Origin of the sequence: Ekhidna sp. (genome assembly GCF_040220215.1) — a bacterium.
In the GTDB taxonomy this organism is placed as follows: domain Bacteria; phylum Bacteroidota; class Bacteroidia; order Cytophagales; family Cyclobacteriaceae; genus Ekhidna.
The window spans coordinates 288358-401210 of sequence record NZ_JAVJTR010000011.1; the positions used below are offsets into that span (position 1 = coordinate 288358).

Consider the following 112853-nt stretch of genomic DNA (forward strand, 5'->3'; position numbering starts at 1 on the left):
CTCCTCAAGCAATTGCAAGCGACACACTGGAGAATAAATCTTACCTACTAACAGAATGGATTTCAAAAGGAACACCCAACCCTCAGTTTTGGGAAGATTTTGGTAAGAACCTTGCCTTGCAGCACAAAGTTTCCTCATCTTATTTTGGCCTGGATCATGATAATTTCATTGGAAGCCTCCCACAGTCAAACAAGCAACATACTAGTTGGTATGACTTTTTTATCGAGGAAAGGCTCACTCCCCAACTTAAATTAGCCACTTCCAAGAATCTCATAACCAAAGAACTTGTATCCAAGTTTGAATCTTTATTTAACCACCTTGAAAATCTCATTCCAAACGAAAACCCAGCTCTCCTCCATGGAGACCTTTGGAGTGGTAATTTCATTATCGCTGAATCAGGAGAAGCTGCGATTTTTGATCCGGCTGTATATTTCGGTCATAGAGAAACCGAATTAGCATTCACAAAACTCTTTGGTGGTTTTGACCAGCGTTTCTATTCCTCATATCAGGATAATTACCCCATCCAACATGGCTTTGAAGATCGGGTCGACATCCACAACCTTTATCCGCTACTTGCACATGTAAACCTCTTCGGAAGTTCTTATTTATCAGGAATCATCCAAACACTCAATCGGTTTTCCTAACGATAAAGCACCTGGTAATTATTTGAGGTCTTTTGTTCCATAATCACCGTCCTATTCCATGGAAGTTTATTGAATGCATCCGGTGTATAGTTTTTAATGGTCGCCAGATTCAAAGGACTCTCAAATGAGAGTATGAAATCCCGATTGAGTAGCTCTTTAATTCGCTTTGATTTAAACTCTTTATTGTCAATACAAAAGGAAAATGTCAAGGCAGAGTTTTGCATCAGGTTAATCTTAATATTCAGCAAATCCAGCACTTGAAGAATAAGCCCCAGCTTTTTCTCATCCATAAAACTGTGATCCTTTACCTGGGCGGTCACCAAAAGCTGATTCCCTTTAAACACAAAGCAGGGGATCATCTTCGTGGTATTATCTGTGGCAATGGTGGTGCCTAGTCGACCCTTATCTAAAAATGATCGCACAATAAGCGGAATGCTTTTTTGAGCTAATGGTTTTAATGTTTTCGGGTGAATAACCTGAGCTCCATAATAGGTCATCTCCGTCACCTCACGATAACTCAGCTTTTCATATTGCTCCGCTCCTTCCAAAATCCGTGGATCCGCATTCAAAATGCCGGGAACATCCTTCCAAACAGTAAAGCCTTCCGCATTAAGGCAGTATGCAAGGATTGCTCCGGTATAATCAGATCCTTCACGCCCCAGGGTTGTTGAATTGCCTTCTACATCAGATCCAATAAACCCCTGGGTTATCACAATGGATTCTTCTACTACAGGCTTCAAGTCATTAATGATTTGCTTTTCTGTAACTACCCAGTCAACATTTGCCTCGGTAAAGTACTGATCCGTTCTAATAACAGAACGAGCATCAAACCAAACACACTTCGTTGACTTGTTGAGATATGCGTCTATGATTGAGGTAGACATGAGCTCACCAAACGGAACAACCATGTCATAAGCAAGCATAGGTTCGTGATTGCTTAAACTTTCAAGTGTTTGTTCCAAGAGCATTTCGAATTCAAGATATCGTGTTGGAGTTTCACCTAGCAGCTCACTTGCAATTGCACGATGATAATCCTTTAACTCATTTAGCGTGTTGGTATAATCTTCCCCTCCATGAGCATGTTTGACAAGTTCTTCAAGCTTATTGGTAGTCTTACCCATTGCTGAAACAACAATCACCAATTTTTGTGAGTCAAAAGAGGAAACTATTTCAGCTAAATTTTTTACACCTGAGGCATCTTTTACTGATGCACCACCAAACTTGAAAATCTGCATTATGCAAACGTTATAAATTATGAATGAATTAATTTCGTGGTTTGAAATTCAAAAACTTTATCCTGAATTAAACACCCCTTATGAACAAAAGTAAGCTTGGTCTGCCGATAGGAACAACCTTAGATCGTTTTATTAAACAAAAAGAGGACGAATTTTCCTCTGCGACCGGTGAGTTGTCCCAACTTTTAAGGGATATCGCCCTTGCAGGCAAGATTATCAATAAGGAGGTGAATAAGTCTGGCTTACTGGATATTACAGGCGGTTTTGGCGGAAAAAATGTTCAGGGTGAAGAACAACAAAAACTGGATGTAGTTGCGGATATTAGGTTTACCAGGGCCTTAAAAAATGGAGGAATGACCTGTGCGGTTGTTTCGGAAGAAGAGCAGGAGATCATCCACCTAAACCCAAATTGTAGATATGTGGTAGCTATAGACCCATTGGATGGCAGCTCAAATATTGATGTAAACGTATCCATTGGAACAATTTTCTCCATTTACAAGCGAATTTCACCGGTAGGTGGGCCTGTACAAGAAGAAGACGTTCTCCAAAAAGGTACTGAGCAAGTTGCTGCAGGATACATTTTATATGGCTCCTCTACCATGCTCGTTTATACAACAGGAAGAGGTGTTCACGCATTTACACTTGAGCCTAGTCTGGGGGAGTTTGTTCTTTCGCAGGATCACATGAAATGTCCTAAGGATGGCAAAATTTACTCAATAAATGAAGGCAACTACTATGCCTTTGATGAATGGGTACGGCAATATGTAGACGATTGCAAGAAAAAAGGCATGACCGCCCGCTATATTGGTTCACTGGTAGCAGACTTTCATAGAAATATGATGAAGGGTGGTATTTACCTATACCCAAATACTGAAAAAGCCCCAAATGGAAAGCTCAGGCTACTTTATGAGTGCAATGCATTAGCTTTTATTGCGGAACAGTCAGGTGGAGTAGCTACCAATGGAAAAGAACGAATACTGGATATTCAGCCCACAGCATTCCACCAGAGGTCTCCATTGTACCTTGGGTCTGCCAAAATGGTAGAACATGCCATGTCATTCATCAAGGCCGGTACTGCTGTCGGTTAATCACTTTTTGTCTTTCCCGTTCGATAATTGCTTTAGCCATGTTTCTAGCTATAGTACCTTGCTGCGATTGCTGAAGTAGGTTTTTTACCTGATTTTCAGGAATATCGATGCGATAGAGTGCATTAAGTAGCTTATTTAGGTCGTGATCAAGTAAATAATTCACCTGTTGGGTTAGGAAATCTTCTAACCGATCAAATTCATTTTCTCCCTCCTGAAATTCCATTTGTTCCTCTAGTCCCAAATCTTTTCGGATCAGTTGATAACTCTGTTTTACTAAAGTAACTTCATCCATTGTTTAAGCCGATTTGAGCAATAATGGACTATTCTTTAGATTTAGAGAAATGATGATATGAAAAAAATAGTATTTATTCTTTGCTGTGGTTTTTCGCTTACCATTCTTGGCCAGCAAGATGAAAAGGCTGAAATAATGAAAGTGATCAATGGCGTCTTTGAAGCGATGAGAACCAATGATAGTACTTTGCTAAAACAAAGCTTTGTGGAAAATCCCAATACGTTTACAGCATTTGTAAATCAGGAAGGTGAATCAAAGCTGACTACTGGAGATTTTCAGAAATTCATTGATGCTGTGGGGCAGCCGAAAGAGCAAGTTTGGAATGAGCCAATCTGGAATGAAAAAGTAGAAATAGATGGAAACCTTGCTTCAGTTTGGGTGGATTACGCTTTTTACATAGATGATCAGTTTTCCCATTGTGGTGTCGATGCTTTTCACTTGATTAAGCAAGAAAACGGATGGAAAATATTCCATTTAGTTGATACCAGAAGGAGGACTGATTGCGAAGTGCCTGATGATATTAAGCCTTAACCTTATCCGGAATCCACTCAAAATCATCTGATTTAACAGCGTCGAGCAGAATTTGACCCAATTCAGTCGGTGGAACAGTGGTTTTTCGCTTTGCTAAATCCAGCCAGGCACCATCAACATCTATTTTAGCAGATAGGCTACCATCGTTTGTATAAATATTGTGCCTGAAAGACCATTTTGACCCGTCTTTTCGAAGTTTAGATATGGTAAACCCAACTTCAAATTCTTCGTTCATTCGGATTTCCTTAAAGAACCTGGTGTCCTCTCTGAAGAGGATTGGTCCAACACCCAATTTTATGAGTTTACTAAAAGGCACACTGATATCCTCAAAAAACATAAGTCGTGCTTGCGCACAATAGTCATTATAAGCTGTATGGCGCATATGACCATTTGGATCCAGGTCAGCCCATCTTACTCTGAACTTATACTTTACTTCACTCACCCTTTGCCTCCTCTTTTTTCTTAGCCGGCTTCTTCGCTTCCTTTTTCTTTTCTTCTTTTTTCCCTGCTAAAATATCTGGAGCTTGTTTTACCAGCTGATCATACCAGCTAACCACTTTTTTAATGTCAGAAACATAAACTCTTCCCTCGTCATAGTCCGGTAATATGAACTTGAGAAATGCCTTTAACTCTTCAGGGCTACTGTTTTTGTCCAAATCAGTGTCTCCATCAAATTCCTTATGGATTTTTTTCATCACATCCTCCAGCGGCAATGCGCCCTCAGCATCAGTTGTATAGATCGAGATTTCAGATAAGATGCTCACCTTGTTATGCATGGTGGCTACCATTTTCTTTTTATGCTCATCCAGACTCTCCAGGATCACCCCGGTTCGAGTCGGTTGAATGATTTTGAATAAAGTACCCTTACCTGAAACAGCAGCTATGTCGCTAAAATCCATCTGTGATTATTTTTTTGCGGCAAAGATATTCAGGTCGATGGATTAATAATAAAAAAAGGGCCACACCAACAAACTATTTGTCCATGTAGCCCGGCCTTAGTAATGCTTAACTTTTAGTGCATTTGAAATACTACTAAATGTTATCTCTCTAAGCAAGTAACACAGATTATTAGACAGATTCAATACCTATATAGGGGTATTTTTAAAGGGTAGAAAGGCTTAAAGCTATTTGATGCTCTCGTTAATGCGTTCTATGAAATCAAGGATTTCTTCGCCTCCCACTCGACCTGTGGCTGATGTCACAAAAGTAGGTGGCAGTTCTTCCCAGGTTTTTTTCATCACCTTTTTATAAGTGGCCACATTGGATTGAATCTGTGTTTTTCCAAGTTTATCCGCCTTAGTAAAGACAATAGAAAATGGAATACCTTCCGTCCCCAACCATTCCATAAATTCCAAATCAATCTTTTGAGGCTCATGCCTGCTATCAACTAAGACAAACACACAAGCAAGATTCTGCCGTTCTTCCAAATACGTATGGATCATCTTTTTCCATGCCGCTTTATTCACTTTGCTTGTTTGAGCCCAACCGTAACCGGGCAAATCAACCAGATACCAATTGTCATTGATTATAAAATGATTGATTAGCTGCGTTTTGCCCGGAGTTGAAGAGGTTTTTGCCAGTTTCTTCCTGTTCGTCATGTGGTTAATCAAACTTGATTTACCCACGTTGGAACGGCCAATAAAGGCATATTCAGGTTTGTCTGGTAATGGACACCCCGACACATCCGGGCTGCTGATTACAAATTCTGCTGATTTTATCTGCATAGGGAAGAAACTGATAACATTTGATCCGTGCACGGGTTTAATCCACTAATATTGCGGCAATTATGACGGTACTTCCTTACAAAGATAAGTCGGATGCGAAGAAGAAGCAGGTAGCAGAAATGTTCGACAGCATTTCCGGCAAATATGACTTTCTAAATCATTTTCTGAGCCTGGGAATCGATATTAGGTGGCGTAAGAAAGCAATCAAAATGTTGAGGGATTTGAAGCCAAAGCAAATCCTGGATATTGCTACAGGAACAGGTGATTTTGCTATTGAATCATTAAAGTTAAATCCGGAGAAAGTCATTGGTGTAGATATTTCTGAAGGGATGCTGAATGTGGGCCGTAAGAAAATGAAAAATAAAGGCTATTCGGAGATCATTGATATGCAGTCTGGAGATTCGGAAAACCTTCATTTTGAAGACAATACCTTCGATGCTGTCATCGTTGCATTTGGCGTGAGGAACTTTGAAAACCTGGAAAAAGGTCTTTCAGAAATGAATCGGGTGTTGAGACCAGGCGGACGAGCGGTTATTCTGGAATTTTCAAAACCTACGGTATTTCCATTCAAACAATTATATAATTTTTATTTTCGTTGGATATTACCGAAGATTGGAAAGGTAGTTTCAAAAGACAATGCTGCCTATACCTACTTGCCGGAATCTGTGAATGAATTTCCATTTGGAGATAACTTTTTAAAGATTCTGGATAAAACAGGATATAAAAACACTAAATGCAAACCATTAACCCTAGGTATAAGCTCTATTTACGTGGGAGAAAAGTAGCCCTGCTCTTTGTCTTTATCTTAGGATTAGGACAATCTTCATTTGCACAAAATAACCCCTCGGACAACCTGATCAACTATGGAGATCAGTGGATTCATTATGGTTTTTTAATCAGTGTTCACTCATCCAAATATGTCATCAGACATTCTGAACACTTCACCTCTCCGGCCATGGATACCGTGCACTCTATTGTGCCGGGCAACCTTGGTGGTTTCAAGCTTGGTTTTGTAATTAATATGAAGCTAGCCCAATACCTGGATTTCCGAATCCTTCCCACGGTTGGGTTTTATGAGAATGATTTAAGTTATCGTTTCACCAATGGTATCACTCAAAGAGAGCTAAAAGACGCTACCATGGTGGAGTTACCACTTTTAATAAAATATAAGTCCGCTCGGAGAGGCAATCTTGCAATGTACATGCTCGCAGGGGTCAATCCGTCATTTGAAGCTGCCGGTAAAGGAGATGAACAAGATGTGGGTCAGAAACTGGAATTACGGAACTGGAATATTGCCATTGACGTTGGCGTAGGGTTGGATATGTATTTTGCATATTTCAAATTTTCGCCCGAAATCCGATATTCTTATGGATTGCGAAACATGCTCACTGATGATCCCAATGACTTTAGTATAGGCTTAGATAAGCTTACCACTCAAAATCTGGGCATTTTCATCACATTCGAAGGAGGTCCCAGTAGTAAAAGAAAGTTGGGTAAAAAGACAAAGGGTGCAGGGCAGATAAAAGCCAGACAAAGAAAACGATTGAAGCAATGAGTCAACCAATTGCACTTATCACCGGAGCTACGAGTGGTATAGGAAAAGCCACAGCAAGGTTGCTTTCAAAGAATTACAGATTGATTATCTGCGGAAGAAGGGAAGGTCGCTTAGAGCAACTACAGAAAGAGCTAGCGAACGAATCCATTATGCTTTCTTTTGATGTAAGAGATAAAAAAGCAGTTTTTGATGCAATTCAATCCTTACCGGAGGCATGGCAAAAAATTGACATACTCATCAATAATGCCGGAAACGCACATGGTATGGATGCCATTCATGAAGGCAATGTAGATGACTGGGACGCCATGATGGATATCAATGTGAAAGGGTTGCTCTATGTGAGCAAAGCTATCCTGCCCGGGATGACAGATAGAAAAAAAGGACACATTGTGAATATCAGCTCCATTGCAGGGTTGGAAGTTTATCCGAAAGGAAACGTGTATTGCGCATCCAAGCATGCTGTAGATGCCCTTACAAAAGGCATGAGGATGGATTTAAATGAACATGGTATCAAGGTGACATCTATTGATCCCGGCCTTGTAGAGACAGAATTTAGTGAAGTTCGATTCAAGGGCGACAAAAACAAAGCAGAGAAGGTTTATCAAAACTACACTCCATTGACAGCTCATGATGTTGCCGAAACTATTGAATTTGTGCTGAATCGCCCTGCTCACGTGATGATTGGTGACCTGCTTATTCTACCCACTGACCAGGCTAGTAGCACAATTGTGAATAAAAAAAGTCAATAGTCTTTTCGAAAGATTTACGATAAACACATATTTGCCGGATGCAAAACATCCTGATCATCGGAGCGGGCAAATCATCCACCGCACTTATCAATTACTTGCTCGAAAATGCTGAAAAAGAGCAGTGGCATGTCACCATTGCAGAGAAAGACATTGCGCTCGCCGAAAGGAAGTTAAAAGGTCATGCTCAATCAAAAGCTGTTCCTTTTGATGTTTTTGATGCAGAACTACTCACTAATCTTGTCGGCGATAACGATCTTATCATTTCCATGCTTCCGGCTTCTCTTCACATTCATGTGGCCAGGAAATGCGCTGAGCTAAAAAAACACTTCCTCACCGCTTCATACCTCACAGAGGAGATCAAATCCCTTCATGGACAATTTGAAAATGCAGGTAAACTCATGATCATGGAAATGGGGCTGGATCCTGGAATTGATCACATGTCTGCGATGAAAGTCTTGGATGATCTCAGGAGTAAAGGGTATGAGCTTACCGGCTTTGAAACGTTCACCGGTGGTTTAGTAGCTGAAGAGTCTGTTGGTGATAATCCATGGAAATATAAGTTTACCTGGAACCCAAGAAATGTGGTGCTCGCCGGGCAAGGAAGTTGCAAATTCATCCAGGAAGGGCGCTATAAATACATACCTTATCAAAAGCTCTTTAGAAGAACTGAAACCATATACATTCCAGATCACGGTTACTTCGAAGGCTATGCCAATCGGGATTCTCTGGCCTATCTGGATGTCTACAATTTGAGGGGTATTAGAACCCTGTACAGGGGAACTTTGAGAAGACCGGGTTATTGCTCAGCATGGGATGTTTTTGTGCAGCTGGGAGCTACAGACGATACCTATCAAATGGAAAATGTGTCTGAAATGACCCATCGTCAGTTTATCAACTCATTTCTTTCGTACAACCCTCAGGATTCGGTTGAATTAAAACTTGCACACTATCTAAGCTTAGATTTAGACAATGGCATCATGTTTAAACTCAAATGGCTTGGAATGTTTGAAAACGAGTTAGTGGGGTTAAATCAGGGAACACCTGCTCAGATTTTAGAGCACATTCTCAAAAAGAAGTGGACATTAAATCCAGAAGACAAAGACATGATTGTCATGTGGCACAAGTTCAACTTTACGGACGATGGAAAGCCACGTCAGATAGAGTCAAGTATGGTGGCTTTAGGTGACGATGATGTAAATACTGCCATGTCCAAAACAGTAGGGTTGCCTTTAGCGATTGCGGCAAAGTTAATCTTACAGGGAAAAATAAATCTAAGTGGGGTTCAGGTACCAATCAGAAAAGAAATCTATGAGCCTGTCCTGGAAGAATTGACCAATACAGGTCTGTCATTTAATGAGCGAGAAGTAGAGCCAACCTTTTATTAGGTTATTTAATCACGTGGGCTTTAATCAATGAATCAATCTCGGCCATAACCAGATCAATTTCAGAGATATCATTTTCCAGATGCTGATCAATCAGTTTTTGTAGATGACTAGCAATTCTGATATCATCAGCCTTTTGTTGCCCTCTTGCAAATTTGATAGAATTTTGAAGATGATCCATAGCGTGATGAATGGTAATTCTAGCTTCTTCTTTTTTTCCCTCACGTATAAACTGCTCCGATATTCTCAATGAGGCAAATGCAAGCGAATTCATTGCATCTGCGAATGCTTCATACATTAAGTCGTCATTAATATCTTCTGCTTTGATGTGCTTCTCAACAATCTCCAGGTCATAGATCGCTATTTCAATTGCATTTGTACTGATGCTATCCCCATCCTTTTCAAGCAGTTTCATCATTTTTATAGCATCATCCAGGAAGTTAATCGCGGTGAGGGATTTGTGATCCTGAAGTGTCCTGTCCGCTGTATTCATCAGCAAGTCAGGTTCAGTAGCCAGATCAGTTAAATTCGGGTTTTCCATTTTAAAGTCCCGCTGAACCTTAAAGAAGATGACCATTGATCCGATAACTACCGCTGCGAATAGAAAATAAAAAGTGCCTTTGTTGAAATTCATATTTTCAGGATTATGTATCTCTGACTAAAATAAGAGATTATGCTCTATCTTTTTCAAACGTTGCGTCTACTTTCAGGTTTTTTCGTTCAGCGGCCTCTACAGCCAGTTGATCACATCGTTCATTCTCTGAATGGCCTGCATGTCCCTTCACCCATTTAAACCTTACATCATGTGGAGCAGAAGCTTTCAGGTACCGCTCCCACAGATCCCTGTTTTTCTTTCCTTTAAAGTCTTTTACTACCCAGCTCTTCAACCAACCTTTTGTTACAGCATCCACTACATACTTGCTATCAGAAACAACCAATACTTTCCATCCGGGCTTTTTAATGGCTTCTAACCCAGCTATGACAGCCAACAGTTCCATCCGGTTGTTGGTAGTCATTCGAAAGCCCTCTGACAATTCTTTTTCCCTGTCTCCGTAGCGAAGGATCGTTCCATACCCGCCCGGGCCGGGATTACCCTTGGCCGCACCATCTGTAAACATAGTGATCATGTGAAGAGATGGTTTTTAAAGATTTTGATTGCGATCGCGAGAAGCACAATACCAAATACTTTCCTTAGAATATTAAAACCCGCTGCTCCAATCTTTCGCTCCAGCCAGCCACAGGTTTTTAACACTACATAAACAAAAATCAAATTGACGGCTATACCTACCAGGATGTTGGATGTAGAAAATTCAGCCTTCAATGAAAGCAAGGTTGTCATTGTCCCAGCTCCCGCTATTAACGGAAATGCCAATGGTACAATGGAAGCACTTTTCATCTCTCCCGGATCAGACTTGAAGAATTGCCTTCCCAAAATCATTTCCATCCCAAGTAAAAACATCACAATTGCTCCTGCAATAGCGAAAGAACTGATATCAATTCCGAAAAGCTTTAGGATACTTTCACCGAGATAAAGAAAAATGACCATAATAACCCCAGATACAATTGTGGCTTTTTCCGACTGTACGTGACCAAATTTCTTTCTGAGGTCAATGATTATAGGAACGCTTCCCAAAATGTCTATTACCGAAAACAGAATGAGAGAAACACTAATAATTTCTTTAAAATTGAACATGGAAATGGTTTATAGATGATATTTAACACAAAACTAATGTGATTGGCACCCGTATTAGCATAAAAAATTATTCATTTTGCAAACATTTTGCGGCCAACCCATCAGGACTATGGCACCATTTTAGTTTTGAATAATTTTGTAAAGGCGAAAACTAAATAGAACTCAAAAAGGACATGATCAAATCAACATTAATTGCACTTTTAGTGCTTGTATCAACTTTTTCATTAGCACAAGATGGCTGGAACTGGCCGAAAGATCCGGACATGAAAAGTCAGGCGATGGAAAAGCAAGCATACTATAAGCTGCTCATTGCCCAAAGTAAATTTTCAGAAGCTATGAAGCCATTAAACTGGCTTTATGATAACAATCCAGATCTCAATCCATCGATTTATATTCAGGGGGTGGATTGCATTGAAGATATGTTGAAAAAAACGTCAGATAAGGCTAGAAAAGAGCGCCTTCAGGATTCCCTACTATGGATGTATGACATGCGTATTAAGCACTTTGACAATGATGCATCAACCATGGATCGTAAAGTTTTTGAGGCATTCAAGCTATACTATAAAACACCTTCAAAATATCCTCTGCTGGCAGATTTGTATGCTGAGGCTTACAAGATGAATGGTCCTGAAATCTCTACTTTCAATCTAAACACTTATATGCTGCTGGCGAAGAATTTTCACCAAATTGACGAAGAGGAAATGCCTGCAGAAAAAGTTCTGGATATCCATTCGTTAATTTCCGACATCATCGATCAAAAGAAAAAGAACGGAGAAAGTGCAGATAAGCTTGATAAAGAGCAAGACAAAACAGATGCCTGGTTAAGTTCAATCCCAGGCATCCTGACTTGTGAATTCATTGAAGAAAAACTAGTTCCTAAGTTCCGGTCTAATCCTGAAGATCTGGAAACAGCAAAAAAAATATTTAAATATTCGGTGCAAGCGAAGTGCACAGATCAACCGTACTTTTTGGAAGCCAGCGAACCGGTATTTAAAGAACAACCATCCTACAGTCTTGCAAATGCAATTGGGAGTAGATATCTGGCAAGTGGTGAGGTGAATAAAGGACTTCAATACCACGAAGAAGCAGCAAAACTGGCCTCAACAAATGAGGAAAAATTTGAAGCCCTAATGGGGCAGGCTGTGGCCAATAGCAAGCTTGGTAATAAATCGAGATCAAGAACACTGGCTTATGAAGCACTAAGTGCTAAACCGGGAAGTACAGAGGCATACAACCTTATTGGCAATCTTTATTTTACCAGCTTTGACGATTGCAAAGGAGATAAAAGTAAAGTGATGGACCGGGGGGTATTTCTTGCAGCATATAAAATGTATGAAAAAGCAGGCAACCAATCTCAAATGGCAGCTTCAAAAGAGCAATTTCCTTCCATTGAAGAAATATTTAATGAGGGCAAAGAAGAAGGACAGACGATCACTGTTGGCTGCTGGATCAATGAATCTGTGAAGATTCAGAGAAGATAAAATCACAACATATTTTAAAATCGAGCCCTGCCAATGGTAGGGCTTTTTTAGTTTTATAAAATGAAAGTCTTTGGGAACGTACTGCTATTAATAATTTCTTTCGCCCTAAATGGTCAGCATGTGCTCGTTTTAGGTGTCGCTCAAGATGGTGGCTTCCCACACATAGGGTGTCAAAATGAGTGCCTAAAAGCGCATAGAAATTCTAATACAGCCAGATATATCACCTCGCTTGCCTTGGTAGATTCTGAAAATAAAAAATGGTGGTTGTTCGAAGCAACGCCTGATATGGATAGACAACTTCAGTATTTCAGAAATCTGAATGACGGAGAATATCCCTATTTGCCGGAAGGTATATTTCTGACACATGCCCATATCGGACATTACACCGGATTGATGTTTCTTGGAAAAGAAGCACTGGGAGCACAAAATATGAAAGTCTATGCACTGCCTAAGATGATCGAATTCCTGAAAACGAATGGTCCGTGGGATCAACTCGTTGCGCTGGAAAACATCGAAACAATGACAATGAAAGCTGATACGCCTGTTGAGATCAGTGAATCAATTTCCATTGAAGCTTTTACGGTTCCTCATAGAGATGAATATTCTGAGACTGCCGGTTTTAGGATCAGAGGAAAAAACAAAGGATACATATTTATTCCTGATATTAATAAATGGCACAAATGGGATCGGAAAATTTTAGAAATAGTAAAAGATCCAACACTTAACCATGCATTTATAGATGCAACATTCTATGACGCTGGTGAACTTCCCAATCGGCCAATCAATGAAGTGCCGCATCCATTTGTAACTGAAACTATGCGGATCTTCGACGAAGAATCCATGTTAACAAGAGGAAAAATTAAATTCATTCACCTCAATCATACAAACCCACTACTTTTTGACAAGCAAAAAAGGAACGAGGTGATCAAAAAAGGCTATGGTGTAGCAGAGCAGGGGAAAGCTTATGATTAAAAAGCGAATGATCATCAAAGCAATTAGAGGTGGAATTCTTGTCTTTTAACCTTTATCATTAAGAAGATTCTTTACTTTGGCTAATTTTTACATAGCTGATAATGTCAAACATAAGTCTTAAGGAGAAATAAAAGTGTTAAATTAATACTCTATTAAGCCACTAATTGATTATGTATGAGCTAGTTTATCATTCAAAAGCTCGCTCCCGGATTAATAAATCTGACATAACTGATATATTAGAAATTTCAAGAGCAAATAACAAAAAGTATAGCATTACTGGATGCTTAATTTATTTCGGCAAAAAATTCATTCAAATTCTTGAGGGTGATAAATCTGCTGTCCATAACATCTATTCTAAAATAGAACAGGATAATAGACATTTTGAAGTCACCCTTTTTTATCATGGTCCAAAAATGAATCGTGAATTTAAAAAATGGAGTATGGGGTATTTTGAAGGTGACAATTCAATTATGCAAACAAAATTCGGCATTAGTGAAAATGCGCTGCTTGAAAATTCTCACAGATCTAAAGAAACCGTGAAGGAGTTTTGGCAAAGCATTAAGAAAATTATAGAATAATATTTACAACATTTTTAACTCATACGCTCAATCTTAGCTCCTAAAGCATTCAAACGATCATCAATAAACTGATATCCCCGATCAATTTGATCGATGTTATGAATGGTGCTCACACCCTCAGCAGACATAGCTGCAATCAAAAGTGATACTCCGGCGCGTATATCGGGAGAAGTCATGGTTATGCCCCTTAGAGGATACGCACGATCCAGGCCAATCACAGTTGCTCGATGAGGGTCACACAAAATGATTTGAGCACCCATATCAATGAGCTTGTCCACAAAGAACAACCTGCTTTCAAACATTTTTTGATGAATCAAAGCCGTTCCTCTTGCCTGTGTAGCAGTAACTAAAATAACACTAAGTAAATCTGGTGTTAATCCGGGCCAAATCGCATCTGCAATCGTTAAGATGGATCCGTCAATGTATGATTCAATTTCGTAGTGCTTCTGAGCCGGAATGTGAATGTCATCACCCTTAAAATCCATTTTAATTCCCAGCCGACTGAAGGTATCTGGGATGATACCTAATTCATCTATACGAGCATCTTTGATGGTAATATCGGAACCTGTCATTGCTGCCATACCGATAAAACTCCCTACTTCAATCATGTCAGGAAGTAACGTATGCTCAGTCCCGTTTAGTGACTTCACCCCTTCTATTCGGAGTAGATTGGAACCAACACCTTCAATATTTGCACCCATCCGGATGAGCATTTTGCAGAGTTGCTGAATATAAGGCTCACAAGCTGCATTGTAAATGGTGGTCAAGCCTTCCGCCATTACGGCTGCCATTATAATGTTGGCAGTTCCGGTAACTGAAGCTTCATCCAGTAGCATATAGGCTCCTTTCAAATTAGTCCCATCTACGGTATAAAAGGAAGTTTTTGAGTCGTAGTTGAATTTAGCTCCCAGCTTTTGAAAGCCTACAAAGTGTGTATCCAGCCTTCTTCGACCTATTTTATCCCCTCCGGGCTTTGGCATTCTACCTGTTCCAAAACGAGAAAGTAAAGGACCAAGGATCATAATCGATCCTCTAAGTGCAGAAGCTTTCTCCTTAAAGTCTTCCGTATTTAAAAATTCGAGATTGACATTGGTGGCCTTGAATCTGCACGTTTCACCTCCACTTCGGGATACCTCCACTCCCATATCCTCTAACAGATCAATCAGTTTCAGCACATCTCTTATTTGTGGAATTTTATTAATCACCACTTCCTGATCGGTCAGGAGGACCGCAGAAATAATTTGAAGTGCTTCGTTTTTTGCTCCTTGAGGAACAATTTCACCTTTGAGCTGGTGACCGCCTTCTACCCGAAAAGATGACATAATGAATTTGGATATTTGATGATTCGCAAATTATTCGATTAGGTAACGAAGCTATAAAATACTACCGTAACCATCTTCAAATCTTTAAATCAAAAAATCAGATTAGTGTCTTCTGCGATTGTTTCCGCCACCCTTGTTGTGTGGAGTATTACGGCGAGGACTGCCACCACTTTTTCCACTCTGATTATTTCGACGGCCGCCTTTATTGTTATTGCTACTTCTTCGATTGAATTGCTTTTTATCCGAATCAAATAAGCCCAGCTCTTTTACTGTTTCAATATCGATATCCAATTTATTATCAGACAGTCGTTTGATGTTTTTCAGTATCTGCTCGTCTTCTATACTTTCTTTATTCCAGGTTTGGAAAAAACCTTTCATCAGTCTCCCTATCGCAACCACTGCACCTTCCTTCTCCTTTGGATCTTTCATGGCAACCGCCTGGTCGATCAGAATTTCTACGCCTCTGCCGTAATGACGGAATTTAATCTCATTGGAATAATACTGAAGTCTCTTCGGCTTCCGATCTAAAACTGATGCATCAGGCTTAGGGAAAGGTCCTTCTATTTCTAATTCGAAGTTTGAAATAATATGGAGATCATCCCACACTTTTTGATCGCTCTCATTATCATTACCCAAATCAGGATTTATGAGTTTCATTAGCTCCACTAAAGTGGCAGCTTTCTTATTTCGCTCTTCCTGGTCTTCTATTGTCTTTAAATGCGCTACAAGATTTTGTACATTTCTTCCGTACTCTCTCAATTTCAGCTGAACACGCTGCGTGTTGTATTCCAATGATCTTTCCATAATAATATTAAGCCTCAAAAATAGACAATTCAGTTTTAGATTAAAGCATTCCTCCCATTAAGCCCCCTGCGAAAACACCAAAAAACACCAAAGCATAAATTGCCAATACGACAATAGTCACTACACCTATAAATAGGAAAAGCCTTTTTAGGTTATTAAAGCAGACGAATACATTTCTTGATCACCTGATTGAATACCCGCTTTTATATGCGCTGAAAAGCGATAAACATACAATGAAGGAAATATATAAAGCAGTGAAGCAAGTATATAAAAGAAACCAATACCGCTTCCAAGTCCAGGATATACTTCCATTGATCTACCCATTCCTCCAATAAATACTAACGCCATTAAAATAATCAGCCCACTCATTACAAAGCCAACGATCCCTAAAAATTTTCCCCACTTAGCAGTCTCTAATAAATTGGCTTTATCTACATCAGTGAGCTTTAATTGATTCTCTTCCATATAATTATTTGATTGTGGCGATGCATTTCAACTCAATCGCAATCGGTGTAGGTAGCGAACTGATCTCTACAGTAGTCCTGCAGGGCTGATTGTCTTTGAAGTACTCGGCATATATTTTATTGTACGTCTTGAAATCATCTTTCATGTTCGTAAGAAAGACGGTTACGTCCACAAGACTATCCCAGCATGCTCCGGATGCCTCCAAAATCAAACGTACGTTTTTAAATACTGAATGACACTGCTCAGCTATGTCATAGCTGATGATCTCACCGTTTTCATCCAACTCAACTCCGGGGATTTTTTTCGTTCCTCTCTCCCTCGGCCCAACTCCCGATAAGAAAAGTAAATCCCCTACTTGCCTGGCATGCGGATATAATCCAACCGGTTCAGGTGCTTTATCTGAATCAAATTTTTGTGATGACATAGGTTATTATTTGTTAATTACACCCCTTTAGTCCCCTCAAGAAGGACAATTATCTAGCAGCTTTCTGCAAATTAATACCCCCAAGTGAACCATTTACCTGTCGACTAAACGACTGTTGACTGTCGACTACTTGCTATTCATAATCTCTTCTATCTCCTCTGCTTCTATTGGTATATTCTTCATCAAATTAATATGGCCATCTTTTGTAATGACAATATCATCTTCAATACGGCACCCAATATTTTCCTCGGGAATATAAATTCCGGGCTCAACCGTGAATGCCATTCCCGGCTCAAACTTCTTGTATATGGAAGCTACGTCATGAACATCCAATCCTATATGATGTGATGTACCATGCATAAAATACTTTTTATACGCAGGCCAATCCGGATTTTCGTTTTTAATGTCCGTTTTGTCAATCAGACCTAAATCCAATAACTCCTTCTCCATCAATTTGCCCACTTCCGCATGATATTCAGGGATTCTATTCCCCGGTTTGAGCAAATCAGTGGCTGCATTTTTTACTCGTAATACCGCATCATACACCTTTCGCTGACGATCAGTGAATTTGCCATTAACCGGAATGGTTCGTGTCATGTCGGAGTTGTAATTGGCATACTCAGCACCCACATCCATCAGCAAAACATCGCCATCTTTTAGCTGCATCCTGTTTTCGATGTAGTGAAGCACGCATGAGTTGGCACCACCTCCAACAATTGGCGTGTACGCAAATCCCTTTGAGCGATTACGAACGAACTCATGAAGGTATTCCGCTTCTACTTCATACTCCATCACTCCTGGCTTCACAAACTCTAAAATTCTTCGGAAGCCTTTTTCAGTGATCTCACAAGCGTGCTGCATCAAGTCAATTTCAATTTGCGATTTAATGCAACGCAAATCTGTAATGACCGGAAAAAGTCGCTCATAAGTATAAAGTGGATACTTCTCCATGCACTCTTTAATAAAGCGTGCATTTCTGGTCTCTACTTCGCTGGCATTGCGAATGTGTTCGTTGCTATCCAAATATATATGATCACATTCAGCCAATATGGTATAAAAAGTTTTTTCAAACTCAGCAGTCCATTTGATGTTCTTAATACCGGATGTCTCTGTCCCCTCCTCTTTGGTTAGCTTGTGTCCTTCCCAAACAGCTATCTCCTCATTCGTTTCTCTCAGAAATAAGATTTCCCGCATTTTTTCATCCGGAAAGTCAGGAGCTATAAGCACGATTGACTCCTCCTGATCCACACCAGTCAGGTAAAACAGATTGCTGTTTTGTTTGAAACTCATGGTCCCATCTGCATTTGTAGGCAAGATATCGTTGGCATGAACAATAGCCACAGAGCGTGGCTTCATGCGCTTAGCAAGCCTTTCGCGATTTTGAATAAATAATTGGTTATCAATGGGATCGTATCGCATGCGTTATCTTAGTTATGATTTACAAAAATCACTCGTGTATGAGATGGCTAAAATTAGCATTTCTTTTTCTCTCTGCTCCACTATTCGGACAGCAATTAGGCTTTGCATTGGAGCAAATAAATGGGCAGGCGGTCATTGATGCCAGACTTACCGGTAAGGGAGTGAAAATAGGCATCATTGATGGGGGCTTCCTGAAAGCTGATAAAAGCGAATCATTGAAATCACTTTTTGAAAATGGTCAAATAGCAGGGTATAAAGACTATCTGAATCCGGAAGCCAAACCCTACTCTGGTAGTGCCGGATTTGATGATAGTCATGGCACAGAGGTGTGGGAGTTGATTGCCGGGTATAATGAATCAAAGGACGTACAATATGGACTGGCCACCGGAGCTACCTTTTACCTCGCCCGGACAGATCATGGAGGCTATGAGCGAAGGCAGGAAGAAGAATTTGCAATTGAAGCAATGGAGTGGATGGCTGAGGAGGGAGTTCAGATCATAAACATTTCCTTGGGCTACAACTTTGGTTTTAGTGACAAACGCGAAAACTATCAGCCCACGCAAATGGATGGAAAAAGTACCATCTTGACACGGGCAGTTGATCGAATTTCTAAAGAATATGGAATACTAATTGTCGTTGCTGCCGGAAACGATGGCAATCACAGATGGCAGATTGTGGGATCTCCCGGTGATGCTGAAAGTGCCTTAACAGTCGGTGCTACTAAATTCAAGGTCTGGGATGAAATGAAATACAGTTCCAAAGGACCAGAGTGGCTGGATTATGTAAAGCCTGAGATTTCGTGTTACTCATCGTTGGGCACTTCCTTTTCTGCACCGGTTATTACCGGGTTGGCGGCTTGTTTGCTAGAAAAGGATTCTACCGCTACTGCTGATCAACTCAGGAGTGCAATCATTAACTCAGGGAATCTAATCTATCCAAATAATTATATAGGGCAAGGAGTGCCGAATGGAGAGACGGCCATGTTAATACTGGAAGGAAATGAGATGCTTTGGGAGGATGTTGAACGAAAAGCCAAGAAAAATCTAATCATTGAGCTGGATAAGCCTTCCATCTACATAACAGTATACCATAAAGTCGGCTGGAAGGTGCTGAAAAAAGAAACGATCAGAACGAGTGAAAGCAGGATCAAAATCAAGCGAAGAGAAGATGCCACATCCTCAACTGTAATTTGGGAGGGGGGTAGTTTGGAGATCGTTTGGAAAGAATAATTTCTTACCCCATCCTCTTAAAGATCCTCCTGGAAAACCCTTTATCATCCATCACTTCGCCATCACTCACTTTCTTTACCCCTTCAACCGTATAGAGTGCCTGTGGATTGTATTTTCTAATTGCCCCAACGGTGTTCGGTAAACGCTCCCGCTTAATAACGGTAAACAATACATTCACTGGCCCATCCCCGGAGGTGGCCTCCAGATTGGTAAAGCGCATGTTCTGTTCCTTAAAGAAAGTAATGAGCTCGTCGGCCGGTTTTCCTGTTATCACCCTCACAACCACATTACCAATGGCCAGTCGCTCTTCGATCATCATTCCTACAAAAATCCCGGATGCATACCCCAAGGCATACGCCAGAAAAGTTTGCCAGCTTCCCAGATTCTGAAAAATCTGACTAATGGCAAGCAACCAGATGGAAGCTTCGAAGAAACCCATAATGGTAGCTACATATTTCCGGCTCTGAAGCATGAAAATGATTCGAAGTGTATTGATGGACACATCACACACTCGAGCCACAAAAATAAGGATCGGAATCACGATGTAATTCAAGATTTCCGGATCAATATCGAAGATTTCTGATAGGTTCATGGTGTAAAGTTATCTCTTCTAATCTCTAAAATTAGAATTTGGATTTTCCAATTGTTCATTGTCCATTTCAAATTCGTCAACTCGTCTTAAGAGAAATATTTATCTTAACTAAAACTCAATGACACTATGAAAAAGTATTTGTACGTATTCCGAGGAGGTGATGAAGGCTATGCTGATCAATCACCTGAGCAGATGCAAGCCCACATGCAGCGATGGGGCGAATGGATGGCTAAAGTAAAAGCAGAAGGTTACCCACTTCAGCAAGAAGGTAAGGTGGTGGGTTCCGGAGGCAAGGTAGTTACCGACGGACCATTCACAGAGGGAAAAGAAATCGTTGGCGGCTATGTGCACCTGGATGCTAAGGATTTGGATCATGCGGTAGAACTATCCAAGGACTGCCCCATCTTCGAATTTGGTGGCACTACTGAGGTGAGGGAGATCATTACAGATATGGGGATGTAATTAAAGCGTCATTTCGAGCCTGCCCGGCTAGCAGGCAGGCAAGGTGAGAAATCTCCTTCACGGGGACTTCTCACTTTGTTCGAAGTGACGTAAGATTAAATATTACAACTCAACATCTTGTCGAAGGGTGTTTATCTTTCGACAGACTCAAGATGACACCCATTACTTTTCTTACGCAATGAAAACCTCTCAGCTCGTCGACCACTTCTTCAGAACGGAATATGGTAAGGCAGTATCACACCTTACCAGCAAATTCGGTGCGTCTAATCTGGAACTGGCGGAGGACAGTGTCCAGGAAGCCCTAATCAAAGCGATGCAAACCTGGCCATATTCACAAATACCTGACAATCCCACTGGCTGGATTCTTCGGGTTGCCCGAAATAAAATGATTGATGTCCTGAGAAGGGATCAGAAAACAAGTCATCAGGAAGTACCGGAAAGTGCAGTAGAAATGAAAGAAAATCTATCCTTTGAGTCCATCAATGACGACATGGTACGAATGATGTTTGCGTGTTGTCACCCTTCACTCAGCCAGGAATATCAAATCATTCTTACCCTCAAAATTCTAGGTGGTCTATCCATTCGTGAGATATCAAGCTCCCTGCTCAAAAAGGAGGAAACAGTAGCTAAAGCATACACACGAGCAAAAAAGAAATTCAAACAGGATGAAATAAAGCTCCACTTGCCCCCGGCACATGAAATTGAGAAGCGATTGGAGATGGTTCTTAAAATTATCTACCTGCTTTTTAACGAAGGTTATAAATCTGCTGAAGGTGATCAACTCATTCGAAAGGAATTGTGTGATGATGCCATTCGTCTGAATCGGGTTTTACTGGAAAGTGAAATTTGCAATACTCCAACAACCAACTCTCTTATGGCATTGATGCATTTCCATGCTTCCCGTTTTGACGCTCGTGTAGATGAGCATGGAGATATTATCACCCTTGAAGATCAGGACAGATCCAAATGGGATCAAAACCTAATTTCTCAGGGACTCATTCATCTGGAGCACGCATCTGATAGCCCTGAAGTAAATGAATACATCCTTCAGGCTGCCATTAGTGCTGTTCACTGTCAGGCTCCCACTTTTGAGGACACGAATTGGAATGAAATTCTTAGGCTGTATGACCTACAACTCCAGCTAACGCCAACTCCGATCGTTCGCCTAAACCGTATCATTCCCATGGAAAAAGTGCACGGCCCCATGCTTGCTTATTCCGAAATTGAAGAATTAGAAGAAACCAATTTCTTTGATGAGTATTACCTATTCTACGCAATCAAAAGCCAGATTCTGCAAAATATGGGTGAGATACTTGAAGCAAAAAAAGCGCTGGCACGAGCTATTGACTTGACGAAGAATGAACGGGAGAAGGTGTATTTACAGAATAAGTTGAAAAGTATTTAACAACCTCCCTGTATCCCTCCTTTTGAAGGAGGGAAGCTGAAGTTGGAGCTAATAGTATCGAGTACTCTTTCAAGAGAATCAAAGACATCTTGATTCTCAAATCTCAAAATCTTAAAACCCATTTCCGTAAGGGTTTTATCTCGCTCAAGATCATTTTCATACCCAGCACTTGTGAAATGGTGAGCACCATCAAGTTCTATAATTAATTTCTCTGATGGGCAATAGAAATCAACTATGAAGTTGCCAATACTATGCTGCCTTCTGAATTTCCTACCCTTTAATTGTTTTCGCTGTAATGCTTTCCAAAGAGTAGCCTCGGTCGGAGTTAGGTTATTTCTTAAATCCTTCCTCGTCTGCTTTAAGTATTTCCTATTGTGGATCACATTCTTAAAAATATAACAAAGCATGTAACTCCCCTCCTTTTAAAGGAGGGGTTGGGGTGGTTAGTGTACTTAGTCCTAACTTTGCGCTCCAATGAGCAAGAAGGAATACGAGCTGATAGAGTTATCGAATGGAATTCGGATAATCCATAAGGAAGTCAACCACACCAAAATCGCCCATGTGGGCATTATGCTGGACATTGGCAGTCGGGATGAAAGCCTTGAAGAGCAGGGATTAGCACACTTCCTGGAACATATGGTGTTCAAAGGCACCAACAAGCGCAGCTCATACCATATTATCAATCGACTGGAATCATTAGGTGGTGAATTAAATGCATACACCACGAAAGAGAAAATCTGTTTCTACGCCTCCCTGCTAGACATTCACCTAGATAAAGCAGTCGAGTTGCTTTGCGACATCACGTTTAATTCCACCTTCCCTGAAAAGCAGATCGAAAAAGAACGACAGGTTATTCTGGAGGAGATGAGCATGTATCGGGACACTCCGGAAGATTCGATTCAGGACGATTTTGATGAGCAGCTATTTCCAAATCATGCGCTAGGAAGAAATATCCTTGGTACTGAACAAACTGTTAATTCCTTCAAACAAGGTGACTTTCGAAGTTTTTTAGATCGAAATCTGAATACAGAAAAAATTATTCTCTCCAGCGTTGGAAATTATTCTGCGAAGAAAATTCAGCGTTTGGCAACCAAGTATCTGGAACAGATTCCACATAAAAATCATACGCCGGAAAGAAACTGGTTTTCAGGATATCAACCTACCCGAAAGGAAGTCAAAAAATCTATTTCACAGGCGCACATCGCCATGGGAATGCCTTCATTGAGCATCAAAGACGAAAACAGAATCCCCTTCTTTTTTGTGGTGAATCTGCTTGGTGGTCCTAGTATGAGTTCCAGACTTAATCTCTCACTTAGAGAAAAACACGGGCTGGTTTATGGAGTGGACGCCAGCTATGCACCTTATCTGGAGATCGGCCAATTCAGCATCTTCTTTGCTACCGACCCGAAAAACTTAAAGAAAAGTCAACGCATTATCCTGAAAGAAATCGAACTCCTGAAGTCAAAACCTTTGGGGAACATGCAGCTTCATAAAGCAAAAAATCAGATCAAAGGCCAGATGGCTTTATCTGAAGAAAATAAGAATGCCACCATGCTGATGATGGCCAAAAGTCAACTGGATTTGAACAAAGTGCCAGATATCGACAGTGTGTTTAAAAAGATTGACGCCATTACTGCTGAGGATATTCAAGCTCTATCTCAGCGATATTTCCCAATAGATCAGATGAGTTCATTGGCATATCTGCCGGAATAGTAATTATCTTTACTTGTATGAAAACTCGTTCAATAGCATATATTGAATCTGATGAAGATCTGATTGAAATAGAAGTAGAAGAAGCACTAAAACGTCCATTAGGTGATAATTTGAAGCAATATTTCAAATCTATTGCTGCCCTATGTGCGATGGCAGGTGTGGATATAATGAATCCCCCAAACTCTCGAAAAATTTACTTTTCCGAAGAAGATGAGCACTAACAACCAGTTCCCATCTCATTATAAAGACTTTATTAATTCCCTTAACAATCACAAAGTTGAGTATTTACTCATAGGTGGTTACGCAATGGGTGCATATGGGCACATTAGAGGGACAAATGATCTGGACATTTTCATCCATGCAACCGATCAAAATGCAAAACGAATGATTGATGCATGTGTAGATTATGGAATTGCAAGAAAAGAATTAGAAAAAGAGATGTTTCTTGTTCCAAGAATGGTTGGAATTGGCGATCCTCCCTTAAGAATTGAAATATTAAAAACGGTTGGAAGTTTTGATTTTGCGTATGCGTTTAACCGTAAAATGATTCGGGAAGTTGATGGTATTGATATAAATGTGGTTGATTTAGATGATTTAATAATACTTAAACAAGCTGCATTAAAAGAACGATCTAAAGCCAGGGATCACGAGGATTTGAGCTTTTTGCAGAAGCTGAAAAATAGTCTTTCAAAAAAGTAATTCCTTATCTTTACGTTCATGGAATTTCTGTCTGAAGATCTTCAAAAATATGTAGAAGATCACTCCGAGCCTGAATCTGATTTGCTTCAGCAGATCAACAGGGAAACTCACCTCCATGTTTTAAAACCCCGCATGCTCTCCGGACATCTCCAGGGACGAGTATTATCGATGCTTTCCCACATGATTCGCCCAAAAAACATTCTCGAGATAGGTACTTATACCGGATACGCTGCTTTATGCATGGCCGAAGGAATGCAAGCGGAAGGAAAGCTAATCACCATTGACAATAATGAAGAGTTGGCCATGCGTACCAAAGGCTACTTTGATCAATCCGAAAGGTCAGGTCAAATCGATCTTCACGTTGGAAATGCCTTGGATATAATTCCCGCACTGAAGGAAAAATGGGATCTTGTATTTATTGATGCGGATAAAGAAAACTACTCCAATTACTTTGATCTGGTAATAAATAACGTCAACAAGGGAGGTTTTATCATTGCTGATAATGTGCTTTGGAGTGGTAAGGTATTTGATAAATCGAAGAGCGATAAGGACACGGAGGCCATTCGCGCGTTCAATCAAAAGATGCATACTGACTCTCGGGTACAAAACGTTTTATTCCCTATTCGTGATGGGTTGATGATATTGAGAAAATTATGATGCGATTAGCTACAAGCTTTAAGATACAAGTTACAAGTCTCCTCTTGTTTTTACTCACTACAACTGGTGTGTTAGCCCAGACCGTTCCGAGCGAGATGATGTTAGGGGATTTAAGATTATCGATCAATGAATCCACCAGAAGACAGATTCAAAAAGATGTAGATCGACTCACGCAAAGCCAGACCTACTTCAACATCCTGGTAGATCGCATGAATCTTTACTTCCCGATCATCGAACGAGAGCATGGAGATGCAAACATTCCTGATGAAATTAAATTCCTAGCTATACAGGAAAGTGCGCTGATTTCTGATGCTGTGTCGTCAGCCAATGCTGTTGGGTTCTGGCAATTCAAAGATTTTACCGCTCGAGAAGTGGGGCTAACTGTAGATCGAAATGTGGATGAGCGTTTGAATATCGTTTCTGCATCAAGAGGATCAGCCAAGTATCTGAATAGTCACAACTACTTCCTGAAAAACTGGGTGTATTCGGTGATGGCCTACAATACGGGGCGAGGCGGGGCGCAGAAGTATGTAGATAACTCAAATCTTGGCGCCAAACGAATGACCATCAATAACCAGACACATTGGTATGTAAAGAAATTCATTGCGCATGTTGTTGCCTTTACCCCGGCTGTCGGTAGACCACATTCTGAAGGTATCTGGCTGGATGAACTGACGAACGCAGGTGGGAAAAGCTTAAACCAAATTGCAAGGGAAGAAAAAGTTGATCTGGCAGAACTTGAGAAATATAATAAATGGCTGAAGCGAGGAGATGTCCCAAAAGATAAAACCTATAGTGTGCTCATTCCCCGCCAGGGCACTCCGCCAAAAAGAGCTATTGCGCAAAACGATACTAAAAGAAATAAAATCTCAACACCTCAAAAAAAGGTGTATCCATCCGAGCTTAAGCCTGGTATCACAGAAGCGAATAAGTCAACCATTATTCCTCTAAATGGAATCCCATCAATATTAGCCAGGGAAAGTGATGACGTTCATAGCGTGTCAGCCAGGGCTGGAATTTCTGAAAAGCGGTTCAGGAAGTATAATGACATGGATGAGTCAGATAAGATCATTCCGAACGAATTTTACTACATCAAAAAGAAGAAAGGAAAGGCGAAAATCGGATTTCATGTTGCTAAATCTGATGAGTCGTTGTGGGAAATTTCTCAGCAATACGGCATTCGGCTTTCCAAGCTCGCCAAGCGAAACCGGATGAGTATCATAGATGAACTGAAGCCAGGACGGGTGCTTTGGATGGACAAAAACAGGCCTTCCAGCGAACCGATAGCCTATCATGAATTGAGCAAGCCCGTCATTACCAAACCAGTTGCTAAAGCAACAGCCTCAACGAATAATATTAATGATACTGTAATGATCAATGACGTGAGCGCAGAACCTGCTGAGGAGGAAGTTATTGAGGAAGAGGTGCCAGACATCATAGTCCCGGTTGTCGACACGAAGGAAGAACGATTGAATAAGGTAAAAATCCACACCATAGCGGCTGGTGAGACGCTTTGGAGTATTTCCAGATTGTATGAAGTGACAATGGATGATCTGCTTCGATGGAACGAATTGCCTAACCCTGATGCGATTAGCATCGGTCAAAACATCCAGGTAAAAGCACCGATTGAAGAATCATCTGAAGGTAAAAACATTATTAATCACACAGTTCAACCGGGCGAGACTGTTTATGCTATTTCCCGGAAGTATGGCATGACTGTAGATGAGGTTGTGGACTTGAATAGTCTCAATGGATTCGACCTGAATGTAGGTCAGGAATTGAAGGTTTATAATCAGTAATCAAAATCCAGTCCTAACCGATCTTTAAGATCTTTCAAATCAGGATTCTGCTTCACCATGTAATCAAAAATGTCTGTGCTTGTGTAAAGCTTTTTCTCGTCTTTGATCTCTGCTATCTCTGTACGAATGACAATGTGATCGTTTTTAAGTTCATTTCTTAAAAACTGCACTAGCTCCGTGTCGAATTTCTCCAGAAAGCTTACCTCCAGCTGGCTACCAAGCATAATGATTATGCTGTGATTTTCTCCTTTTTTGACTGACTTACTGAGCACCAAACGCTCTGTGTCTCCAGCATCCGGTTTCTGATCAGCAAACCCTTTCCAAATCCTTTCCAAATCCTCCTGCGTGAAGTCTGTTTCCTTTTTGGCAGTCACCGGAGAAGCATCGTTGGCAACTTCTTTGGATTTCTTCTTCCCGAAGATGCTAGGCGTCTCTTTTGGTTTACCGGATTCCGAAGGTTTTACTACCGGACTTGATTTTGGTTTTGGTGCAACAGTAGCAGATTCTGATTCGCTAAAGTGTGGAGCTTGTTCCTCTGTTGGAGGTGGTGGGATGTCTTCCTCTCTCTCTATAGGAGCTTCCTTTTCTTCCTTTTGTGGAGTTGGTTTTTCTGCCGGCTTTTCTGCTAAGTCGTCACTGTGAGACCTTTTTTTTTTGCTCCATTGTCAGAGGAGCTAAGTGTTAGCGCATTGGTCAAATGGGCCAGTTTCATGAGGCAAAGCTCTACATGCAAGCGCTGATTTTTACTTTGCTTGAAATTCAACTCAAACTGATTGGAGATGTTTAAAGCTGACAGTAGAAATGACGGGCTGCAGTTGGCTGCCTGTTCACCATATTTAGTCTTCAGGTTGTCGGTCACTTCCAGTAAAGTGATCGTCTGATCATCTTTAGAAATAAGTAGGTTTCTGAGGTGCTGTTGGAAGCCATTTAAGAAGTTATTCCCATCAAATCCGTTTCTCAGAATCTCATCAAACAACAACAGTGCACCGGACATATTTTGAGCCAAAAGATCATCGACCAACTTGAAGTAGTAATCGTAATCAAGGATGTGTAAATTCTTGATCGTATCCTGATACGTAATCTTTCCATCAGATGAAAAGGTCGTGATCAAATCGAAGATCGAAAGTGCATCTCTTAATGCACCATCTGCCTTTTGGGCTATCAGGTGAAGTGCTTCTTTCTCAGCATCCACTTTTTCACTGGAAGCTATTTTCTCTAATTGCTTCACGATATCGGCTACTTCAATTCGATTGAAGTCATAAATCTGACATCTGGACAGAATGGTAGGAATCACCTTATGCTTTTCCGTAGTTGCCAGAATGAAAATGGCATACTCCGGTGGTTCTTCTAGCGTCTTCAAAAAGGCGTTGAAAGCCTGAGTAGAAAGCATGTGAACCTCATCGATGATGTACACTTTATACTTTCCTTGCTGTGGTGGATACCTTACCTGATCAATCAGGTTTCGAATATCCTCGACTGAGTTGTTCGATGCAGCATCCAGCTCGAAGATGTTGAAGTTGTTTGTGCTGTCACCGGATTCACTTTCAAATTCATTGATGGTTTTGGCCAGAATTCGAGCACATGTGGTTTTACCCACTCCCCGAGGACCACAAAACAGCAATGCCTGACCCAGATGATTGGATTTGATTGCATTTTTCAGTGTAGTGGTAATATGCTCCTGCCCCACTACCTCTTCGAAACCGAGAGGCCTGTACTTTCGCGCCGATACCACAAAATTCTCCATCTGCTGGCAAGTTAAATGATGCTTCCCATTCTGAGGAAAAATTTCTTTAAAAAAGGATTGAACCTTTTCATAAATTCAATTGTCTTATTCTCCCACAAAGGAACGTACCTTTGAATTATTGTTCATTGATATTAATGGGGTCGACCGGAATCGACAGGAAGTGCAAAGCATATGCTAGCATGCAGGGTGGGGAGTGTACATCCTTGATAAATGCGCTCAAAATTGTAATTGGCGAGTCTAACTACGCTATGGCAGCATAATCTCAAATTAAAGTAGAGTTTATTTAGGGTTGAGCCACATAGGTTCCCCCTGTCACATCCTACCACGCTTTTGTCCTTAGGGCGAGGAACTGGGGTGTCGAACATAAGGAATAGTACTGACGGTTGTTGCAACGTCAGTATGAAATAAAGCAACTGGTTTTCCAGGTAGGTAGTTATTCACCAGCCTGGGATTCGAGATTAAAAGAATAACTAAGCATGTAGAAGGTCTATGGTTTCCTTTGCTGGACGAGGGTTCGAATCCCTCCGACTCCACTTTAAAAGCTGCCCAGTGCAGCTTTTTTTATTGAATGAAATGGATGAGAACCCGAGCCAGAGGGTATTGAAACCGAAGGCGTGAAGGTTGGTGATTGCCTTGTGTGTATGGGCAATCCTTCTTATGCAATCCAACTAGTCACCCTACCCTTGCGCGAAAATTATTCATTGGAATATTCTTAAACACTCAGTTCTTTCCGACTCCCCACCTTTTTGGCCTTTCTGATTTTTATACAAGCTCTAGAGTCATTTCTGCTATCTAACTCCGTTTGAATTACACTCTTTACTTCAGCTTGAAATTCTTTTAATGTACCTAAACTGTACTTTGAAGGATCGATTGGTTCATGAATGATCACTCGACTTTTTCTCCTCCAATTAACCATAAAATTTCCATCGTCAGGAAGTATTCGCCAATTGTCGGCTATGGTAATAGGCACCAGATGAACGCCTGTCTCTAGGGCCATTCGAAAAGGGCCTTCCTTGAACTCACTCAGGTCTTTGCTATGAGTTACATTGATTCCTCCCTCTGGAAATACAGTCAAAGAGAATCCTTTTTGTAGTGCTTCAATACTTTCTTTGAAAGCCTTGTACCTACTTCGTAAACTATCCCGATCCACCATGATATGAAATTTTCTAAAGTAATAACCAAATCCTGGAATCTTTGAAAGCGACTCTTTGCCCACAAACTTAGCAGCTATCGGCATCTGTGTCATGATGGTGATATCCATGAAAGAGAAGTGGTTTGGACAGTAGATATAATTGCTCTTTTTATCTAAGAGATGTTTATTTTCTATGACAATTTTCATCCCAATCAGGAAGTAAAAGATAGTAGTAAAGTGCCTGGTTAAGATCAACCCATGCCTTTTTTTTCCAGTTATCACAAATAGAAAAAATAGAGGTAGTAGTGTGATGAAAACAAGAAAAAAAACAATACCTGTGTAGATTGAAAATGCCCTCTTCAGAGCTTTTTTAAGCCCGGAAGCTTTATTTGAATTCATATAATTAGGTCAGGGTTTGATTTGGCTCAAAACTAACTTTTCTGATAAATAATTAGCAGCTATTTAAACACATCGAAGTAGATTTTTCTCAGTATGTGGGTATATTCTTTCGTTAAATATATTCGTTCCTCCTATTAACATTTATTAAAAAATCTACCATTTTACCAAGGCATCAATCTCATCCGAAAATAGACCCTACTTTTGCATACGAAAGACTAATTCAAATGAATTTTAAAAAACTCTTCCCAACCCTACTTATTGTATTGACTGGTGCTAAACTAGATGCACAGGTTTTGTTTCCCGGCTATCACCTCAATGAATATTATGAGATTTTGAGGATAAAAAATCCTGAATTAGCGGATCCAATCACTTATCATCCGGCTATTATAAATACATATGCTACGGATTCGGCATTGAGTTGGGACTTGTGGGATGGACGATTCGATCTTTCAGATAAAGGTGATGACTACATAAAGGTTTTGGATCCTTACATGAAATTGGGGTATATAAGTGATGTGCCAAACAGCTATAATGACGGAGCAGTTTGGGAAGGCAAGGGGTTCAATAGCTCACTCAATTTTGGTTTTAGAGGTAGGAAGGGCATGCTCTCTTTTACATTCGCACCTGTAGTATACCACGCTCAAAACAAGGATTTCTACATTGCACCTTCACCCTTTTCAAAAAATCAATACTCCTACCCTTTTGAAAGGAAAATAGATTGGGTTCTGAGATATGGAGACCAAAGTATAAATGAATTTAGTCTTGGTCAATCTGAAATTAGACTTCACTACAAAAAGGTATCACTCGGCTTATCAACACAGTCAATGATTTGGGGCCCTGCTCAGGTTGTCCCCATCATCATGTCCAACAACGCCGCTGGTGTACCACATTTAGATATCGGCACAGATAAGCCTGTAGACACCAAATTTGGAAAGTTTGAGTTTAAAATATTTTGGGGCTTGATGGATGAATCTGAATATTTCGATGAAGATGAAGCCAATGATCAACGCTACCTTACCGGCGCAGTGTTTGGATTTCAACCCAGCTTTGTGGAAGGTCTAAGTCTTGGGATCAATAGGGTACTTTATAGAGACATGTTTGATGGAGACCTAAAGCCGATTGATTTATTCGCTTCTGTATGGGGCCAAATCAGTAATCCCGACCTTCCAAATGATGACTATGATCAAATGTTGTCACTAACTGTGAGTTGGAAGTTTAAAGAGTACGGATTCGAAACATTTCTTGAATTTGCCAAAAATGATTATCCGGGTGTGATTATTGATTTTTTTGAACAACCAGATCGTACAAGAGCAGTAACGATGGGGTTTGTAAAATCATTTGACCTGAACAATGGAAACATTTTCAGGGTCGTTTTCGAGCATACAAAGCTCAATAAAATTAAATTATCAAACGTCGCAGCTGGTCATGCAACCTATTATGTTCATAGCCAGGTAGAAAATGGCTACACTCACAACGGACAACTCATGGGCGCTTATGTTGGTCCTGGCTCCAATGCAAATCATTTTAAATTTCAGCTGTACACTCCTAAAGGAAGGTTTGCTTTTAATATTGATCGAATAAGATTTAATGATGACTATTTGGTATCCAGCGTCACGCCTGCATTTAATCAACCCAATGACGGTAGTTTTCTTACAGGTTTTGACTACCTGCGATTTGTGAAAAATTTCAGCATTGAAGCAAGTATTTATCGAACAAACAGAAGAAACTGGTATTATGAAGCGGAAAGAGATGTACCTCAGAATTTTGGCGCCTCACTTAAGATTGGATATCAAATTAGGTAGTCATCCGTCTATTACAGATTTAGACTACTTCTTCACAAATAAATAATCCACCTGGTCATCTTGTAAGACCTTATTTAAAGTGTTGTAAAAGTGTTTGTAAATAACCCCTTGATTAGGAGAATTTGGGAGTTTATTGCTTCCTGAACGAATCACTGTCTTTAACTCATCCAGCGAAATCCAATAGAAATCTGCTTTTTCATTAAATATCTCAAACTTTTCATCAACTGGAATTAATGATTGTCTAATCTCCTCACGTGGTTTATAAGGAATATTAACGACATAACTACGATAAATACCATTCACTGCTTCAATGTATGCTTCCGGCCTGAAATTGAGATTTATATCTTCCTTCTCATAAACCATTCTGCACTCTTCAAAAAATTCCCTAATTGCAATTTCTTGGGGGGTTTCCATTCTTAGGTCATTATCCAAGGTTCCTACTAACTCTCTTCTGCCCCCAAAATCGGTCCAACCGGGTTTATCTTCATCATAGCCCAGCAGCAAATAAACCGTATCGTCCATGACTGTATATGGCAGCACTCCTGCAGCCACAAGCTTATCATCCTGGCTGATGGCATTGAAAGCCAATAATCCTATGAAACAAGTAAAAAATATTTTCATAACAGATACGTGAGCATAAGTAATTTAATCATATACGATCAAATTGAATCTAGCCTTATAGGGCTTATTGTATTTTTGCATCTTATGAAAACGAAAAATGAAATTGTAGACGATTGGCTACCCAGATACACTGGTACCGAACTTGATGAATTTGGTAGATATATCCTCCTCACCAACTTCCAGAATTATGTTGACCTTTTTGCTGAGAAATTCAATGTGAAGGTCAAGGGTAACAAACGAGCCATGCAAACCGCCACCCATGATGATATAACCATAATCAATTTTGGAATGGGGAGTGCCATGGCTGCTACCGTGATGGATCTTTTGTCTGCAATTATGCCTAAAGCAGTACTTTTTCTTGGGAAATGTGGTGGGCTAAAAAGTGAAAATAAATTGGGTGATTTGATTCTTCCAATCGCAGCAATTCGGGGTGAGGGAGCCTCAGACGATTACATGCCACCGGAAATTCCAGCACTGCCATCATTTAGACTACAACGCTCCGTCTCTCACGTAATTAAGGCTAAAGGATTTGACTATTGGACTGGGTCTGTTTTCACGACCAACCGAAGAGTCTGGGAGCATGATACAGATTTTAAAAATTACCTGAAAGAAATCCGTGCTTCTGCAATTGATATGGAAACAGCCACGCTTTTCACAGTTGGGTTTGCTAATAAAATTCCACGAGGTGCACTACTTCTTGTCTCAGACAACCCAATGACTCCTGAAGGTGTGAAAACGTCAAAAAGCGATCAATCGGTTACAGCTAAATTTGTAGAGAATCATCTCGATATAGGGATCGAATCACTGATGGAATTAAGTAATTCAGGAGAGTCCGTCAAACACTTGAGGTTCGAGTAAAATTTTAATCACTTATTAAACCTTTTGCGCTTCTCATCATCTAATGTGAAAATTAAAATTTTAGAAGATGAGAAAAATAGCATTGATTATTGGGCTCTTGGTGGCCGGCACTATTGTTCTTGCACAAGACAAGCGGGAAGAATTAAGAGAAAAACGTGAAATTAAAATTGAGGAATACAGAGAACGATTGGAGCTTTCTGATGCTCAAATTTCAGATCTCAAAAAGTTAAGAGTAGATGCAAAACCACAACTTGATGAAATCAGGAATGATACGTCCAAATCCAGGAGTGATAAAATGCGTGCTCTTGCGGCCATCATGGAGAAGCAAGAAAAAGAAGTTGCAGAGATTTTGAATGATGAACAATTAACAGAATTAGAAGCCATCAAAAAAGAAGTTAGAGAAAATCAAGAGGTACGTAGAGAAAAAAGGAAAGAAAGGCGTGGAGATGGACGATAAAATAGTTGGCTCTCAAATAAGGGCTTTTCTATTCAAAACAAACTTTCTTGATCCGGCCCAACAGGAATGTTGATATCAAGCCCAAACTCTTTATTCAGCTTGTGAATAAAATGAGCAGATAGTACAGGTGATTCTTTTTCCAAATTCTGATGCACGAAAAAGTAGAGATTTTCCATCCCCAGATCAGTCCACTGCTTCAAGCGATCCATCCAGGTATCCAGACGAGAGTAGTCGCTTTCATGATTGGCTCCAACATATCGCACAAATACAGAAGGTGATGTCAGCCTCATATGTAGCAGGTCTCTCCTGCCTGCTGTATCAGTTACTATATTTGAAATGTTGTGCTGCTCAAATAATGCATACACTTCATTTGCTACCTCAGCATCGTTGAACCATTCGGTGTTTCTGAGCTCGATCGCCAACGGAATATCCTTTGGCCAATACTCCACAGCTGTTACCAGCCGTTCCATGTTTTGAGGTTTGAAATTGTCATGAAGTTGAAGGAAACACATACCCAGTTTGTCGCCGAATGCACGAATGTTAGTTGTATATCGCTCGATAGGTTCTTCTACATTGTTCAGTCTTTTGATATGACTGACCATCTGGTGCACTTTCGGAAAGAATTTGAAGTTATCGGGTGTTTTTTCTACCCACTTTTCAATCTGCTCTACACTGAAGTGGTTATAAAACGTAGCATTAAGCTCGATCGAATTGAACTGGGTTGAATAATATGCGAGCTCGTCCTTTGTTCCACGCGGATAGAATTTCTTTAAATCCTGCTTATTCCATTTTGCACAACCCACAAAGACCTGTTTCAGACCACTTCCCTGTTTTAATACTTTCTCCGTATCGTGATGATCGTCAGGTAATGAAAAATCAATTTCAGCGGGATTGTCGACACTTCCGAATTTCATGCTATGAGCTAATTTTTTATTAAAGCTAGCCTCTTTTCGATGCTATTTCAACAATCCGATGGCTTTTGCAATGACTTTGTCTACCACCCGGGTTGGCATCAATCGAGGGAGTGTCCAGTTTTTGAATTTCTGAGGCACGATGAGGTATCGCACTTTTGGCTTTTTGCTTTCGAAGGCATCAAATATAATTTTCGCTGCTCTCTCAGAAGTCCACGCTTTTTTTACAGCATTGGCCACAAACTTGGTTTGGAACTTTTTCAGTGGAGCATTGAAAACAGAATTCTGAAATTTTTCTTCTTCGGCCTGGTTGGCTCCTTTATGCCATATAGGTGTCTTAATTGGGCCTGGTTCTATTAAAATCACATCTATCCCAAACATCATAAGCTCCTTCCTCAAACTTTCAGTGATTCCCTCTAGCGCATGTTTGGATCCTGAATAAGGCGACATAAACGGCATCCCATGACGTCCGGCAACAGAGGAAATTTGAATAATTCTTCCGGGTTCTGAAGGATGGTTTTCCTTTGCCCCTAGCAATGGCAGAAATGCCTGAGTTACTTTGATCAATCCAAATACATTGACATCAAACTGATGCTTATATTCTGAGACATCAAGATCCATGAGCGGCCCACCTATAGCAATACCGGCATTATTGATGAGCGCACCAAGTCCTTCATGACCAATTTCTTTTTCCAATCGCTCTGCAGCTTTATCTATAGCATTATAATCAGTGACATCAAACAGCAACGAATGAAAGCTTTCACCCAATTCGTTCGTCAGCCGATCCGCATCTTCCTGTTTTCTTACACTTCCATACACGGTATAACCATTCGCAACAAATACCTTTGCCATGTCATAACCAATGCCGGTTGAAGCGCCGGTTATCAGGATGTTTTTAGATTTCGCCATTTATAAATAATTCAAGAGTGAGTAAGATAAACGAAATTATACGCCAGCGGCGATCCGTGTATCCAGCGCAATATATCAATAAGCCTATACCAAGAGAAATTCTGGAAGAGCTCCTCCTCAATGCTAATCATGCGCCTACACATAAACTTACGGAACCCTGGAGGTTCAAAGTTTTCACTGGTGAAGCAAAAACTAAACTCGGAGAGTTCTTGGCAAAAAAGTATCAAGAAATCACTCCTGAAGAAGCGTTTTCTCCGGCCAAGTACGAAAAAATTAAATCCAAACCGACAATGGCCGGGGCTATGTTGGCAATTGTGTTGCATCGGGATCCGGCAGAGCGCGTGCCTGAATGGGAAGAAATTGCATCTGTGGCGTGTGCAGTTGAAAATATCTGGATTGCGCTTGATCAATATGATCTGGGTGGATACTGGAGCAGTCCTGCCCTCTGCAAATTTTTAGGAGAGCATGTTTCGATGAAAGAAAACGAAAGGTGTATCGGCCTTTTTTACATGGGCTATTGTGAGCCTTCCGATCGGGTTATCCAAAAGAAACCGATTGAAAATAAAGTGGAGTGGATTGAGGATTAATTTACCTCGTCATTGTGAATGAGCTGCCTGCCGACAAAGGCAGGGACGAATGGAGCAATCTTGTTTTTTAGATCGCTTCGCAAGCTCGCAATGACGCAAACTTTTGACGAAATGAAACTAGAAAAAGAATCTATACAACTGCTCACCAAGGCAATAGAAAAGTTAGAATCGGGATTTGATTTACCGGATTTTAATACATCCTATGATTACCAAAAGATGGAAGAGGTGATCTTAAAAGTTGCTGAAAAAATGCATGACAACTACCCGTATTTTCATCCGCTGTTTGCAGGCCAAATGCTAAAACCTCCTCACCCGATTGCCAAAGCAGCTTACATGATGGCCATGTGGATCAATCCAAATAATCATGCCATGGATGGAAGCAAAGCAAGCTCTCCGATGGAAAAAGAAGTTGTTGAAGATTTGGCTAAGATGTTTGGGTGGAGCGAGCACCTGGGACACCTAACCGGAGGTGGCACCATGGCCAATCTGGAAGCTTTATGGATTGCCGGCAACATTCATCCGGACAAAACCATTGTGGCTTCTGATCAGGCGCACTACACCCATGAGCGAATATCCGAGGTACTAAAGCTAAAGTTTGAAAAAGTAGCTACTGACCACCAGGGACGGATAGACATAGATGCATTAGAAGAAAAGCTGAAAAAAGGCAATGTAGGTACTGTGGTTTGTACCATGGGAACCACGGGGTTGGGATCTGTTGATCCGCTTCCTGAAATAGTTGACCTACAGAAAAAGTACGACTTCAGAATCCATGCCGATGCAGCTTACGGAGGGTATTTCAGACTGCTGGAGAATCTGGATCCATCAACGAGTGAAAAATATGCTTTGCTGGATCAGGTTGACAGTATCGTCATTGACCCTCACAAACAAGGATTACAGCCATACGGATGTGGCTGTGTGCTTTTCAAAAATCCTGAAGTGGCGCAGTATTACATTCATGACTCTCCATACACCTATTTCACTTCCGAAGAATTGCATTTAGGTGAAATCAGTTTGGAATGTTCAAGAGCCGGAGCTTCTGCTGTCGGACTCTGGGCCACACACCAATTGATGCCTCCGGTCAAAGGCGGAAAGTTTGCGGCTGATTTAGCGAAATCCAGAGATGCAGCCCTTTCATTCTACGAAAAGCTGAACACAAGTGATCATTTCTTTCCAATCGTAAAGCCGGAAACGGATATCGTGGTGTGGGCGATGAAAGGGCAAAAAGTAAGTGAGATGTCAAAGGCTGCACAGGAAGTATTCAAGCGAGCAGAACAAAATCATTTGTACCTGTCGCTTTACAAGTATCCTACAGCCAAATTCAATAATCCCGATTTTGAAATTGATGCAGAGTACCTCATTTGTCTTCGCTCCTCACTGATGAAGCCGGAACACAAGGATTGGCTGGAGGAGATATGGGCAAGACTTGAGAAAAGTATTTAAAAAGAGTAGATCAGGTACTACTACGTTTATAATTCTCAAAGACTTTCCTTTTGAACGTCATGAACAACGTTGAATTTGAGATCTGCACGGCTTGTGCGCGTTACATTATACTGTCAGCTGCGCCATTATAACAGATAGTGCTACTTTTTCATAACACCTATGGAAGCGAACATGAACCTTTCTTTCTCTCAGATACTCGAACTGTTAAAGAACTTGCCTGGTGAACAGAAGATCAAGATTTCCCGTGAACTTGAGAAGGAAACTATTGGCTCCAAACTGACTGAACTTTTGACTGCTTCTCCTATTAGCCTATGGAGAGACACGCTTGAAAATGACTTTGAAGCTTCTATTTTTCCTAAATACTCTGAGATAGCCCAAATTAAAAAGGAAATGTATGAAGCTGGAGCTATTTATGCCTCTATGACCGATAGTGGGAGTACGGTTTTTGGGGTGTTTGCCAATGCAATTAAACATCCAGCATGGAAGTTGTTTAAATTGTAATTTAGCCTATTACTATGCCCAATAAGCAAACAAAACGAATACTTAAAATAGGACTTATTACCGCATCGATCGGATCTTTGTACTTCGTGCCATGGCTTTTGGTAAAAGCATGGATACTTCCACTACCAAATACGGTTCAGGAACAGTTGGATGAAGCCATCGAACATGGGTTTGATGGAGTGGTTGTCTATGTCGATCAAGCAGGTCAACCCCCTAAGTATTTTGCTTCAGGATGGCACGATCGAGAGATGAGAATACCAGCTAAACCTCAAGCTCTATTCAAGCTTGCTAGCATAAGCAAACTATATGTTGCTGTGGCTGTCACAAAGTTGGTAAGTGACGGACGACTTTCATTAGATAAAACCATTCCTGACTATTTGCCTGAGCTTGTAGGAAGAATTGAAAACGCCGAAAAAATCACCCTGAGATTGATGGTACAGCACCGGAGCGGCATCCCCAATTTCACTGACACCCCAAATTTCTGGGCAGCTCCGACTCAGTCTTATGAAGAAAGTCTTGCATTGATTCTGGACATGCCGGCCAACTTTGAACCTGGCAAAGACTATGAATACTGCAACACGAATTACCTTTTGCTTAGCAAAATCATGGATGAAGAACTTGGATATGATAACTTCCAATTCATTCAAGAAGAAATTCTGACTCCACTTAATCTGAACAATACTTTTAGTTCATTAAGTGAAGTGAATATCGATGATGTGATGAGTGGCTATCATGTTGGACATCCTTTTGATCTGAAGACAGACGATCATGGCATGTTGGCCACAGCTGAAGACGTAGGTATATTCCTACGGGCATTGAACGATGGTTCATTGTTTAAACCCGGTGAACAGGAAATATATTCTTCCATTTATGAGTATAAACATGCCGGTTGGGTTCCTGGATATCAAAGCTTCGCAGAATATCACGAAGACCTGGATGCTGTAATTATTGAATTCTACAGCACAACCGATCCTAAACTTTACAATTGGAACTTGTCAGAAATTATAAACAATCGGATTGTCAAGATACTAAAAGAGCAAGAAGGATCATAAAAGCACTCACTAGATTAAGATGATTCTAATACTGCTCAAACATATCAGTCCCCCAATCTTAATTTTAAACAAACAATAAACGATTTCAACACAAACAATCAACCTTCAACAGGATTTTAAATACATAAGACATGGACATATTAAAAGCAGCCACCGAGTGGGCTAAAGCGGAAGTTTTCTCCACCCGATTCTTCATCATTTTCGCCATTCTGTTTTTAGCAGCAAGCGCTGGGTTTTGGCAGCTCGGTAAAACCGAATTAGCCAAGGCTTACATTATCCTACTACTGGTAGCAGGAGGATTATTGATGACCATTGGGTTAGGTTTATTTTACACCAATAAGGTCAGAATCAAGCAATTTGAAAAAGCGTATAATGAGGATGCCCCAGCGTTCGTAGCATCAGAAATAGCTCGTGCAGAAAGTACTTTAAAAGAATATACAGTGGTTTTCAAGGTTGTTCCAATGATTATCGTTGTAGCTGCTTTGCTCATTATTTTTATGAACACGCCAACCTGGCGGGCAATTGGTATCACTACTATAGCTATGATGATCGTTATCTTATTGATAGACGGCACTGCGCATGCCAGAATTGAAGCTTACTATAAGCAGTTACAATCGATTGAAAAGCAAGAAAGTAAAGGCAGACTTTGAATGCGCCATACAAAGCATTAAATAATCTCCCCATCCTTACACACCCTCCCCGAATATTCTATCTTTGCGCGCTCATTTGAGATCGCATATGAAAAGATTATTTCGAAACTTCACCTTTAATCCTAAAAATGACATCCTTTCCGGACTTACCGTAGCGCTTGCGCTGGTACCGGAAGCAGTAGCCTTTGCCTTTGTGGCGGGCATTGACCCAATGGTCGGACTGTATGGAGCATTTATGATGGGGATCGTTACCTCGATGTTTGGGGGCAGACCAGGGATGATCTCGGGGGCTACTGGTGCCATGGCCGTTGTGATGGTGCACATGATCCAGAAAGGAAATGAAGTAGGAATGACTTTATCTAACCCCGTTGAAAACCTTGGGTTGCAATGGCTATTCATCACCCTACTTATTGTCGGTGTTATTCAGGCAATGGCAGGAGTATTGCGCCTCGGAAAATTCGTACGACTTATCCCTCACTCGGTGATGATGGGCTTTGTAAACGGATTGGCCATTGTCATCTTCTTATCCCAGCTAGGTCTTTTCAAAGAACGAGTGAACGGCGAATATCAATGGATGCAGGGAAATGACCTGTTTATCATGCTTGGGTTGGTGGGTCTTACCATGGCAATCATGTTTCTGTTACCAAAGCTCACCAAAAAAATACCTTCTGCATTAGTCGGAATTGCAGTAGTAGCCTGTATCACGATTTTCGGAGGGCTGGATGTGAGCACAGTAGGATCATTTATAAAAGAAGGTGGTGGTAACGGACTGGAAGGAAGTCTACCTAGTTTCCAGGTTCAAATTTTCGGCTTACTCGATACCCTCAATGGTCATTGGGGATTGATTATCTCCACTGCTTTTCTTTTAGCCGCAGTTGGGTTGATCGAATCACTCATGACCCTAAACCTCATCGATGAAATGACCGAGACCCGTGGTAGCGGAAACCGTGAATGTGTGGCTCAAGGTGGAGCGAATATCCTGAACGGACTCTTCGGTGGAATGGGAGGATGCGCGATGATTGGGCAGTCTATCATCAATGTGAGTTCCGGAGGAAGAGGTCGTCTTTCCAGTATCACAGCAGCAGTAGCGCTACTATGTTTCATCCTGTTTGCTGCTCCACTGATTGAGCAGATTCCGATCGCTGCGCTTGTTGGAGTTATGTTCATGGTGGTGATTGGCACATTCGCATGGAGTAGCTTCCGCATCATCAATAAAATTCCTTTAGCAGATGCCATTGTTTTGGTAACCGTTTCAGCGATCACCGTATGGCAGGACCTGGCTATCGCCGTAATTGTAGGGGTTATTATGTCTGCGTTGGTTTTTGCATGGCAAAATGCGACGATGATTCGTGCACGGAAATTCATGAAAGAAGATGGCACGAAAGTGTATGAAATCTGGGGTCCACTTTTCTTTGGGTCGGTGCAGGCTTTCAATAATAAATTCGATGCAGCCAATGATCCAGAGGTTATCGAACTAGACTTCATGGAATCCAGGGTGAGTGATCATTCAGGCATTGAAGCCATCTATGCTCTGGAGCAGAAATACAAAGAATATGGCAAGCGAGTCAAGCTCGTTCACTTAAGCCCTGAGTGTAAAACATTGCTCCATAAAGCCAGCCCTGAATTTGAACATATGATCGTATCATCCATCGATGACCCTCGCTATCATGTAGTGACAGATTTGATGGACAAGGAAGTTTGATCAATTGTAACTCTTTGGTAAACTCAAACGTCCTAAATTGGTCAACTTAACCGACCAATTTGTGAAAGCAATCGTTTGTAATTCCTATGGCCCCACTTCTAAGCTACAGCTAAGAGAAGTGGAAAAGCCCACCCCGAAATCTAATGAGGTTTTAATCAAGGTACACTTCAGTGCTGTAAATGATTACGACTGGAGTATGGTAAGAGGTGAACCTAAACTCTACCGACTCCTCTTTGGTTTATTTAAACCAAAACATCCCATCCCCGGTATGGAGCTTTCAGGAGTAATTGAATCCTGTGGAGATGAAGTGACAAAGTTCAAGGTCGGAGATGCTGTCTACGGTGATATTTCTGCCCATGGTTTTGGGAGCTTTGCCGAATACGTCGCAATCCATGAGAACGCAATTGTAAGAAAGCCTGAATACCTCCCTTTTGAAGAGGCTACAGCACTTTCTCATGCTGCAAATCTAGCCTGGCAAGGATTGGTAGATTTTGGCAAAATCGAAAAAGACATGAATGTCTTAATCAATGGTGCCGGAGGAGGTGTTGGCTCTATTGGACTACAAATTGCAAAGACCTATAATTGTCAGGTGACCGGTGTAGATACAGGTGATAAATTGAAAGCCATGAAAGAGACCGGCTTTGACTATATCATCGACTACAAAAAGGAAGACTTTACCAGGAGCGGCAATAAGTACGACTTAATTCTCGATGCTAAAACAACTCGAGCTCCAAAGGCCTACCAAAAAATGTTGAACCCGAATGGGAAATATGTAACAGTAGGTGGTAAAATTGGCCGACTCCTACAGATCGCTCTTGCTCAGCATGTGATGAAAAAGCCCGTTTATATTGTGCCTCTTGACGCCAACAAAGACCTGGAACAGATTCATGTCCTATACGAGTCAGGCAAGATCAAACCATTAATTGATGGCCCTTTCTCTTTAGAAAAAACAGGTGAGGCCATTCAGTATTTTGGGGAAGGGAAACATCATGGAAAGGTGATTGTATCAATTAAATAACCTATTCGAGTCCATTATAGACTAACTTCACCATCTCCCCAATTTTAGATGGCTCAAGCCATCTGGTGACAATAACCAAATCTTTTTTCTGATCAACAACAATGAAATTACCTCCAAAACCCGCTGCGTAAAAAAGATGATCCGGTAAACCATCCCAAGCTCTCGGGCCTTTATTCAGCCACCACATATATCCATAACTTTCATATGCCACTGCTGGGGTCTGAATCATTGCTGTCCATTGCTCAGAAATTAACTGTTGATTATTCCATTTTCCTTTTCGGGCAAATAACAACCCAAATCGGGCATGGTCTTCCGTATTAATAAATAAACCACCGCCATGATGTCCTCCACCACTTACCACCTGCATTTGCTGACCATCTATTGTCGTCCATGAGTCTTCATAGCCATACCACCTCCAGGTTGTGCTTGCTCCAATCGGATCCATGATTCGCTCCTTCAGTATTTGAGGTAGTGGCTTCCTCCATACATTTAGTAAAGAATATGAAAGAACATTGACCCGTACGTCATTGTACTTGTAACTTGTTCCCGGCTCTTTCAACTCACGATACCTCCAATCATCCAATTTTCCATCTCTTGATGGTCGGTCTGCCCAGTCATATAGACCAAACAATGATCCGGACCAGTCTGACGTCTGATGTAAAAGGTGCTCCCAGGTGATCTTTGAATTATGATCCCCATCGAATGTTTTATCCCAAACATACTCATTCACCTTATCCTTTACAGATCGAATAAGTCCATCATCCAAAGCTAAACCTGCGGTTGTGGAGAGATAGCTTTTAGTCACACTAAATGTCATATCTACTCTCCCTATATCACCCCACTCAGCAACCACATAGCCGTCTTTGATGATCATTCCGGTTGGCTCACCTCTGTCTTTTGTGGGACCTTGCAGTTCATGATAAGGCTCATGGCTGAAGCTCTCGAGAATTGCTAATCTTAAGTCTGTTTGTCCCGAATACTCATTGTCTAATGCAAATTGAACTGCTTCATCAACAGAAGCTTGCTTTAGACCAATAGATGAAGGGGCTTTTGACTGCCAATCATTTCTGGATGGATAATATTGAGCGCTTAGACTAATTGTAAGACTCAGCGCATACAGGAATAGTAATCTTCTTGCCATACAGGCAAGATACAAAATATGCTATTTTCTAATCTAATTTAACAGCAGTGCCACTAGCACTCACCATCATCATCCCTGAGTCCTTTCCGAGGGTTTCGTAATCAAGATCAATTGCAATTACAGCATTGGCACCCAAAGCCTTTGCTACATCGATCATTTCCTGAACTGCAATATTCTTGGCATCTTTTAACGATTTCTCGTATGCGCCCGATCTTCCACCAACAATATCGGTGATGGATGCGAAAATGTCTTTGAATATATTAGCGCCAATAATCGCCTCCCCGGTGACAAGGCCATAGTAGGTGGAGATGGTTTTTCCCTCCACATTGTTTGTAGTAGTTAATAGCATAGTGTTATCTGATAATATCGGTTGAAAGTGCTTTCTTTTTATAGCGTCTGTTCAGTAACGGATAGAGCAACACCGAGGTTAGGATTAATAGTGTACCTAAATAAAATCCGGGGCTCATCTCCTCGCTATCCCCGAAAATAATCAATGCCAGGATAATCCCATAAACGGGTTCCAGGTTTACTACCAAATTGATAGAAAAGGCAGAAAGTCGCTTCATCAACTCAACGGAAATAGAATAGGCATATACCGTGCAAATAACTGCCAGAACGCTCAAATACAGCCAATCTGAAGTGGATGGATTTAGTGAGAGACCATCAACAAAATAGGTGCTATAAATTGGGAAGAATATGGCTGTTGCAGCGCAAGCACCTACCATTTCATAAAAGGTGATTACATACGGATCATAGGTCTTGGTCAGCCGCCCATTGATTACCGTAAAAACGGAAGCAATAAATGCAGATAGCACCGCGGTGAGCAGTCCGAGCAGGTAATCAAATTCCACATTGAAAATTACACCAATCCCAATGAAAGCGATGATACTCAAAAGCACTTCAAAACCCTTAATTTTCCTGCCCTGAGAAATTGGTTCTATCAGACTGGTCCAAAGTGAACAGGTGGCCATTCCTGCCAAACAAACAGAAGCATTGGAAATACGAGCAGACAGAAAAAACAAGATCCAGTGTGCGGCGATTAACCCACCCGTTCCCAGGATAATCCAGACGTGTTTTGATGAATTGATTCTTAAGGGGCGCTTCCAAAACTTAAGTACTACATATAATCCTAATGAAGCTATCAAGGTTCGATAGAAAACTACTTCAACTGAGGGTATCTCAATTAACAAACCCAGGATAGCCGTAAAGCCCCAAATCAGGACAATGAAATGAAGTGTCAGGTAATCCTTCTTTTCCTGTATCATCTGGGAACAGTTTTATAAAGCAGCAATGCCACTCCACTAAAGATGATATTTGGCATCCATACAGCTAAGATCAGATTCATGGAATCAGCTTCTGCAATGGCCCTACCAAGCACAAACGTGATGATGAAAGCAAATGCAATAACAAATCCGAGTGCTATCTGAAATCCCGTCCCTTCTCTTGATTTTTTCGCGGAAACGAGCACTCCTATTGCCATGAGAATGAGTACAGTAAACGGAGACATGTAGCGGATGTATTTTTCAGTCTGGAAGATATGGACATCATCCGCACCTCTGGACTTTTGCAGTTTGATGTGTCTGTTGAGCTCCGGCATGGTCATCGTTTCCCAAATACGATCCTTATTTCCAAAATCCGAAGGAGAAAGGTTGAGTAATGTATCTAATTCATCACCCGATGTGATAGTCTCTCCCATTTCATCCAGTGTTCTTTTTTGCCACCTTTTAAGTTTCCACCTTCCTGTAGTATCCCATGAAATCTGACGTGCGGTGATTTTCTCAACCAACTGAGTTCCTTTAATCGTTTCCAGCGTTACAGATGTACCCACATCACGCCGTACATCATATCGGTACAAATAAATATAATCCTCAAGGCTGTCCCGCTGCGCAATTTTTATGTGGATGTGTTTATCAGTATTGTAAAACGGATCTTTTAAATATGTCAGCTCAAAATCAATTCGGAACTTGTTGGCTTCAGGAATTATGTAACTATTGAGAAAAAAGCTGACAACACCGAGCATAACAGCTGCCACCAAGTATGGAAGTAACATTCTCCTGAAACTCACACCACTTGCCAGAATAGCTACTATCTCTGTTTTACCAGCCATTTTTGCAGTCGTGAAAACCGTGGCAATAAAAACGGTAATAGGCATGAGCAGGCTGGCAATAAATGGGATAAAGGTGAAATAGTAATCCCAGATTTGTTCAGATGAAAGCTCATTCTTAATGAAGTCATCATTCTTATCTACATAATCCAACACACAGATAATCACCTCTAGTGACACAACCACAAAAACGAAAGCCGCAAGAATTTTCTTTAATATGTACCAGTCGAGCTTTTTCATTCACTGATTATCAGAGTCGTTGACTCACCTTTTTGACCATTTTTTCTTTCCAACTTGCGAAGTTATCATTTAAGATTTGCTGACGCGCTTCACCCACCAACCACAGGTAAAATGTTAAGTTCTGGATGCTTGCAATTTGTGCGCCAAGAATCTCATTGCTCGTAATCAAATGCCTTAGGTATCCTTTGGTGTAAAAGGTGCTCGTATATCCTCCCAGTTCCGGATCAATAGGAGAAAAATCATCTTTCCATTTCTCATTCCGAATATTAACAATGCCCTGAGTAGTGAACAACATGCCATTTCTGGCATTTCGGGTAGGCATCACACAGTCAAACATATCTACACCTAAGGCTATGCACTCCAGAATATTGGCGGGAGTACCCACACCCATCAAATACCTTGGTTTATCCTTAGGGAGGATTCCACAAACATGATCAGTCATCACATACATATCCTCAGCGGGCTCACCAACAGAAAGTCCTCCAATGGCATTTCCCTCTCGCTCTTTGCTCGCTATGTACTCAGCAGACTGAGTTCTTAAATCCTTGTACACACTGCCCTGTACAATTGGGAATAAGGTCTGATCATATCCATACTTCCCTTCTGTCTCATCAAATCGGTTTATGCATCGATCCAGCCAGCGATTCGTCATATGCATGGATTTTTCTGCATAATCATACTCACATGGGTATGGTGTGCATTCATCAAATGCCATGATAATGTCGGCACCAATTGTTCGCTGGATGTCCATGATGGACTCAGGAGTAAAGAAATGCCTGCTCCCATCCTTATGTGATTGGAAGTGGACTCCTTCTTCAACGATTTTTCGATTGTCCGCCAGGGAATAAACCTGATATCCTCCACTATCGGTGAGAATTGGTCTATCCCAGCCGCTGAATTTATGTAACCCTCCGACCTGCTCAATTACATCAAGCCCAGGACGCATGTAGAGATGGTATGTATTGCCAAGAATGATTTGAGCTTTGATATCTTCTTTCAATTCCCTTTGATGAACAGCCTTAACAGTTCCGGCTGTCCCAACAGGCATAAAAATCGGAGTTTGTATCTCCCCATGAGCCGTTTTTACTGTGCCTGCCCGTGCCGCTGACTTACTGTCTGTATGATGTAGTTCGAATTGCATTGAGGGCGCAAAAATAAACGGAAAAGCTATGGGGCTGGTATTTACATTCAGCAGATTGCAGTTTGATTACAGGTTTTTGTTTACTTCACTAAATGATTTTTATTCTTTGGTGCATTGCCGGACTTATTCATCTTGCCATTACGGGTTATCTGGCTATTGCATTTTTCCGGTATCAACTCGGATCAAAAGATCATACACCAAAATTTAGCATCGTCATAGCGGCTCATAACGAAGAGGAAAATCTCAAAAAATTTATCCCCGTACTACTCAGTCAATCATACAAAAACTTCGAGATCATTATTGGGTTGGATCGTTGTACGGACGAGTCAGAACAGTTCCTGAAATCTATCGGCTCAAGTGTCCTGAAGGTGGTGAGCATATCTGAAGTTCCAGATGAGTGGAATCCTAAGAAGTACGCCCTTTCAAAAATCACAGAGCAGGCAGACGGAGATTGGCTAATATTTACGGATGCTGATTGTGTGCCAAACTCAAACCAATGGCTGGATACAATTAGGAAACACATTAATGAAAAGGTTAGTATCCTTATCGGTTTATCACCATATAAAAGTGAAAATTCATTCTTAAGCAGTTATATCAGTTTTGAAGCTTTCCACACGGGATTCCTTTACATTGGAAGGGCCCTTCAGGGTAAGCCTTATATGGGAGTAGGTAGAAATATGGCCATTAGGAAGTTTTTTTTCGAGAGTTCGAATAAGTATGATTCAATCAAATCTATTCAGGGAGGTGATGACGACCTCTTCATCCAGTCCAACGCAAACAGATCAAATACATCAGTTTATTTAGGAAAAGACAGTCTTGTAACCACTTACCCAAAAAAATCATGGAAAGAATATTTCATTCAAAAACTAAGGCACTTATCCGTGGCGGGGCGATATAAACCAAGTGATCAGCTATTTCTAACACTATTCCATGTCAGCCATCTCCTTTTCCTTTTATTATTCTTTATAAATACTTCACACATATTTTTCTTTCCAGTGCTCCTTTTTTACCTATTTATTAAATTAGTGAGTTATAGATTTGCTGCGAGCAAAATGGGGGTGCAGATCAACTATATCTTACTCCCACTCGTTGACATGCTATACGCAGTGCTCACTCCGGTGATAGCAATGTGGTCAAAACTCGTAAAGGACATTACATGGAAGAACTAAATCGTCAGTTTTCTGAAAAGGCACTGCGGGATTTTAAACTTATAGACCTTGCTACAGAAGGCAAGGATCAGGCAGCTTATGCTGAGCTGATGCAACGATATAAAAAACCCGTATACCATATGATTCTAAAAATGGTCCGAAACGTAGATGATGCGGAAGACCTGACGATAGAAGCATTTGCCAAAGCGTTTAAGAATTTAGGCAGGTTTAAAAAGGATTATACCTTCAGTACCTGGCTTTTTCGAATTGCAACGAACAATGCGATTGACTTCATCCGGAAAAAGAAACTGAATACATTCAGTCTTAACAGCACCTTTACCGATGATAGCGGTGAGTCAGTGAATATTGACGTGCAGGATAAAAACCTCACTCCTGATCAGGAGACTATCAAAGACCAGAAGATAGAGCTTGTGCGCATGTTTGTGGATAAGCTACCCGCCAAGTACCAGCGACTCGTAAAGCTTCGCTACTTTGATGAGCTTTCGTATGACGAAATAGCCAAAGAGCTTGAAGCTCCTTTAGGTACAGTGAAAGCCCAACTCCATAGGGCGCGAGAGTTAATGTATGAGTTGGTGAAGGATAAGAAAAAGCATATTTGATCACTATAATGTTGTTCGGAACTAAAAAGAAATGACAAAAAAGAAGCGACACTTCGAACCTTGTGAGAAGTCTCCAGACAGGAAACCAGTTAGCTAGGAGACCTCTCCAGCTGTCGAGGTGACGAAGTTCTTTATTTTTTTGTCATGATTATTTCAAGAATCTTTGTGGAATGAAAACAAATGTTGAAGAGAGCCTGCCTGCGGTCGGCAGGTTCAGCATCACTTAAGCTTAAGCACATCGAAATCATTCTTAAATACTTCCCAGATCTGACTGAAAAACAGCAGGATCAGATCGCACAACTCCAATCACTCTATGAAGAGTGGAATGCTAAAATCAATGTGGTCAGTCGAAAGGATATCGAACAGTTATATGAAAGGCACGTGCTTCATAGCCTGGCCATTGCTCAGTTCACCCAGTTTGTGCCCGGTTCCAAAATCCTGGATGTTGGTACAGGCGGTGGCTTTCCCGGAATTCCTTTGGCGATCTTATATCCTGACGCTCATTTTCATTTGGTCGATTCCATCGGAAAGAAAATAACTGTGGTGCAAGAAGTAGCCAATGCAATTGGACTTGAAAACCTAACGGCTGAACACCAACGAATGGAGAAAGTAAAGGGCAAGTATGATTTTGTGGTTTCCAGAGCGGTAGCTCAAACAAAGCAGCTTTTTATTTGGGCGCACCAGAAAGTGAGTAAAGAACAGCGAAATGATCTGGATAATGGCATGATCCTACTCAAAGGAGGAGACTTAACTCAAGAGATGAAGGAGTTTGGACGGAGGTATATTGAGAAAGATCTTTCAGACTATTACTCAGAAGAATTCTTTGAAACAAAAAAGATTATTTACGCTCCTGTTCATTAAAAAAATAGAGTGTCATCCGAATTCAACATCCCCCGTACCCCCTTCAAAGGGGAATATCCCCTTGAGGGGATTATAGGGGTATTAATTGAAAGTTCTTGAATTTTAGAAATTACCTTTTGAGACATCCCCTTGGTTTAATGAATTCTCTATTTAGAAGTAAAGATTTAATCCCACATTAACTCCGAATGTATTACTATCTATAATATCATCATCAGAGGCCATGCCATAATTTAAGCTGGGCTCAATGGCAATGTTGTCAACAATCCAAATAGGGTATCCGGCCTCAAATGCCAAAATTCTGAAGTTAACTTTCACCGGAGCTCTGGCAAATACTTCTTCACGGCTCGCTGCGGCATAAGATGCTCCAACAAAGAAAGTTCCTTTCACATAATATCTGACAAACGGTCCGATAAAAGTTGTCGTGTTCCCATCAAAACCTTCTTTCACTTTTTCATATCCAACCGTAACTCCAGCAGCAAGATTATCTATTAGAAAAGAGCCGGCTCCTAACTCTAAATTAAAATTTGTGATTTTATTCAATGTTGGATCATCATAGCTTGTAGATGTATATCCAAGATTGGTAGATGGTCCTATAAGCCATCCACCCTGATCGGTTTGTGCATTAGCAAATCCGAAAACCACTACCAGAGTAGCGGTTAGTAATTCTTTTTTCACCGTTGTTTTTATTGTGATTGTACATATATGTAAGTTATGCACACCTTAATCAGTAAAAAATATCTCTATCTGCAAATATTTTTGTCAAACAAGCATAAAAAAACCCTTCCGGGCAGGAAGGGTAGGATTAATATATTCTAATTTAGAAGTAAAGATTAAATCCTATGTTTACTCCAAATGAATTGTTATTCGTAATGTCGCTACCTGAAGCCATATCATATCTAAGGCCTGGCTCAATTGCTACATTATCAACAATCCAAATAGGATATCCAGCTTCAAGTCCAAGTATACTAAAGCTAAAATCTGAACTGCCACCAGTAAATTCGTTCTTTACTTTCGCAGCAGCGAATGATGCTCCCACATAGAAAGTACCATTCACATAGTATCGCGCGAAAGGTCCAAATGCAGTAACTGTTGTCTTGTCATCACCCTCTTTCTCATTGGCAATTCCAATATTTAATCCTGCTGCAAGATTATCCATTATGAAATAGCCTCCTGCTACTTCAAAATTGAAGCTAGAGGTATTGTCAGCTCCAGGTGCATCATAGCTAGTAGAAGAAAATCCGAGATTAGATGATGCTCCTACAAGCCATCCACCCTGATCTGTTTGTGCATTAGCAAATCCGAAAATTGCTACTAGTGTAGCGGTTAGTAATGATTTTTTCATTTTGTTTTTTATTTTGGTTGTACAATGCGTGCAATATATGAAGAGGAATTGAAGTTTAGAATACCGTATGATAGGTATTTTTATCCGCGTATGTAAATACACGAATATATGCCTCAGGATTAAGAAAATAGCCTTTCAAAGGCAATTCCATTACAATTTCGGTACTATTTTTCATTTATTTTGAATAGGAAATGTTATTTTATGACTATGAATAATCATATTTTATTGTGTTACATTTATAGAAATAAAACCAAATCAACTATGAAAAAATTAATCTTATCAATCATTCTCTTTACCGTAATATCACTTGCCTCACAAGCCCAATCAAAAGTAGGAGTAGGTTTAGCTTATGGCTCAGAAATTGAGAGTGCAGGTATTGGTGTGAATGGAGAATTTGCAGCAACAGATGTTATAAACATTGCGCCAAGCTTTATTTACTATTTCAAAAAGAATAATGTCACATGGTGGGAACTGAACGGTAACATCAACTATATATTTAGTGAAAGTAATGCCACAGTATATGGAATTGCTGGTCTGAATATAACAGGAGTTAAAGTTGATGCGCCGGGATTTGGAAGTGCTAGTGATTCAGAACTAGGACTTAATCTTGGTATAGGCGCCAACTTTGATGCAGGCGGATCAGTAACCCCATTTGCTGAGGCGAAGTATGTTTTAGGAAACGCTGATCAACTATCACTCTTTGGCGGTGTGCGTTTCCCGCTGAACTAAAAAGAACATTCTCACTAACTTAAAGCTTCCAAATGGAAGCTTTTTTTATGAAGCAAAAAATAGTTGTACTTACAGGTGCCGGAATAAGTGCGGAAAGTGGTCTCAAGACCTTTCGTGATTCAGGAGGTCTATGGGAAGGGCACGATGTTACGAAAGTTGCTACCCCTGAGGCATGGGCTACAAATCGAGCGATGGTTCTGGAGTTTTATAATCAACGTCGTAAGCAGGCATTGGAAGTAAACCCCAATCCCGGTCATTTTGCTCTGGCCGATTTAGAAGAACAGTTTGATGTAGTTGTAATCACTCAAAATATAGATGCGTTGCATGAGAAGTCAGGAAGCACAAATGTGCTGCACCTGCATGGGGAAATAAGTAAGGTACGTAGTTCGCTTGATCCGGAGCTTATCTATGAACTAGATGGTTGGGAGTTGAAAGAGGGGGATAAATGCGCAAAAGGCTCACAGCTTCGTCCACACATAGTATGGTTTGGGGAACCTGTACCAATGATGGAGCCCGCGATTCAAGAAGTATTAACTGCTGATATTTTTATCGTAGCAGGTACATCCTTAATTGTATATCCTGCAGCTGGACTTTTGGATTTTGTTCGCCCAGAAGTACCCAAGTTTATTATTGACCCTAAGATTCCCGAAATTGCAAGTGGCCATAACTTTTATCTTTATGAAGAAGCGGCCAGCACAGGACTTCCAAAAGTGAAAGAGCATCTGATAGCAACATATTTATGAGTAAATCAACACTAGAGAAATTTTATAAGTCATTTCAGCAGTTAGATTCAAAATCAATGGCTGATTGTTACCACAAGGACGTGACATTCAATGATCCGGTATTTCAAAATCTTAATTATAAGGAAGTAACCGGCATGTGGGAGATGCTAATCAAACGATCCAAGGGACAACTCGAGATAGATTTTCATACTGTCATGGGAGATTCAGAAATGGCGCAGTGCATCTGGGAAGCCGACTATGAATTTTCTAAAACCGGAAATCCGGTTCATAACATCATTCACACCACCATGGAATTTAAGGACGGGCTAATCATTAAACACATGGATGAATTTGATTTTTGGAGATGGTCAAAAATGGCTCTGGGGCTTACCGGGATATTGATGGGATGGTCTCCCTACCTTAAAAATCGAGTAAGCAAAGTGGCTAGAATGTCTTTGGATAAGTATTTGAAAGAGAATTAGTTTTATTTAACCGGAGTTCGAAGTAAGAGTATTGATACTATTTTCTGAGAAATTCCGCCCTTCAGGCCGGGCCGATGCTTCGGAGACTAGAGGGTGTTTTTAATCTTCAAATCTGTGGAATAATCAGCAAAACACCCATATAATCCTCTCAAGGGGATATTTTCGTGAGCAACGAGAAATCTATAAAAAATTAATAGTTAGGTATTTGTTAAGGGGATTTCTCCTATCGTCGAAATGACGCAAACGTTCCTACTTCTCTTCCATCAAAACTTTTAATAGCTCCTTGTTTTTACTTTCACCCATACCCAGCCAATCCAGTGTTGACTGATAGAAAATATTATCTAAATCCTGCTGAGGAATATCCATCTCCTCAATGAATTTCCCAATCTCCAGATCACCAAGAGGGAATGGGTAATCAGACCCCAGGCACACTTTTTCTGATCCTATTAAATCAATGACATATTGCAAATAGGTAGGATCATGCGTGATGCTATCTACCCAGAATTTTCCGAGGTATTCGCGTGGATTTACGTTATTATGAACAGCAACCAAGTCAGGTCGGCAATTAAAGCCATGCTCCAGTCTACCTATGGTCGCCAATAGCGAACCGCCTGCATGCGCAAAGCACACACGCAATTTCGGGTAGCGTTCAAACACTCCGCCAAAAATCATGGAGGCTGCTGCTCTGGCTGTCTCTGCCGGCATTCCTACAAGCCATGGCAGCCAGTATTTCTCCATGTATTCTTTCCCCATCATTTCCCATGGGTGAACTAAAATAGCCATCCCCAAGCTTTCACATGCTTCATAAAATTCGAAAAAGCGAGGTTTGCTGAGATTATGATTGTTGATGTTTGAGCCTATCTGAACACCGGGAATTCCCAGTTTTTTAAGTCGCTCCAGCTCTTTAATTGCCAAATCCGTGTCCTGCATCGGAATCGTTCCCAACCCAATATAATGCTTAGGATTCTCATCTTGAACCTGAGCAATATGATCGTTCAGAAACATAGATAGATCAAGGCAATCATGGGCATCTGCCCAGTAGCTAAACATCACCGGAATGGTACAAACTACCTGAACCTGGGTGTCAAATTTCTTATACTCTTCAATTCTCAGCTTTTCGTCCCAACAGTTTGATTGGATTTCCCTGAAAAACTTATCCCCCTTCATCATTCTTGCCGCTTCCGGCTTATGATGCAAAAGGTGAATAAAGTCTCCATATCCAAACTTATCAGCGAAATTTGGAATATTGTGAGGGAGGATATGCGTATGCATATCTATTTTCAAACTTGTTTTATTTGCCATACTACAAAGATAAAAAGAAATTTACCTACTGGCTACCACACTGCTTTTCCAACATTTCAGCAGCCTGCTCCATCCCCAGTTGATCTGCTTTATTTAAATAATTACAGCCCTTTTCTTTTTCATCAAGACTCAGATATGCCATTGCTGCGTTGAACCATACATTTTCATAACTCGAGTCAACAGAAAGATATTGCTCGTAGAAACCAACAGCATCCTGATATCTCTTTTCATAAAAAAGAGCATTACCAATAAGATAGAATGCTTCAACACGTGCTGGCTCCAATTGTAAGGCTTTGATAAAGTCTTGTCTGGCTTGTCCATGGGCTCCAGTCCTTAATAAAGCCTTACCCCTGCTCAAAAAAGCCAAATCATCTTCGGGATTGGCCTCTATCGCTTTGGTGTGATACATAACAGCCTTGCTGAAATCTCCACTTTCATAGGCATTGGCCCCAACGAGGTTTAACATTGGCGTAAATTCTTCATCGGAAATTAAGGAGGTAGGCAGTTGGGTGGACTCATCGAGGATAGCCAGGTTGTACCAGGCATGATAATTTCCTGAATCCAATTGAATGGCCGACTTTAAGTCAGCAATTGCAGCATCCTCCCTTCCCATTTTAGCATAAAGCTGGGATCGATTGATATAACAATCTGCAATAGTGTCAAATTCAAAAGCTTTCGTAAAATCATTCAATGCTTTATCCCACTCTCCATTTTTCTGATAAGCCATACCTCTGTACTGGTGAACCTGACTAATCATAGTCTGTAAAGTGGTAAGAAAAGTTCCGTTAGCTCCTGATGGATCAGTACCATAATAGATGGCGTTTGTTTCTGATCTATGATGGTTTTCCAAAACAAAAGTGAAGTCCTTAATCGCCTGCTCAGTGCTTGCCGAATTGTAGTAGATAAGACCCTTCTTAAAATAGGCTTCCAGATTGTTAGGATCCTTTTTAATTACAGCTTCATAATCTGCCAAAGCCCTTAAGTCTTTATTCTCTGCCTCGTGGATCATCGCACTAAGAAAGTACTCTTCAGCAGTTGGCTTTTGAGCCAGACACTTGTTGATAAAGTATCGAGCAGAGTCTATTTCTTTTTCGCTGTAATTAGCTCGCGCTAAATCATAATTGTCCTGAGAGCAGACAATTGTGTAGCAAAGAATCGAAACCAGGTAGGTGGATAATGATTTCATGAGGTTGAGGTTTTTCATAATGAAAAACGAACCTCTTGCGTAATAGGTTATAGCACTCGTTGAATTTGCATGCTACTCTCTTTGTTCAGGTGATGGAATTTTCCTTTTTCCATTTTGTAAAAACTGATTGCCATCACCAGAAACAACCCTGTACCTTCAGGTATAATTCGATTATCTATCGAGATCATGCCTGTCATGGGCTCAGTAGGAATCTTGAGTAAAGGAAGCATGGCGCTATCATAGGTACCATACTTTCCATGAAGATCCTTATTAACCGGCACATACCCCTCTGCTTTTTGATCAAACTGATAATCTGATAATGCAATAAGGCGTGCGGTAATCTTAAAATTGGTAGCCCCTTTCGGACTTTTAAATGTTTTTTCTGGGATGAAAGCCGGGAAGTGAAGAATCACCTGCCCTCTTTGTGAGCCCGGTTTCACAAAATACTTTGCACCGAAAATCTTCTCATATGGTGCTTTTGAGTTGAACTCAAATCCATTAAGTAGATGCCCATGTTTGCTAAGGAACAAAGGTCTGGTTCCCGTTTTCCCCTCTTCCATTTTTGCCAGATTACGAAACTGTGCTGTCAATTTTCCGGAAACATATGTTTCACAAATTTCCGACATTCCGGTTGATAAAGACTGGCGCAAAGTTTTGGCCATCATGGAGGCTACACCAAATTCTTTCTGATTATTTCTTAGCTCTTTGTAAGATGCTTTGGTTTTTATTTGACTGGCTGTTGGGCCACCTTTTTTTGCTATTATTTCACGATCCACACCCTTCAATTTATATCTTCTGTAACCTTTCGGAATTTCAATTTCCAATGGAGTTCTAGGTGAATCTTTCATAGTTGGTTAGTTGGCTTTCTTGGTTGACTAGATCATTTTTTCGCTTAGGGCTGATGAAGATAATCATTAGACCCGTAACAACAAAATTTTTCGTTTCAGTAATTGCTTTATCGAGGACTTCATTAGCCCTTGATAAAGACAGACTTATGAAAAAAGTCATAATTCTTTTCCTATAACGCTGTTGTCCCGTCATTTTTTTACCGAATAGACGTTGATTAGCTTTCACTCTGATTATGATCAAAAAAATACTTTTAGCAATAATTGTAGTAGGCTCCAGCCTGGCCATCCCATCTTGTAGTACAGGATCACATACGGTGAAGGTGGTTAAGCCAAGGAAGCACTGGTTTCCCTACGATCAGAAAAAACATCGAACAAGAAAGCGCACTAAAATTGTGCGAATGAAATCCTAAACCATGAAGCACCTTAAATTCACTATCCTCCTTTTTCTTTTTTTTGCCTGCCAGTCACAGCGATCATATACGCCTATACCATCCGAAACCGGGCCTTTAGGTGAAAACGCCATGATTTCATCGGCTCATCCATTGGCGACAAAAGTCGGCCTGGAAGTACTGAAAAATGGCGGGAACGCTATTGACGCTGCAGTTGCTGTCAAGTTTGCGCTGGCAGTTGTTTACCCGCGGGCCGGAAATATTGGCGGTGGTGGTTTTGCTGTATACCGGATGAACGATGGCACAATTGGGTCATTGGATTTTAGGGAAAAAGCTCCACAAGCCGCTAATCGTAATATGTATCTGGATGTAAACGGTAAAGTAATAGAGGACATGAGCACAATCGGTTACAAAGCAGCCGGTGTTCCCGGATCGGTTGATGGTATTCTAAAACTTCATAATAAACTGGGCACCCGGCCACTGTCAGAACTCTTACAACCAGCTATCAATCTTGCCTATTATGGATTTACCATAACTCAAGATCAAGCCGACGAATTCAATGAAAAAAGAGAGGTCTTTGCCCAGGTCAATGGCTCTGATTTTTTTCTGGTGAAAGATCAGCTATGGGAAGCCGGAGACACTATTAAGTTTACTGAACTGGCCGGTACGCTAACTCAGATCAGGGACCATGGTAGAGAAGGTTTTTATGGGGGCATTGTGGCAGATCAGATTGTGAAAGAAATGCAATACGGTGGAGGGTTAATCACTGAGGCAGACCTTAAAAATTACAACGCAAAATGGAGAGAACCTATTGCTGGTTCTTATCGAGGATATAGAGTCATTTCCATGCCACCCCCTTCCAGTGGTGGTGTAGCGCTGCTGCAACTTTTACAGGGTGCTGAGCAATACGACATTCAAAAAATGGGTCACAATACCACTGAGACTATTCACCTGATGACAGAGCTCGAACGAAGGGTTTACGCTGACAGGGCAACCCATTTAGGTGATCCCGACTATTATGACGTCCCTGTCAAAATGCTTTTATCTCCAGATTACAACAAAGAACGTTTTTCGGATATTTCTTTGAAAAAGAAGACGGATTCTCAGGAAATAAAAGAAGGGGAAGTGGAAATTATTGAGAGCGTAGAAACGACTCATTTTTCCATCGTTGATCCTGAAGGAAATGCAGTATCACTAACCACCACGCTCAATTCATTTTTCGGGTGCAAAGTATATGTAAAAGGTGCAGGTTTCTTCTTGAACAATGAAATGGATGACTTCAGCGCTAAACCGGGAGTGTCAAACCAATTTGGATTGGTCGGTGGTGAAGCCAATGCTATTCAACCGGAAAAACGGATGCTCAGCAGCATGACTCCTACTATTGTGGAAAAAGATGGGGAACTTAAAATGGTGGTTGGCACCCCTGGAGGAGCCACAATCATTACTTCTAATTTTCAAGCAATTTTGAACGTGATCGATCATGGGATGGGTATGCAGGATGCAGTGAATGCAACGCGGACACATAGCCAATGGCTACCGGATAGAATCCTGATCGAGGAGAGGCCGTTAGATCCAAGGGTTGTTCTAAAGTTGGAGAAAATGGGGCATGAAATTGAGCCGAGAGAAGCAATGGGTCGAATGGATTGCATCCTTATTAGAGAAGATGGGAAACTGGAAGGTGGAGCAGATTATATGAGGGGTGATAATTATGCGGAGGGGTTTTGAACGTTATCCAAATACTTCAAGAACTCATTCCTTTCGATCATCTCTGCACCCATACTCGCCATGTGATCGGTGTATGCCTGGCAGTCATATAATTGTCCTCCCTCTTCTTTGAATTTTTGTATGAAAACGATCAGCGCAACTTTGGAAGCATTGCTCGCTTTCGAAAACATGGATTCACCACAATAAACGGTCCCCAAATTTATCCCGTACATGCCACCCACAAGCTCATTATCTTTCCATACTTCCACTGATTGAGCATGTCCCAGTTTATTAAGCTTAATGTAAGCTTCTACCATTTCTTCTGTAATCCATGTGCCGTCCTGACCGGACCGTTGCATTTGCCTGCAGCTATTGATTACACCTTCAAAATCCTGATTGAAAGTGACTGTAAATTCTTCTTTTCTCAAAACACTACGCATGGATCTGCTGACATAAAGTTTGTCTGGAAGTAAAACAAAACGTGGGTCAGGACTATACCACATGATCGGCTCATCATCATTGTACCAGGGGAAAATACCTGATTGGTAAGCCAGCATGAGTCGATCCGAACTCAGATCTCCTCCAATGGCCACCAAACCGTCTTTATCAGATTCAGAAACAGGTGGAAAATATAAGTCATCAGTCAGTTGAAAGGTCGACATTGGAAAGTTGAATTTTAAACTCACCATCAATTTATTCTAAATTGACTTAACCTTTAGGTAATACCTCCTCCGATTTCTGCTACCTTAAAAACCCAAGGTAAGATTCTCTACTAATTTCCTCCGCACCCATACGCGCCATATGATCTGAGTGTACCTGACAATCAAATAGCTGACCTCCTTCAGTCTGGAACTTTCGGATAAAATGGATCAATGCCAGTTTCGAAGCATTGCTGGATTTTGAAAACATAGATTCCCCGCTAAACACCTCCCCAAGCCTCACTCCATACATCCCTCCCACCAGTTCTTCGTCCTTCCAGACCTCCACAGATTCGGCAATCCCCATATCATGAAGACGTGTATAAGCCAACTCCATTTCATCTGTGATCCATGTGCCTTTCTGACCTGATCTAGGTATTTGTTTGCATTCAGCAATCACCAGTTCAAAATTCTGATTGAAAGTCACTTTTATCTCTTCGTTATTCAATACTCTATTCATAGATTTTGAAACGTGAAGGCGATCTGGAAACAGTACAAAGCGCGGATCGGGACTCCACCAAATAATCGGTTCACCTTTACTATACCATGGGAAAATTCCAGATTGATAAGCTAGTATGAGTCTTTCGGGAAGCAAGTCTCCACCTACTGCCACAATACCATCTTCCGCTCCTTCTACAGGTGGAAAAATAAGATCATCTGTCAGTTGGTAGATTGGCATAGGGCTATTTATTCCAATACCTCAGACGACTGCCATACCAGCTATGCAGTTCGCCATCAACCAATGTACACTCTGAATTTGGCCAGAATGCTCTCGCCTCACTAAGATGCTCTTCTTTGAATGGAAAGGGTTCCGAACTGAATAGAATTTCATCCGGATTCAGATCAGTAATTTGCTCAGTGGTTAATTCCGGATAACGCTCCTCGGTGATCAGGTTTTCATAACCTAGATGGGCTAGAAAATGATCAATGAACGTGTTCTTGCCGACTGCCATCCATGGTTTATTCCAAATCAGGTAAATAACCCTGCCCGATTTAGAGTCTTTGACTTTTTCCGTTGCATCTCTGCATTCCTGAATGATTGCTTCTGTCTGATCATTCAAATCACAAATGTGGCCCAGAGCCGACATCATTTCAAACGAATCGTCCAGCGTGTAGATATCACTCATCCATACCGAAAAATCTTTTCTTAACTTTTCAATGCCCCACTTATAGTTTTCCTCCTTATTCCCAATGATCAGGTCTGGTTGCAGTTCACTGATTTTTTCGAACCTGAAATTCTTGGTACCTCCGACAATTGGAATATCCTTCACCACCTCCTGCGGATGAACACAGAACTTGGTACATCCTACTACCGGAGCTCCTATATCTAACAAAAATTCGGTTTGAGAAGGCACTAAAGAAACAATCCGACGGGGTGGAGAGGCTATTTTCACCTCTCGTCCCATCTGATCGGAATGAGTTTTAAGCTTCATCAATCAATGACCATGACCGGCATGCGAGCCGCTTTCGAGACGCTCGAAGAGTTCATTCATTAAAGCCTGATTTTCATCTAGAGATGACTTTATATCCGGAATCTTGGTATCAAGTAAAAAATAAGTTTTCAAGGAATCCACTTTTTCTCCTCCTATAAATGTTGCCTGGAAGAGCTTTTCATCTGATTTGGTAACCTCCAATTGAAAGCTGTGCTCATCAATAATCCGACTTTCCAAAAGGGAAAAGTAAAGTGAATTGCCTTCTCTTTTCAGATCATAAAGCAGGAACTGATCAATGCCACTTAGGTAGCTCATGGCTTTATCTTCCCCGAGCCAAAGCTCCATATAATCCCCACTTTCGGCATAGGTGTACCATTTCCCTTTTATAGAGATAGCCTCTTCCTTAGTAGAGCAACTCGCAACAAGAAAAACAAATAAAGCTATGGAAAGTAGTTTCTTCATTATTTAAAATAGGTAAAATCCTGACCATCTTTAATCTGTGCTACTGTCTCATAAATCAAACGTATCACATTCTCCACATCTTCTTTATGTACAGTTTCAACCGTGGTATGCATGTATTTCAACGGCAATGAAATCAAAGCAGATGCTACACCGATATCAGAATATGCAAATGCGTCTGTATCCGTACCGGTAGTTCTGGATGCTGCCATTCGCTGATATGGAATCTTATTTTTCTCAGCTACCTTAAGAATCATATCACGAACGTTATTCTGTACGGCCGGACCGTAGGTCACAGCCGGGCCTTTGCCAGCAGTCATGTCTCCACTCGTGATCTTGTCATACATCGGAGATTGTGTATCGTGCGTTACATCAGTCACAATGGCTACATTAGGCTTGATTCTTCTGGAAATCATTTCCGCTCCTCTTAGCCCTATCTCTTCCTGAACAGAATTCACCACATAAAGTCCAAAGGGAAGTTTCACTTTCTTTTCTGATAGTCTTCTTACAACTTCTGCAATCATGAATCCACCCATTCGGTTGTCCAACGCTCTTCCTACCAAGTATTTCTTATTCATTTCGAATAGCTCATCCTGGAAGGTCGCAACCGTTCCAACATGAATGCCCATCTTCTCTACCTCTTCTTTGCTTTCAGCTCCCACATCGATACAAATATTCTTCAGAGTTGGTGCGTCTTCTTTTTCCTTTCTTACATGGATAGCCGGCCATCCAAAAACACCTTTGATAATTCCTTTTTTAGTGTGAAGGTTCACACGCATGGAAGGTGCAATCTGATGGTCTGAACCACCATTTCTTACCACATAGATGTATCCTTTGTCCGTGATGTAGTTCACAAACCAGCTTATTTCATCTGCATGCGCCTCAATCACTACCTTGTACTTAGCTTGCGGATTTACAACGCCGAAAACACTTCCGTACGTATCAACTTCATAGTCATCTACATAAGGTTTGATATAATCCAACCATATTTTTTGGCCTTCCTGCTCAAAGCCGGTTGGTGCTGCATTGTTGAGGTATTTGTATAGGAAATCTGTACTCTTCTTATCCATTATTTTATATTGATTTTACTAATCCTCCATCGATGAGGAAATCTTGTCCTGTGATATATTCTGATTTGTCGCTAGCTAAAAATGAAACCAGCTCAGCCACTTCATTAGGTTTTCCCTGACGCAACATTGGAATCTGCTTGATTGTTTCTTCATCTGCCAGATAGCTATCTATGAAGCCCGGCAGCACATTGTTCATTCTAATATTTGAACTCGCATATTTAGCTGTGAAAAGCTTGGTAAAGCTACTTAATGCAGCTCTTGCTACACTGGAGATTGGAAAGTTTAATGAAGGCTCCTTTGCCCCAAAAGTAGAGATATTGACAATCGACCCTCCTCCGCTCATGTGAGGTGCAACCAATCTTGACATGCGAATGACATTCATTAGTGCCAGATCAAATCCTCCCTTCCATTGCTCATCTTTCAGTTCCATCAGTTCTCCTTTTGGCGGATGTCCGGTGTTATTTACCACCACATCAATCCGACCATAAGTCTCCAATGTAGCTTCAACCAATCTGGTTAAATCCTCTACATTATCGGTTGACCCCTGAACAGCGATTCCACCAAACTTGCTTGCCAGATCATGTATTCCGGATGAACGAGAAAGAATGGCCAACTGGTAGTCTTCCTCCGCCAACTTTTCGGCACAGGCTAGCCCCATACCTTTAGATGCTGCTGTGACAATGGCGACTTTACTCATTACAATGGAATATTCCCGTGCTTCTTTCTTGGTAGCTTATCTACCTTGTTTTCCAGCATTTTAAATGCGTGAATCAATTTCGTTCGTGTATTGTGAGGCATGATAACCTCATCCACAAAGCCTCGCGCTGCAGCGATATACGGGTTGGCGAACTTCTCCGTATATTCATTGATTTTTTCCTGAAGCTTCGCGTTAGGATCATCCGCTTTTTTAATTTCTTTTCTGAATATGATCTCAGAGGCACCCTGCGCACCCATTACTGCAATCTCTGCAGTAGGCCATGCATAATTCATATCCGCTCCAATGTGTTTAGAGTTCATCACATCATAAGCTCCACCGTAGGCCTTTCTCGTGATTACAGAGATTCTTGGAACGGTTGCTTCGCTAAAAGCATAAAGTAATTTTGCTCCATTGGTAATAATCGCATTCCATTCCTGATCCGTTCCCGGAAGGAATCCAGGCACATCTACCAACACCAATAGTGGGACATTGAAGCTGTCGCAGAAGCGAACAAATCGACCACCTTTTGTACTTGAGTGAATATCCAGCACTCCTGCCATACTCATTGGCTGGTTTGCAACTATACCTATGCTTCTACCAGCCAGTCTTCCGAACCCACAAATAATATTTTCTGCAAAATCCTTATGAACCTCCAGAAAACTTTCCTTATCAATGATGCCATTGATCACGTCATGCATATCATATGGTTGGTTGGGGTTATCCGGGAGGATGTTGTCCAATACCTCTCTGGTTTCATCACCTATTTCATATTCAAGCATTGGAGGCTCTTCTTCGCAGTTGGAAGGTATATAGCTCATCAGCTGCTTGATCTGACGAATGCATTCTGCTTCATTGGCGCAGGCAAAGTGGGTAACTCCACTTTTGGATGCATGAGTTTGCGCTCCACCCAATTCCTCGCTGGTCACTTCTTCCTGTGTCACCGTCTTCACTACATTCGGTCCGGTCACAAACATGTAGCTGCTTTGCTCTACCATGAAGATGAAGTCTGTAATGGCCGGTGAGTAAACAGCGCCACCTGCGCATGGTCCAAGAATGGCTGAAATCTGCGGAACAACACCTGAGGCAAGCGTATTTCGATAAAATATATCCGCATAGCCGCCCAAAGACACCACGCCCTCTTGAATACGTGCACCACCTGAGTCATTCAATCCAATCACAGGCGCTCCATTTTTCATAGCCATGTCCATGATCTTCACGATTTTTTCTGCAAAAGTCTCAGAAAGTGATCCACCAAACACCGTGAAGTCCTGGCTAAACACATAAGTCAACCTACCATCAATAGTACCGTACCCTGTAACAACACCATCACCAAGAATCTTCTGCTTGTCCATCCCAAAATCAGTGGCCCTGTGGGTCACAAACTTTCCGATTTCCTCAAACGAACCTTCATCCAGCAAAAGGTCAATTCGTTCTCGTGCAGTCAGTTTTCCTTTTTCGTGTTGCTTCGCTATTCTAACTTCCCCTCCACCCTTGAGTGCTTCTTCGTTCATTGAATCGAGTCGCTCAATTTTTTCAGCAGTGGTTTGGATATTAGTTGCGGTTTTAGGTTTTTCTGTACTCATATTTCTTTGCAAAACGCCAAAGATAAGGTGAGCACAGGACAATGAGAATTCAGAAATTATCAATCGTGCAAATCAAGAATCTCTCCATTCCAATTTGCTATATTGCGGCCTGTTTATGAAGGTAGCTGTAATAGATTTAGGTACAAATACTTTCCATCTTCTGATTGCCAGAGTGGATCAAAACTCCCATGAAATTCTTCATCGTGAGCGAAAAGCGGTGAAAATTGGCGAGAAAGGGATCAATAAGGGTGAAATAACAAAGGAAGCCTGGGATCGGGCTCTGAAAGCACTTCATGAGTTCCGAGAAATGATTGATGCCAATGACATTGATCAGATTTTTGCCACTGCCACCAGTGCTATCCGAAATGCGAATAATGGCCTGGCACTTGTCGATGAAATCAAATCTCAAACCGGCATTGAAATAGAAGTTATTTCCGGGATGAAAGAAGCTGAGCTGATTCACCTCGGAGCAAGTAAAGCCCTTGAATTTGGGACTGAGAAAAACCTCATTATGGATATTGGAGGTGGGAGCATTGAGTTCATCATTGCTGATAGCCAAAAATCTCACTGGATGCAAAGTTTTGAGGTGGGTGGTCAGCGATTGGTTGAACGTTTTCATCGCACGGATCCTATTTCCAAAGAAGAAATTGCGGATTTACATACTTTCTTTGAAAATGAGCTTAAATCACTAATCAGCGCTTGTGAGAAATTTAAACCGAAAACCCTGGTAGGGTGTTCAGGGACTTTCGACACCTTGAGTGATATCTATTGTGAAGAGCTTGGTATAACTCGTAATGTTAGTGCCACTGAGTATCCATTTGAAAACAAGGCCTTCACAAACATCTATAAAAAGCTTATTACCCTTACTCGGGATCAACGTCTAAAAATCCCAGGCATGATTGAAATGCGGGTGGATATGATTGTAGTAGCATGTGTGCTTGTGGACTACCTTCTTGAAAAACTAAAGCTTGAAAACATTAGAATATCGGGATATGCGCTCAAAGAAGGTATTCTGTTTAATGTTCTTGAGAAGCTGAAGTCATAAATCACAATGATTTAATTTCGCCGAATGACTTTTTCAGCGGAAGAACTAAAACAATTTGCCACAGCAGTATTCATGAAAATTGGTTGCCCGGAGGCTGAGGCCATTCAGGCAGCTGATGTGCTGGTGAGTGCAGATCTCAGAGGAGTAGATTCACATGGTGTAGCCCGTCTTTCCGGGTACATACGTTTGCATGAAAAGAACAGGCTAAACGCCACACCTCAAATCAAAACAGTTCATGAAACCCCATCAACAGCGGTGGTTGATGGTGATTTAGGGCTGGGCTTGGTGGTAGGCCCACACGCCATGAAACTGGCCATCGAAAAAGCAAAAAATGTCGGGTCCGGATGGGTTTCCGTGAAAAACTCAAATCACTATGGCATTGCCGGGTATCATGCCATGATGGCATTGGATGAAGATTGTATTGGTATCTCACTCACCAATGCAAGCCCTTTGGTATCCCCTACTTTTTCAAAAGAGCGACTGCTAGGTACTAATCCGATTTCAATAGCGATTCCTACCAAAAATCAACCACCCTTTGTCTTGGACATGGCAACAACCACTGCCGCCAATGGTAAATTGGAAGTACTGCAACGAAAAGGTCTTGATGCACCAGAAGGTTGGCTACAAAACAAAGAAGGACACATAACTACTGATGCAAAGGGCCTGATAAAAGGAGGGTCTATGCGTCCTCTTGGAGGGGATCGTGAGCATGGATCACACAAGGGCTATGCGCTTGGAGCGGTAGTAGATATTTTATCAGCAGTGCTATCCGGAGCAAACTATGGCCCGTGGGTTCCACCGTTTGTGGCATTTATAGATCCGGCACCCAATCCGGTAGGTGAAGGGCTTGGTCATTTCTTTGGTGCCATGCGAATAGATGCTTTTCGTGATGGGGAAGAATTCAAATCTCACATGGATAACTGGATCAATCGATTCAGAGCTTCTGAAACAGTAAATCCAGATGAGAAAGTGCTAATCCCAGGTGATCCAGAACGTGAGATGACAGAAGATCGGCTGAAAAATGGCATTGATTTGCTGGATCCTGTTGTTAAGGATTTAAGTGAACTTGGTGAAAAGTTGGGTGTATCTTTAAAGAAATAGTTCAACAATGTCAGACCTCAAAACCCAACCCAACAATCAAAGTGTAGAGGCCTTTTTAGATACCATCGAGCCGGAATCGAAACGTGATGATGCAAGAGAGATTCTTAAACTTATGAAAAAGGTGAGCGGAGAAGATCCTGTGATGTGGGGCCCTTCCATTGTTGGGTTTGGCAAATATCATTACATGTATGATTCAGGAAGGGAGGGCGACTGGATGCTCACTGGGTTTTCTCCAAGAAAACAGTCGCTCACACTTTATTTGATGTCCGGATATGCGGAAATGGATCAACTCCTAAATAAGCTTGGGAAGTATAAACACAGTGTTAGCTGCCTTTATATCAAGCGGTTATCAGATATTGATATGGTTGTATTGGAAGAAATGATTCGAATCTCGATTGATATCATAAAAAAGAGATATGCGGAGTATAATTAGTCTGCTGCTCCTTTCTGCAATTTCATTTTCCGGATTTGCACAGCGTGTTACATTCAATGATCCGGATTTAACATTCAGCTTCAAAAAACCAAAAGACTGGCAAGTATTTGACGATGGTTATGTGGTGAAGATTAGTCCATCAGCTCAGGACACAGCCAATATCTACTTTTCATTTACTTATTTCGAGAGTGCACAGCCCATTGGGGTGTTACCGTTAACAGAAGGGCTGAAGCATGCCGATGAATCTCAAAATGATTTCATCCCTTTTGATGGAAAAATTGCCGGAGAGCAAGCTAAATATTTTAAATCCGTCCACGATAGCTCCATAATCACAAATTACCACTTCCATAAATATGGCCAGCGGTTTCAAGTTCAAACGAAAAGATCGGTAACAGAAAGCAAGGAAACTGACCAAACATTCAAGCGAATTATAAAATCCATTAAAGTAGATGATTAGGTAAGGTGCTCGACGAAAGAAATTTCAACTTCACCGACTTTTTATCTGGCTTAGACTAATCCTAAGAACTCCCAAATACAGTTGGAGTTTAATCATTACACCCTAATGCTAAATCACATGGATTATTTCCGCAAAGCCACCAAAACCTCACCTGCGGTGATGATGGACTCAAAAACAAGATCTGCACTTATTTCCGGCTCATCTTTATGTCGCGATACAACCGTATATGCCTCAGTAATTAAAGAGATGATCGAACAATTCGAAAAGTTTGATTACAGTGATTTGAATATCAAATTAGATGTTTTCAACACAATTGCAGCAAAGTCACTATTTGACTTACTTCGATCTTTTAAATTCAAAAGCAAAGCCCCTTCAATCCATTGGCATTTTGACAAAAAAGATCTGGAGATGAATGAAATGGCAAATGACTACAGTGAGTTGCTGGAGATGGAGTTTGAAATATCAGATAATTGAGATTCCTATAACTTAGAGAGAGGCAATTAAAAAATGCCAATGCCAATACCGGCCCGGATAACCCATGGGCTATTGTATGGTCTTGGGCTTTCAGCTTCATCATATAGCACGTTGTAAAGTGCCATGATACTAAAGGATGCTTTACCACCCAACTGCTCGGCATAACCGGCTCCAACAAATAAACTATTGTATCCAAACCGTTCGGTTCTTTCCGGTGGATAAAACAAGAACTCATAATTTAATCGTTCGAATTCAGCATACCCGAAAAATTGCTGAGTAATCTGATATCTATTAAAGACACTCCATCCGTAATTAGAAAGAGAAACGTCTATTGGTTGCTTTATTTTTACATATTGGTATATGATCCCAACACCAGCGGAGTATCGGTCGGTAATTTTATAGCCTACCTGTGGAGAAAGACTGATGTTTGTTTGGTTGGAGCTGGAACTAAATCCCCCTCCACCGCCAAAGTAAATTCGATCTCCAAACTTGTCTTGCCCAAATGAACAAAAAACAAGCATGACTGTAAAAAGAGATATAACTGATTTCATCAATCCTCTTTAACGACAATGTACAGATCCTCGTTTGGCTTTTTCATTAGATATTTTTCACGAGCCATTTTCTCGAGAAGATCAGGGTTATTATTAAGGGCAGCCTGATCATTTTTAACCTGCAGGATTTTTTCCCGATAGAACTCTCTGGCCTCTATAAGGTCAGCCTTTTTTCCTGAAAGATGTGCCTGCATAAACAAGTCATTACTGTCTATAAAGGCCAACCAGACTATCAAGAAAAAGGTAGCCAGAAAATAAAAATTCTTAAAAAAAGGAGGAATACGATCCAATAACTTTTTCATCTGCTTTGAAATTTAGTGGGTGGTTTGTCTTTCAAAGCTTCAGCAGATACATACAAATGTAGTGATTTTCCTTATCACAAAAACTTACGATTCATCTACCTCAAATGTTTTTAGCATACTTTCCCTTCGTCTCCAAATTATAAACGTGACTATTGCTATAAAAACCCAGACAAAAACTGACCATTCTAATTCTGGATTTACAAAAATGTATCGATACATTTTGTAACCAATCATTAGCAAGGCAAGAAGGAAAACAAGTAGTTGGCCTGTAGCCTGATTTTGCTTATTTCGGTATTCCTGTCTTGACACCTTCATGTTGCTAATATAGGTATCTGTCAAGATTGGTAAAAAGGAAATTCATTGATTTGGGTTAATCTGTTCTCTTCCCTCTTCCATATGAAATGGTTCATTCCATTGGTGATAGCCACGTATTGCGAGTCCAGCACTTTATTATACTCAGATACCTGATTGATCACTTTCTGATCGAGCTTAACGTTGGGTGCTTTGCATTCAACCAAAAGAAACATTTTCCCTTCCTTATCCAGAGCTGAAATATCCGAACGCTTTTGATTCTTAAAATAGCTCATGGAATACTCTAACCTGAACATACCTTTTGGATATTCCAGATGTGAAATTAATAGGTTTAAAAAATGCTGACGTACCCATTCTTCAGGAGTAAGCACCACCCACTTTTTTCTAACAAGGCAAAATATGTTCTTATCCTTTAGTTTGACTTCAAACTCAGGCAGTTTGAGCTTTTGCATTTTTCAATTTCACTTGAGATAGAAAAATGATTCCGATGATAAAGAATGATGCCAAAGCCAGTGTACTGTTTCGCATGCTTCCTGTTACCTGTTCGATATATCCGTATACAAATGTTCCAAATACAATAGAGAGGTTGTACGTCACGTCATAAAAGCTGAAAAATGAGGCAGTATCTACAGTATCAGGCGGCATAATCTTCGAAAAGGTAGCTCGGGATAGCGACTGAATTCCACCCATCACCAGACCTACCACTGCTGCCAATGCAAAAAATTCAATCTCCTGGTTCACAAAATAGGCGTAAAGACAGCACACGATCCAAATGACGATCATAACTAATAGCGACTGAATATTACCTCTTTTCTTTGACAAGAATGCGAAAAGAAAAGAACCCGCAATTGCCACAAACTGGATCAACAGTACAGTCATGATCAGCTTGGAGGCTTCCATCTTCAACTCTTTCGATCCAAAAGTGGCTGCAAGATACATCACTGTTTGAACGCCCATGTTGTAGAAAAAGAAGGCCAGCAAATATTTGCGCATGCCTTCCATGTCTTTCAGCTGCCCCCATACATTTCTAAGTTCTCTGTATCCGTTCGTAAGATAATGTCCCTCCGGCCTTCTTCCATGAGGGTTCTCCGGCAGTTTTGCAATGGCATAAAGTGAAAATCCAATCCACCAGACTCCCACGGTAAGAAAAGCGACTCGCGAAGCAATGCCTGCATCCGCTAATCCAAATGTATTTGGCATCTCAATGACCACAAGATTGAGCACCAATAAAATCACACTACCTAGATATCCGTAGGAATATCCCCTGGCACTTACGATATCTCGTTTATCTTCCGTTACAATTTCATTCAAAAACGCATCGTAGAAAACAAGGCTCCCGGAATATCCAACGCTGGCCATTACGGAGCACAGAATGCCCCATTCAATGTTTTTACCCGTGAAAAAGAAAAGTCCAATACATGAAAATGATCCGATAAACATGAACATCTTCAGAAAGAATTTCTTTTTCCCTGCATAATCAGCAATGCCTGATAATATGGGAAGTAGAATAGCTACCAGTAAAAAGGATGCGGATAGCGCATAAGAATACAACACTGAATTGACGACCTCCGTACCGAAAAAGTTCACCTTATCGCCACCATTGGCATTCACTGCCACCGCTTGATAGTAAATTGGAAAAATAGCGGAAGTGATGGTTAGCGAGTAAACAGAGTTTGCCCAGTCATACATACACCAGGCTCGAATAGTTTTCTTTTCGTTCAGCATAGAAAATCGTGTTGATGCGGCAATATAATGAATGCTACTTTGACTACTTTTAGCTTAACCAAAATACAATATGGACTTTGACCTAAAAAAGGAAAAGCTGCATAGACAGAATATTCCTACCGCTCGCCTACCCTCTGGAACAGTAATAGAGATTCCCATTTTTTCCTATGAATCCAAAAAGGATGGCCCTACCCTCCTGCTCATGGCCGGCATGCATGGGGATGAAATCAATGGTGTGGAGATCATGCGAAGGATTATCACAAAAAAATTGTATGAAGTGAAAGCCGGAAGGGTTATTCTAATACCCGTATTCAACGTTTTTGGTTTCATCAATTTCAGCCGTGAAGTGCCGGATGGTAAAGATGTGAATCGCTCATTTCCGGGAAATAAAAATGGCTCATTGGCTAGCCAGTTTGCTTATTTCATGATGGATGAAGTAGTTCCGCATATTGACTATGGAATCGATTTTCACACAGGTGGTAAACTCATCAATAACTATCCTCAAGTCCGGGCAATGCTCGATGATGACAAGAACAAGGCGCTGGCAACTGCCTTTGCTGCTCCCCTTATTATTAACTCCCCTTTTCGGGACAAGTCACTTAGAAAAGAGGCGGGTAAGCAAGGAAAAAGCATTCTGGTATACGAAGCTGGGGAATCACTAAAACTAAGGAAGCCCGCCATTGATGAAGGACTAAACGGGATGAAGCGGGTGATGAAGCACCTCGGCATGATTGAGGTAGCTCCTCAACCAACCAAAGTTCCTGTGATCATTTCTAAGTCTACCTGGTCACGAGCCAGCAGAGCTGGTTTACATTATGCTCAGGCCAGGAACGGCTCATTCCTCAAAAAAGGAGATATAATGGGCGTAATCTCAGATCCTTATGGGGAGTATGAACGGAAAGTCAAAGCCAGTCACGATTGTTATATTTTAAGTGTCAACAACAACCCGGTTGTAAATAGAGGAGATGCATTGTTTCACACAGGAGTGGTAGCGGAGTGATCACAGAGCTTAATCATAAAAACAAATCAGTGGCAATGAAAATCCGTGAGGTGTTTCAGGCTTCTTATGCTGTAGAGGCAAAGCTCCTTAACGCTGAAAAGAACTTTCCTCCTCTAAAACGGCCTCTCGCCGGATATATCGAATCAGATAATTCTTTCTATGGGTATCATGAAGGAGTTGCGCTTGCCGCTGTAATAGAAATAAAAGAAGCCGATAAATTAACACACATTCAAAGTCTGGTGGTTGACCCTGTTTTTTTCCGTAAAGGCATTGCGAGCAAACTACTGAGCTTTCTCTTTGAGAATTTTGATTCAGAAGTGTTTACTGTTGAAACCGGAGCAGCAAATGATCCTGCAATCAAGCTTTATGAGCGATTCGATTTTGTACAAGTAAAAAAATGGATGACGGAATTCGGAATTGAGAAGGTGGCATTTGAAAAGAAGAGCGATTGAGATTTCTTAGCTGATTCAGTAAATTAGTAATGTGGATGCACAAGAAATTATCAGTTTCATCAGTCGTGGACGCACTGACTTTATTTTCAAGCTCTTTGAAAAATCAAACTGGAAGGATCTGCTCAATGAAGGTTCGGTTAAACCCTTACAGTGGCTGGTCTACTACAATGACACTACCGCACTTAAAGCTGTCCTGAATGCAGGAGGAGATTTAAGTAGCATCAATGTCAATGATGAACTTGGCAATGCAGCCTTTTTTGGTCATTGGAAAGTTTGCGATTTCCTTATCAAACAAGGTGCGAATATCAATTACCATGTTGATAAAACAAAAGAAACTCCATTGCATAACGCATTGGCAAAAGCAGGACGTCCTTATTATTTCTATGTAGTAAGGCTTCTAGTTGAAAATGGTGCTGATGTGAACTCTAAAACAATCCCAGGACTGGAAACCGGTGCGTTTATGCGAGATGTAAGAACCAAGGGTGAATCACCTCTTCATCGTGCTGCTGCCTATGGTGATGAGCGTACAATCCAGTTTTTATTGGATAATGGTGCTAATAAAGAAGCCAAAGATGCCCATGGAGATACTCCGTTAAGCTGGGCCAGTCAACACTTACGACCAGGATCAGTTTTGTCTCTTCTATCTTTTGGAGATCATTTTATCAGTGAAAAACATAAAGAAATTAATATCAGTGACCATGGGAACGGCTGGGGAAATGGAATGGATTGGAACCTTTTGGGGGACTATTTGCCTGAGTGATAATAAATAATAGTCACCTCCAAGATCAACGTTACTTTAGTTCCCCAACGGGGGTTTTTCTATTTTTTGTGACCAGAACTTAATGGTCAGAGTCTAATGGGTGTGAATTCACTTTTCTGAATAAGACTTAAAAAAAATACCCATGAAATCATATAACATTTTCAACATCATTCTTTTTTTCCTACTCTGCAGCTGTGCTACCACCAAAAGCATAACACGACCTGACGGAGAAAAATTAAGCAAGCAGCAACTAGATCAAAAATTTAAGTCGAGTATAGAGTCGCTGGAAATCCCAGGACTATCAGTTGCCATTATTAACGCCGGTAATATTGTATATCATCAGGTCTTTGGCAAAATCTCGAAAGACAGTACCGCGCTCGTAACACAACAATCAATATTCGAAGGGGCCTCCCTATCAAAACCAATTTTCGCCTACTTTGTATTGAAACTGGCGGAGGCTGGATTAATAGATTTGGATCAACCGCTACACGAAGTTTTGCCTCATCCGGCCATAAAAGATGAGAGATACAAACTCATCACCCCACGAATCGTGCTCGCTCATCAAACCGGATTTCCAAACTGGAACAATGGAAAAGAAATCGAATTGGCATTTACTCCCGGGGAAGGATTCTCATACTCAGGAGAAGCTTATCAATACCTCACTGCATTTATCGGTACTAAACTAGGAACCGGGTATGAGTCAGGGCTTGATTCAGTCTTTCAGGAGATGGTAGCTAAACCTCTGGGACTAAATAACACCTTTTTTACCTGGAACGATTATATCGAAAAAAATAAGGTAATGGGTCATGAAAAAGGGATAACTACGCAGAATAAAGAGCGACATAAGGTTTTTGGTGCTGGATATAGCCTTCATAGTGAGGCAAGGGATTATGCCGCTTTCATTGCAGCAATGATTAATGAAAAAGGCCTTGCTCCTCAATTATACCAGCTGATGGTTACAGAGCAAACGGCATTTAGCCCGGAAAATCCACTTCGTGAATACGGACAGAGCGGCTGGACATTAGGCTTAGCAATGAGACCTTCAAAAGATGGCATGTGGTACCTTCACACAGGAAATAATCACGATTTTCAATCTTTTTGTGCATTTAACAAAGAAATGAAATGGGGGTTTGTATTTTTCATGAATGCAGACAAAGCAGAGCCCTTTTTTGAAGAAATTGAAGAAAAATTAGGTATCGGATTCTTTAGCAAAAAATCATAACTCAATGGAAACACTATTAGAAAATATCGTCTTTGCAATCATGTTTTTTGGTGGAATTATTCTTACCATTTACATCATCGCTCGCTACACATATCTGACAAAAAAAGCACTCGCTGACCGTGGCTTCAATCCACAGGATCAGAAGTTTAAGGTTACACTTATCGACCTGGCTTGCATTGTGATAGCTGGTGGCGTTGGATTGGGATTAGCTTCCTTCCTTACACTTTTGAATATTTCCGAAGACATGATGGACATGCTCATCTATGGTTTTCTTCTTGTATTTATTGGTGTAGGGCTTTTTGCTGCAAATCACTTCCGCAATAAGGATTGAAGTCACCCAAGCTAGATATCAGCTTAGTCAACAAAGCCAAGGAAGGGGACACCATAGCTTTTCGCGCCATTGTGGAAACCTATAAAGACCCGTCTCTTTCTTTGGCCTGTTCTATAATGAAAAATGAGCAGGAAGCAGAGGATGTGCTTCAGGAAGCCTTTATCAAAGTTTATAAAAGCCTTTCCTCCTTCAGAGCTGACGCAAACTTTGCAACCTGGTTATTTAGGATAGTCGTTAATACTTCAAATTCAGCACTTCGGAAAAGAAGGTGGAAAATTGAAGTCAAAGAAGAATGCTATCAACCTGATGAAATGAAAATTAGTGATCAGAATTTTTATGTGAATAAAGCTTTGCTTAGAATGAAAAAGGATGAGTCACTCACATTAAGGCTTCACTACTTAAACGAACTGAGTATTCAGGAAATACAGGAGGTAACCGGTCATGGGATGTCTAAAATAAAAATGGATTTATCCAGAGGAAGGAACAACTTCAAAAAAGAACTACAAAAATTGTTGGGAAACGAATCATACGAACTCTTATGAAAGATGAGAAAATAGAAAAGCTATTAAAAAACAGCTTACATAGAACCTCCGAAACATTCACCAATGAATTGATGGAGCAAATTGGTAAAGAAAAAAGTAGTGAAAAAATTGAAACTACAACTAGTCCATCACGAATATTAAGGTGGCTAATCCCAGGATTGTTCCTGATGCTATTTGGACTTTCAGGTATTATAAGTCAGCAAGAAATAGGTCTTCCTTCCTTTTTAATTTTTTTAATGACTTCCCTAACCCTTGGATTTTACATAAGAAGAGTATTGATACTTCATCAAACGTTTAAAAAGATTTCCTAATCCTCCACTACCTCAAACTCCACCCTCCGATTCAGCTTGCGCGTCTCCTCGGTTTCATTGCTTGCGATCGGTTCATTGCCCCCGTATCCTTTTCCACTCACACGATAAGGGCTAACACCTTGAGCGATGATGTATTCCTTTACCGTTTTCACACGAGCTTCAGATAGTTGAATATTCCTTACCGGATCACCGGTATTGTCTGTGTGGCCTTTTAACAGGATTTTAATGTCCGGATTGTCATTCATTACTTCCACCACCAGATTTAGTTCTTTCTGGGATCCATCAATCATGTTTGCTGTTCCCCGATGAAACAACACATGATCCAAGGTGATCACACTTCCTTTGGCCACAGATGAAAGAGCAACTGTATTTTCTCCAATTTTTAATTGTTCATCCAGAATAATGACTTTCGGTAGGTAACCGGGAGATTTTAGTTCAACCTCCTCGCCAGTAAGTGAATCAATTTCAAAGGTTCCATTGGCTCCTATTTGCTTTTCCTCGGCTTTAATCAATTCTGCCGGTAATACTTCACCGGTTTTTGCATCTACTACCTTCAGGGTAATAATGGATGATTTCTCTGCTGGCTTTTCAACTGTTACTGCAGGTTGCTCTATACGGGTTGTATCCTCTTCAATCTCTTCTTTGAATTTAATACGCATAATATCTCCATACCCATCGCTATCCTGCGAACTGACGTAGTACGCCCACTCCGACCCATCTACAAAAGCGAATGAAGTCTCTGACCCGGAAGTGTTGATTTGTGAACCTAGATTAACGGGTTCACTCCAGTTTCTCCACGACTCGTCTTGACGCACGGTGTAGAATAAATCAAAGCTACCCTGGCCTCCTCTGCCATTGGTAGCAAAAAATAATGTGCGGTTGTCTTCAGCCAGAAAAGGTGTTACCTCTTGATATTCCGTATTTAATTGATAGCCAAGATTCTTTGCACGGTCCCATGTGCCATCCGATTTTTGCTTCACTATATACAAGTCTTCAACACCATATGTGTTGTTAGACTCCATACTTAAGATCATATACCTGCCATCTTTAGAAAGGCATCCACTCTGGATAGGTGCTTTGTTTTTAAAGAAAGGAATATTAACCTCCTCTTTATTTCCCTCAGAAACGAAAAAGACCTTGCCATTGTAAACTCCTTTATCAAAAGTCACCTGACTATAGTAAATCCCAAATGGTGTAAATCCAATTGGGCTAAGCATTCCTTTTTCGCCCAGCCAATCAGGAAATGTCAATACTTCCCACTTTTCATCATTATTCGTTCTATTCCCAGAAAAATAAATAAGAGCTTCCGACGGTGATCCTTGAATTTCTTCTGTAAAGGCCATCGCCTTTTGGTAAGGATTAATGACCAGATAATTCTGTCCTCTGGGTGTACTTAAAGAATCAACTTTAATACCTGAATTTTCAAATCTAATCTGAGCATATGAAAACATACTTAAAAACAGAAGTAATGCTATTATTGAACTTTTCAACTATTTAATTTGATTTTTTTGTGAAAAAAATTTGATTTTATAAATATTCGTATATATTATTGTACTTGTAAAGTTTCTCTATTGGTTAGTTGGTGACAAAGCTAAACAGCTAGTGAATTATTGAAGTCCGGTATGGTTAGCCGGACTTTTTTATTGCTCCTTTGCTTACAAACTTATTACCAGCAATTAAGAACCTCCAGGGTTTTAACGCATCTTCTTCTGCATATTCTACACCTATCCTCACATCAGCTATAATTTCAAAATTATCATTATCCTTATTCGTCCCAACCCACAATTCATCAGAAAGTAAATCCTGTCCTGTCATATTCATATGAATCCCCATCGCTTGCGACAAAGTTCCAGGCCCGGAGGCCAGTTTAGCTTTAGCAAATTTTCTTCTTTCCCGCATTACTTCTAATCCCCCTACTGGCTCTAATGCCCTGATTAACACAGCATCAGCTAAGCCATCCTTATTTGTAACCACATTAAATAAATGGTGAATACCATAGCATAGATAAACATAAGCACGTCCACCTTCACCATACATGATCTCTGTTCTTGGAGTACGTTTCCCATTTGCATGACAGGCTTTGTCATCTCGTCCACAATATGCCTCAGTTTCTACAATTTTCCCTGCGGTAATCACTCCTTCCACATTCGTAATGAGTACCTTACCCAAAAGATCTTTGGCTATTTGCACAACATCTTCTCTCAGGTAAAACGATCTTGGGAGTTTTTCGTAAACGGATGTATTAATTTCGAAAACCATAAAACCTTTTAACAAATGAAAAGAATCACAAATCTAATCGCACTATGTGTGTTGGTCACATTTGGTGCCGCAGCACAAATTAACACTCCTCAGCCAAGCCCGGCAGGATCAGTAAGTTCAACAGTAGGATTAACAGAAATCAGCATTGATTATTTCCGACCTGGTGTAAAAGACCGGCAAATATTTGGAACAGGCGATGAATACCTGGAGCAGTATGGAGCGGTATGGAGAACTGGAGCGAATGCCGGAACTGTGATTTCCTTTAGCACTGATGTGAAAATTGCAGGGCAGGATGTGAAAGCTGGAGAGTATCAGATTGTAACTATGCCCGGAGCTGATGAATGGCAGGTGATGTTCCACTCAGAGATGATTGGCGGAAACATGAACAACTACGACGAGGAAAAGGTAGTGGCAAAAGCTACTGTGAAGCCAATGAAATTGGATAACTCTGTAGAAAGAATGACCTTCCAAATCTCTGACATTAGTGCAGACAACACTTCGGCAAACATTCATTTTGCATGGGCAAACACCTCATGGAAAGTACCTGTAAGTGTTGACTTCCATGAAAGTGTAATGAAGGATATCGCTGCTAAAACGCAGGTAAATCCTCAGAACTACGTGGCTGCTGCTAACTACTACCTGAATTCAGGAGAAAATCTGGAAAAAGCATTGGAGTGGATGAACAAGTATCTCTCTATGGGTGAAAACTCAGGACAGTTCTGGCATGTACACACCAAAGCTCAGATTCTAGCTAAAATGGGTAAGAAGAAAGAAGCAATTGCAACTGCTCAGGATTCAATGGCAAAAGCAAAGGCTTTCGAGCAGGGAGATTTCGGATACATCAAAAGAAATGAAGATTTGATTGCTTCTTTGAAGTAAAAGAGTTCGATTTCAAAATATCAAAAGCGTGGGTCTAGCTCACGCTTTTTTTGTTTCCGATCAATATCTGAAATATCAAACTAAGAATGATCGTGCCTCCACAGCCAATCACATTGTACCACAGGTAACTAAGTGAAAACATATCTGCTTCGGTCATGAAGTGCACAATGATAACACCCGTCTGAGCAATGATAGCCGAGATGAACACTGCATTTCCTTTTACTTTCTTGAAGAAAAAAGCCACCAGGAAAATTCCAAGAACAGTCCCATAGAAAATAGATCCTATGATATTGACAGCTTCTATTAGGTTCTCAGAATTCTTGGCCAAAATGGCGAATAGAATTGCTAAAACACCCCAACCAAATGTCATAAGCTTGGAGGTATTGAGATAATGATGCGGCGACCCATCTTTTTTGATAGCCCTCTTGTAGAAATCAACCGAAGTGGTTGATGCCAGAGCATTTAACTCGGAAGAGGTGGAGGACATTGCCGCAGAAAAAATAACTGCGATCAATAATCCAATTAACCCGTGAGGTAGATAAGTTATAATGAAGGTCAAGAATACATAATCAGAGTCCTTCGTCTCCAGCGTCTCATCTGCCTTAAGAATGACCTGCTTCGCCTCTTGTCGTAACTGAACCGACCGTGCATCTGCTTCTTTCAACTGAGTGGCGAAAACTTCTCTTTGATCTGCCGATATTGATTTGTCTGCAAGATTTTCTGCTGCTACCCTTCTTTGATCCAGTGCTATAGTATAGTCTTCATCGATGGCCTTAAACTCTCCAGCATATTCTGAATTCTCAACAATGTCTACAGAAGCTTCTTTAAAGTGGATTGGTGGATTGTAAAAAATGAAAAACACATACACCATCACCCCAACAAACAGGATGAAGAATTGCATTGGGATTTTCAGAATGGCATTGAACATTAACCCCATCCTACTCTCAGCAGCACTCGATCCTCCAAGATATCTTTGAACCTGCGATTGATCTGTTCCAAAATATGAAAGTGCCAGAAAAAACCCACCGGTCAGCCCGGACCAGATGGTGTATCGCTCACCGGCATCCGTGCTAAAGTTTACTGCTTCCAGCTTTCCTAAATTTCCAGCGATTTCCAACGCACCACTAAAAGTTGTGTAATCATTGATGTAGTTGATAATCACAAAAAAGGCTGCAAACATCCCTACCATAATCACTGCCATCTGCTGCTTCTGAGTAATGGAAACTGCTTTCGTACCACCGGAAACTGTGTAAATGATCACGAGTATACCTGTTCCTAATATCGTAGTAGTCAAGTCCCAATGAAGGATGGAAGAAATGATGATCGCAGGAGCATAAATGGTAATTCCAGCTGCTAACCCTCGCTGTATTAAAAATAGAGAAGCACCCAGATATCTTGTTTTTAAGTCAAACCGTTTTTCTAAAAACTCATAAGCTGTATAAACCTTAAGCCGATAGAAAATAGGAATAAACACTGCAGAAACAACAATGAGCGCAATTGGTAGCCCAAAATAATTTTGAACAAAGCCCATTCCACTTTCATAGGCCTGACCGGGAGTGGAGATAAATGTGATGGCGCTGGCTTGAGTAGCCATTACTGAGAGTCCGATTGTTCCCCACTTCATGGTATGCCCACCCAGAAGGTATCCCTCAATATCCTTTTGCCCCCTGGTTTTATATACCCCGTACGCAACAATGAATAACAATGTGCCAAAGAGCACAATCAGGTCAAGATTGTTCATTTAATAAGATGAGCTAAAAGCGTAAAACAATAGAATAAGAACAGTAAGCCATACCGCTACAAAGAGGTAGAGGTATCTCCATTTTTTGAATAATGGCGGCTTGTCTATGTTTCTTTCGGAAATCAATTCTGTCATTTACCTAGCGATATCAAGTTTACAAAAATTCTATAAGCTCCGGGCACTCCTGCTGGTAATTCTCTAAACCAGCTATATCCGGAATAGACGTAATACCCTTTTCCATACTTTGCGACGAGTAGCCCTCCGGTTTTTGGACTCTCCCCGGGATCATTGCTTTTTAATATCGGAATGAACTCATCTGACCACTCATCAGGAAAATAAAGTCCGCGTTCCTGAACCCAGTTCTCAAAGTCTTTATCGGTGATGCGATTTGGTGAGTTCATGACCGGATGATCAACGGCAATTATTTCTACTGGAGCTTGCTCCACAGCAACTCGATCCCTCGAAAGTTTAAGACTATAAGGTGCGATTTCTTGAGTTACCAGTCGATGGCTTGTGTTGTATTGAATGATGAGATTGCCACCATCCTTTACATAATCAAATAGTACAGTGTTTTTATATGATAGCCATTCCACCGTATTGAAAGCGCGTATGCCTAGAATAACCGCATCAAATTTCTGAAGATTATCAAGTGTTACATCATCTTTTTCCAGGGTTGTTACCTCATAACCTATCTGTTCTAAATTTTCAGGGATAGCGTCTCCCGCGCCCTCTATATATCCAATGGCATTGCCATTTCGTACCAGGTCCAGCCGAACCACTTTTACCTGAGCATCCGGATACAAAGTTTGCTTTGGTATGTGATCGTAATCAATAACCGACAAACCTTTTGAATAAGATCGTCCGTCGATGTTAGCCTTAGCGGAAACATACCCCTCGGAGGCTTTGGACGGAGGAGTAATTTCAAAAGTGAAGATTTTCTCTTCTAACTTCGTTCCTAAGTTAAAATCATATTCAGTAGGTGTCACACTCCACCCTTCTGGTGTATTTAAGAATACAGTCCCTGTGCAATTTGCTTTTCCTGCGATAACTCGCACCTCAACAGACTTGGATTTATTATCAGCAAAAACTAAAACTCCTCCGGATACATTAACCATGACTGGAGGTCCAATCGAAATCGGCTCGGTAACTTCTCCATCAACCGGGTCTGTTCTTTTGAAAACAACAGGAACCGTAAGATCAATTTTGACCCCACTTAAGTTTATTGATACAACTCCTTTAATCGCTGGATCATTTTCAGGCTTTCCAATGAGCTCCTGATCATTGACCACATACATGCCAAGTGTTCCCTCATCTCTCAACCAATACGGGTGTGAAAATTTCATTCCAGCGGGAAGCTGGAAGTTCATTTCGGATGTAAATGGCTTATTATTCAATAATGGAGCACCAATTGAAACAGGGTTTGGCCAACTGCTAAAGCTGATTTGCTGAATTTCTATATCCACATTACTCCTGTTTACAGCTTCAATTGAAATGGTTATGGAATCTCCAATTGCATAGTTTGCTTCACTCGAAGTAAGTGACAAATAAAGTCCTGAAGCAGCAACAATCAATTCATCTATTTCCTTTTGTTTTATTTCCCTCCAAAATTCACTTTCAATGCTTTCTAAAGCTTTTCTAGCTCCCATTAGTGGCGCTATAATAGATGCAGGGTTTCTCTCATCATATGCTTCGATTGCTTTATTGATAAAAAAGGAAACTTCTTTTGAAGAAGTCACTCGCTCCCAGGATGTATTGATTCCTCCAAAAACAGATTCCGCCTCTTCACCTCCCCACTGCTCCAAATATTCAATCTGCTCTCCTCTGGAGCCAGAAGAACCAAATCCCTGACTCTTATGCATACTCCTGCTTTTAGCAGCTATTTCAGGATAGGATTCTCCAAGTAGTGGGTTATATTGTCCCACATCCAGTGTTTTAAGGTTGGTAGTATCTCCTCCGGAATCACGGAACCACCACCAGCCTGTATTCCAGAATAACTTTTGAGGCTGCCAGGTTTCAACATAATCTAATTGCTCAGGAAAAGCTGATGCATCTCCGCTCAGTTCGAACGCTTCTCTTGCCAGAATGGCACTTGCAGTATGATGGCCGTGGGTTCTTCCGTCAGAATTGAAACGTGTAATTACCACATCTGGCCGAAATGTCCTGAAAGTCCATACGAAATCAGCCAACACCTGATCTCTATTCCAAATGTTGAAAGTCTCCTCCGGGTCTTTGGAGTACCCGAAATCATTCGCTCTTGTAAAAAATTGCTGGCCTCCATCCGTTCTTCTTGCGGCTAACAACTCCTGCGTTCTGATTAAACCCAATTCTTCTCTAATCTCCGGCCCAATCAAGTTTTGGCCTCCATCTCCTCTTGTAGCTGACAGATAGGCCGTTCTCATAAGCTCCTCGTTAGCGAAATAGGCTATCAATCTTGTATTTTCATCATCGGGATGTGCTGCAACATAAAGTACTGAGCCCAGCACGTTTAGTTTTTCCAGCTTTTGACGAATCTGACCTGGTTCGTAAATTTTATTGGATTGAGAAAATGAATAAATGAATAGAGCTAAAAAAGCATAGCTCAACAAAGCACGGGTTTTCATAGATTGGTTTTCGTTCGGGTTAGTTACGAGTTAAAGGCCGGAAAGTTATGTGAATTGTATGAGCGGTAAGATTTTGTGAAAAAACATTGATAACTTTTTTCAACTAGATTTATCCAATCAAACGCCTAATCTTGAAATTACCGGAATACACGCAAAAAAGATACGCTGGAAGCGAGCAAGAAAGCATTGCCGGAGTGCTTAATTTGGGATTCATTTTTTTACCTCTATTTCTCATTATCGTTCTTGTTCGGCAATTGGTTCAGTTGGACTTAGAAATGTCCATTCTAATATCTATTGGCTTAATTGTCTCTTTAATTTCACGGTCTTTTTTCTTGAAAGGAAACTTCAGAGTATCTGTTATGATTGTTTCATTTTTTTTCACATTGCTTCTGACGGCAGTTTGCTCATTTGGAAATGGGATACATGATATTGGGCTAATTGGGTTTCCAATTATCATTGGATTTTCCAGTATTATTCTTGATCAAAAGCAGCTAATTATTGCTTCAGTCCTGAGTGTTCTAGGGCTTTCTTGGCTGGTGGTAGGTGCTCAATTCAATTTTTTCGAACCAATTCCGGTACCTCCGGGAAATACTGGTGATTTTATAATTGCTGCTCTTTTAATTGTTCTGGGAGGGTTTGTTGCTTTTAGTCTAACCAGAAATATGAAAAATTCATTGAGACATGTTCAGCGAGAGATTTCAATAAGTAAAAAAGACGCCAATCATCTCGCAAAAGAGATTTACAAGAAAGAAGAAATAATTAGTGAAATACACAAAGCCGCGATTAATAGCTTGAGCCATATTCAGCAGCTAATTGCTCATAAGCAGATTGATAAAGCCTCCTCTAGCAGCAATATCCATAACAGCCTGAAAAGAAAAATCTTAGTAATGGAAATTGCTCATAATATCCTTTTAAAAGAACGAGCTCCTATCTTTTTAGACATCATGGAACTGGCTCGCAAAGTTTTGGATAGCTATGAAAAGAATCTTCAAATCAAAGTGTTGCAAATTGAAATAAGCCAAAAACGGTGTACCACCAGTCTAGACCAGGCAATCAACTTTGGAATATGTCTGTTGGAACTGGTAAGTGAATTGGATGATGAGAAAATTGTATTACTTAAAATCCGGCTTTATGCAGAAGAGAATAGGGTTACACTTAAACTGGCCGGATTTGAAGATTTGAAGCATGGAGAACTAGGCATAGTAATGAACCTATTAACGAAACAATTGAAGGGTGAACTCAAAAAAAAACCTTCTGAGGTTATTCTTACTTTTACTACAAAAAGTGTGGAATGATCTCCAAGTGGCTACCATATGACGACACGCTAGACTCCTTTTCACGAGGAGAGATTACTAATCTGCTTAAAACATTTTTGTATATCATTCCACTTGTTGCTGTTATTCTAGCATATGTGAATTTTTCGCTCGGGCTGACTCAAATTGCGCTGACAATCCTAACCGTTCCAATCTTTTGCCTAATCTCACTAATGACGCTTTATCGTGGGATGATAAATCTTTCGGTAATCATATTGATTTCCATCCTCATAACAGCTACTACTTTGAGCTGCACACTTGGCAATGGCATACACGAAACCGGCATCATTGTACTACCGGTAATCGTCCTGTTTTCCAGTTTGGTGATGAACGTGAGGGGTGTTGTAATTACCACTATAACCGTTATTATCTGTCTTGCATATATTGTTTTTGCGGAACAATTCGGACTTTACCAATCTGGAAAAATTCCAGCCGTTCGCTGGGTAGATTTAATAGTTGTACAGTCAGTTACAATCATTCACATATTTGTAACATATAGTTTTAGCAACATCACCAAAAAAAACCTAAACAGGGTACAATCAGAACTTGACAATCAAAAAAAATATAAAAATGAGATTGGTGAAAACCTAAAAGAAAAATCTGAATTATTAAGGCTTGTTCATCATAGGGTAAAGAACAACCTTCTTTTGATTAACAGCCTAATTGAGCTAGAAACTTTCGGAAATCCTAAAGAAAAAGAAACGCTGGCCGAGATTACCCAAAGCATTCATACCATTGCAAGGGCTCATGATCCATTATACCACACGGATGACTACAAGCAAGTGGCAATCAAACCATACCTGGAAAAACTAGTTGCGGCCAATATTCAATCCACAGGAATCGATAGCTATACTGTAGAGTTAGAAGATCGGTTTTTATTTCATGAAAAAGCGCTTCTCCTCGGGATAATTCTTCAAAAGATTTTAAGCAACATCAACTCCTCTCAAAAAGGTGAAGTGTTTGTTAAATTAGATTCAATAAAAAATCAAATTAACTTATCTGTCACCACGCTTGAAGAAGGGCAGATGTCGAATGTTGAAACCTCTTTAATTGAACTCCTGACTGAAGAGTTGGAAGGCACCCTGGAAATATCTAAAGAAGAGGTGAAAGTGAGCTTCAGAGAAGACCTAACCTAATTTGCTGAAATCTTTGACATCAGCATCGGTTTTTAAAATACGCTGGAAAATCCCGTTGAGATCATCAAAGTCCCAAGGTTTAGTTACAAAATCATGAATTCCAAAATCCCCAATGGTTTCGTATAAATCTGCCCTTTTAATGAACCCACTTAATATCATGCGCTTTATTTCCGGATGAGTTGTAAATACATCTTTCAGTAGCTCTACTCCTGACATGTGAGGCATCCGGTGATCCGTCACAATAAGGTCAATCTTTTCCTTTTTAATGACTTCTAAAGCTTCTTGCGGCCCCAGAGCCGTATGAACATTATACAATCTTCGGAATGTAGATTTAAATCCTCTTAAGTTGGGCATCTCATCGTCCACATAAAGAATGGTGTATTCTTTATCTACTTTGGAGGCCTGTCTGGCAGCTCTTCTCGCGGCTCTGCGCTCTGCTCTTTCTTCTGCTGTGAGTGTTTCCATAGGTAAAAATCTTCATTACAAAAATACAAGAAATACCGAGGATCGGATATCTATTTTTGGTTAGGTAAAATACTTAACTCTTGTTTCTATCATTAGAAATATTCTTAAAAAATTTCAGAAAAAGAAATTTTCTCCTTTCAAAACGAAAACAGCGAATCGTTTTACCCATTTGAATAAATCATGAGACTACTTTTTCACTTCCACCGATTGTTAATCCTAGTTAGTAGCTCCAATACATCTATTTTTGATGAATATAGCTTTGAGACCATAAAACCAATGGCCTATCCAGACAGAACTGAACTTGCACATTACAGTGAAGGAACAAAAAGCAAAAAGAGTATTTGGTTAAAAGCTATTTGTTCGAAGGGGAAGAGTTGCTTACCTCTAAAAGATCAGGAAAGGGAAGCCAGTGTCGATCGCTTCAATCATATTCTCAGCTTTATAATTAAAAATGGGTTCTAATTGGTAAGTGGGACATACTCCTTAAAAATTAAGGTTTAGACCGCTTCATTGTAAACTCAAACACAGTCCCTTTACCATCTGGATTATCTTCCACTTTAAGCGTACCATCATTTTGATTAATGAGGTCTTTTGATATAAAAAGTCCAACACCTGAGCTCTTCTCATTCTCGGTTCCGACTCGTTTATTATCCTTTTTCAATTCAAAAAGATTGGCTTTCATTTCATCTGGAATTCCGATTCCGGTATCACTCACGGCAATCACAATGAGGTCATCCTGCATATTAATTTTCACCCTCACTTGCCCACCCCTTTCAGTAAACTTGACTGCATTGGAAAATAAATTTCGGAGCACTACCCTAATTGCATTTTTATCAAACAAGCATACCGCATCGATATCCCCGGATATTTCGAAATCCAGCTTTTTATCATCTATTTGCGGTTGAATCTTTTTAACTATTGATTCAATAACATCCTTGAGAATAATTTCTTCTTGCTCGACTTTCTTATTTCGAGATGCGGCCTGGCCCCATTCCATCAGTTCCTCCAACATCTGAACCGTGTGATCCACGCCTTTATCAATTGTGACCATGAATTCTTTGGCTTGCTCTATCCCAACCTGCTCTTCTCTTACAAGACTAATGACACTTTTGAGGTTACTCATTGGCCCACGTATGTCGTGACTTACTATCCTAATAAGTGTGTCCCTCAATAAACCAGCCCGCTCCAATTCCTCCTCCATTTTTTTAAGACGATTCACCAGATTCGTATTGTCAATATTGTTTTTTTGCATTGGTCAATTGCTCATGTCAATATAGTAAGTAAGGTATCAGTGGCTTAATAGTCAAGTGACGATAGTAATTTTTCGATCATTCCTATTCATATCTACATATTTCTATATCTTTAGCTAACCTCAAAAGATCATATTATGTCAATGTACTGTCTTGTTTGGAAATACAAAGTGTCATCAAACCAAGCCAAATTTGAAGAAGAATATAGCCGTAATGGTAGCTGGTTCAAGTTTTTTGAATCATCAGAAGATTACCTGGGAAGTGAATTGATGAAGAATTCTGATGGTAAAAACTATGTAGTAATTGATAAGTGGATGTCTAAGGCTGACTATCAGGATTTTTTAGATGAAAATAAAGCAGAGTATGATCAGCTAAACGAAAAATGCAAAAGCCTATATGACGAGGAAGAGGAAATGGGTGAGTTCGACCTCTTGCAATAGGGCAACCAGAAAAGCTATTGAACGTTGGAAAGTTGGAAACCAAAAACCAACTTCAAATGAAAACCGTAACAAAAGCTATCTTCTCTCTGGGGCTCATTATCCTGGCTCTTTTATCATTTAATTTAAGATCGGTAGAAACCACAGCAGAAGAGGATGCTGTCAAAAAAGTTGTTCTTGAATCCTATATCAATGGAGCGTTCAATGAGTTAGACGCAAAAGCCATGGAAAACGGATTTCATAAGGATTTTGCGATATACACCGCCAAAGGTGAAGAAATTAGTAAATACCCGATTAATGATTGGGTGGCTGGAGTAAGAAAAAGAAAAGCCGACGGATATGATCCTACGGACGAAAAAAAAATCTTTAAGCACAATTTTGCATATGTAGACGTGACCGGTGGGTCTGCTCATGTAAAAGTAGAGTTGAGCAATAATGGCAAAAAAATATATACAGATTATCTCAGCTTAATGAAATTTGAAAGTGGCTGGAAAATTGTAGCTAAAGTCTATCACAAACATAAGTTTTGATAGTCTCTTCTGTATTGATTGGAGATGAAAATTCGGAGAGCAACAAAGGATGATATCATTCACATAGTAGAAATGCTGGCGGATGACGAGTTGGGAAGCAAGCGAGAAGACTACAGAGAGCCACTCCCCGAAAAGTATTTTGCTGCATTCTCCAAAATTGAAAAGGATCTCAATCAAAATCTCCTTGTAGCAATAAGTGATAATGGTGAGGTAGTCGGAACAGCTCAACTCACATTTATTCCATACCTGACCTACCAAGGTGGCATAAGAGCGCAAATTGAAGCTGTTAGAATAAAATCAACTCATCGTAGTACCGGGATTGGCAAAAAGCTTTTTCAATGGATGATTACCTCCGCTAAAGAGCAAGGGGCTCATCTCATACAGCTCACAACAGACAAAGCCAGACCAGACGCGTTGAGGTTTTATGAAAAACTAGGATTTAAGGCGTCTCATGAGGGGATGAAGATGCATTTTTAAGGACTATTTTTACTTAGATGATTTTATTAAGCGCCCTTGCTTCTGAAGTAAACCTGCTACTCATTATTAGCCTGGTGATCGTAATTCTTGGGCTTATACTCCGACGTTTCAATCAGCCATACATCATCGCATACATTTTATCTGGAGTTATTCTGGGGCCACACGGTTTAGCTATTGTAACGGATATTGGAATTGCTCAAAATCTTGGAGACATAGGCCTTATCATTCTGATGTTTTTTATTGGCATGGAGATCTCACTGCCAGACTTTTTGAAAAGATGGAAGGTCGCTTTTTTCGGAACCGGGATGCAAGTCGTCTTTAGTGTAATCCTCATGTACGTGCTAGGATCCTTTCTGGGCTGGACCATGAACCGAATGGTATTACTTGGATTCATCATTTCCATTAGCAGCTCAGCCGTTGTAATTAAGCTTTTACAAGATCGATCAGATACAAGTGATAAGACAAGCCAAAACGTCATTAGTATTCTACTGACACAGGATATCCTCATTGTTCCAATGATGATCTTGTTGACCTTAATGGGTGGTGAGACATTGGATTATGAACAAATAACGCTTCAGGTAATCGGAGGATGTTTAATTATTGCCGCAATGATCTTTCTGATTAAAAAACAAAAGATCAAATTTCCTTTTGAGAACATCCTGAAAGAAGACCATGAATTGCAAATTTTTGCTGGGCTCATTGCTTGTTTTGGCATTGCATTAGTTACTTCATTATTTGAACTATCGGCAAGTTTAGGCGCATTGGTATCCGGTATCTTAATTAATGCATCTGATGCAAACAAATGGTTGCACGATAGCCTTCACTCATTTAGAGTGATCCTCATCTCTATCTTTTTTATCTCAGTTGGTATGCTGATAGATTTGGCTTTCTTACAAGAGCATTTGTTGGCCGTCAGCCTCCTTGTACTCATCGTGTACCTTTCCAATCATGGAATAAATACCGTTTCATTAAGGTTGCTTGGAAATACCTGGAGAGAAAGCATGCTTGGTGGTTCTTTTTTAGCTCAAATCGGAGAATTTAGTTTTGTACTTGCCACACTTGGATTACAACAGAACATCATTACAATTTATGGTTATCAAATTACAATAATCGTCATTGCAATAACCATATTTATAAGTCCGTTTTGGGTCATGCTCACACAAAAAGCTTTGAGAGTTTAGCCGCTGAAATTATACATCTCCCCACACATTAGATTTTGCGTAAGTAAAGTATCCATTGCTAACAACAATCGGCGAGGTGATATTATTATGATAAAGGCCGCCTGTACCCAACCCATGAAATTCCTTATTTTCTGGATACAAACTTGTAAACTGAGCAATAGCATTCAACCCTATATTAGATTCCAAATAAGAAGTAATCCACCAATTCACCCCATGAATATTTGCTAGGTCTATCCATTCCTTCACAGAGTTGAATCCGCCATGCAAGGTTGGTTTCAGTACCAAATAATGTGGCTTCAGATCCTGAATCAGATCCACCCGATCACGCGAATTATTTATACCTATCAATTCTTCATCCAGCGCTATAGGAATCTCACTTCTATTGCAAACAAGCTCCATTGCTTCCGGTTGCATTGGCATAATCGGCTGCTCAATCGAGTGAATATTATACTTACTTAAATCCCTGAGTTTGAACAACACATCACTTGTATCAAATGCACCATTGGCATCCAGACGAATAACGAGATCGTTAGACAACTTTCTCAATGAGCTTATTATTTGTAGTTCTGCATCAAAGTCTAAGGCTCCCACCTTCAGCTTAATACACTCAAATCCTTCATTCATCTTAGCCTTAATCTGTGCTTTCATAAAAGCTTCATCCCCCATCCAAACCAGCCCATTAATAGGGACTTGTATTTTCTGGATATCCCTGGAAAAAACATGTTTTTGACCACCATTCATCAAATCAAGAAGCGCCATTTCCAAACCAAACCGCACGCTTGGCATTCCAAGTGGAACCACTGATGAAACTATTTCAAAAACCTCAGCTTCAGTTTGCGGGGCTCGCATTTTTTTCATCGACGTTTTCAACTGCTCCAGAAAAACAGGTATGTCATCCACAACTTCCGGGCTTAAACGATGAATCGGTGCTACTTCCCCCAAACCTGTAACGCCATTCTCATCAGTCAATTTTAAAAACCATACTTTACGATCCTTCATTTCCCCTCGACTGGTGCGTGCGGAAAATTTAAAATCAAGTATGTACCGTTTAACTTCGAGGCTCAACATGAATCTAAAGTTAGAAGAATTTTTATACGACCTGCCAGATGACAGGATTGCCAAACATCCGCCAAAAGAGAGAGATGAATCCAAGCTCCTTTTCTACAATCAAGGTGAGATTTCACATCACCAATTTAAAAACATTGAGAACCTGATTCCAGATGATTCACTTCTGGTGTTTAATGATACCAAGGTAATTCCTGCAAGGATCATTATGCATAAAGAAAGTGGTGCTCGCATTGAAATTTTTCTTCTTGAACCAATCCTGCCTTCCAAAGTTCATGAAGAAGTAATGAACGCAACGAGCGGTTGTTCCTGGAAATGCATGATAGGGAATGCAAAAAAATGGAAGTCAGACAGTTCACTTTATATTTCATCTCTTAATCTTGAAGCTAAGCGGACAGGGCAAAATGTGGTAACATTCAAATGGGATAGTTCGCATACTTTTTCTGATTTACTGACTGAAATAGGTAAAATACCACTTCCTCCTTATATTGATAGAAAGGTTGATAAAAACGATCAAGACCGATATCAAACAGTTTACAGCAGGATGAAGGGTGCCGTTGCAGCCCCTACTGCTGGATTGCATTTCACCAAAGAGATCATTGATTCGCTTGAAAAGCGGGGAGTAAAAACAGACTATCTAACATTACATGTTTCAGCCGGGACTTTTCAGCCCATAAAGAGTCAAAATATTAGTGAACATCCTATGCACAACGAGCAGGTATGGATAAGTGCTGATAATATTGAAAGCCTATTGAAAGCCAAAAAAGTAATAGCCGTTGGTACTACCTCGATGAGAACCTTGGAAAGTCTTTACTGGCATGGAGTAAAGCTTTTAAAGGGTGATCAGGATTTTTTTGTTCATAAAAATGATCCGTACTCTCTTACTCCTGTAGAAAAATCAGATGCATTAGGAGCTGTACTTGAAAAAATGAAATTAACAGGCGTGGATAAAATTGGAGGTCAAACCGAGATATTCATTTACCCCGGCTATTCCTTTCAGATTTGCGAAGGCCTGATAACCAACTATCACCTCCCGGGCTCTACACTTATACTATTGGTAGCGTCATTCATTGGGCCTGACTGGAAAAAAGTATATCAATCGGCTCTTGAGAAGGGGTATCGATTTCTTAGCTACGGTGACAGCTCACTTCTCCTTCGCTAAGAAGATTTCATTTTCAATCGCTGATCCCGTATATAGTCGAGGGAAAATTTTCCACTGCCTGTTATGGCGATTAAGATCAAAAGGCCAAGGGTTGCCAACGCCATAGGAAACTCCATGTAGTTTTCAGCGGTTAGCATTTGGAGATAATTGAAAATTACAGCCCCTGCCAAAATGGGAATGTTGACCAAACACATCCATCGTGTTAGTGCACCGCACATCAAAATAATCCCCCCTGCCATGTGAATAAATATTATCGCATGAGCCAGATGAGCAGCTACAAAAACCCAACCCACCGACTGAATGTTTGCCGTAAAACTGTCAAAATTGCTGGCAAAAACAATTCCTTTATAAGTGATAAATCCACCCAATAAGATGCGTAGAAGATCCACAAAAATGGGTGGCTGAATCGATTCAATCTTTTTTATGATGCCCATAATATTGGAATTTGATTAACGATAAGTTACAGAAAATGAAGCTTATATACAATAGACCATTACTGGTGGTGACTTCTCACAGATTCATCGAAAGAAATAAAAATACCCTTAATAGGGTATTGCTTCACATAGTAAAAGCGCCTTGTTTTGTATTACCAACAATCATTACTGACATGAGTCAATTATTAAAATCACTATCTATAAAACGCGTTTATGCAGAAATGGCTGGGAAATTATTTCTACTTGTATTAATCCTCGCCTTATTGATAAGTTGAGATCGCTCTGATCACCGCACTACATACCGTTGAACATTAAAAGCACCCTTTAGGTGCTTTTTTTGTCAGTGCTCACTTTAGCAAATTCATATTTCCCTGAACGATTTGCGCGAAAATCGATTGATTATTATAAACGCAATCACAAAAGAAATGAATGTATTGATCATAGGCGCAAACGGAAAAATTGGAACCATTTTATCTAAAAAGTTGAAAAAAACCCCACATCAACCTATCGCAATGGTGCGAAAGAGAGAGCAGCAGGAATCTTTCGAAGACAAAGGCATTCGTACAGTGCTCGCTGATCTGGAGAAAGATTTTGATCATGCGGTTGCTAGTGCTGATGCCGTGGTGTTCACAGCAGGCAGTGGTGCCCATACCGGCAAAGACAAGACCCATCTGGTAGATCGGGCAAGTGCCAAAAAGGCCATCGACCTGGCAGTAAAGCATAAGGTGGATCGGTTTGTCATGGTGAGTGCTTTAAGCGTAGATGCCAGCTCCAACAATTGGCCGGAATCAATGGCACACTACTATGAAGCCAAAGCAGATGCTGACAAGCACTTGATGCAAAGTGGCCTGAATTACACAATTTTAAGACCCGGACATCTTACCAATGATAAGGGTACCAACAATATTGAGCTAAAGGATAAAGTCAGTCAAAAGGGCGGTTCAATTCCTAGAACAGATGTAGCTACAGTTGTGCAAAAAGCACTGCACAATAAAAAAACTTTTGGTAAAACCCTGGAATTACTTAGTGGGGATATCCCTTCAGATGAGGCACTAAATAATCTTTCCTAAGCGAGTAAAGATGGATGGCCTTTTCTATGTTATCTTCATGCCATTGTAAACATGTCAGAAGCACATTACATCCCGGCAGAAGAACGCCTGAACATAATCACTCATGCCATAGGGGCTATTATGAGTATTGTTGGCATGGGCGCTATGATATGTATGTCTGAAAACTGGACCCAGCTTGTGTCTTCTATCACCTTTGGAGCGAGTTTAATAACCTTATACACTGCCTCTACACTTTATCATGCTGCAAAAGATTCAAAAGCGCGAGCTAAACTTAGGGTCTTCGACCATGCTGCTATATATGTACTTATAGCTGGTACGTATACACCGATCTGTTTAATTACATTAAGGGAAAGCATAGGTACCATCCTTCTCTGGGTGATATGGGGTGTAGCTTTATGCGGAATAATTTTGAAGCTTTTTTTTACTGGCCGGTTTGATCGACTTTCGACCATCATGTATGTTATCATGGGTTGGATTGCGATTTTTGCAATTAAGCCATTGCTTGAAACGATGGATACTCAAGGCCTAATCTGGCTGCTGGCAGGTGGTATCTTTTACACGCTTGGAGCTATGCTATATAGCATTAGATCACTTCCATTCAATCACGCCATATTTCACTTCTTTGTTCTTGGCGGCAGTTTGAGCCACTTCATAATGATCTACATCCACGTGCTCTAACCCTTGAGAAATTCATTTGGACGAAACCTGAAAAAACATAATAATCAAAGCATTAATATTCGAAATGGATTTTCTATATTAATGAACTGTTGGCCCGCCATGATTAATCATTTCAGAACAGTCCCTCTCCATTTGCGGTCTTTGATGCACGTTAGCTGTATCATATTACACTCTTCATTGTGTTATTTTCTTCCCATTGTTACCCTGTCTCAAAGTAACCTGGACCAAGAGAAAAGACTCAGCCAGTTGGTTTTGAGAAACTGGAATACTGAAGATGGACTCGCCTCCGAATCTACAAGTGAATTGGTTCAAACGGAAGACGGCTATATATGGATTGGGTCATATACAGGACTTCATAGATTTGATGGTAAGGATTTTACCATTTTCAGTAGCAAAAACAGTGATATCCCCTCTTCCAATGTGCTACGTATTGAAATTGGGACCAAGGGTGAACTCTGGCTTGGAACACTTCATGGGATTGTCAGGTATGAAAACGGGGACTTTATAGTTCCGAAAGACCTTGAGAAAGTCTCCTATTTCAGTATAGAAGATATGCTAATTGCAAAATCCGGAGACCTGTGGTTTAGTACAAAATCGAATCACCTCTACCTTTACAAGGATAGTGTGCTAACTGAGTTTACTGATGATTTTGGCCTTAGGAATAGGACAGTTCTTTCAATTGAAGAAGATAACAATGGAAATATATTTTTCGGAACTGATGACTCTCAACTTTTAATTCATTCAGAAACCGGACTCAAGAAAATTGAACTTGGCGATGATATAAATGGTATTAACACATTGTTTCCGGATAGGGAGATGATGTATTTGGGCACAGGTAGCGGACTATATTACTGGGATGGCAATGAGGTAATAAAAAAATCTATCCTTGGAAATACCACAATAAACACACTGGTCATTGGCGATGACGGAACGCTTTGGATAGGTACCATGCGAGGCTTATTTCGATATCAACAATCAACTAACCGCCTGGATTCCTTGACTGAGGAAAGTGGTATGCCAAACAATATTATTGAAGATATTTTCTTTGATCAACAAGGCAATTTGTGGGTAGGTACCTATAGAAGTGGAATTTTATGTCTATCGGATGGATCCATTACCAGCTTCACTAAAAATGATGGACTGGCCACAAACATTATTAGTAGTGTGACTCAAATTGAGGATGAAACCTATCTGCTAGGAAATGAAAACGGGGTGCTAAACAAGCTGAAAAATGGAATGATTTCTGTCTTTAAGCCACCCATTCCAATTCCTTCCGAAAGGCTAAAAAACTTATTTACTGATAATAGAGGTAGAGTATGGATTAGTACGTATGGTGGCTTAGTAATTCTCGATGGTGAAAAGAGCGTGCACTTAACTATTAATAATGGTTTCCCCGACAACTTTGTTAGGCTTGCCTTTCAGGATAGAAAAGGAGCTATCTGGGTGGGAACAAAGAATGCCGGACTCATCATTTTTGATTCCCTTAATAAATGGACTCAAATTTCAATTGACGATGGGCTTAGTTCCAATTACATCATGTCCATTGAGGAAAATGAAGAAGGGAAAATCATAGTTGGCACCATAAGTGGACTTAATATCCTGAGCAATAGGAAAGTTGAAAAGACCGTGACCGTTGAAGATGGGTTGCCCTCTAATTTTATGTTCGCAACACATTCAACTGCTAATTACATTTGGATTGCCTCAAATGATGGACTAACCGGTTATACCGAAAATGGGATTGTTAACTTTAATACAGAAAATGGTCTGCCGTCAAACATAATTTACGATGTTGTGGAAGATGCAAACGGACAGATTTGGATGCCTTCTGAAAACAATATTCTCTGTGTGAAGAAAGAAGACCTTGAAGTGGCGGCTAAAGACAACAATGACCAATTAAAAGTTAGGCAATTTGATAAAAGTTATGGTATGAAAAATAGCCATTGCCTAGGGGCCGTCTTATCATATACTGACTCAAAGAACAGAATTTGGATACCGACTATTGGGGGTGTGGTTAGGTTGGATCCTGATGAGATTGAAGAACCGAATTTTAATCCAAAAACGATCATTGAAAATATTTATGCAGATAATTCTAAAATACCGATTGAGAAAGTAGTTAAAATCCCTTCAGGCACCAACCGGTTGCTTATCGACTTTACTGGAATCAGCTATGCACAAACAGATCTGCTTCAATTCCGTTATAAGCTTTCCCCTTTCGATAAAGATTGGGTGGTCGCATCAGAAGATAGAAACGGTCTTTACACCAACCTCTCACCAGGTAAATACAATTTTCAAATTCAGACCGGGTTGGATAATAATTTCTTCACTCCCATCACCTCACAACAAATCATTATTGAGGCTTCCTGGTGGCAAACCACCTGGGCTAAAGTTTTTCTCGGAGTGTTCATTGCTTTTCTGGCATTGTTTATTTACTGGATACGATTGAGAAACCTCACAACAAATAACCTCAAACTAGAAGCAACTGTAGCTGACAGAACTAAAGCATTAGAAGATCAAAAACAAGAACTAAAAGCAGCCATAAATCAGCTTAAAAGCGCTCAAGAACAAATGATTCAATCAGACAAAATGGCTTCTTTGGGAATTTTAGCGGCTGGAGTCGCTCATGAAATAAACAACCCGCTAAATTTTATTCAGGGTGGTATAGAAGGTTTAGAACAGACACTTAAGCGAAGTAAAAAAATTAAGAAAGAAGAGTATGCTGAGTTATTGAAAGCCGTCAAAGAAGGAATTTCCAGAGCCTCAACGATTGTCTCCAGTCTCAATGAATTCAGTCATTCCTCAGATAAAAAACTAGAACCATGCGACATCTATCACTTGATAGATAATTGTTTAACGATGATCCGCTATCGGCTAAAAAACGGAATTGAACTAAACAAATTCTTTTCAGAAGATAAAGCTATGGTACTCGGAAACAACGGCAAGCTACATCAGGCATTTTTGAATATTCTCACCAACTCCATACAAGCCATTGAGAAAAAAGGCAGTATTACAATTAAGACAATGATTGAAAAGAACAATGTTTCGATCACATTTGAAGACTCGGGGCATGGGATAAAGCCAGAAAATCTAAAGAAAATAACAGAGCCTTTTTTCAGCACCAAAGACCCTGGTAAGGGAACCGGACTGGGACTCTCCATTACTTACGCAATAATTAATGAACATGGAGGATCTTTGAATTATAGCTCTGAATGGGGCAAGGGAACTATTGCCACTGTCAGACTGCCATTAATTAAGAAATGATTACCAAAATTCGTACTCATAAGTGATGGTATACTCAGGTTCAGAGTTCATGTTGAAAATTTCTGTTTTCTCCTTTAGTCCAGCTTTATAATGGTATAAACGAGTATTGAAAAGTTTACCTTCAACATAAAATTCAGATTTGATTAATAAATCTTTTTCATAATAAAATTTATGCTCTTTTCTATTGCTTAATATGATGCTGGCAAGTTTATCTTCCTCATAATTAAAGTTTATCACATTTGATTTTTGAGGTTTTTGCATTTTGATAAGTGAATTTATTTCTTCTTTTTCTTTATCATTTTTTGCCTTTTTCAATCGCTCTTGCAAGGTGTTCTTCATCACTTCATTCATAGCAGGTACAATATGCATATCCGCTGATTCAATGATTTTATTTCCTTCATATTCATAAAGCTTAATGATTCCTGAAAATTCTTCAATAGAATTCTTCCATTTTCTCCCTAATCTAATCTCATTGGGTTTGTTATCATCATCTACGCCTACAGTTTCTATCCACTCAAAATCTGTATTCTCTTTTTCAGATGTCCGCATTAGATATTTCGCATATTTGGCTGGCCAATTATTTCCATAAATAAGATTATTCTCAGCCGCATCAAGTGATAATCCATCCATGATATATGGCAGCAATGCCTTATTTGGTTCGTCCCAAAACTCTTTCTTAACATCATAATCTCGATCATAAGGATAAGTCGTTTGCTCTATAAATTCGGAAATTGTTCCATCAGGTTTGAAATTTACAATCGCTACAATCTTCCCATCTTTTTGTTTAGTATCTGCTTGGTGACTTGTAAAAATGGTTGTAATAGTCTTTACATCATTCAAGGCTTCAAGCCTTTGCAATTCTGAATTATTTTCAATGCTGCAGGTCAAAAGAAAGAAGGCAAAAAGAAGGCAAATATTTTTCATGTTGGTAAATTAGCTTTAAGAGATAACGCTATAGTAATTTAAAAAAATAAGTGAATCCATTAACGCTTAAGACAACCATCCTCAAATTCGAATCAGAACTCTGGAGCTATTATGTTCCCATTCCGAAAAAGATTGGTAATTCATTCATTGATGGGGATAATCGTCGGGTCAAGTGTACCATCAATTCAGGTGAACCGATTTACTCGGCATTGATGCATAAGGGAGATGTGTATTCTATTTATATGAAGAAGGAGTTCTTAAAAAAGAACAAACTTTCAGAAGGTGATGAAGTTAGAGTCACTTTGGAGAAAGACAATACTGAGTATGGAATGCCAGTACCTGAATCATTTCAGGTTTTGATGGATCAGGATGACGAAGGGGTTAAATTCTTTAAGCAGCTTACCATGGGCAAACAACGAAGTTTAATCCATATTGTTGGAAAAGTAAAAAATGTGGACAGCCAGCTGGCTAAAGGGCTGGCCATTATGCATCACCTAAAGGAGGCGAAGGGTGAACTCGCCTTTAAAAGACTGAATGTGCTGATTAAGGAATACAACAACCGAAGGTGAGGGCCTTCTTCATTAAGAATTATATTAGTCAAATGAAAAAGATTTTAATTTTAGCAGCACTCCTATTTTCCATAACAAGTATCGCCCAAAACCAACTTTATAAGGTCACCATGCTGAGAGCAAAGCCTGGCTATCTCCTTGAACTTATCGACACTATAAAAGAAGATATTTCTAATTATGAGAGTTATCTTGAAAACAAGCCGTATCTGTTGAGACACAGCCAGGGAGATCATTGGGACTTGATGTTTATTCATCCAATTTATGAGCTTGAAAATTATTTTTCTGTGGAAAAAATGCAAAAGCGTTCCCGATCAAAGACCGTCGAAAAACCATATGGTGATTCTTTCTTTGATATGGTCTCATTCCAGGAAGAGGCGATTGTAAATGGCCCGTCAATCAATGCTTTTATTGACGTATTTGAAAAATTCGAACTTTTTCACATTGAAATATTTACTGCCTTGGCAGGAAAGCAAGAAGAACTTCTTGAGCAACGACTGGCTGAAAATCAATTTTATGCAGGAATTGAACATAGACCCAACTTAATATTCACCAGAGTTTTGGGTCCCAGCTGGGACAGCTTCACTATCGGATATTATGATGACATGCGTGACTTTGCAGGACCGGTTGTACCGTTTGAAAAAGAAGATCAAGCTGCAAAAGATGCAGGCTTTGACGGTGTGAACTATATAGGCAGTTACCTACGTTCACTCATTGCTGAGCATCACGATACACTTGCTTGGAAGGTTGAGTAATTATTTCATCACAACAATAAAATGAAAATAGATTTAAAATATAAAGGGGATGAAGAGTTCACCTCCACTAATGAAAATGGAAACAATGTAGAAGTAGACATGCGTTCTGCTGATAAAAAGAAATCACAATCCCCTACCGAAATGCTACTATCTGCTGTTGGTGCATGTGCCGCTGTGGAGATCGTTTCTATGGTCAAAAAAAGGAGGAAAACCTTCGTTGACTTGAAGGCAGAGATCAGTGGTGAGCGAAGAGATGAGCATCCAAGAGGCTTTACCAAAATCCACCTCAAATACGTTATTCATTCTCCTGACCTTACAAAAGAAGAAGCTGAAAGAATTGTTAATCTGGCAACAACTAAATATTGCTCTGTTGCTGGATCTCTGAGTGCTGAACAAACACACTCCTTTGAAATTGTAAGAGACTAACTCTCAATCATTTTATTCAGCACATCTGAAAGCTTATCAAAAGAGCCCATCTCATACATTATTAAGATGTCGCCGCTGATATTCTTTCCACGTATAGAAAAATTAGTGTGACACACTAGAACTTGGTTATATCGCTCTTTATCAAGCTGCCCATAGATACCTTCTACATCTCCCTGATAACTTTTAGGCATGTGGTAATCTAAAGGCGCATCAAGTATATTCCCGAATGAACCCATGATGGCATTTAAAATGATATTGCCTACTTCAATCATGAGCCCATCCTTCATCTCTTGTATGGCAGCTGACTCAGGGTCTTCATGAATCAATAAAGAAGCTAACTGAGAAGCGCTATCACCGGGAAGAATAACATTAGCACTTCCCTCATATTCTCCGGAGAATTTCATTTCAACAGAGTGAACATTCTGCCCTCCTCCCAATTTCATGATTTCAGAAAGCACATCATCGAATGTGATCACATTCACATATGGAACGTTGAGTAAAATTTCTCCGTCAATCATCTGACTAAGCGATGCGGATCCTTTACCTACTCCGATATTGATGATTTCTGTAATTGTATCTACTTGTTTTGCGTTTAACATATCCGTATCGCTTACTTAAAAATGTTATTCAGTATTGAAGTCAGCTCGTCTCTCGAAACCACTTTGTTCATAAATGCTGTTGCACCCAGACTCATCGTCTCTTCTCTTCTAGCCTTTTGAATGTCAGCTGTTATTACAACTACTGGAATCTTATTTTCACGTTTCCTTAGTTCTTGTAAAACCTCGATTCCAGACATTCCCCCCATTAATAAATCAAGAAAAATACAGTCGTACGAGTCATTGAGCTTTTCTAAAAGCTCCTCACCGGAAGGAACAGCATCTGACTCGTGTCCTAAATCCTTGAGGATATCCTGCAGTGTTTTCCGCTGAAAAAATGAGTCATCCGCTATAATTATTTTCTTCATATCATTTATTAAAAATCAAACAAACCTGTGTTCCTTCTCCTTCTTTGCTAGTTACTTCCACGTCTCCAGCATGAAGCTTCATAATCTGACGAACAATGGACATCCCAAGACCGTGCGATGGCTCACCATCCAGTCCGTTTCGTTTGGCTGATCCAAACTTTACAAATACATTTTTCAAAATTTCCTTACTCATCCCAATGCCTTCATCGATAACATGAATGCTCACTGCTGAATCACTCTCCTCTACCCTGAAGTAGATATTTGATCCGCTCTTGCTAAACTTCACAGCATTACTCAAAACATTGTCTAGGGCCCTGGTCAGCTTGGATTCATTGAGTCTAACCGTAGCGTCAGTATCACTTTCAAAATGGACTTTTATTCGCTTTTTTAGAGTGAGGAGACGATGGGTTTCGAGGTAATTTTTCACAAAATCCTCCATCTTCACCTCCTTCATTTTCAACTCATAACTCTGAGATTCAATTTCTGCCAACTCCATGATTTCCCCTGAAAGGTTTAATGCCTTATCTGCATTTATTTTAATCATATCAAGCAGCGTACTCATCTCCTCTTTGTCCAGTTGATCTTCTTTTTGGATGGTGTGCTGCATCAGGTTAACCACACCCATTATTGATCCTAATGGAGACCTGAAATCATGCGCAGCATTCTGCAAATAAAAAATGGAGTTGTCCTTCTCTGGTAAACATACCCATAGACTCATTATCCCATTATCGGTCTTGAATGAGTAACACTGAACATTGGAAACGACACCTTTTAGGTGAATAGAAAAAGAAATCTTGGAAACCTCCTCATTGATTTGAGACCAATAGGTATGTACACTTTGCAATTGTTTCTCATCCAAAAAGTCTTCTAAGCGGTAGGTGCCTTCGTTCAACAGGACCTCTCCCATTGTTTTTTTGACACATATAGCATCAGGTTGGTCCCAGCTAACCCAGGCATGCGCCAATGTCAACTCAAAGAGTTGAAGCTTTTTAGATAATTCCTCCTCTTTTAAAACACTCATCAGGCAGTGGTTACCAATGCAAGATAATTCCATTTATTTTAGTGCCTCACATTGAATATAAAATACATTCATGGATAAAGTTCTCAAAATTGCTTTAGCTCAGATATCACCTATATGGCTCAATAGGAATATGACGCTAAACAAAGTAATGAGCTACGTGACCACAGCTGCTGACAACAACGCAAGATTGATAGTTTTTGGTGAGGCACTTTTACCTGGTTATCCCTTCTGGCTTGACAGAATGAATGGAGCTGAGTTCAATTCTAATGTGCAGAAAAAGATACATGCACACTATATGGATCAGGCTGTTTGCATCGAAGAGCGGCATTTAAACGATTTGTGTGAACTGGCAGATCAAATGGATATAGCTATCTACATCGGAACGATTGAGCGTCCATTGGATCGCGGAGGCCACAGCCTCTATTGCTCCATGGTATATATTGATCAGACTGGTGAAATAAAGTCTGTGCATCGCAAATTAATGCCTACCTATGAGGAGCGTCTATCATGGAGTCCGGGTGATGGACATGGACTCATCACTCATAAATTGACACCATTTACTGTCGGGGGATTAAACTGCTGGGAGAACTGGATGCCGTTGGCGAGAGCTGCCATGTACGCGCAAGGTGAAGACCTTCATATTTCCATTTGGCCCGGAAACAAAAGAAATACTGAGAAACTCATACCTATGATCGCGCAAGAGTCTCGTTCTTATGTGGTTGGTGTCTCCGGATTATTTAGTCCTAATGATATTCCAGATAATTTCCCATTTGCTGAAGAAATGAGAAAGGCTACATCCGATACATTGGCTGATGGAGGTTCCTGTGTAGCTGCACCGGATGGCAGCTGGGTGATTGAACCGGTAACGGGAGAAGAGAAATTGATATTTGCAGAGTTGGATCATCAAAAAGTAAGAGAGGAAAGACAAAATTTTGATCCTTCTGGGCACTATTCGCGACCTGATGTGTTGAGTCTGAATGTGAACAAGGAAAGACAAACAGTTATCAAATGAAATTAGCAGCATTCACATTTATCCTCCCTTGATCACAGGTGTTCTTGGACAACTTATTGGACTTTTTTCCTCATTTGAAGCAATACAACAAATGGAATCTGTTTCACCAGCAATTCTTGCCGGAGGTCTCAAAGTTTCAATGATTACCACCATTTATGGTTCAGTCATCTATATAATAGCTTTGCTGCCTACAATCGCAAATGAGTTGAAGCCAGAGCATTCCGGCTTTTCCTATTTTCTTCATCCGTATTTTTCCTGATTTACGAAAAAAAATATCCCCATACTTTTACAAAATGCTAAGCCGCGTAAATATTGGAAATAAGCTAGCTATGCTAATGGTAGCACTTTCATTGGTGCTTATCGCTATGCTTAGCTCGCTATTCTACACACAATTTGATACGGCACTTCGAGAACGTGTGATGCTTCAACTATCTTCGGTTAAGCAACTGAAAATCGTTAAGATTAAAAATGAGCTAACAGATCGAATGACTGCTTTTCAAGATGTCTTGACCAGTCCTAAAGAGGCATTAGAGGAAACCAATGAAGTGTTTAGCCACTTGCTGTTATATGAGTCAATCCCAGATACAATCATGGGTTTGAATTTAGACATCACTCCCGAAGACCTTCATGATAAAGTAATCATGAAGGACATAACCCCGATAAATATCAACCGGGAAATCACCATTTGCCTTGCAGCAAAAGTAGAGGATAAATACATGATTGCCATTGCCGAGGTTCCAGAAGTGCAAGACATACTTTTGGAAAGAACGGGGCTGGGACAAACCGGTGAATCGTACATTGTAGGAAGTGACTACAAATTGAGAACAAAATCGAGATTTTTCACACAAAACCCCAGAGAAATAGAGGTCAAAACTCAAGGTGTAACAAGAGCACTCAAAGATCAGCCAGGTGAAGACCTCATAATAGATTACCGTGGTACTGAAGTATTTAGTTCTTTTGAAAAAATTGAAATAGGTGATTTAAAATGGGTCATTCTAAGTGAAATTAATCATCAGGAAGCACTATTCCCTTTAAATCAGCTCCGCACCAATCTCATCTATATACTAATTATTATTTTAATATTTGTCCTATTAGTATCATACTTCCTTTCACAAATGATTGTAAGTCCTATTCTAACCATGGAAAAAACGTTAATGGATATGTCAAAAGGACTATTGAATACAGTGTCTTATAATGACAAGAGACAGGACGAAATTGGAAGGATGTTCATTGCATTGAAAAAATTGGTCAGCGCATTGCGTGAAACAACTGTATTTGCGAATAAGATCGGTTCTGGAAATTTCGATGCGGAATATATACCACTAAGTAATGAGGACAGAATGGGTTCAGCACTTATTCAGATGAAGGAAAAACTACGAGCCTTCAAAGAGAATGAAGAGTTGTTGCTAAAAGAAAATCAACGATCCATATTGAATGGTGAAGAAAAAGAGCGATCAAGGCTATCCAAAGAAATGCATGATGGGCTCGGCCCCTTATTAACAACGCTTAGAATGAACTTACAAGCAGCCGGTCTAAATAGTAATACAAAAAAATTATTGCTTGAAAGACTGGATGAAACAATTGGTGAAGTAAGGAGGATGAGCAACAATCTGATGCCAAATGTTCTTGTGGATTTTGGAGCTGGTGAAGCTATTGGTAACTTATTAAAACAAATAGAAGAGAATTTTTCGATAAGAATTCTCTATAAAAATGATATGCCAGCAGAATCAGATATTGATGATGACATTCATATTGCTTTGTATCGAATAGCACAAGAGTCTATCAATAATGCGATTAAACATTCGAAGGCTACTGAACTGAAAGTTTCAATGAGTGAATTCGATGATCATGTCGGCTTCTTTATAGCCGATAATGGTGTTGGTTTTGACATGGAGCAGTCTCCAAGTGGGAATGGCATTCGAAATATGAAAGAGCGAGTGAAACTAGCTAACGGGACCATAGATATTAGAACTAGTAAAAAAGGAACAACCATAGAAGTAGAAATTCCATTGCAATGAGTAAGATTAGAGTAATAGTCGTAGATGACCACCAATTGTTCAGAGAAGGTATTATTTCCCTTCTTGCTAAAAATGAAGATTTGGAAATTGTCGGGGAAGCACCTTCAGCCGATGGTCTGTTTGAACTTCTTGAATCTGCCAATCCGCACATCGTGCTGATTGACATTACCATGCCGGGAATGAATGGCCTGGAAGTCATTGAAGAAGCCAGAGAAAAATATGCAGATACAAAGTTCATTGTACTTACGATGCATGCTGAGGGACAATATGTGGTAAAAGCTGTTAGAAATGGCGCGTACGGATATCTGATTAAAAATGCAGATGAAAACGAGCTAATCACAGCGATAAAAAATGTTTTTAATGGTAAAAAACATTTTAATAATGAAATCTCTCAGTTAATGATTGGCAACATGGCAATCGAGGGAGAATCACATAAAAAACTTTCTGATAGAGAGTTAGAAGTACTAACACTGGTTTCGGAAGGCCAAACCACGAAAGCTATAGCTGATCAGCTTTTTGTCAGTGCAAGAACAGTAGAAACTCATAGAGTAAACATGATGAAAAAACTTAAAGTGCAAAATACTGCTGAGCTTATCAAAAAAGCAGCGCATCTCAACCTAATCTAAACTCTCCGTAAAAATACGGACAGGTGCTTACAGGTATCTTCTGAGAAGATTATACAATTATTTTCAGATGGCAATTAAGATGGCCTGCTCATACATTTGATATCTCAAATCCACTAGTTATGAGCATCTTCGACATCATTGCTGTACTTATCTTATTCTCTGGGGTTTTTATTTTCATTAATACCTTCTACCTAAAACTCCCATCCTCTATTGGACTGACAATTTTAGCACTTGCTCTATCTCTGCTGGTTTTCATTTTTGGATTGCTATTTCCCGAATTTCATCTCGCTGAACAAGTGAAGAAGTATGATTTTGCTGAAGTACTTTACCGGTTTGTTTTAAGTGTCATGCTTTTTGCTGGCGCATTGAATGTTGATTTCCGGAAACTGGGAAATCAGCTAGTTCCGGTGTTGGTTCTATCATTCTTTGGGGTATTAATTTCAACTTTTGTAATAGCCACACTAATCTATTTCACGGCTGGCATTCTCGGTATCACGCTCAGTTATATTGCTTCTCTGGTATTTGGAGCACTCATCTCCTCCACAGATCCAGTAGCAATCACAAAAACCATCCAGAGATTTAAAATGTCCAACGAATTGGAAACGAAAATATCTGGTGAAGCGCTTCTAAATGGCGGAATTGCCATTGTGCTTGCACTCGTATTAGTAAATATCTACAAAGAAGAGGCCGCCATGGGTTCACTTAATTTTACAGGCGCAGCTTGGGTCTTGATAAGAGACCTGGGGGGTGGACTTATCGCCGGCCTTTTCTTTGGTTGGATAGGATACTCCGTTCTAAAATTCGTCGACAATGATAAAGTTGAAGTAGAAGTGCTAGTCACCCTGGCTTTGGTAATGGGAGGATCCTACGCAGCTGATCTCATCTCTGTATCCTCTATGATGGTAGCCGCTACAACCGGTCTTATTCTTGGAAATTTTGGTAGAAATGAAAAAGGTGAAAATGCAGTAGGTGGTTACGTTTATAGGTTTTGGCAACTTCTCGAGGAAACCCTGGCGGCAATGCTATTTGTTTTAATTGGTTTCGAAATGTTGGTTATTCCTCTTCGACTAGACTACTTCGCACTTGGTTTTTTCGCAGTGAACTTTGCGTTATTCGCTAGGTGGGTAAGTGTATTCATACCCATCAGGTTGATGTCGATGAGTCGCTCCTTTGATGATGGCACCATTCCGGTGCTGTCATGGGGAGCACTTAGAGGAGGACTACCAGTTGCCGTATCTCTATCCCTTACAAATTTTCCGGGCCAGGAAATCATCATTACCATGACCTATGTCGTAGTTGTTTGCTCGGTGCTTTATCAAGGCCTCACACTCACAAAGGTGATGAAAATGTACAATGACAAGCATCCAATGAAATGGATGGATTAAAATTTCATAAGTAGTTGAGTCTTTTTGGTGGATAAGCAGAAGCCTCTCGCGAATATTCGTGGGAGCGCTTTTGTTTTAGAACTTCAACTTACTGCCTAGTTCCATATCACTGAGCTCCAAATCAAGCGCCTTGGTTGAAAGCTGAATTTCCCTCACAGAAATGATCAAGGATAGCAAAAGAAGCACCAGTGAGACTCCAAAAATCCCACTGCCCCATTCACCAACTTTCAGATAAATGAAGAACATTGCTAAAACGCATAATAGCAAACTCATCACACCAAACATTTGCATCGCACGTATCAGAAAGAGCCGTTTTCTTAGGTTTTTTAGTTGCCCTTCGAGGACACTTTTGGGATCGTTTAAGTAGCTCTTATGTAGTTGCCGAATAAGAGTAGCGATCGCAAGGAATCTATTGGTGTAAGCTAAAAGCAACAAAGAGATCGCTGGAAACAATAAAGCTGGTGTCGTCAGTGTAATTTGCATGGCTCAAAGATAGAGCCTCAACTTTTTCTGTAGGTGACAGCCTCCTTAAGAAAACCTAGTCCATAAGCTAAATGCTGATAGAAACTTGTGATGACTGCCAAACTACCTACAAGAATGCTTTTTTCTTTAATAGAAGAGTGAATCAATATTGCGAGAAAGTAAACCAAATATGCTGCTACTATTAGATGAGAATATTTGATATCAAATGCCAGCATTAAAACTCCGGACAAAAATCCCACAGAGAATAGAGATGGAAAAATATGGGGTAATTTGATAGGGATACCATAATCTACTTTTAGCTGAATCCTTGTTCTTCCGAACGAAAATATCTGCCTGTAGAATGAAGAGAGAGTGTTTCTTCGCTTATGATAAACTAATAGCTGATCACTGATCAATGCCCTATAACCAGCATTTCTAAACCGATAGCTCAGCTCCATATCTTCTCCCATATTGGTTTTTTTAAAACCACCAAGCTCATCAAATACTCCTTTTTCAATAACAAGGTTATAGCTTCTAAGATGTGCTTCCTGATCGACTTTCAGTTTACTCCCCCTGATTCCTCCAGTTGTTAGAAATGATGTCATAGAATAAGAAATGGCGCGCTGTAAGAGTGAGAAATCTTTCCCGGCACCATCTGGACCACAGTATGCTTTTGTTTCAGGATTGTCTGCTACCAGATTATCCAAATTGGATAAGTATTCTGGAGGAATCACACAATCTGAGTCGAAGAAAATTAGCCATTGTCCGTTAGCTTCTTTGGCTCCATAGTTTCTGCTGAAACCTTGGCCAGTGTTCTCCTTGAAAAAATATTTTACGTTGATTTTTGAGCTGAATTTAGTTACAACAGCCTTGCAAGTCATATTCGAACCATCCTCAATGATTAACACTTCAAAGTCCGAAAAAGCTTGTCTCGATAAACTATCCAGCAATTCTTCCACTTCGTTTGCACGGTTATAAACGGGAATAATGATGGAATACTTCACCATAATGAAGCCTGATTAATCAGTCGTTTTTTCAGAAATCAGATAGTCACTCTTTTTTTGATTAACCTGAATCATCATTTCTGCTATGAAACCTGCAAGAAATAGCTGCATACCCACGATTAATGCAACCAGGGCAAGAAAAAACAGTGGTTGATCAACCACATCACGCCTGGCCATATGATGATATTGTCGGTAGAGCTTTTCACCGATGATCCAAATAGTAATGAGGAAACCTCCGATGAAAGAAAGACTACCAAAAACTCCAAAAAAGTGCATTGGATTTTGCTTAAATCGAGAAACAAAAGTGACTGATAGCAGATCAAGGAAGCCTGTTACAAAGCGTTTAAAGCCATACTTTGTGCTTCCATATTTACGAGCTCTATGTTCTACCACTTTTTCGCCTATTCGGTTATACCCATTCCATTTAGCAATCAGAGGAATATACCTATGCATTTCGCCATACACATTGATATTCTTCACCACTTCATTGGAGTATGCTTTAAGTCCGCAGTTAAAGTCATGAAGTTTGATACCGGATACTTTACGCGTTACCCAGTTAAACAGCTTAGACGGAATAGTTTTGCTAATAGGATCGTGTCGTTTCTTCTTCCAGCCTGAAACTATGTGAAGATCTAAATCTGAAATCATGCGTATCAAATCCGGAATTTCATCCGGACTATCCTGCATATCAGCATCCATGGTAACTATCACTTCCCCATTAGCATGATCGAAACCTGTCTGCAACGCTGCAGATTTGCCATAATTCCTGTTGAATTTTAGTCCAATTACCCTTGAATCCTTTCTGGCATACTCTTTTATGATGCTCCAGGATTTATCAGTACTCCCATCATCAACCATAAGAATCTCTGTATATATCTCATTCGCATCTACAACGCGAAAAATCCACTCCAAAAGCTCTGGAATGGATTCTTCCTCATTATAAACTGGTACTACTATCGATAACTCTCTATCCTTCAAGTTCAGGTTCTTTCTTTTTAATTATAGCACCTGAAATTAATGATAATATGGCGTTTATAATTAAGCCCCATGCAAAACCTTTCAAAGATCCCATGACAGTAAACCTATCAAGTGTATCTGTTCTTGTTTTTTCCAATGCCTCATCCATTTGATCTTCTGGCATACCAAAGTTTCTCATCATAGCCTCCGATTTCTCCACCACAGCATCTGTTACTATTTCTGAGAGTTCTGGATCTATTACAGTAAAAAGTAAGATTGAAAATACCATGCCTACTAAACTGTAGGTAACTAAAGCTGTCATGGAGTAAACCCATGCTTTCCCGAATGAAAGATACCCACCCTCAAGATTTCTGTGCTGGATTCCAAAGTAAGTGACAATCCCCACATAAACCAACATCAACAAAAGCATTAGCCACCAAATGGCAAATATGGTAGGATCTACGATGTAAATAAGTAGACTTAATACAATGGAAATAACACCGGTAATAAGTCCTGATTTGATTGCGTGATTATTCATAAGCTATTTAGGTTTTTTTCTTAAAATTATGGCAACTACAGGCGTAATAAGAAATCCAGCAATGATTTTCTTCCAAAAGGTACTAAACAATAGCCGAGTTGTCGTCTCATCATCCACAGCGGCAAGTTGTTTCAAATACTGCTCTTTAGAAAACTTTTCAAGATACAAATCCTTCTTCTCTATCAGCATAGCTCTTGCTCCTTCTTTGTAAGCTTCAATCAATTCTGGGTTCATTTCAAAAATAATAAAGAAGGCGATAGAGAATATTAAAACCGCTGGTAGTAAAACAATAAATCCAACACTAATTCCCTGCCAAAAGTAGAAATATCCATCATTCCTGTAGTCTTTGAATTCTTTACCGCTGAAATAAATAAAAAGGAAGAAGACACCTAAATCAAAGAAAAAATGACGCATATCCAGTAGCGGATTGCTGCCGAAGTTGATGGAAATGAAAAATAATCCAATAAGGAATATTCCACATAAGATGGAATATTTTAAAGTTGATTTTATCACTTTATTCTTAAATTATAACTTTTTCGGTTGATCGTTCCAATGACTTTGCCAGTTAGTTCCTGATTCCAAAAGGGAGAATTTCTGGACTTTGACATGTTAGACTGATCATTTAGTATCCAGCTAGTATTGGGATCGAATATGGTCAGCTTTGCTTCTTCTCCTTCATCTATCTTCACCTCGGTCCATCCCAACACCTTTCTGGGACCATTTACAATCCGCTCAATTAAAGTTTCCATTGGAATTTCCTTTGAAAGTTTGAGTAGTACGGGATAGAAAGTTTGCAAAGAAATACTTCCTGGATCTGCCAGGTCAAATTCTAACTGCTTGCATTCTTGATCGTAAGGCCTGTGATTAGAACAAATCGCATCAATTGTACCTTCCTTCACTCCTTTTATCAAAGCCTTTCTGTCAGCCTCTGTTCGGAAAGGAGGTAAAGATTTTAGATTAGTGTCAAAATCAACCAAAGAGTCTTCAGTAAAAATCAAATGATGAATACCAACATCACATGTAATCGCTAAACCAGCTTTTTTTGCCTTTTTTATCAAATCAACACCTTTTGCTGATGTCACTTTTGTGAAGTGTAAGCGTCCTCCACTATACTTTAGTATTTCAATGTCTCTTTGAATTGTTAGCTCTTCTGAAAGAGTCGGCTCACCTCTTAAACCTAAATGAGTACTTACTCTGCCCTCATGCATGTGAGTCTTAGATGAGATGTTTATATCTCTTGCATTTTGAATAATCGGCACTCCAATGTCATTCGTGTATTGAAGAGCTTTTAAGAGCAATTCTGTATTCCAAACAGGGTTATCTCCATCTGAAAATCCCACAGCTCCCGCATCATGGAGGTCTAGCATTTCAGAAAGGTTTTCTCCACGTAAAGACTCACTAATAGCTGCCACAGGATGAATATCTAAAAAATCAGATGATTTTTTTATAAGGTAATTAACATCACTTTTTGTCTGTATCGGAGGATTAGTATCCGGTGTTAGACAAACATCTGTAAAACCACCAGCTTGAGCTGAATCTGAACCTGAGGATATGTCCTCACGATGCTCGTTTCCCGGATCACTGAATTGTGCATTCAAATCCATCCAACCACAACTAACCATTTTACCTTTAAGATCAATCACTTTTTTAGCGGATTTTCCTTTCAAGGATGTGATTTTGCCGCTTTCAATAAGTATATCTGCTTGCTTGGTGTGAGCTGGTGAATTAGGATCTAAAACGTGTACATTCTTCAGCAATAAGCTCATCGGAGATATCTATGCAGCATTGTTTCGGTTAGAATTATCAACACTGCCAAAATTAATGCATATTTCCATAAGCTTACAGATTGAGTTGAGCCAAAGACAACATTTTCATCATTCGAAACAGCTTGCGAAAACTGCACATTCTTATGCTTAGAAAAAATTTCTTCTAGCTCATTTAGTTTTGGGGATCGCATTTCAGACTCTTCTTTTGGAAGGTTAATCGCTATTTGGCGTAGAGTGTCACCAGCTTGTACGATGTGATAAATGCCTGGCTCTATATCATATGGAATTTCGATGATTGTACTATTTGCACTAGAGTTGAACGAAGGTATTATCTCATAATCCTTCCTTTTAAGTCTTGCTGGATTATCTAAAGACTTAACATTGAGGGCAATCCTGTTTCCGGGATAATAATATGGTAAATCAGTACCTCTAACTGAGGAGAAAGCAATTTGATACAAAACAGGTAAAAAAAGAGCATTGGACTCAAAACCTGAGTTACTACCAAGTGAAGTATTAAAAAAGTAAACCGACTCGGTAGATAAAAGGAATGGGTTTCCATTTCTGAATTTTATGATCGGCTCAAATGCTCCACTAACAGTGAAAATTTGACTCAAACGTGGCATTGTTCCCAAATCCGCATTTCGTTCAAAAACTCCTTTTAACAGTTCATTCTCCGTCTCTAAGTCAATTTCGAATACACCATTAGATTTTGTAAATACTAAGTTACTTAGTTCATTATAAGTTAGAATATTTACAGAGTCTGAGGGAAAGATTAAAAACTTCTTATCAGAGAATTGACCTATCAGATTTGCGGGCAAGTTTTCATGACTATTTAATACAACCAGATCAGACTGATCCAACATCTCATAATCCAAGTTTT

Annotated in this window: 130 protein-coding genes and 1 other RNA gene (2 of these 131 only partly in view); 69 read left to right on the forward strand and 62 right to left on the reverse strand. The window is 40.2% G+C overall.

The annotated features are described in order from the left end of the window. Positions 1 to 644: the 3' portion of a fructosamine kinase family protein gene (locus RIC88_RS05590; protein WP_350216522.1), read on the forward strand. The gene continues 217 nt to the left of window position 1, outside the view; only the last 644 of its 861 coding nucleotides appear in the window; the start codon falls outside the window, past its left edge; it ends in the stop codon at positions 642 to 644. Here RIC88_RS05590 and RIC88_RS05595 read toward each other — a convergent pair. Continuing rightward, the gene (locus tag RIC88_RS05595) at positions 641 to 1879 is read right to left on the reverse strand and encodes an aspartate kinase (protein WP_350216523.1); all 1239 of its coding nucleotides are present in this window, start codon (positions 1877 to 1879) and stop codon (positions 641 to 643) included. The two genes, RIC88_RS05590 and RIC88_RS05595, sit on opposite strands and share 4 nt — an antisense overlap. An 80-nt stretch (positions 1880 to 1959) precedes the next feature. Between RIC88_RS05595 and fbp the strand changes: the two genes are divergently transcribed. Then, positions 1960 to 2967, forward strand: a complete 1008-nt coding sequence (fbp, locus tag RIC88_RS05600) for a class 1 fructose-bisphosphatase (protein WP_350216524.1) — start codon at positions 1960 to 1962, stop codon at positions 2965 to 2967. Here fbp and RIC88_RS05605 read toward each other — a convergent pair. Beyond that, entirely contained in the window at positions 2942 to 3259 is a 318-nt protein-coding gene (locus RIC88_RS05605; protein ID WP_350216525.1) for a hypothetical protein, read from the reverse strand. The genes fbp and RIC88_RS05605 overlap by 26 nt on opposite strands. 57 nt (positions 3260 to 3316) lie before the next feature. On the opposite strand from RIC88_RS05605, the gene RIC88_RS05610 reads away from it, so the two are divergent. Then, positions 3317 to 3790, forward strand: coding sequence for a nuclear transport factor 2 family protein (locus RIC88_RS05610; protein ID WP_350216526.1), 474 nt, complete (start codon positions 3317 to 3319; stop codon positions 3788 to 3790). On the opposite strand, the gene RIC88_RS05615 is transcribed toward RIC88_RS05610, so the two are convergent. From RIC88_RS05615 to yihA, 3 genes are all read right to left on the reverse strand, one after another. After that, positions 3780 to 4232 carry an acyl-CoA thioesterase gene (locus RIC88_RS05615; RefSeq protein ID WP_350216527.1) on the reverse strand — a complete coding sequence of 151 codons (453 nt, stop codon included), beginning with the start codon at positions 4230 to 4232 and terminating at the stop codon, positions 3780 to 3782. The two genes, RIC88_RS05610 and RIC88_RS05615, sit on opposite strands and share 11 nt — an antisense overlap. Then, positions 4225 to 4689, reverse strand: coding sequence for a DUF5606 family protein (locus tag RIC88_RS05620; protein ID WP_350216528.1), 465 nt, complete (start codon positions 4687 to 4689; stop codon positions 4225 to 4227). Before RIC88_RS05620 ends, RIC88_RS05615 begins: the two co-directional genes overlap by 8 nt. Positions 4690 to 4914: 225 nt before the next feature. After that, positions 4915 to 5514, reverse strand: coding sequence for a ribosome biogenesis GTP-binding protein YihA/YsxC (gene yihA / locus RIC88_RS05625; protein ID WP_350216529.1), 600 nt, complete (start codon positions 5512 to 5514; stop codon positions 4915 to 4917). Between the two features lie 62 nt (positions 5515 to 5576). On the opposite strand from yihA, the gene ubiE reads away from it, so the two are divergent. Genes ubiE through RIC88_RS05645 form a run of 4 tightly spaced genes read left to right on the forward strand, consistent with a single transcriptional unit; the run spans position 5577 to position 9203 of the window. Continuing rightward, positions 5577 to 6299, forward strand: coding sequence for a bifunctional demethylmenaquinone methyltransferase/2-methoxy-6-polyprenyl-1,4-benzoquinol methylase UbiE (ubiE, locus tag RIC88_RS05630; protein ID WP_350216530.1), 723 nt, complete (start codon positions 5577 to 5579; stop codon positions 6297 to 6299). Further along, positions 6248 to 7069 carry a type IX secretion/gliding motility protein PorT/SprT gene (gene porT, locus RIC88_RS05635; protein ID WP_350216531.1) on the forward strand — a complete coding sequence of 274 codons (822 nt, stop codon included), beginning with the start codon at positions 6248 to 6250 and terminating at the stop codon, positions 7067 to 7069. Before ubiE ends, porT begins: the two co-directional genes overlap by 52 nt. Beyond that, positions 7066 to 7818: an SDR family NAD(P)-dependent oxidoreductase gene (locus RIC88_RS05640; RefSeq protein WP_350216532.1), complete on the forward strand. Its 753-nt coding sequence runs from the start codon at positions 7066 to 7068 to the stop codon at positions 7816 to 7818. The genes porT and RIC88_RS05640 overlap by 4 nt, the downstream gene beginning before the upstream one ends. 38 nt (positions 7819 to 7856) lie before the next feature. Beyond that, positions 7857 to 9203, forward strand: coding sequence for a saccharopine dehydrogenase family protein (locus tag RIC88_RS05645; protein ID WP_350216533.1), 1347 nt, complete (start codon positions 7857 to 7859; stop codon positions 9201 to 9203). 1 nt (position 9204) lies between these two features. Here RIC88_RS05645 and RIC88_RS05650 read toward each other — a convergent pair whose 3' ends face one another. Genes RIC88_RS05650 through RIC88_RS05660 form a run of 3 tightly spaced genes read right to left on the reverse strand, consistent with a single transcriptional unit; the run spans position 9205 to position 10893 of the window. Next, positions 9205 to 9834 (reverse strand): hypothetical protein, encoded by a 630-nt coding sequence (locus tag RIC88_RS05650; RefSeq protein ID WP_350216534.1) that lies wholly within the window; start codon positions 9832 to 9834, stop codon positions 9205 to 9207. Between the two features lie 37 nt (positions 9835 to 9871). Then, positions 9872 to 10327 carry a ribonuclease HI gene (gene rnhA, locus RIC88_RS05655; RefSeq protein ID WP_350216535.1) on the reverse strand — a complete coding sequence of 152 codons (456 nt, stop codon included), beginning with the start codon at positions 10325 to 10327 and terminating at the stop codon, positions 9872 to 9874. Further along, a complete protein-coding gene (locus RIC88_RS05660; protein WP_350216536.1) occupies positions 10324 to 10893 on the reverse strand; it encodes a MarC family protein in 570 nt (189 codons plus the stop codon). Before RIC88_RS05660 ends, rnhA begins: the two co-directional genes overlap by 4 nt. Positions 10894 to 11066: 173 nt before the next feature. Here RIC88_RS05660 and RIC88_RS05665 point away from each other — a divergent pair, with 173 nt between their 5' ends. The 3 genes from RIC88_RS05665 to RIC88_RS05675 all read left to right on the forward strand — a co-directional run bounded on the left by RIC88_RS05665 (position 11067) and on the right by RIC88_RS05675 (position 13924). Then, positions 11067 to 12374, forward strand: a complete 1308-nt coding sequence (locus RIC88_RS05665) for a tetratricopeptide repeat protein (RefSeq protein WP_350216537.1) — start codon at positions 11067 to 11069, stop codon at positions 12372 to 12374. 60 nt (positions 12375 to 12434) lie between these two features. Continuing rightward, positions 12435 to 13346 (forward strand): MBL fold metallo-hydrolase, encoded by a 912-nt coding sequence (locus RIC88_RS05670; RefSeq protein WP_350216538.1) that lies wholly within the window; start codon positions 12435 to 12437, stop codon positions 13344 to 13346. A 170-nt stretch (positions 13347 to 13516) separates the two neighbouring features. Continuing rightward, positions 13517 to 13924, forward strand: a complete 408-nt coding sequence (locus RIC88_RS05675; protein WP_350216539.1) for a BLUF domain-containing protein — start codon at positions 13517 to 13519, stop codon at positions 13922 to 13924. A gap of 14 nt (positions 13925 to 13938) precedes the next feature. Here RIC88_RS05675 and murA read toward each other — a convergent pair whose 3' ends face one another. From murA to RIC88_RS05700, 5 genes are all read right to left on the reverse strand, one after another. After that, positions 13939 to 15246, reverse strand: a complete 1308-nt coding sequence (gene murA, locus RIC88_RS05680; protein ID WP_350216540.1) for a UDP-N-acetylglucosamine 1-carboxyvinyltransferase — start codon at positions 15244 to 15246, stop codon at positions 13939 to 13941. A gap of 102 nt (positions 15247 to 15348) precedes the next feature. Beyond that, on the reverse strand, positions 15349 to 16050 hold the full coding sequence (locus RIC88_RS05685; protein ID WP_350216541.1) for a DUF4290 domain-containing protein: 702 nt from the start codon (positions 16048 to 16050) through the stop codon (positions 15349 to 15351). A 147-nt stretch (positions 16051 to 16197) separates the two neighbouring features. Next, positions 16198 to 16515: a hypothetical protein gene (locus RIC88_RS05690; RefSeq protein WP_350216542.1), complete on the reverse strand. Its 318-nt coding sequence runs from the start codon at positions 16513 to 16515 to the stop codon at positions 16198 to 16200. Between the two features lie 4 nt (positions 16516 to 16519). Next, complete coding sequence (locus tag RIC88_RS05695) at positions 16520 to 16939, reverse strand: RidA family protein (RefSeq protein WP_350216543.1); 420 nt, start codon at positions 16937 to 16939, stop codon at positions 16520 to 16522. 126 nt (positions 16940 to 17065) lie between these two features. After that, positions 17066 to 18358 (reverse strand): aminopeptidase P family protein, encoded by a 1293-nt coding sequence (locus RIC88_RS05700; protein WP_350216544.1) that lies wholly within the window; start codon positions 18356 to 18358, stop codon positions 17066 to 17068. 38 nt (positions 18359 to 18396) lie between these two features. On the opposite strand from RIC88_RS05700, the gene RIC88_RS05705 reads away from it, so the two are divergent. Continuing rightward, complete coding sequence (locus tag RIC88_RS05705; RefSeq protein WP_350216546.1) at positions 18397 to 19587, forward strand: S8 family serine peptidase; 1191 nt, start codon at positions 18397 to 18399, stop codon at positions 19585 to 19587. Positions 19588 to 19591: 4 nt separating this feature from the next. On the opposite strand, the gene RIC88_RS05710 is transcribed toward RIC88_RS05705, so the two are convergent. Beyond that, positions 19592 to 20179, reverse strand: a complete 588-nt coding sequence (locus RIC88_RS05710) for a DUF2179 domain-containing protein (protein WP_350216547.1) — start codon at positions 20177 to 20179, stop codon at positions 19592 to 19594. 126 nt (positions 20180 to 20305) lie between these two features. Between RIC88_RS05710 and RIC88_RS05715 the strand changes: the two genes are divergently transcribed. Next, the gene (locus RIC88_RS05715) at positions 20306 to 20641 is read left to right on the forward strand and encodes a YciI family protein (RefSeq protein WP_350216548.1); all 336 of its coding nucleotides are present in this window, start codon (positions 20306 to 20308) and stop codon (positions 20639 to 20641) included. Between the two features lie 178 nt (positions 20642 to 20819). Next, on the forward strand, positions 20820 to 22046 hold the full coding sequence (locus RIC88_RS05720; protein WP_350216549.1) for an RNA polymerase sigma factor: 1227 nt from the start codon (positions 20820 to 20822) through the stop codon (positions 22044 to 22046). On the opposite strand, the gene RIC88_RS05725 is transcribed toward RIC88_RS05720, so the two are convergent. Further along, positions 22043 to 22453 carry an endonuclease domain-containing protein gene (locus RIC88_RS05725; RefSeq protein ID WP_350216550.1) on the reverse strand — a complete coding sequence of 137 codons (411 nt, stop codon included), beginning with the start codon at positions 22451 to 22453 and terminating at the stop codon, positions 22043 to 22045. The genes RIC88_RS05720 and RIC88_RS05725 overlap by 4 nt on opposite strands. A gap of 67 nt (positions 22454 to 22520) precedes the next feature. Between RIC88_RS05725 and RIC88_RS05730 the strand changes: the two genes are divergently transcribed. The 5 genes from RIC88_RS05730 to RIC88_RS05750 are packed head-to-tail and all read left to right on the forward strand — an operon-like array spanning position 22521 to position 26914. Beyond that, positions 22521 to 23759, forward strand: a complete 1239-nt coding sequence (locus RIC88_RS05730; RefSeq protein ID WP_350216551.1) for a M16 family metallopeptidase — start codon at positions 22521 to 22523, stop codon at positions 23757 to 23759. A 17-nt stretch (positions 23760 to 23776) separates the two neighbouring features. Next, on the forward strand, positions 23777 to 23980 hold the full coding sequence (locus RIC88_RS05735; RefSeq protein ID WP_350216552.1) for a hypothetical protein: 204 nt from the start codon (positions 23777 to 23779) through the stop codon (positions 23978 to 23980). Continuing rightward, a complete protein-coding gene (locus RIC88_RS05740; protein WP_350216553.1) occupies positions 23970 to 24458 on the forward strand; it encodes a nucleotidyltransferase in 489 nt (162 codons plus the stop codon). Before RIC88_RS05735 ends, RIC88_RS05740 begins: the two co-directional genes overlap by 11 nt. An 18-nt stretch (positions 24459 to 24476) precedes the next feature. Beyond that, positions 24477 to 25115: an O-methyltransferase gene (locus RIC88_RS05745; RefSeq protein WP_350216554.1), complete on the forward strand. Its 639-nt coding sequence runs from the start codon at positions 24477 to 24479 to the stop codon at positions 25113 to 25115. Beyond that, the gene (locus RIC88_RS05750) at positions 25112 to 26914 is read left to right on the forward strand and encodes a LysM peptidoglycan-binding domain-containing protein (protein WP_350216556.1); all 1803 of its coding nucleotides are present in this window, start codon (positions 25112 to 25114) and stop codon (positions 26912 to 26914) included. Before RIC88_RS05745 ends, RIC88_RS05750 begins: the two co-directional genes overlap by 4 nt. Here RIC88_RS05750 and RIC88_RS05755 read toward each other — a convergent pair. After that, entirely contained in the window at positions 26908 to 27249 is a 342-nt protein-coding gene (locus RIC88_RS05755) for a DUF8493 domain-containing protein (protein ID WP_350216557.1), read from the reverse strand. The two genes, RIC88_RS05750 and RIC88_RS05755, sit on opposite strands and share 7 nt — an antisense overlap. Before the next feature lie 10 nt (positions 27250 to 27259). Here RIC88_RS05755 and RIC88_RS05760 point away from each other — a divergent pair, with 10 nt between their 5' ends. Beyond that, positions 27260 to 27556, forward strand: a complete 297-nt coding sequence (locus RIC88_RS05760) for a hypothetical protein (protein ID WP_350216558.1) — start codon at positions 27260 to 27262, stop codon at positions 27554 to 27556. Here RIC88_RS05760 and dnaX read toward each other — a convergent pair. Continuing rightward, a complete protein-coding gene (dnaX, locus tag RIC88_RS05765; protein ID WP_350216560.1) occupies positions 27540 to 28658 on the reverse strand; it encodes a DNA polymerase III subunit gamma/tau in 1119 nt (372 codons plus the stop codon). The genes RIC88_RS05760 and dnaX overlap by 17 nt on opposite strands. 136 nt (positions 28659 to 28794) lie before the next feature. On the opposite strand from dnaX, the gene ssrA reads away from it, so the two are divergent. After that, positions 28795 to 29194, forward strand: a transfer-messenger RNA (tmRNA) gene (gene ssrA / locus RIC88_RS05770). A 176-nt stretch (positions 29195 to 29370) separates the two neighbouring features. Here ssrA and RIC88_RS05775 read toward each other — a convergent pair. Next, the gene (locus tag RIC88_RS05775; RefSeq protein WP_350216561.1) at positions 29371 to 30189 is read right to left on the reverse strand and encodes a lysophospholipid acyltransferase family protein; all 819 of its coding nucleotides are present in this window, start codon (positions 30187 to 30189) and stop codon (positions 29371 to 29373) included. A 224-nt stretch (positions 30190 to 30413) separates the two neighbouring features. Between RIC88_RS05775 and RIC88_RS05780 the strand changes: the two genes are divergently transcribed. Next, a complete protein-coding gene (locus RIC88_RS05780) occupies positions 30414 to 31991 on the forward strand; it encodes a capsule assembly Wzi family protein (RefSeq protein ID WP_350216562.1) in 1578 nt (525 codons plus the stop codon). Between the two features lie 24 nt (positions 31992 to 32015). On the opposite strand, the gene RIC88_RS05785 is transcribed toward RIC88_RS05780, so the two are convergent. Then, positions 32016 to 32612 carry a hypothetical protein gene (locus RIC88_RS05785; RefSeq protein WP_350216563.1) on the reverse strand — a complete coding sequence of 199 codons (597 nt, stop codon included), beginning with the start codon at positions 32610 to 32612 and terminating at the stop codon, positions 32016 to 32018. 84 nt (positions 32613 to 32696) lie between these two features. Here RIC88_RS05785 and RIC88_RS05790 point away from each other — a divergent pair, with 84 nt between their 5' ends. Beyond that, entirely contained in the window at positions 32697 to 33470 is a 774-nt protein-coding gene (locus RIC88_RS05790) for an AMP nucleosidase (RefSeq protein WP_350216564.1), read from the forward strand. Between the two features lie 67 nt (positions 33471 to 33537). Next, positions 33538 to 33927 carry a hypothetical protein gene (locus RIC88_RS05795; RefSeq protein ID WP_350216565.1) on the forward strand — a complete coding sequence of 130 codons (390 nt, stop codon included), beginning with the start codon at positions 33538 to 33540 and terminating at the stop codon, positions 33925 to 33927. Between the two features lie 32 nt (positions 33928 to 33959). Here RIC88_RS05795 and RIC88_RS05800 read toward each other — a convergent pair whose 3' ends face one another. Beyond that, on the reverse strand, positions 33960 to 34841 hold the full coding sequence (locus RIC88_RS05800; RefSeq protein ID WP_350216566.1) for a DUF72 domain-containing protein: 882 nt from the start codon (positions 34839 to 34841) through the stop codon (positions 33960 to 33962). A gap of 42 nt (positions 34842 to 34883) precedes the next feature. Continuing rightward, complete coding sequence (locus tag RIC88_RS05805; protein ID WP_350216567.1) at positions 34884 to 35747, reverse strand: SDR family oxidoreductase; 864 nt, start codon at positions 35745 to 35747, stop codon at positions 34884 to 34886. 17 nt (positions 35748 to 35764) lie between these two features. Between RIC88_RS05805 and RIC88_RS05810 the strand changes: the two genes are divergently transcribed. From RIC88_RS05810 to RIC88_RS05840, 7 genes are all read left to right on the forward strand, one after another. After that, positions 35765 to 36334: a nitroreductase family protein gene (locus RIC88_RS05810; RefSeq protein ID WP_350216568.1), complete on the forward strand. Its 570-nt coding sequence runs from the start codon at positions 35765 to 35767 to the stop codon at positions 36332 to 36334. Positions 36335 to 36445: 111 nt separating this feature from the next. Then, a complete protein-coding gene (locus tag RIC88_RS05815; RefSeq protein WP_350216569.1) occupies positions 36446 to 37774 on the forward strand; it encodes a pyridoxal phosphate-dependent decarboxylase family protein in 1329 nt (442 codons plus the stop codon). 159 nt (positions 37775 to 37933) lie between these two features. Next, positions 37934 to 38275: a 4-(cytidine 5'-diphospho)-2-C-methyl-D-erythritol kinase gene (locus RIC88_RS05820; RefSeq protein WP_350216570.1), complete on the forward strand. Its 342-nt coding sequence runs from the start codon at positions 37934 to 37936 to the stop codon at positions 38273 to 38275. Between the two features lie 14 nt (positions 38276 to 38289). Continuing rightward, positions 38290 to 39327, forward strand: a complete 1038-nt coding sequence (locus tag RIC88_RS05825) for a serine hydrolase domain-containing protein (RefSeq protein WP_350216571.1) — start codon at positions 38290 to 38292, stop codon at positions 39325 to 39327. 131 nt (positions 39328 to 39458) lie between these two features. Then, complete coding sequence (locus tag RIC88_RS05830) at positions 39459 to 39977, forward strand: hypothetical protein (protein ID WP_350216573.1); 519 nt, start codon at positions 39459 to 39461, stop codon at positions 39975 to 39977. Between the two features lie 88 nt (positions 39978 to 40065). Next, positions 40066 to 41679, forward strand: coding sequence for a SulP family inorganic anion transporter (locus RIC88_RS05835; protein ID WP_350216574.1), 1614 nt, complete (start codon positions 40066 to 40068; stop codon positions 41677 to 41679). Positions 41680 to 41740: 61 nt separating this feature from the next. Then, positions 41741 to 42697: an NAD(P)-dependent alcohol dehydrogenase gene (locus tag RIC88_RS05840; RefSeq protein WP_350216575.1), complete on the forward strand. Its 957-nt coding sequence runs from the start codon at positions 41741 to 41743 to the stop codon at positions 42695 to 42697. A gap of 1 nt (position 42698) precedes the next feature. On the opposite strand, the gene RIC88_RS05845 is transcribed toward RIC88_RS05840, so the two are convergent. The 5 genes from RIC88_RS05845 to tgt are packed head-to-tail and all read right to left on the reverse strand — an operon-like array spanning position 42699 to position 47323. After that, positions 42699 to 43838, reverse strand: coding sequence for a serine hydrolase domain-containing protein (locus RIC88_RS05845; protein WP_350216576.1), 1140 nt, complete (start codon positions 43836 to 43838; stop codon positions 42699 to 42701). A gap of 28 nt (positions 43839 to 43866) precedes the next feature. Further along, the gene (locus tag RIC88_RS05850) at positions 43867 to 44187 is read right to left on the reverse strand and encodes a heavy metal-binding domain-containing protein (RefSeq protein ID WP_350216577.1); all 321 of its coding nucleotides are present in this window, start codon (positions 44185 to 44187) and stop codon (positions 43867 to 43869) included. A gap of 4 nt (positions 44188 to 44191) precedes the next feature. Further along, positions 44192 to 45103 carry a DMT family transporter gene (locus tag RIC88_RS05855; protein ID WP_350216578.1) on the reverse strand — a complete coding sequence of 304 codons (912 nt, stop codon included), beginning with the start codon at positions 45101 to 45103 and terminating at the stop codon, positions 44192 to 44194. After that, positions 45100 to 46182, reverse strand: a complete 1083-nt coding sequence (locus RIC88_RS05860; protein ID WP_350216579.1) for an LptF/LptG family permease — start codon at positions 46180 to 46182, stop codon at positions 45100 to 45102. The genes RIC88_RS05855 and RIC88_RS05860 overlap by 4 nt, the downstream gene beginning before the upstream one ends. A gap of 10 nt (positions 46183 to 46192) precedes the next feature. Then, on the reverse strand, positions 46193 to 47323 hold the full coding sequence (gene tgt / locus RIC88_RS05865) for a tRNA guanosine(34) transglycosylase Tgt (protein ID WP_350216580.1): 1131 nt from the start codon (positions 47321 to 47323) through the stop codon (positions 46193 to 46195). A 92-nt stretch (positions 47324 to 47415) separates the two neighbouring features. On the opposite strand from tgt, the gene RIC88_RS05870 reads away from it, so the two are divergent. From RIC88_RS05870 to rsmG, 3 genes are all read left to right on the forward strand, one after another. Further along, positions 47416 to 48492, forward strand: a complete 1077-nt coding sequence (locus RIC88_RS05870; protein WP_350216581.1) for a glycosyltransferase — start codon at positions 47416 to 47418, stop codon at positions 48490 to 48492. Then, complete coding sequence (locus RIC88_RS05875; protein ID WP_348283739.1) at positions 48480 to 49091, forward strand: RNA polymerase sigma factor; 612 nt, start codon at positions 48480 to 48482, stop codon at positions 49089 to 49091. The genes RIC88_RS05870 and RIC88_RS05875 overlap by 13 nt, the downstream gene beginning before the upstream one ends. Before the next feature lie 180 nt (positions 49092 to 49271). Next, complete coding sequence (rsmG, locus tag RIC88_RS05880) at positions 49272 to 49952, forward strand: 16S rRNA (guanine(527)-N(7))-methyltransferase RsmG (RefSeq protein ID WP_350216582.1); 681 nt, start codon at positions 49272 to 49274, stop codon at positions 49950 to 49952. Positions 49953 to 50102: 150 nt separating this feature from the next. On the opposite strand, the gene RIC88_RS05885 is transcribed toward rsmG, so the two are convergent. Both RIC88_RS05885 and RIC88_RS05890 read right to left on the reverse strand, forming a co-directional pair. After that, positions 50103 to 50627 carry a hypothetical protein gene (locus RIC88_RS05885; protein WP_350216583.1) on the reverse strand — a complete coding sequence of 175 codons (525 nt, stop codon included), beginning with the start codon at positions 50625 to 50627 and terminating at the stop codon, positions 50103 to 50105. Between the two features lie 142 nt (positions 50628 to 50769). Continuing rightward, positions 50770 to 51294, reverse strand: a complete 525-nt coding sequence (locus RIC88_RS05890; RefSeq protein ID WP_350216584.1) for an outer membrane beta-barrel protein — start codon at positions 51292 to 51294, stop codon at positions 50770 to 50772. 261 nt (positions 51295 to 51555) lie between these two features. Between RIC88_RS05890 and RIC88_RS05895 the strand changes: the two genes are divergently transcribed. From RIC88_RS05895 to RIC88_RS05905, 3 genes are read left to right on the forward strand one after another with little or no spacing between them, the layout of a single operon-like run. Next, on the forward strand, positions 51556 to 52023 hold the full coding sequence (locus RIC88_RS05895) for an outer membrane protein (protein ID WP_350216585.1): 468 nt from the start codon (positions 51556 to 51558) through the stop codon (positions 52021 to 52023). 47 nt (positions 52024 to 52070) lie between these two features. Further along, positions 52071 to 52766, forward strand: coding sequence for an SIR2 family NAD-dependent protein deacylase (locus RIC88_RS05900; protein ID WP_350216586.1), 696 nt, complete (start codon positions 52071 to 52073; stop codon positions 52764 to 52766). Continuing rightward, positions 52763 to 53227: a nuclear transport factor 2 family protein gene (locus RIC88_RS05905; RefSeq protein ID WP_350216587.1), complete on the forward strand. Its 465-nt coding sequence runs from the start codon at positions 52763 to 52765 to the stop codon at positions 53225 to 53227. Before RIC88_RS05900 ends, RIC88_RS05905 begins: the two co-directional genes overlap by 4 nt. 249 nt (positions 53228 to 53476) lie before the next feature. On the opposite strand, the gene RIC88_RS05910 is transcribed toward RIC88_RS05905, so the two are convergent. Genes RIC88_RS05910 through RIC88_RS05920 form a run of 3 tightly spaced genes read right to left on the reverse strand, consistent with a single transcriptional unit; the run spans position 53477 to position 56563 of the window. Then, entirely contained in the window at positions 53477 to 54529 is a 1053-nt protein-coding gene (locus RIC88_RS05910) for an amidohydrolase family protein (RefSeq protein ID WP_350216588.1), read from the reverse strand. A gap of 25 nt (positions 54530 to 54554) precedes the next feature. Further along, on the reverse strand, positions 54555 to 55715 hold the full coding sequence (locus RIC88_RS05915; protein WP_350216589.1) for a tetratricopeptide repeat protein: 1161 nt from the start codon (positions 55713 to 55715) through the stop codon (positions 54555 to 54557). A gap of 47 nt (positions 55716 to 55762) precedes the next feature. Then, positions 55763 to 56563 (reverse strand): hypothetical protein, encoded by an 801-nt coding sequence (locus RIC88_RS05920; RefSeq protein WP_350216590.1) that lies wholly within the window; start codon positions 56561 to 56563, stop codon positions 55763 to 55765. A gap of 413 nt (positions 56564 to 56976) precedes the next feature. On the opposite strand from RIC88_RS05920, the gene ggt reads away from it, so the two are divergent. Next, the gene (ggt, locus tag RIC88_RS05925) at positions 56977 to 58677 is read left to right on the forward strand and encodes a gamma-glutamyltransferase (RefSeq protein ID WP_350216591.1); all 1701 of its coding nucleotides are present in this window, start codon (positions 56977 to 56979) and stop codon (positions 58675 to 58677) included. Here the strand turns inward: ggt and aat (RIC88_RS05930) are convergent. From aat (RIC88_RS05930) to RIC88_RS05960, 7 genes are all read right to left on the reverse strand, one after another. Further along, positions 58659 to 59318, reverse strand: coding sequence for a leucyl/phenylalanyl-tRNA--protein transferase (gene aat, locus RIC88_RS05930; protein WP_350216592.1), 660 nt, complete (start codon positions 59316 to 59318; stop codon positions 58659 to 58661). The two genes, ggt and aat (RIC88_RS05930), sit on opposite strands and share 19 nt — an antisense overlap. Before the next feature lie 79 nt (positions 59319 to 59397). Continuing rightward, positions 59398 to 60033 carry a leucyl/phenylalanyl-tRNA--protein transferase gene (gene aat / locus RIC88_RS05935; protein ID WP_350216593.1) on the reverse strand — a complete coding sequence of 212 codons (636 nt, stop codon included), beginning with the start codon at positions 60031 to 60033 and terminating at the stop codon, positions 59398 to 59400. 4 nt (positions 60034 to 60037) lie between these two features. After that, the gene (locus RIC88_RS05940) at positions 60038 to 60787 is read right to left on the reverse strand and encodes a helical backbone metal receptor (RefSeq protein WP_350216594.1); all 750 of its coding nucleotides are present in this window, start codon (positions 60785 to 60787) and stop codon (positions 60038 to 60040) included. A gap of 3 nt (positions 60788 to 60790) precedes the next feature. Then, a complete protein-coding gene (locus RIC88_RS05945; RefSeq protein ID WP_350216595.1) occupies positions 60791 to 61249 on the reverse strand; it encodes a hypothetical protein in 459 nt (152 codons plus the stop codon). Further along, complete coding sequence (locus tag RIC88_RS05950) at positions 61249 to 62316, reverse strand: M42 family metallopeptidase (protein WP_350216596.1); 1068 nt, start codon at positions 62314 to 62316, stop codon at positions 61249 to 61251. Before RIC88_RS05950 ends, RIC88_RS05945 begins: the two co-directional genes overlap by 1 nt. A 4-nt stretch (positions 62317 to 62320) precedes the next feature. Next, complete coding sequence (locus RIC88_RS05955) at positions 62321 to 63013, reverse strand: SDR family oxidoreductase (protein WP_350216597.1); 693 nt, start codon at positions 63011 to 63013, stop codon at positions 62321 to 62323. Continuing rightward, positions 63013 to 64596 carry an acyl-CoA carboxylase subunit beta gene (locus RIC88_RS05960; RefSeq protein WP_350216598.1) on the reverse strand — a complete coding sequence of 528 codons (1584 nt, stop codon included), beginning with the start codon at positions 64594 to 64596 and terminating at the stop codon, positions 63013 to 63015. Before RIC88_RS05960 ends, RIC88_RS05955 begins: the two co-directional genes overlap by 1 nt. A 115-nt stretch (positions 64597 to 64711) precedes the next feature. On the opposite strand from RIC88_RS05960, the gene RIC88_RS05965 reads away from it, so the two are divergent. The 5 genes from RIC88_RS05965 (at position 64712) to RIC88_RS05985 (ending at position 68106) form a co-directional block, all read left to right on the forward strand. Then, the gene (locus RIC88_RS05965) at positions 64712 to 65641 is read left to right on the forward strand and encodes a Ppx/GppA phosphatase family protein (RefSeq protein WP_350216599.1); all 930 of its coding nucleotides are present in this window, start codon (positions 64712 to 64714) and stop codon (positions 65639 to 65641) included. A 24-nt stretch (positions 65642 to 65665) separates the two neighbouring features. Further along, positions 65666 to 66742: an Ldh family oxidoreductase gene (locus RIC88_RS05970; RefSeq protein WP_350216600.1), complete on the forward strand. Its 1077-nt coding sequence runs from the start codon at positions 65666 to 65668 to the stop codon at positions 66740 to 66742. 7 nt (positions 66743 to 66749) lie between these two features. Continuing rightward, complete coding sequence (locus tag RIC88_RS05975) at positions 66750 to 67175, forward strand: DUF1801 domain-containing protein (protein ID WP_350216601.1); 426 nt, start codon at positions 66750 to 66752, stop codon at positions 67173 to 67175. Beyond that, positions 67159 to 67632, forward strand: coding sequence for a hypothetical protein (locus RIC88_RS05980; RefSeq protein ID WP_350216602.1), 474 nt, complete (start codon positions 67159 to 67161; stop codon positions 67630 to 67632). The genes RIC88_RS05975 and RIC88_RS05980 overlap by 17 nt, the downstream gene beginning before the upstream one ends. Before the next feature lie 117 nt (positions 67633 to 67749). Then, positions 67750 to 68106 carry a SiaC family regulatory phosphoprotein gene (locus RIC88_RS05985; protein ID WP_350216603.1) on the forward strand — a complete coding sequence of 119 codons (357 nt, stop codon included), beginning with the start codon at positions 67750 to 67752 and terminating at the stop codon, positions 68104 to 68106. Positions 68107 to 68132: 26 nt separating this feature from the next. On the opposite strand, the gene RIC88_RS05990 is transcribed toward RIC88_RS05985, so the two are convergent. The 5 genes from RIC88_RS05990 to RIC88_RS06010 all read right to left on the reverse strand — a co-directional run bounded on the left by RIC88_RS05990 (position 68133) and on the right by RIC88_RS06010 (position 70996). Then, positions 68133 to 68657 carry a hypothetical protein gene (locus tag RIC88_RS05990; RefSeq protein ID WP_350216604.1) on the reverse strand — a complete coding sequence of 175 codons (525 nt, stop codon included), beginning with the start codon at positions 68655 to 68657 and terminating at the stop codon, positions 68133 to 68135. After that, positions 68657 to 68959, reverse strand: a complete 303-nt coding sequence (locus RIC88_RS05995) for an FtsB family cell division protein (RefSeq protein ID WP_350216605.1) — start codon at positions 68957 to 68959, stop codon at positions 68657 to 68659. Before RIC88_RS05995 ends, RIC88_RS05990 begins: the two co-directional genes overlap by 1 nt. Before the next feature lie 84 nt (positions 68960 to 69043). Beyond that, a complete protein-coding gene (locus tag RIC88_RS06000) occupies positions 69044 to 69274 on the reverse strand; it encodes a hypothetical protein (RefSeq protein ID WP_350216606.1) in 231 nt (76 codons plus the stop codon). 20 nt (positions 69275 to 69294) lie between these two features. Continuing rightward, a complete protein-coding gene (locus RIC88_RS06005; protein WP_350216607.1) occupies positions 69295 to 69723 on the reverse strand; it encodes a type I restriction enzyme HsdR N-terminal domain-containing protein in 429 nt (142 codons plus the stop codon). Beyond that, the gene (locus RIC88_RS06010; RefSeq protein WP_350216608.1) at positions 69701 to 70996 is read right to left on the reverse strand and encodes an MFS transporter; all 1296 of its coding nucleotides are present in this window, start codon (positions 70994 to 70996) and stop codon (positions 69701 to 69703) included. The genes RIC88_RS06005 and RIC88_RS06010 overlap by 23 nt, the downstream gene beginning before the upstream one ends. A 70-nt stretch (positions 70997 to 71066) precedes the next feature. Between RIC88_RS06010 and RIC88_RS06015 the strand changes: the two genes are divergently transcribed. The 7 genes from RIC88_RS06015 to RIC88_RS06045 all read left to right on the forward strand — a co-directional run bounded on the left by RIC88_RS06015 (position 71067) and on the right by RIC88_RS06045 (position 75614). Further along, the gene (locus RIC88_RS06015; protein WP_350216609.1) at positions 71067 to 71996 is read left to right on the forward strand and encodes a succinylglutamate desuccinylase/aspartoacylase family protein; all 930 of its coding nucleotides are present in this window, start codon (positions 71067 to 71069) and stop codon (positions 71994 to 71996) included. 35 nt (positions 71997 to 72031) lie between these two features. Then, a complete protein-coding gene (locus RIC88_RS06020; RefSeq protein ID WP_350216610.1) occupies positions 72032 to 72448 on the forward strand; it encodes a GNAT family N-acetyltransferase in 417 nt (138 codons plus the stop codon). Positions 72449 to 72479: 31 nt separating this feature from the next. Beyond that, a complete protein-coding gene (locus tag RIC88_RS06025) occupies positions 72480 to 73208 on the forward strand; it encodes an ankyrin repeat domain-containing protein (RefSeq protein WP_350216611.1) in 729 nt (242 codons plus the stop codon). A 142-nt stretch (positions 73209 to 73350) separates the two neighbouring features. Continuing rightward, on the forward strand, positions 73351 to 74430 hold the full coding sequence (locus RIC88_RS06030; RefSeq protein WP_350216612.1) for a serine hydrolase domain-containing protein: 1080 nt from the start codon (positions 73351 to 73353) through the stop codon (positions 74428 to 74430). A gap of 4 nt (positions 74431 to 74434) precedes the next feature. Then, positions 74435 to 74761, forward strand: coding sequence for a hypothetical protein (locus RIC88_RS06035; RefSeq protein ID WP_350216613.1), 327 nt, complete (start codon positions 74435 to 74437; stop codon positions 74759 to 74761). Next, on the forward strand, positions 74758 to 75303 hold the full coding sequence (locus RIC88_RS06040) for an RNA polymerase sigma factor (RefSeq protein ID WP_350216614.1): 546 nt from the start codon (positions 74758 to 74760) through the stop codon (positions 75301 to 75303). The genes RIC88_RS06035 and RIC88_RS06040 overlap by 4 nt, the downstream gene beginning before the upstream one ends. After that, complete coding sequence (locus tag RIC88_RS06045) at positions 75300 to 75614, forward strand: hypothetical protein (protein ID WP_350216615.1); 315 nt, start codon at positions 75300 to 75302, stop codon at positions 75612 to 75614. Before RIC88_RS06040 ends, RIC88_RS06045 begins: the two co-directional genes overlap by 4 nt. On the opposite strand, the gene RIC88_RS06050 is transcribed toward RIC88_RS06045, so the two are convergent. Both RIC88_RS06050 and RIC88_RS06055 read right to left on the reverse strand, forming a co-directional pair. After that, entirely contained in the window at positions 75611 to 77104 is a 1494-nt protein-coding gene (locus RIC88_RS06050) for an OmpA family protein (RefSeq protein ID WP_350216616.1), read from the reverse strand. The two genes, RIC88_RS06045 and RIC88_RS06050, sit on opposite strands and share 4 nt — an antisense overlap. A gap of 136 nt (positions 77105 to 77240) precedes the next feature. After that, positions 77241 to 77873, reverse strand: a complete 633-nt coding sequence (locus tag RIC88_RS06055; RefSeq protein ID WP_350216617.1) for a DNA-3-methyladenine glycosylase — start codon at positions 77871 to 77873, stop codon at positions 77241 to 77243. A gap of 15 nt (positions 77874 to 77888) precedes the next feature. On the opposite strand from RIC88_RS06055, the gene RIC88_RS06060 reads away from it, so the two are divergent. Further along, a complete protein-coding gene (locus RIC88_RS06060; protein WP_350216618.1) occupies positions 77889 to 78752 on the forward strand; it encodes a DUF2911 domain-containing protein in 864 nt (287 codons plus the stop codon). Positions 78753 to 78786: 34 nt separating this feature from the next. Here RIC88_RS06060 and RIC88_RS06065 read toward each other — a convergent pair whose 3' ends face one another. Then, complete coding sequence (locus RIC88_RS06065) at positions 78787 to 80493, reverse strand: sodium:solute symporter family protein (RefSeq protein WP_350216619.1); 1707 nt, start codon at positions 80491 to 80493, stop codon at positions 78787 to 78789. A gap of 131 nt (positions 80494 to 80624) precedes the next feature. Next, on the reverse strand, positions 80625 to 83093 hold the full coding sequence (locus RIC88_RS06070; RefSeq protein WP_350216620.1) for a PIG-L family deacetylase: 2469 nt from the start codon (positions 83091 to 83093) through the stop codon (positions 80625 to 80627). A gap of 131 nt (positions 83094 to 83224) precedes the next feature. Here RIC88_RS06070 and RIC88_RS06075 point away from each other — a divergent pair, with 131 nt between their 5' ends. After that, on the forward strand, positions 83225 to 84388 hold the full coding sequence (locus RIC88_RS06075; RefSeq protein WP_350216621.1) for a sensor histidine kinase family protein: 1164 nt from the start codon (positions 83225 to 83227) through the stop codon (positions 84386 to 84388). Then, the gene (locus tag RIC88_RS06080; protein WP_350216622.1) at positions 84385 to 85542 is read left to right on the forward strand and encodes a histidine kinase dimerization/phosphoacceptor domain -containing protein; all 1158 of its coding nucleotides are present in this window, start codon (positions 84385 to 84387) and stop codon (positions 85540 to 85542) included. The genes RIC88_RS06075 and RIC88_RS06080 overlap by 4 nt, the downstream gene beginning before the upstream one ends. On the opposite strand, the gene RIC88_RS06085 is transcribed toward RIC88_RS06080, so the two are convergent. Further along, positions 85534 to 86007, reverse strand: coding sequence for a response regulator (locus RIC88_RS06085; protein ID WP_350216624.1), 474 nt, complete (start codon positions 86005 to 86007; stop codon positions 85534 to 85536). The two genes, RIC88_RS06080 and RIC88_RS06085, sit on opposite strands and share 9 nt — an antisense overlap. 180 nt (positions 86008 to 86187) lie before the next feature. Between RIC88_RS06085 and RIC88_RS06090 the strand changes: the two genes are divergently transcribed. Beyond that, a complete protein-coding gene (locus tag RIC88_RS06090; protein ID WP_350216625.1) occupies positions 86188 to 86469 on the forward strand; it encodes a hypothetical protein in 282 nt (93 codons plus the stop codon). Positions 86470 to 86497: 28 nt separating this feature from the next. Here RIC88_RS06090 and RIC88_RS06095 read toward each other — a convergent pair whose 3' ends face one another. Then, entirely contained in the window at positions 86498 to 87259 is a 762-nt protein-coding gene (locus tag RIC88_RS06095; protein ID WP_350216626.1) for a sensor histidine kinase, read from the reverse strand. A gap of 135 nt (positions 87260 to 87394) precedes the next feature. On the opposite strand from RIC88_RS06095, the gene RIC88_RS06100 reads away from it, so the two are divergent. The 4 genes from RIC88_RS06100 to RIC88_RS06115 are packed head-to-tail and all read left to right on the forward strand — an operon-like array spanning position 87395 to position 89882. Continuing rightward, complete coding sequence (locus RIC88_RS06100) at positions 87395 to 87697, forward strand: hypothetical protein (protein ID WP_350216627.1); 303 nt, start codon at positions 87395 to 87397, stop codon at positions 87695 to 87697. A 56-nt stretch (positions 87698 to 87753) separates the two neighbouring features. Further along, a complete protein-coding gene (locus tag RIC88_RS06105) occupies positions 87754 to 88224 on the forward strand; it encodes a nuclear transport factor 2 family protein (protein WP_350216628.1) in 471 nt (156 codons plus the stop codon). A gap of 24 nt (positions 88225 to 88248) precedes the next feature. Further along, positions 88249 to 88701, forward strand: coding sequence for a GNAT family N-acetyltransferase (locus tag RIC88_RS06110; RefSeq protein ID WP_350216629.1), 453 nt, complete (start codon positions 88249 to 88251; stop codon positions 88699 to 88701). A 17-nt stretch (positions 88702 to 88718) separates the two neighbouring features. Further along, a complete protein-coding gene (locus tag RIC88_RS06115; RefSeq protein ID WP_350216630.1) occupies positions 88719 to 89882 on the forward strand; it encodes a cation:proton antiporter domain-containing protein in 1164 nt (387 codons plus the stop codon). Positions 89883 to 89891: 9 nt separating this feature from the next. Here the strand turns inward: RIC88_RS06115 and menC are convergent, their stop codons facing one another. Further along, complete coding sequence (gene menC, locus RIC88_RS06120; RefSeq protein WP_350216631.1) at positions 89892 to 90950, reverse strand: o-succinylbenzoate synthase; 1059 nt, start codon at positions 90948 to 90950, stop codon at positions 89892 to 89894. On the opposite strand from menC, the gene RIC88_RS06125 reads away from it, so the two are divergent. Then, positions 90949 to 92109 (forward strand): S-adenosylmethionine:tRNA ribosyltransferase-isomerase, encoded by a 1161-nt coding sequence (locus tag RIC88_RS06125; RefSeq protein ID WP_350216632.1) that lies wholly within the window; start codon positions 90949 to 90951, stop codon positions 92107 to 92109. The genes menC and RIC88_RS06125 overlap by 2 nt on opposite strands. Here RIC88_RS06125 and RIC88_RS06130 read toward each other — a convergent pair. Then, on the reverse strand, positions 92106 to 92543 hold the full coding sequence (locus tag RIC88_RS06130; RefSeq protein WP_350216633.1) for a DoxX family protein: 438 nt from the start codon (positions 92541 to 92543) through the stop codon (positions 92106 to 92108). The genes RIC88_RS06125 and RIC88_RS06130 overlap by 4 nt on opposite strands. A gap of 425 nt (positions 92544 to 92968) precedes the next feature. Here RIC88_RS06130 and RIC88_RS06135 point away from each other — a divergent pair, with 425 nt between their 5' ends. The 3 genes from RIC88_RS06135 (at position 92969) to RIC88_RS06145 (ending at position 97549) form a co-directional block, all read left to right on the forward strand. After that, positions 92969 to 93613, forward strand: a complete 645-nt coding sequence (locus tag RIC88_RS06135; protein WP_350216634.1) for an SDR family oxidoreductase — start codon at positions 92969 to 92971, stop codon at positions 93611 to 93613. A 51-nt stretch (positions 93614 to 93664) separates the two neighbouring features. Further along, entirely contained in the window at positions 93665 to 94291 is a 627-nt protein-coding gene (gene trhA, locus RIC88_RS06140) for a PAQR family membrane homeostasis protein TrhA (RefSeq protein ID WP_350216635.1), read from the forward strand. A 252-nt stretch (positions 94292 to 94543) separates the two neighbouring features. Then, the gene (locus tag RIC88_RS06145) at positions 94544 to 97549 is read left to right on the forward strand and encodes a sensor histidine kinase (RefSeq protein WP_350216636.1); all 3006 of its coding nucleotides are present in this window, start codon (positions 94544 to 94546) and stop codon (positions 97547 to 97549) included. Here RIC88_RS06145 and RIC88_RS06150 read toward each other — a convergent pair whose 3' ends face one another. Next, entirely contained in the window at positions 97550 to 98473 is a 924-nt protein-coding gene (locus RIC88_RS06150; RefSeq protein WP_350216637.1) for a hypothetical protein, read from the reverse strand. Between the two features lie 50 nt (positions 98474 to 98523). On the opposite strand from RIC88_RS06150, the gene RIC88_RS06155 reads away from it, so the two are divergent. From RIC88_RS06155 to RIC88_RS06165, 3 genes are read left to right on the forward strand one after another with little or no spacing between them, the layout of a single operon-like run. Next, positions 98524 to 99042: a DUF1905 domain-containing protein gene (locus RIC88_RS06155; protein ID WP_350216638.1), complete on the forward strand. Its 519-nt coding sequence runs from the start codon at positions 98524 to 98526 to the stop codon at positions 99040 to 99042. Positions 99043 to 99074: 32 nt separating this feature from the next. Continuing rightward, positions 99075 to 99794, forward strand: a complete 720-nt coding sequence (locus RIC88_RS06160; RefSeq protein WP_350216639.1) for a hypothetical protein — start codon at positions 99075 to 99077, stop codon at positions 99792 to 99794. A gap of 21 nt (positions 99795 to 99815) precedes the next feature. Then, positions 99816 to 100220, forward strand: coding sequence for an OsmC family protein (locus RIC88_RS06165; protein WP_350216640.1), 405 nt, complete (start codon positions 99816 to 99818; stop codon positions 100218 to 100220). Here the strand turns inward: RIC88_RS06165 and RIC88_RS06170 are convergent. The 3 genes from RIC88_RS06170 to RIC88_RS06180 are packed head-to-tail and all read right to left on the reverse strand — an operon-like array spanning position 100217 to position 102205. Beyond that, positions 100217 to 100819: a chemotaxis protein CheX gene (locus RIC88_RS06170; RefSeq protein WP_350216641.1), complete on the reverse strand. Its 603-nt coding sequence runs from the start codon at positions 100817 to 100819 to the stop codon at positions 100217 to 100219. The genes RIC88_RS06165 and RIC88_RS06170 overlap by 4 nt on opposite strands. A gap of 11 nt (positions 100820 to 100830) precedes the next feature. Further along, a complete protein-coding gene (locus tag RIC88_RS06175; RefSeq protein ID WP_350216642.1) occupies positions 100831 to 101184 on the reverse strand; it encodes a response regulator in 354 nt (117 codons plus the stop codon). Between the two features lies 1 nt (position 101185). Then, the gene (locus RIC88_RS06180) at positions 101186 to 102205 is read right to left on the reverse strand and encodes a sensor histidine kinase (protein ID WP_350216643.1); all 1020 of its coding nucleotides are present in this window, start codon (positions 102203 to 102205) and stop codon (positions 101186 to 101188) included. A 70-nt stretch (positions 102206 to 102275) separates the two neighbouring features. Between RIC88_RS06180 and RIC88_RS06185 the strand changes: the two genes are divergently transcribed. From RIC88_RS06185 to RIC88_RS06205, 5 genes are all read left to right on the forward strand, one after another. Further along, positions 102276 to 103217 (forward strand): carbon-nitrogen hydrolase family protein, encoded by a 942-nt coding sequence (locus RIC88_RS06185; RefSeq protein WP_350216644.1) that lies wholly within the window; start codon positions 102276 to 102278, stop codon positions 103215 to 103217. A gap of 10 nt (positions 103218 to 103227) precedes the next feature. After that, positions 103228 to 103476, forward strand: a complete 249-nt coding sequence (locus RIC88_RS06190) for a MotA/TolQ/ExbB proton channel family protein (RefSeq protein WP_350216827.1) — start codon at positions 103228 to 103230, stop codon at positions 103474 to 103476. 34 nt (positions 103477 to 103510) lie between these two features. After that, positions 103511 to 105235, forward strand: coding sequence for a sensor histidine kinase (locus RIC88_RS06195; protein WP_350216645.1), 1725 nt, complete (start codon positions 103511 to 103513; stop codon positions 105233 to 105235). Further along, complete coding sequence (locus tag RIC88_RS06200) at positions 105232 to 105861, forward strand: response regulator (protein ID WP_350216646.1); 630 nt, start codon at positions 105232 to 105234, stop codon at positions 105859 to 105861. The genes RIC88_RS06195 and RIC88_RS06200 overlap by 4 nt, the downstream gene beginning before the upstream one ends. A gap of 119 nt (positions 105862 to 105980) precedes the next feature. Continuing rightward, positions 105981 to 107246: a cation:proton antiporter gene (locus RIC88_RS06205; RefSeq protein WP_350216647.1), complete on the forward strand. Its 1266-nt coding sequence runs from the start codon at positions 105981 to 105983 to the stop codon at positions 107244 to 107246. A 75-nt stretch (positions 107247 to 107321) separates the two neighbouring features. Here RIC88_RS06205 and RIC88_RS06210 read toward each other — a convergent pair whose 3' ends face one another. The 7 genes in view from RIC88_RS06210 to RIC88_RS06240 are tightly spaced (at most 17 nt apart) and all read right to left on the reverse strand, a layout consistent with a single transcriptional unit that may run on beyond the window. Next, the gene (locus RIC88_RS06210) at positions 107322 to 107729 is read right to left on the reverse strand and encodes a DUF2721 domain-containing protein (protein WP_350216648.1); all 408 of its coding nucleotides are present in this window, start codon (positions 107727 to 107729) and stop codon (positions 107322 to 107324) included. A 17-nt stretch (positions 107730 to 107746) separates the two neighbouring features. Continuing rightward, positions 107747 to 108715, reverse strand: a complete 969-nt coding sequence (locus RIC88_RS06215) for a glycosyltransferase family 2 protein (RefSeq protein ID WP_350216649.1) — start codon at positions 108713 to 108715, stop codon at positions 107747 to 107749. Positions 108716 to 108727: 12 nt separating this feature from the next. Further along, on the reverse strand, positions 108728 to 109690 hold the full coding sequence (locus RIC88_RS06220; RefSeq protein WP_350216650.1) for a glycosyltransferase family 2 protein: 963 nt from the start codon (positions 109688 to 109690) through the stop codon (positions 108728 to 108730). Continuing rightward, positions 109680 to 110207 carry a DUF4199 domain-containing protein gene (locus RIC88_RS06225; protein ID WP_350216651.1) on the reverse strand — a complete coding sequence of 176 codons (528 nt, stop codon included), beginning with the start codon at positions 110205 to 110207 and terminating at the stop codon, positions 109680 to 109682. Before RIC88_RS06225 ends, RIC88_RS06220 begins: the two co-directional genes overlap by 11 nt. Positions 110208 to 110210: 3 nt before the next feature. Then, positions 110211 to 110720, reverse strand: coding sequence for a DUF4199 domain-containing protein (locus tag RIC88_RS06230; RefSeq protein WP_350216652.1), 510 nt, complete (start codon positions 110718 to 110720; stop codon positions 110211 to 110213). After that, entirely contained in the window at positions 110717 to 111973 is a 1257-nt protein-coding gene (locus RIC88_RS06235; RefSeq protein ID WP_350216653.1) for a dihydroorotase, read from the reverse strand. The genes RIC88_RS06230 and RIC88_RS06235 overlap by 4 nt, the downstream gene beginning before the upstream one ends. Then, on the reverse strand, positions 111970 to 112853 hold the 3' end of the coding sequence (locus tag RIC88_RS06240; RefSeq protein WP_350216654.1) for a BatA domain-containing protein. It continues 967 nt past the right edge of the window; 884 of the gene's 1851 nt are visible here — the last part of the coding sequence; its start codon lies off the right edge, out of view; its stop codon occupies positions 111970 to 111972. Before RIC88_RS06240 ends, RIC88_RS06235 begins: the two co-directional genes overlap by 4 nt.

Bases quoted from the DNA above. Each gene is read 5' to 3' on its own strand.
- RIC88_RS05595 (WP_350216523.1), bottom strand. From the start codon at position 1,879: ATGCAGATTTTCAAGTTTGGTGGTGCATCAGTAAAAGATGCCTCAGGT.
- fbp (WP_350216524.1), top strand. From the start codon at position 1,960: ATGAACAAAAGTAAGCTTGGTCTGCCGATAGGAACAACCTTAGATCGT.
- RIC88_RS05605 (WP_350216525.1), bottom strand. From the start codon at position 3,259: ATGGATGAAGTTACTTTAGTAAAACAGAGTTATCAACTGATCCGAAAA.
- RIC88_RS05610 (WP_350216526.1), top strand. From the start codon at position 3,317: ATGAAAAAAATAGTATTTATTCTTTGCTGTGGTTTTTCGCTTACCATT.
- RIC88_RS05620 (WP_350216528.1), bottom strand. From the start codon at position 4,689: ATGGATTTTAGCGACATAGCTGCTGTTTCAGGTAAGGGTACTTTATTC.
- yihA (WP_350216529.1), bottom strand. From the start codon at position 5,514: ATGCAGATAAAATCAGCAGAATTTGTAATCAGCAGCCCGGATGTGTCG.
- ubiE (WP_350216530.1), top strand. From the start codon at position 5,577: ATGACGGTACTTCCTTACAAAGATAAGTCGGATGCGAAGAAGAAGCAG.
- porT (WP_350216531.1), top strand. From the start codon at position 6,248: ATGCAAACCATTAACCCTAGGTATAAGCTCTATTTACGTGGGAGAAAA.
- RIC88_RS05640 (WP_350216532.1), top strand. From the start codon at position 7,066: ATGAGTCAACCAATTGCACTTATCACCGGAGCTACGAGTGGTATAGGA.
- RIC88_RS05645 (WP_350216533.1), top strand. From the start codon at position 7,857: ATGCAAAACATCCTGATCATCGGAGCGGGCAAATCATCCACCGCACTT.
- RIC88_RS05650 (WP_350216534.1), bottom strand. From the start codon at position 9,834: ATGAATTTCAACAAAGGCACTTTTTATTTTCTATTCGCAGCGGTAGTT.
- rnhA (WP_350216535.1), bottom strand. From the start codon at position 10,327: ATGATCACTATGTTTACAGATGGTGCGGCCAAGGGTAATCCCGGCCCG.
- RIC88_RS05660 (WP_350216536.1), bottom strand. From the start codon at position 10,893: ATGTTCAATTTTAAAGAAATTATTAGTGTTTCTCTCATTCTGTTTTCG.
- RIC88_RS05665 (WP_350216537.1), top strand. From the start codon at position 11,067: ATGATCAAATCAACATTAATTGCACTTTTAGTGCTTGTATCAACTTTT.
- RIC88_RS05670 (WP_350216538.1), top strand. From the start codon at position 12,435: ATGAAAGTCTTTGGGAACGTACTGCTATTAATAATTTCTTTCGCCCTA.
- RIC88_RS05675 (WP_350216539.1), top strand. From the start codon at position 13,517: ATGTATGAGCTAGTTTATCATTCAAAAGCTCGCTCCCGGATTAATAAA.
- murA (WP_350216540.1), bottom strand. From the start codon at position 15,246: ATGTCATCTTTTCGGGTAGAAGGCGGTCACCAGCTCAAAGGTGAAATT.
- RIC88_RS05685 (WP_350216541.1), bottom strand. From the start codon at position 16,050: ATGGAAAGATCATTGGAATACAACACGCAGCGTGTTCAGCTGAAATTG.
- RIC88_RS05690 (WP_350216542.1), bottom strand. From the start codon at position 16,515: ATGGAAGAGAATCAATTAAAGCTCACTGATGTAGATAAAGCCAATTTA.
- RIC88_RS05695 (WP_350216543.1), bottom strand. From the start codon at position 16,939: ATGTCATCACAAAAATTTGATTCAGATAAAGCACCTGAACCGGTTGGA.
- RIC88_RS05700 (WP_350216544.1), bottom strand. From the start codon at position 18,358: ATGCGATACGATCCCATTGATAACCAATTATTTATTCAAAATCGCGAA.
- RIC88_RS05705 (WP_350216546.1), top strand. From the start codon at position 18,397: ATGAGATGGCTAAAATTAGCATTTCTTTTTCTCTCTGCTCCACTATTC.
- RIC88_RS05710 (WP_350216547.1), bottom strand. From the start codon at position 20,179: ATGAACCTATCAGAAATCTTCGATATTGATCCGGAAATCTTGAATTAC.
- RIC88_RS05715 (WP_350216548.1), top strand. From the start codon at position 20,306: ATGAAAAAGTATTTGTACGTATTCCGAGGAGGTGATGAAGGCTATGCT.
- RIC88_RS05720 (WP_350216549.1), top strand. From the start codon at position 20,820: ATGAAAACCTCTCAGCTCGTCGACCACTTCTTCAGAACGGAATATGGT.
- RIC88_RS05725 (WP_350216550.1), bottom strand. From the start codon at position 22,453: ATGCTTTGTTATATTTTTAAGAATGTGATCCACAATAGGAAATACTTA.
- RIC88_RS05730 (WP_350216551.1), top strand. From the start codon at position 22,521: ATGAGCAAGAAGGAATACGAGCTGATAGAGTTATCGAATGGAATTCGG.
- RIC88_RS05735 (WP_350216552.1), top strand. From the start codon at position 23,777: ATGAAAACTCGTTCAATAGCATATATTGAATCTGATGAAGATCTGATT.
- RIC88_RS05740 (WP_350216553.1), top strand. From the start codon at position 23,970: ATGAGCACTAACAACCAGTTCCCATCTCATTATAAAGACTTTATTAAT.
- RIC88_RS05745 (WP_350216554.1), top strand. From the start codon at position 24,477: ATGGAATTTCTGTCTGAAGATCTTCAAAAATATGTAGAAGATCACTCC.
- RIC88_RS05750 (WP_350216556.1), top strand. From the start codon at position 25,112: ATGATGCGATTAGCTACAAGCTTTAAGATACAAGTTACAAGTCTCCTC.
- dnaX (WP_350216560.1), bottom strand. From the start codon at position 28,658: ATGGAGAATTTTGTGGTATCGGCGCGAAAGTACAGGCCTCTCGGTTTC.
- RIC88_RS05775 (WP_350216561.1), bottom strand. From the start codon at position 30,189: ATGAATTCAAATAAAGCTTCCGGGCTTAAAAAAGCTCTGAAGAGGGCA.
- RIC88_RS05780 (WP_350216562.1), top strand. From the start codon at position 30,414: ATGAATTTTAAAAAACTCTTCCCAACCCTACTTATTGTATTGACTGGT.
- RIC88_RS05785 (WP_350216563.1), bottom strand. From the start codon at position 32,612: ATGAAAATATTTTTTACTTGTTTCATAGGATTATTGGCTTTCAATGCC.
- RIC88_RS05790 (WP_350216564.1), top strand. From the start codon at position 32,697: ATGAAAACGAAAAATGAAATTGTAGACGATTGGCTACCCAGATACACT.
- RIC88_RS05795 (WP_350216565.1), top strand. From the start codon at position 33,538: ATGAGAAAAATAGCATTGATTATTGGGCTCTTGGTGGCCGGCACTATT.
- RIC88_RS05800 (WP_350216566.1), bottom strand. From the start codon at position 34,841: ATGAAATTCGGAAGTGTCGACAATCCCGCTGAAATTGATTTTTCATTA.
- RIC88_RS05805 (WP_350216567.1), bottom strand. From the start codon at position 35,747: ATGGCGAAATCTAAAAACATCCTGATAACCGGCGCTTCAACCGGCATT.
- RIC88_RS05815 (WP_350216569.1), top strand. From the start codon at position 36,446: ATGAAACTAGAAAAAGAATCTATACAACTGCTCACCAAGGCAATAGAA.
- RIC88_RS05820 (WP_350216570.1), top strand. From the start codon at position 37,934: ATGGAAGCGAACATGAACCTTTCTTTCTCTCAGATACTCGAACTGTTA.
- RIC88_RS05825 (WP_350216571.1), top strand. From the start codon at position 38,290: ATGCCCAATAAGCAAACAAAACGAATACTTAAAATAGGACTTATTACC.
- RIC88_RS05830 (WP_350216573.1), top strand. From the start codon at position 39,459: ATGGACATATTAAAAGCAGCCACCGAGTGGGCTAAAGCGGAAGTTTTC.
- RIC88_RS05835 (WP_350216574.1), top strand. From the start codon at position 40,066: ATGAAAAGATTATTTCGAAACTTCACCTTTAATCCTAAAAATGACATC.
- RIC88_RS05845 (WP_350216576.1), bottom strand. From the start codon at position 43,838: ATGGCAAGAAGATTACTATTCCTGTATGCGCTGAGTCTTACAATTAGT.
- RIC88_RS05850 (WP_350216577.1), bottom strand. From the start codon at position 44,187: ATGCTATTAACTACTACAAACAATGTGGAGGGAAAAACCATCTCCACC.
- RIC88_RS05855 (WP_350216578.1), bottom strand. From the start codon at position 45,103: ATGATACAGGAAAAGAAGGATTACCTGACACTTCATTTCATTGTCCTG.
- RIC88_RS05860 (WP_350216579.1), bottom strand. From the start codon at position 46,182: ATGAAAAAGCTCGACTGGTACATATTAAAGAAAATTCTTGCGGCTTTC.
- tgt (WP_350216580.1), bottom strand. From the start codon at position 47,323: ATGCAATTCGAACTACATCATACAGACAGTAAGTCAGCGGCACGGGCA.
- RIC88_RS05870 (WP_350216581.1), top strand. From the start codon at position 47,416: ATGATTTTTATTCTTTGGTGCATTGCCGGACTTATTCATCTTGCCATT.
- RIC88_RS05875 (WP_348283739.1), top strand. From the start codon at position 48,480: ATGGAAGAACTAAATCGTCAGTTTTCTGAAAAGGCACTGCGGGATTTT.
- rsmG (WP_350216582.1), top strand. From the start codon at position 49,272: ATGTTGAAGAGAGCCTGCCTGCGGTCGGCAGGTTCAGCATCACTTAAG.
- RIC88_RS05890 (WP_350216584.1), bottom strand. From the start codon at position 51,294: ATGAAAAAATCATTACTAACCGCTACACTAGTAGCAATTTTCGGATTT.
- RIC88_RS05895 (WP_350216585.1), top strand. From the start codon at position 51,556: ATGAAAAAATTAATCTTATCAATCATTCTCTTTACCGTAATATCACTT.
- RIC88_RS05900 (WP_350216586.1), top strand. From the start codon at position 52,071: ATGAAGCAAAAAATAGTTGTACTTACAGGTGCCGGAATAAGTGCGGAA.
- RIC88_RS05905 (WP_350216587.1), top strand. From the start codon at position 52,763: ATGAGTAAATCAACACTAGAGAAATTTTATAAGTCATTTCAGCAGTTA.
- RIC88_RS05910 (WP_350216588.1), bottom strand. From the start codon at position 54,529: ATGGCAAATAAAACAAGTTTGAAAATAGATATGCATACGCATATCCTC.
- RIC88_RS05915 (WP_350216589.1), bottom strand. From the start codon at position 55,715: ATGAAATCATTATCCACCTACCTGGTTTCGATTCTTTGCTACACAATT.
- RIC88_RS05920 (WP_350216590.1), bottom strand. From the start codon at position 56,563: ATGAAAGATTCACCTAGAACTCCATTGGAAATTGAAATTCCGAAAGGT.
- ggt (WP_350216591.1), top strand. From the start codon at position 56,977: ATGAAGCACCTTAAATTCACTATCCTCCTTTTTCTTTTTTTTGCCTGC.
- aat (WP_350216592.1), bottom strand. From the start codon at position 59,318: ATGTCGACCTTTCAACTGACTGATGACTTATATTTTCCACCTGTTTCT.
- aat (WP_350216593.1), bottom strand. From the start codon at position 60,033: ATGCCAATCTACCAACTGACAGATGATCTTATTTTTCCACCTGTAGAA.
- RIC88_RS05940 (WP_350216594.1), bottom strand. From the start codon at position 60,787: ATGAAGCTTAAAACTCATTCCGATCAGATGGGACGAGAGGTGAAAATA.
- RIC88_RS05945 (WP_350216595.1), bottom strand. From the start codon at position 61,249: ATGAAGAAACTACTTTCCATAGCTTTATTTGTTTTTCTTGTTGCGAGT.
- RIC88_RS05950 (WP_350216596.1), bottom strand. From the start codon at position 62,316: ATGGATAAGAAGAGTACAGATTTCCTATACAAATACCTCAACAATGCA.
- RIC88_RS05955 (WP_350216597.1), bottom strand. From the start codon at position 63,013: ATGAGTAAAGTCGCCATTGTCACAGCAGCATCTAAAGGTATGGGGCTA.
- RIC88_RS05960 (WP_350216598.1), bottom strand. From the start codon at position 64,596: ATGAGTACAGAAAAACCTAAAACCGCAACTAATATCCAAACCACTGCT.
- RIC88_RS05965 (WP_350216599.1), top strand. From the start codon at position 64,712: ATGAAGGTAGCTGTAATAGATTTAGGTACAAATACTTTCCATCTTCTG.
- RIC88_RS05970 (WP_350216600.1), top strand. From the start codon at position 65,666: ATGACTTTTTCAGCGGAAGAACTAAAACAATTTGCCACAGCAGTATTC.
- RIC88_RS05975 (WP_350216601.1), top strand. From the start codon at position 66,750: ATGTCAGACCTCAAAACCCAACCCAACAATCAAAGTGTAGAGGCCTTT.
- RIC88_RS05980 (WP_350216602.1), top strand. From the start codon at position 67,159: ATGCGGAGTATAATTAGTCTGCTGCTCCTTTCTGCAATTTCATTTTCC.
- RIC88_RS05985 (WP_350216603.1), top strand. From the start codon at position 67,750: ATGGATTATTTCCGCAAAGCCACCAAAACCTCACCTGCGGTGATGATG.
- RIC88_RS05990 (WP_350216604.1), bottom strand. From the start codon at position 68,657: ATGAAATCAGTTATATCTCTTTTTACAGTCATGCTTGTTTTTTGTTCA.
- RIC88_RS05995 (WP_350216605.1), bottom strand. From the start codon at position 68,959: ATGAAAAAGTTATTGGATCGTATTCCTCCTTTTTTTAAGAATTTTTAT.
- RIC88_RS06000 (WP_350216606.1), bottom strand. From the start codon at position 69,274: ATGAAGGTGTCAAGACAGGAATACCGAAATAAGCAAAATCAGGCTACA.
- RIC88_RS06005 (WP_350216607.1), bottom strand. From the start codon at position 69,723: ATGCAAAAGCTCAAACTGCCTGAGTTTGAAGTCAAACTAAAGGATAAG.
- RIC88_RS06010 (WP_350216608.1), bottom strand. From the start codon at position 70,996: ATGCTGAACGAAAAGAAAACTATTCGAGCCTGGTGTATGTATGACTGG.
- RIC88_RS06015 (WP_350216609.1), top strand. From the start codon at position 71,067: ATGGACTTTGACCTAAAAAAGGAAAAGCTGCATAGACAGAATATTCCT.
- RIC88_RS06020 (WP_350216610.1), top strand. From the start codon at position 72,032: ATGAAAATCCGTGAGGTGTTTCAGGCTTCTTATGCTGTAGAGGCAAAG.
- RIC88_RS06030 (WP_350216612.1), top strand. From the start codon at position 73,351: ATGAAATCATATAACATTTTCAACATCATTCTTTTTTTCCTACTCTGC.
- RIC88_RS06035 (WP_350216613.1), top strand. From the start codon at position 74,435: ATGGAAACACTATTAGAAAATATCGTCTTTGCAATCATGTTTTTTGGT.
- RIC88_RS06045 (WP_350216615.1), top strand. From the start codon at position 75,300: ATGAAAGATGAGAAAATAGAAAAGCTATTAAAAAACAGCTTACATAGA.
- RIC88_RS06055 (WP_350216617.1), bottom strand. From the start codon at position 77,873: ATGGTTTTCGAAATTAATACATCCGTTTACGAAAAACTCCCAAGATCG.
- RIC88_RS06060 (WP_350216618.1), top strand. From the start codon at position 77,889: ATGAAAAGAATCACAAATCTAATCGCACTATGTGTGTTGGTCACATTT.
- RIC88_RS06065 (WP_350216619.1), bottom strand. From the start codon at position 80,493: ATGAACAATCTTGACCTGATTGTGCTCTTTGGCACATTGTTATTCATT.
- RIC88_RS06070 (WP_350216620.1), bottom strand. From the start codon at position 83,093: ATGAAAACCCGTGCTTTGTTGAGCTATGCTTTTTTAGCTCTATTCATT.
- RIC88_RS06080 (WP_350216622.1), top strand. From the start codon at position 84,385: ATGATCTCCAAGTGGCTACCATATGACGACACGCTAGACTCCTTTTCA.
- RIC88_RS06085 (WP_350216624.1), bottom strand. From the start codon at position 86,007: ATGGAAACACTCACAGCAGAAGAAAGAGCAGAGCGCAGAGCCGCGAGA.
- RIC88_RS06090 (WP_350216625.1), top strand. From the start codon at position 86,188: ATGAGACTACTTTTTCACTTCCACCGATTGTTAATCCTAGTTAGTAGC.
- RIC88_RS06095 (WP_350216626.1), bottom strand. From the start codon at position 87,259: ATGCAAAAAAACAATATTGACAATACGAATCTGGTGAATCGTCTTAAA.
- RIC88_RS06100 (WP_350216627.1), top strand. From the start codon at position 87,395: ATGTCAATGTACTGTCTTGTTTGGAAATACAAAGTGTCATCAAACCAA.
- RIC88_RS06105 (WP_350216628.1), top strand. From the start codon at position 87,754: ATGAAAACCGTAACAAAAGCTATCTTCTCTCTGGGGCTCATTATCCTG.
- RIC88_RS06110 (WP_350216629.1), top strand. From the start codon at position 88,249: ATGAAAATTCGGAGAGCAACAAAGGATGATATCATTCACATAGTAGAA.
- RIC88_RS06115 (WP_350216630.1), top strand. From the start codon at position 88,719: ATGATTTTATTAAGCGCCCTTGCTTCTGAAGTAAACCTGCTACTCATT.
- RIC88_RS06125 (WP_350216632.1), top strand. From the start codon at position 90,949: ATGAATCTAAAGTTAGAAGAATTTTTATACGACCTGCCAGATGACAGG.
- menC (WP_350216631.1), bottom strand. From the start codon at position 90,950: ATGTTGAGCCTCGAAGTTAAACGGTACATACTTGATTTTAAATTTTCC.
- RIC88_RS06130 (WP_350216633.1), bottom strand. From the start codon at position 92,543: ATGGGCATCATAAAAAAGATTGAATCGATTCAGCCACCCATTTTTGTG.
- RIC88_RS06135 (WP_350216634.1), top strand. From the start codon at position 92,969: ATGAATGTATTGATCATAGGCGCAAACGGAAAAATTGGAACCATTTTA.
- trhA (WP_350216635.1), top strand. From the start codon at position 93,665: ATGTCAGAAGCACATTACATCCCGGCAGAAGAACGCCTGAACATAATC.
- RIC88_RS06150 (WP_350216637.1), bottom strand. From the start codon at position 98,473: ATGAAAAATATTTGCCTTCTTTTTGCCTTCTTTCTTTTGACCTGCAGC.
- RIC88_RS06160 (WP_350216639.1), top strand. From the start codon at position 99,075: ATGAAAAAGATTTTAATTTTAGCAGCACTCCTATTTTCCATAACAAGT.
- RIC88_RS06165 (WP_350216640.1), top strand. From the start codon at position 99,816: ATGAAAATAGATTTAAAATATAAAGGGGATGAAGAGTTCACCTCCACT.
- RIC88_RS06170 (WP_350216641.1), bottom strand. From the start codon at position 100,819: ATGTTAAACGCAAAACAAGTAGATACAATTACAGAAATCATCAATATC.
- RIC88_RS06175 (WP_350216642.1), bottom strand. From the start codon at position 101,184: ATGAAGAAAATAATTATAGCGGATGACTCATTTTTTCAGCGGAAAACA.
- RIC88_RS06180 (WP_350216643.1), bottom strand. From the start codon at position 102,205: ATGAGTGTTTTAAAAGAGGAGGAATTATCTAAAAAGCTTCAACTCTTT.
- RIC88_RS06185 (WP_350216644.1), top strand. From the start codon at position 102,276: ATGGATAAAGTTCTCAAAATTGCTTTAGCTCAGATATCACCTATATGG.
- RIC88_RS06195 (WP_350216645.1), top strand. From the start codon at position 103,511: ATGCTAAGCCGCGTAAATATTGGAAATAAGCTAGCTATGCTAATGGTA.
- RIC88_RS06200 (WP_350216646.1), top strand. From the start codon at position 105,232: ATGAGTAAGATTAGAGTAATAGTCGTAGATGACCACCAATTGTTCAGA.
- RIC88_RS06205 (WP_350216647.1), top strand. From the start codon at position 105,981: ATGAGCATCTTCGACATCATTGCTGTACTTATCTTATTCTCTGGGGTT.
- RIC88_RS06210 (WP_350216648.1), bottom strand. From the start codon at position 107,729: ATGCAAATTACACTGACGACACCAGCTTTATTGTTTCCAGCGATCTCT.
- RIC88_RS06215 (WP_350216649.1), bottom strand. From the start codon at position 108,715: ATGGTGAAGTATTCCATCATTATTCCCGTTTATAACCGTGCAAACGAA.
- RIC88_RS06225 (WP_350216651.1), bottom strand. From the start codon at position 110,207: ATGAATAATCACGCAATCAAATCAGGACTTATTACCGGTGTTATTTCC.
- RIC88_RS06235 (WP_350216653.1), bottom strand. From the start codon at position 111,973: ATGAGCTTATTGCTGAAGAATGTACACGTTTTAGATCCTAATTCACCA.